This window comes from Rhodococcus sp. 06-418-5 (assembly GCF_002258285.1).
GTDB lineage: Bacteria > Actinomycetota > Actinomycetes > Mycobacteriales > Mycobacteriaceae > Rhodococcoides.
Genome location: NZ_NOYE01000012.1, coordinates 115343 through 230685 on the forward strand (window position 1 = coordinate 115343; position 115343 = coordinate 230685).

Annotated in this window: 109 protein-coding genes, 3 tRNA genes and 1 pseudogene (2 of these 113 running past the window's edge); 80 read left to right on the top strand and 33 right to left on the bottom strand. The window is 65.7% G+C overall.

Going from position 1 to position 115343, the window contains the following annotated elements; all coding sequences use genetic code 11:
- The 8 genes from CH274_RS06195 to CH274_RS06230 form a co-directional block, all read left to right on the top strand.
- Positions 1-623, top strand: the 3' portion of a protein-coding gene (locus CH274_RS06195) for a DUF1365 domain-containing protein (protein ID WP_094648130.1). 157 nt of this gene lie to the left of the window's left edge; only the last 623 of its 780 coding nucleotides appear in the window; its start codon lies off the left edge, out of view; its stop codon occupies positions 621-623.
- On the top strand, positions 620-1921 hold the full coding sequence (locus CH274_RS06200; protein WP_094656975.1) for an SAM-dependent methyltransferase: 1302 nt from the start codon (positions 620-622) through the stop codon (positions 1919-1921). Before CH274_RS06195 ends, CH274_RS06200 begins: the two co-directional genes overlap by 4 nt.
- On the top strand, positions 1918-3243 hold the full coding sequence (locus tag CH274_RS06205; RefSeq protein WP_094656976.1) for an SAM-dependent methyltransferase: 1326 nt from the start codon (positions 1918-1920) through the stop codon (positions 3241-3243). The genes CH274_RS06200 and CH274_RS06205 overlap by 4 nt, the downstream gene beginning before the upstream one ends.
- Entirely contained in the window at positions 3231-4031 is an 801-nt protein-coding gene (locus CH274_RS06210) for a DUF1295 domain-containing protein (RefSeq protein ID WP_094657233.1), read from the top strand. Before CH274_RS06205 ends, CH274_RS06210 begins: the two co-directional genes overlap by 13 nt.
- 71 nt (positions 4032-4102) lie before the next feature.
- On the top strand, positions 4103-5743 hold the full coding sequence (pgm, locus tag CH274_RS06215) for a phosphoglucomutase (alpha-D-glucose-1,6-bisphosphate-dependent) (RefSeq protein WP_032397709.1): 1641 nt from the start codon (positions 4103-4105) through the stop codon (positions 5741-5743).
- The gene (locus CH274_RS06220) at positions 5740-6993 is read left to right on the top strand and encodes an MFS transporter (protein ID WP_373453909.1); all 1254 of its coding nucleotides are present in this window, start codon (positions 5740-5742) and stop codon (positions 6991-6993) included. The genes pgm and CH274_RS06220 overlap by 4 nt, the downstream gene beginning before the upstream one ends.
- A gap of 67 nt (positions 6994-7060) precedes the next feature.
- On the top strand, positions 7061-7750 hold the full coding sequence (locus CH274_RS06225; RefSeq protein ID WP_094629878.1) for a DsbA family protein: 690 nt from the start codon (positions 7061-7063) through the stop codon (positions 7748-7750).
- 127 nt (positions 7751-7877) lie between these two features.
- Positions 7878-7950 (top strand) — tRNA-Ala (locus CH274_RS06230).
- Positions 7951-8085: 135 nt separating this feature from the next.
- Here the strand turns inward: CH274_RS06230 and CH274_RS06235 are convergent.
- A complete protein-coding gene (locus CH274_RS06235; RefSeq protein WP_032398327.1) occupies positions 8086-8430 on the bottom strand; it encodes a histone-like nucleoid-structuring protein Lsr2 in 345 nt (114 codons plus the stop codon).
- A 536-nt stretch (positions 8431-8966) separates the two neighbouring features.
- Between CH274_RS06235 and CH274_RS06240 the strand changes: the two genes are divergently transcribed.
- Both CH274_RS06240 and CH274_RS06245 read left to right on the top strand, forming a co-directional pair.
- Positions 8967-10070, top strand: a complete 1104-nt coding sequence (locus CH274_RS06240; RefSeq protein WP_094657235.1) for an N-acetylmuramoyl-L-alanine amidase — start codon at positions 8967-8969, stop codon at positions 10068-10070.
- An 11-nt stretch (positions 10071-10081) separates the two neighbouring features.
- Positions 10082-11122 carry a CobW family GTP-binding protein gene (locus tag CH274_RS06245; protein WP_094656977.1) on the top strand — a complete coding sequence of 347 codons (1041 nt, stop codon included), beginning with the start codon at positions 10082-10084 and terminating at the stop codon, positions 11120-11122.
- A gap of 4 nt (positions 11123-11126) precedes the next feature.
- On the opposite strand, the gene CH274_RS06250 is transcribed toward CH274_RS06245, so the two are convergent.
- Genes CH274_RS06250 through CH274_RS06260 form a run of 3 tightly spaced genes read right to left on the bottom strand, consistent with a single transcriptional unit; the run spans position 11127 to position 13721 of the window.
- Entirely contained in the window at positions 11127-11540 is a 414-nt protein-coding gene (locus CH274_RS06250) for a molybdenum cofactor biosynthesis protein MoaE (protein ID WP_094648126.1), read from the bottom strand.
- Positions 11533-12534, bottom strand: coding sequence for a bifunctional molybdenum cofactor biosynthesis protein MoaC/MoaB (moaCB, locus tag CH274_RS06255; RefSeq protein ID WP_094657236.1), 1002 nt, complete (start codon positions 12532-12534; stop codon positions 11533-11535). The genes CH274_RS06250 and moaCB overlap by 8 nt, the downstream gene beginning before the upstream one ends.
- The gene (locus CH274_RS06260) at positions 12531-13721 is read right to left on the bottom strand and encodes a molybdopterin molybdotransferase MoeA (protein WP_094656978.1); all 1191 of its coding nucleotides are present in this window, start codon (positions 13719-13721) and stop codon (positions 12531-12533) included. Before CH274_RS06260 ends, moaCB begins: the two co-directional genes overlap by 4 nt.
- Positions 13722-13898: 177 nt before the next feature.
- On the opposite strand from CH274_RS06260, the gene moaA reads away from it, so the two are divergent.
- Together moaA and CH274_RS06270 are read left to right on the top strand one after the other, a co-directional pair.
- On the top strand, positions 13899-14957 hold the full coding sequence (gene moaA / locus CH274_RS06265) for a GTP 3',8-cyclase MoaA (RefSeq protein WP_094657237.1): 1059 nt from the start codon (positions 13899-13901) through the stop codon (positions 14955-14957).
- Positions 14950-15204, top strand: a complete 255-nt coding sequence (locus CH274_RS06270; RefSeq protein WP_094656979.1) for a MoaD/ThiS family protein — start codon at positions 14950-14952, stop codon at positions 15202-15204. The genes moaA and CH274_RS06270 overlap by 8 nt, the downstream gene beginning before the upstream one ends.
- 47 nt (positions 15205-15251) lie before the next feature.
- On the opposite strand, the gene nadE is transcribed toward CH274_RS06270, so the two are convergent.
- Positions 15252-16097: an ammonia-dependent NAD(+) synthetase gene (gene nadE, locus CH274_RS06275; protein WP_032397717.1), complete on the bottom strand. Its 846-nt coding sequence runs from the start codon at positions 16095-16097 to the stop codon at positions 15252-15254.
- A 61-nt stretch (positions 16098-16158) separates the two neighbouring features.
- On the opposite strand from nadE, the gene CH274_RS06280 reads away from it, so the two are divergent.
- Positions 16159-16941 (top strand): fructosamine kinase family protein, encoded by a 783-nt coding sequence (locus CH274_RS06280; protein WP_032397718.1) that lies wholly within the window; start codon positions 16159-16161, stop codon positions 16939-16941.
- A gap of 9 nt (positions 16942-16950) precedes the next feature.
- On the opposite strand, the gene CH274_RS06285 is transcribed toward CH274_RS06280, so the two are convergent.
- Positions 16951-17550, bottom strand: coding sequence for a TetR/AcrR family transcriptional regulator (locus CH274_RS06285; RefSeq protein ID WP_032397719.1), 600 nt, complete (start codon positions 17548-17550; stop codon positions 16951-16953).
- 104 nt (positions 17551-17654) lie between these two features.
- Here CH274_RS06285 and CH274_RS06290 point away from each other — a divergent pair, with 104 nt between their 5' ends.
- From CH274_RS06290 to nrdF, 7 genes are all read left to right on the top strand, one after another.
- Positions 17655-18221 carry an NAD(P)H-dependent oxidoreductase gene (locus CH274_RS06290; RefSeq protein ID WP_045195685.1) on the top strand — a complete coding sequence of 189 codons (567 nt, stop codon included), beginning with the start codon at positions 17655-17657 and terminating at the stop codon, positions 18219-18221.
- Between the two features lie 43 nt (positions 18222-18264).
- Complete coding sequence (ykgO, locus tag CH274_RS06295) at positions 18265-18387, top strand: type B 50S ribosomal protein L36 (RefSeq protein ID WP_032397721.1); 123 nt, start codon at positions 18265-18267, stop codon at positions 18385-18387.
- 411 nt (positions 18388-18798) lie between these two features.
- Complete coding sequence (locus CH274_RS06300; RefSeq protein WP_032398330.1) at positions 18799-19032, top strand: redoxin NrdH; 234 nt, start codon at positions 18799-18801, stop codon at positions 19030-19032.
- A gap of 24 nt (positions 19033-19056) precedes the next feature.
- Positions 19057-19518, top strand: a complete 462-nt coding sequence (gene nrdI, locus CH274_RS06305) for a class Ib ribonucleoside-diphosphate reductase assembly flavoprotein NrdI (RefSeq protein ID WP_032397722.1) — start codon at positions 19057-19059, stop codon at positions 19516-19518.
- Positions 19519-19554: 36 nt separating this feature from the next.
- Complete coding sequence (gene nrdE / locus CH274_RS06310) at positions 19555-21720, top strand: class 1b ribonucleoside-diphosphate reductase subunit alpha (RefSeq protein ID WP_045195681.1); 2166 nt, start codon at positions 19555-19557, stop codon at positions 21718-21720.
- A 67-nt stretch (positions 21721-21787) separates the two neighbouring features.
- A complete protein-coding gene (locus CH274_RS06315) occupies positions 21788-23182 on the top strand; it encodes a DUF2252 domain-containing protein (protein WP_094656980.1) in 1395 nt (464 codons plus the stop codon).
- A 161-nt stretch (positions 23183-23343) separates the two neighbouring features.
- On the top strand, positions 23344-24309 hold the full coding sequence (gene nrdF / locus CH274_RS06320; RefSeq protein ID WP_094656981.1) for a class 1b ribonucleoside-diphosphate reductase subunit beta: 966 nt from the start codon (positions 23344-23346) through the stop codon (positions 24307-24309).
- 24 nt (positions 24310-24333) lie between these two features.
- Here the strand turns inward: nrdF and CH274_RS06325 are convergent, their stop codons facing one another.
- The 4 genes from CH274_RS06325 to CH274_RS06340 all read right to left on the bottom strand — a co-directional run bounded on the left by CH274_RS06325 (position 24334) and on the right by CH274_RS06340 (position 27070).
- The gene (locus tag CH274_RS06325; RefSeq protein ID WP_032397724.1) at positions 24334-24531 is read right to left on the bottom strand and encodes a hypothetical protein; all 198 of its coding nucleotides are present in this window, start codon (positions 24529-24531) and stop codon (positions 24334-24336) included.
- Positions 24532-24534: 3 nt separating this feature from the next.
- Positions 24535-25452: an SPFH domain-containing protein gene (locus CH274_RS06330; RefSeq protein ID WP_176459314.1), complete on the bottom strand. Its 918-nt coding sequence runs from the start codon at positions 25450-25452 to the stop codon at positions 24535-24537.
- A 99-nt stretch (positions 25453-25551) separates the two neighbouring features.
- The gene (locus CH274_RS06335) at positions 25552-26025 is read right to left on the bottom strand and encodes an NUDIX hydrolase (protein ID WP_032397726.1); all 474 of its coding nucleotides are present in this window, start codon (positions 26023-26025) and stop codon (positions 25552-25554) included.
- A gap of 4 nt (positions 26026-26029) precedes the next feature.
- Entirely contained in the window at positions 26030-27070 is a 1041-nt protein-coding gene (locus CH274_RS06340; RefSeq protein ID WP_094657238.1) for an iron-siderophore ABC transporter substrate-binding protein, read from the bottom strand.
- Between the two features lie 347 nt (positions 27071-27417).
- On the opposite strand from CH274_RS06340, the gene ctaD reads away from it, so the two are divergent.
- The 4 genes and pseudogenes from ctaD to yczE all read left to right on the top strand — a co-directional run.
- Positions 27418-29208, top strand: coding sequence for an aa3-type cytochrome oxidase subunit I (gene ctaD / locus CH274_RS06345; RefSeq protein ID WP_032397727.1), 1791 nt, complete (start codon positions 27418-27420; stop codon positions 29206-29208).
- Positions 29209-29352: 144 nt separating this feature from the next.
- Complete coding sequence (gene serB, locus CH274_RS06350) at positions 29353-30579, top strand: phosphoserine phosphatase SerB (protein WP_032398333.1); 1227 nt, start codon at positions 29353-29355, stop codon at positions 30577-30579.
- A gap of 41 nt (positions 30580-30620) precedes the next feature.
- Positions 30621-31400 carry a peptidyl-tRNA hydrolase gene (locus tag CH274_RS06355; RefSeq protein WP_373453916.1) on the top strand — a complete coding sequence of 260 codons (780 nt, stop codon included), beginning with the start codon at positions 30621-30623 and terminating at the stop codon, positions 31398-31400.
- 65 nt (positions 31401-31465) lie between these two features.
- Positions 31466-32047 (top strand): annotated as a pseudogene (yczE, locus tag CH274_RS30055) (membrane protein YczE); the annotation flags it as partial.
- An 11-nt stretch (positions 32048-32058) separates the two neighbouring features.
- On the opposite strand, the gene glgX reads toward yczE, so the two are convergent.
- Positions 32059-34224: a glycogen debranching protein GlgX gene (glgX, locus tag CH274_RS06365; RefSeq protein WP_094656982.1), complete on the bottom strand. Its 2166-nt coding sequence runs from the start codon at positions 34222-34224 to the stop codon at positions 32059-32061.
- 31 nt (positions 34225-34255) lie between these two features.
- On the opposite strand from glgX, the gene CH274_RS06370 reads away from it, so the two are divergent.
- The 5 genes from CH274_RS06370 to CH274_RS06390 all read left to right on the top strand — a co-directional run bounded on the left by CH274_RS06370 (position 34256) and on the right by CH274_RS06390 (position 39129).
- Positions 34256-35098: an ABC transporter ATP-binding protein gene (locus tag CH274_RS06370; protein WP_032398336.1), complete on the top strand. Its 843-nt coding sequence runs from the start codon at positions 34256-34258 to the stop codon at positions 35096-35098.
- A gap of 80 nt (positions 35099-35178) precedes the next feature.
- Positions 35179-36009: an NUDIX hydrolase gene (locus tag CH274_RS06375; RefSeq protein ID WP_094656983.1), complete on the top strand. Its 831-nt coding sequence runs from the start codon at positions 35179-35181 to the stop codon at positions 36007-36009.
- An 11-nt stretch (positions 36010-36020) separates the two neighbouring features.
- A complete protein-coding gene (locus CH274_RS06380) occupies positions 36021-36800 on the top strand; it encodes an enoyl-CoA hydratase/isomerase family protein (protein ID WP_045195673.1) in 780 nt (259 codons plus the stop codon).
- Between the two features lie 58 nt (positions 36801-36858).
- Complete coding sequence (locus CH274_RS06385) at positions 36859-37917, top strand: class I SAM-dependent methyltransferase (RefSeq protein WP_094656984.1); 1059 nt, start codon at positions 36859-36861, stop codon at positions 37915-37917.
- A gap of 39 nt (positions 37918-37956) precedes the next feature.
- Complete coding sequence (locus tag CH274_RS06390) at positions 37957-39129, top strand: THUMP-like domain-containing protein (protein ID WP_094656985.1); 1173 nt, start codon at positions 37957-37959, stop codon at positions 39127-39129.
- Here CH274_RS06390 and CH274_RS06395 read toward each other — a convergent pair.
- Positions 39117-40439, bottom strand: a complete 1323-nt coding sequence (locus CH274_RS06395; RefSeq protein WP_094656986.1) for an outer membrane protein assembly factor BamB family protein — start codon at positions 40437-40439, stop codon at positions 39117-39119. The genes CH274_RS06390 and CH274_RS06395 overlap by 13 nt on opposite strands.
- 149 nt (positions 40440-40588) lie before the next feature.
- Here CH274_RS06395 and CH274_RS06400 point away from each other — a divergent pair, with 149 nt between their 5' ends.
- Positions 40589-41350 carry an acyltransferase gene (locus CH274_RS06400; protein ID WP_032397734.1) on the top strand — a complete coding sequence of 254 codons (762 nt, stop codon included), beginning with the start codon at positions 40589-40591 and terminating at the stop codon, positions 41348-41350.
- 11 nt (positions 41351-41361) lie between these two features.
- Here the strand turns inward: CH274_RS06400 and CH274_RS06405 are convergent, their stop codons facing one another.
- From CH274_RS06405 to CH274_RS06415, 3 genes are read right to left on the bottom strand one after another with little or no spacing between them, the layout of a single operon-like run.
- Positions 41362-42609: a glycosyltransferase family 4 protein gene (locus tag CH274_RS06405; RefSeq protein WP_094656987.1), complete on the bottom strand. Its 1248-nt coding sequence runs from the start codon at positions 42607-42609 to the stop codon at positions 41362-41364.
- Positions 42606-44138, bottom strand: coding sequence for a 1,4-alpha-glucan branching protein domain-containing protein (locus tag CH274_RS06410; RefSeq protein WP_094657240.1), 1533 nt, complete (start codon positions 44136-44138; stop codon positions 42606-42608). Before CH274_RS06410 ends, CH274_RS06405 begins: the two co-directional genes overlap by 4 nt.
- A gap of 23 nt (positions 44139-44161) precedes the next feature.
- Positions 44162-45001 carry a class I SAM-dependent methyltransferase gene (locus CH274_RS06415; protein WP_094631810.1) on the bottom strand — a complete coding sequence of 280 codons (840 nt, stop codon included), beginning with the start codon at positions 44999-45001 and terminating at the stop codon, positions 44162-44164.
- 155 nt (positions 45002-45156) lie between these two features.
- Here CH274_RS06415 and CH274_RS06420 point away from each other — a divergent pair, with 155 nt between their 5' ends.
- The 10 genes from CH274_RS06420 to ligA all read left to right on the top strand — a co-directional run bounded on the left by CH274_RS06420 (position 45157) and on the right by ligA (position 56051).
- Positions 45157-45957, top strand: a complete 801-nt coding sequence (locus CH274_RS06420; protein ID WP_032397738.1) for an electron transfer flavoprotein subunit beta/FixA family protein — start codon at positions 45157-45159, stop codon at positions 45955-45957.
- Between the two features lie 42 nt (positions 45958-45999).
- Complete coding sequence (locus tag CH274_RS06425; RefSeq protein ID WP_094656988.1) at positions 46000-46956, top strand: electron transfer flavoprotein subunit alpha/FixB family protein; 957 nt, start codon at positions 46000-46002, stop codon at positions 46954-46956.
- 146 nt (positions 46957-47102) lie between these two features.
- Complete coding sequence (locus CH274_RS06430; RefSeq protein ID WP_094656989.1) at positions 47103-47921, top strand: GNAT family N-acetyltransferase; 819 nt, start codon at positions 47103-47105, stop codon at positions 47919-47921.
- Positions 47918-48844: a lysophospholipid acyltransferase family protein gene (locus CH274_RS06435; protein ID WP_230596999.1), complete on the top strand. Its 927-nt coding sequence runs from the start codon at positions 47918-47920 to the stop codon at positions 48842-48844. Before CH274_RS06430 ends, CH274_RS06435 begins: the two co-directional genes overlap by 4 nt.
- 82 nt (positions 48845-48926) lie before the next feature.
- Complete coding sequence (locus CH274_RS06440; RefSeq protein WP_045195660.1) at positions 48927-50165, top strand: cysteine desulfurase family protein; 1239 nt, start codon at positions 48927-48929, stop codon at positions 50163-50165.
- The gene (mnmA, locus tag CH274_RS06445; protein ID WP_032397742.1) at positions 50165-51253 is read left to right on the top strand and encodes a tRNA 2-thiouridine(34) synthase MnmA; all 1089 of its coding nucleotides are present in this window, start codon (positions 50165-50167) and stop codon (positions 51251-51253) included. The genes CH274_RS06440 and mnmA overlap by 1 nt, the downstream gene beginning before the upstream one ends.
- Complete coding sequence (locus CH274_RS06450; RefSeq protein WP_094631808.1) at positions 51250-52269, top strand: methionine synthase; 1020 nt, start codon at positions 51250-51252, stop codon at positions 52267-52269. Before mnmA ends, CH274_RS06450 begins: the two co-directional genes overlap by 4 nt.
- 132 nt (positions 52270-52401) lie before the next feature.
- Positions 52402-53589, top strand: a complete 1188-nt coding sequence (locus CH274_RS06455) for a GGDEF domain-containing protein (RefSeq protein ID WP_052050278.1) — start codon at positions 52402-52404, stop codon at positions 53587-53589.
- 73 nt (positions 53590-53662) lie between these two features.
- On the top strand, positions 53663-53845 hold the full coding sequence (locus CH274_RS06460) for a hypothetical protein (RefSeq protein ID WP_032398339.1): 183 nt from the start codon (positions 53663-53665) through the stop codon (positions 53843-53845).
- Between the two features lie 55 nt (positions 53846-53900).
- Positions 53901-56051: an NAD-dependent DNA ligase LigA gene (ligA, locus tag CH274_RS06465; RefSeq protein ID WP_179275650.1), complete on the top strand. Its 2151-nt coding sequence runs from the start codon at positions 53901-53903 to the stop codon at positions 56049-56051.
- Positions 56052-56081: 30 nt separating this feature from the next.
- Here the strand turns inward: ligA and CH274_RS06470 are convergent, their stop codons facing one another.
- Positions 56082-56732, bottom strand: a complete 651-nt coding sequence (locus CH274_RS06470; protein ID WP_032397744.1) for an amino acid-binding protein — start codon at positions 56730-56732, stop codon at positions 56082-56084.
- 340 nt (positions 56733-57072) lie between these two features.
- Here CH274_RS06470 and gatC point away from each other — a divergent pair, with 340 nt between their 5' ends.
- From gatC to CH274_RS06485, 3 genes are read left to right on the top strand one after another with little or no spacing between them, the layout of a single operon-like run.
- Complete coding sequence (gene gatC, locus CH274_RS06475; RefSeq protein ID WP_032397745.1) at positions 57073-57372, top strand: Asp-tRNA(Asn)/Glu-tRNA(Gln) amidotransferase subunit GatC; 300 nt, start codon at positions 57073-57075, stop codon at positions 57370-57372.
- Complete coding sequence (gatA, locus tag CH274_RS06480) at positions 57369-58841, top strand: Asp-tRNA(Asn)/Glu-tRNA(Gln) amidotransferase subunit GatA (protein WP_032397746.1); 1473 nt, start codon at positions 57369-57371, stop codon at positions 58839-58841. Before gatC ends, gatA begins: the two co-directional genes overlap by 4 nt.
- Before the next feature lie 6 nt (positions 58842-58847).
- The gene (locus CH274_RS06485; RefSeq protein WP_256980561.1) at positions 58848-59930 is read left to right on the top strand and encodes an alpha/beta hydrolase; all 1083 of its coding nucleotides are present in this window, start codon (positions 58848-58850) and stop codon (positions 59928-59930) included.
- A 17-nt stretch (positions 59931-59947) separates the two neighbouring features.
- On the opposite strand, the gene CH274_RS06490 is transcribed toward CH274_RS06485, so the two are convergent.
- Both CH274_RS06490 and CH274_RS06495 read right to left on the bottom strand, forming a co-directional pair.
- Complete coding sequence (locus CH274_RS06490) at positions 59948-61339, bottom strand: alpha/beta-hydrolase family protein (RefSeq protein WP_094656991.1); 1392 nt, start codon at positions 61337-61339, stop codon at positions 59948-59950.
- Positions 61336-61992: a hypothetical protein gene (locus tag CH274_RS06495; RefSeq protein WP_143546533.1), complete on the bottom strand. Its 657-nt coding sequence runs from the start codon at positions 61990-61992 to the stop codon at positions 61336-61338. Before CH274_RS06495 ends, CH274_RS06490 begins: the two co-directional genes overlap by 4 nt.
- 217 nt (positions 61993-62209) lie before the next feature.
- On the opposite strand from CH274_RS06495, the gene CH274_RS06500 reads away from it, so the two are divergent.
- From CH274_RS06500 to CH274_RS06510, 3 genes are all read left to right on the top strand, one after another.
- Positions 62210-63397, top strand: coding sequence for a sensor histidine kinase (locus CH274_RS06500; protein ID WP_094656993.1), 1188 nt, complete (start codon positions 62210-62212; stop codon positions 63395-63397).
- A gap of 10 nt (positions 63398-63407) precedes the next feature.
- Entirely contained in the window at positions 63408-64070 is a 663-nt protein-coding gene (locus CH274_RS06505) for a response regulator (RefSeq protein WP_032397749.1), read from the top strand.
- 101 nt (positions 64071-64171) lie between these two features.
- Positions 64172-65203: an ATP-dependent 6-phosphofructokinase gene (locus tag CH274_RS06510; RefSeq protein ID WP_032397750.1), complete on the top strand. Its 1032-nt coding sequence runs from the start codon at positions 64172-64174 to the stop codon at positions 65201-65203.
- A 19-nt stretch (positions 65204-65222) separates the two neighbouring features.
- On the opposite strand, the gene CH274_RS06515 is transcribed toward CH274_RS06510, so the two are convergent.
- On the bottom strand, positions 65223-65687 hold the full coding sequence (locus CH274_RS06515) for an acyl-CoA thioesterase (RefSeq protein ID WP_176459328.1): 465 nt from the start codon (positions 65685-65687) through the stop codon (positions 65223-65225).
- A gap of 163 nt (positions 65688-65850) precedes the next feature.
- Here CH274_RS06515 and gatB point away from each other — a divergent pair, with 163 nt between their 5' ends.
- Positions 65851-67362: an Asp-tRNA(Asn)/Glu-tRNA(Gln) amidotransferase subunit GatB gene (gene gatB / locus CH274_RS06520; RefSeq protein ID WP_094648110.1), complete on the top strand. Its 1512-nt coding sequence runs from the start codon at positions 65851-65853 to the stop codon at positions 67360-67362.
- Positions 67363-67422: 60 nt separating this feature from the next.
- On the opposite strand, the gene CH274_RS06525 is transcribed toward gatB, so the two are convergent.
- Positions 67423-68571, bottom strand: coding sequence for a PQQ-dependent sugar dehydrogenase (locus CH274_RS06525; protein ID WP_032397753.1), 1149 nt, complete (start codon positions 68569-68571; stop codon positions 67423-67425).
- A 93-nt stretch (positions 68572-68664) separates the two neighbouring features.
- Here CH274_RS06525 and CH274_RS06530 point away from each other — a divergent pair, with 93 nt between their 5' ends.
- On the top strand, positions 68665-69639 hold the full coding sequence (locus tag CH274_RS06530; protein ID WP_094656994.1) for a DoxX family protein: 975 nt from the start codon (positions 68665-68667) through the stop codon (positions 69637-69639).
- Positions 69640-69714: 75 nt separating this feature from the next.
- On the opposite strand, the gene ilvD is transcribed toward CH274_RS06530, so the two are convergent.
- Both ilvD and CH274_RS06540 read right to left on the bottom strand, forming a co-directional pair.
- Positions 69715-71556 carry a dihydroxy-acid dehydratase gene (gene ilvD, locus CH274_RS06535; RefSeq protein ID WP_094656995.1) on the bottom strand — a complete coding sequence of 614 codons (1842 nt, stop codon included), beginning with the start codon at positions 71554-71556 and terminating at the stop codon, positions 69715-69717.
- A gap of 60 nt (positions 71557-71616) precedes the next feature.
- Positions 71617-72165 (bottom strand): PH domain-containing protein, encoded by a 549-nt coding sequence (locus CH274_RS06540; protein ID WP_179275651.1) that lies wholly within the window; start codon positions 72163-72165, stop codon positions 71617-71619.
- A gap of 257 nt (positions 72166-72422) precedes the next feature.
- Between CH274_RS06540 and CH274_RS06545 the strand changes: the two genes are divergently transcribed.
- The 5 genes from CH274_RS06545 (at position 72423) to CH274_RS06565 (ending at position 78769) form a co-directional block, all read left to right on the top strand.
- On the top strand, positions 72423-74366 hold the full coding sequence (locus CH274_RS06545; RefSeq protein ID WP_032397757.1) for an acetolactate synthase large subunit: 1944 nt from the start codon (positions 72423-72425) through the stop codon (positions 74364-74366).
- The gene (ilvN, locus tag CH274_RS06550; RefSeq protein WP_032397758.1) at positions 74363-74866 is read left to right on the top strand and encodes an acetolactate synthase small subunit; all 504 of its coding nucleotides are present in this window, start codon (positions 74363-74365) and stop codon (positions 74864-74866) included. The genes CH274_RS06545 and ilvN overlap by 4 nt, the downstream gene beginning before the upstream one ends.
- Before the next feature lie 60 nt (positions 74867-74926).
- Entirely contained in the window at positions 74927-75928 is a 1002-nt protein-coding gene (ilvC, locus tag CH274_RS06555) for a ketol-acid reductoisomerase (protein ID WP_170944858.1), read from the top strand.
- 185 nt (positions 75929-76113) lie between these two features.
- Complete coding sequence (gene serA / locus CH274_RS06560) at positions 76114-77709, top strand: phosphoglycerate dehydrogenase (protein ID WP_032397759.1); 1596 nt, start codon at positions 76114-76116, stop codon at positions 77707-77709.
- A 49-nt stretch (positions 77710-77758) separates the two neighbouring features.
- A complete protein-coding gene (locus tag CH274_RS06565) occupies positions 77759-78769 on the top strand; it encodes a 3-isopropylmalate dehydrogenase (RefSeq protein ID WP_032397760.1) in 1011 nt (336 codons plus the stop codon).
- Between the two features lie 80 nt (positions 78770-78849).
- Here CH274_RS06565 and CH274_RS06570 read toward each other — a convergent pair whose 3' ends face one another.
- A complete protein-coding gene (locus tag CH274_RS06570) occupies positions 78850-80073 on the bottom strand; it encodes an MFS transporter (RefSeq protein WP_218829197.1) in 1224 nt (407 codons plus the stop codon).
- A gap of 130 nt (positions 80074-80203) precedes the next feature.
- Here CH274_RS06570 and CH274_RS06575 point away from each other — a divergent pair, with 130 nt between their 5' ends.
- From CH274_RS06575 to CH274_RS06585, 3 genes are read left to right on the top strand one after another with little or no spacing between them, the layout of a single operon-like run.
- Complete coding sequence (locus tag CH274_RS06575) at positions 80204-80977, top strand: fumarylacetoacetate hydrolase family protein (RefSeq protein WP_094631800.1); 774 nt, start codon at positions 80204-80206, stop codon at positions 80975-80977.
- A 7-nt stretch (positions 80978-80984) separates the two neighbouring features.
- A complete protein-coding gene (gltX, locus tag CH274_RS06580) occupies positions 80985-82460 on the top strand; it encodes a glutamate--tRNA ligase (RefSeq protein ID WP_094656996.1) in 1476 nt (491 codons plus the stop codon).
- A 46-nt stretch (positions 82461-82506) separates the two neighbouring features.
- Complete coding sequence (locus CH274_RS06585) at positions 82507-83511, top strand: YihY/virulence factor BrkB family protein (protein WP_179272763.1); 1005 nt, start codon at positions 82507-82509, stop codon at positions 83509-83511.
- Here CH274_RS06585 and CH274_RS06590 read toward each other — a convergent pair.
- The gene (locus CH274_RS06590; protein ID WP_094656997.1) at positions 83469-85121 is read right to left on the bottom strand and encodes a bifunctional 3'-5' exonuclease/DNA polymerase; all 1653 of its coding nucleotides are present in this window, start codon (positions 85119-85121) and stop codon (positions 83469-83471) included. The genes CH274_RS06585 and CH274_RS06590 overlap by 43 nt on opposite strands.
- Positions 85122-85366: 245 nt before the next feature.
- On the opposite strand from CH274_RS06590, the gene CH274_RS06595 reads away from it, so the two are divergent.
- Together CH274_RS06595 and CH274_RS06600 are read left to right on the top strand one after the other, a co-directional pair.
- A tRNA-Gln gene (locus CH274_RS06595) sits at positions 85367-85438 on the top strand.
- A gap of 91 nt (positions 85439-85529) precedes the next feature.
- A tRNA-Glu gene (locus tag CH274_RS06600) sits at positions 85530-85602 on the top strand.
- A gap of 62 nt (positions 85603-85664) precedes the next feature.
- Here CH274_RS06600 and CH274_RS29105 read toward each other — a convergent pair.
- Positions 85665-85832: a DUF5302 domain-containing protein gene (locus CH274_RS29105; protein WP_170946045.1), complete on the bottom strand. Its 168-nt coding sequence runs from the start codon at positions 85830-85832 to the stop codon at positions 85665-85667.
- Positions 85833-85945: 113 nt separating this feature from the next.
- The gene (locus CH274_RS06605) at positions 85946-86674 is read right to left on the bottom strand and encodes an IclR family transcriptional regulator (protein WP_032397766.1); all 729 of its coding nucleotides are present in this window, start codon (positions 86672-86674) and stop codon (positions 85946-85948) included.
- Positions 86675-86824: 150 nt separating this feature from the next.
- Here CH274_RS06605 and leuC point away from each other — a divergent pair, with 150 nt between their 5' ends.
- The 3 genes from leuC (at position 86825) to CH274_RS06620 (ending at position 89749) form a co-directional block, all read left to right on the top strand.
- Positions 86825-88249, top strand: coding sequence for a 3-isopropylmalate dehydratase large subunit (gene leuC / locus CH274_RS06610; protein WP_032398343.1), 1425 nt, complete (start codon positions 86825-86827; stop codon positions 88247-88249).
- A 44-nt stretch (positions 88250-88293) separates the two neighbouring features.
- Positions 88294-88911, top strand: a complete 618-nt coding sequence (gene leuD, locus CH274_RS06615) for a 3-isopropylmalate dehydratase small subunit (RefSeq protein ID WP_094656998.1) — start codon at positions 88294-88296, stop codon at positions 88909-88911.
- Between the two features lie 148 nt (positions 88912-89059).
- Positions 89060-89749: an HU family DNA-binding protein gene (locus tag CH274_RS06620; RefSeq protein ID WP_032397768.1), complete on the top strand. Its 690-nt coding sequence runs from the start codon at positions 89060-89062 to the stop codon at positions 89747-89749.
- A gap of 95 nt (positions 89750-89844) precedes the next feature.
- On the opposite strand, the gene CH274_RS06625 is transcribed toward CH274_RS06620, so the two are convergent.
- The 3 genes from CH274_RS06625 to cofC form a co-directional block, all read right to left on the bottom strand.
- The gene (locus tag CH274_RS06625) at positions 89845-90780 is read right to left on the bottom strand and encodes an NUDIX hydrolase (protein WP_094656999.1); all 936 of its coding nucleotides are present in this window, start codon (positions 90778-90780) and stop codon (positions 89845-89847) included.
- Entirely contained in the window at positions 90780-92900 is a 2121-nt protein-coding gene (locus CH274_RS06630; protein WP_230597037.1) for an RNA degradosome polyphosphate kinase, read from the bottom strand. The genes CH274_RS06625 and CH274_RS06630 overlap by 1 nt, the downstream gene beginning before the upstream one ends.
- Positions 92901-93093: 193 nt before the next feature.
- Positions 93094-93858: a 2-phospho-L-lactate guanylyltransferase gene (cofC, locus tag CH274_RS06635; protein WP_371828404.1), complete on the bottom strand. Its 765-nt coding sequence runs from the start codon at positions 93856-93858 to the stop codon at positions 93094-93096.
- Between the two features lie 102 nt (positions 93859-93960).
- Between cofC and CH274_RS06640 the strand changes: the two genes are divergently transcribed.
- Both CH274_RS06640 and CH274_RS06645 read left to right on the top strand, forming a co-directional pair.
- Positions 93961-94959, top strand: a complete 999-nt coding sequence (locus CH274_RS06640) for an NAD(P)H-dependent glycerol-3-phosphate dehydrogenase (RefSeq protein ID WP_032397770.1) — start codon at positions 93961-93963, stop codon at positions 94957-94959.
- A 73-nt stretch (positions 94960-95032) separates the two neighbouring features.
- Positions 95033-96139 carry a D-alanine--D-alanine ligase family protein gene (locus CH274_RS06645; protein ID WP_045199902.1) on the top strand — a complete coding sequence of 369 codons (1107 nt, stop codon included), beginning with the start codon at positions 95033-95035 and terminating at the stop codon, positions 96137-96139.
- An 18-nt stretch (positions 96140-96157) separates the two neighbouring features.
- On the opposite strand, the gene CH274_RS06650 is transcribed toward CH274_RS06645, so the two are convergent.
- Both CH274_RS06650 and CH274_RS06655 read right to left on the bottom strand, forming a co-directional pair.
- A complete protein-coding gene (locus CH274_RS06650) occupies positions 96158-96763 on the bottom strand; it encodes a DUF3515 domain-containing protein (protein WP_094657000.1) in 606 nt (201 codons plus the stop codon).
- Entirely contained in the window at positions 96760-97011 is a 252-nt protein-coding gene (locus tag CH274_RS06655; RefSeq protein ID WP_094657001.1) for an Lrp/AsnC ligand binding domain-containing protein, read from the bottom strand. The genes CH274_RS06650 and CH274_RS06655 overlap by 4 nt, the downstream gene beginning before the upstream one ends.
- Before the next feature lie 191 nt (positions 97012-97202).
- Between CH274_RS06655 and CH274_RS06660 the strand changes: the two genes are divergently transcribed.
- From CH274_RS06660 to CH274_RS06670, 3 genes are read left to right on the top strand one after another with little or no spacing between them, the layout of a single operon-like run.
- A complete protein-coding gene (locus tag CH274_RS06660) occupies positions 97203-98192 on the top strand; it encodes a thiamine-phosphate kinase (RefSeq protein ID WP_306436599.1) in 990 nt (329 codons plus the stop codon).
- Between the two features lie 38 nt (positions 98193-98230).
- Positions 98231-98755: a gamma carbonic anhydrase family protein gene (locus CH274_RS06665; RefSeq protein WP_094648101.1), complete on the top strand. Its 525-nt coding sequence runs from the start codon at positions 98231-98233 to the stop codon at positions 98753-98755.
- Positions 98752-99444, top strand: coding sequence for a uracil-DNA glycosylase (locus CH274_RS06670; protein WP_094657003.1), 693 nt, complete (start codon positions 98752-98754; stop codon positions 99442-99444). The genes CH274_RS06665 and CH274_RS06670 overlap by 4 nt, the downstream gene beginning before the upstream one ends.
- Before the next feature lie 5 nt (positions 99445-99449).
- On the opposite strand, the gene CH274_RS06675 is transcribed toward CH274_RS06670, so the two are convergent.
- Entirely contained in the window at positions 99450-100244 is a 795-nt protein-coding gene (locus CH274_RS06675) for an enoyl-CoA hydratase/isomerase family protein (protein WP_032397776.1), read from the bottom strand.
- 131 nt (positions 100245-100375) lie between these two features.
- Positions 100376-100567 (bottom strand): 50S ribosomal protein L28, encoded by a 192-nt coding sequence (gene rpmB / locus CH274_RS06680; protein WP_008717389.1) that lies wholly within the window; start codon positions 100565-100567, stop codon positions 100376-100378.
- 275 nt (positions 100568-100842) lie between these two features.
- On the opposite strand from rpmB, the gene CH274_RS06685 reads away from it, so the two are divergent.
- The 14 genes from CH274_RS06685 to smc form a co-directional block, all read left to right on the top strand.
- Positions 100843-102522: a DAK2 domain-containing protein gene (locus CH274_RS06685; protein WP_094657004.1), complete on the top strand. Its 1680-nt coding sequence runs from the start codon at positions 100843-100845 to the stop codon at positions 102520-102522.
- 13 nt (positions 102523-102535) lie between these two features.
- Entirely contained in the window at positions 102536-104812 is a 2277-nt protein-coding gene (gene recG / locus CH274_RS06690; protein ID WP_094657005.1) for an ATP-dependent DNA helicase RecG, read from the top strand.
- A 132-nt stretch (positions 104813-104944) separates the two neighbouring features.
- On the top strand, positions 104945-108361 hold the full coding sequence (locus tag CH274_RS06695; RefSeq protein WP_045195617.1) for a pyruvate carboxylase: 3417 nt from the start codon (positions 104945-104947) through the stop codon (positions 108359-108361).
- Positions 108358-108912, top strand: coding sequence for a 16S rRNA (guanine(966)-N(2))-methyltransferase RsmD (gene rsmD / locus CH274_RS06700; protein WP_032397780.1), 555 nt, complete (start codon positions 108358-108360; stop codon positions 108910-108912). Before CH274_RS06695 ends, rsmD begins: the two co-directional genes overlap by 4 nt.
- 36 nt (positions 108913-108948) lie before the next feature.
- The gene (coaD, locus tag CH274_RS06705) at positions 108949-109437 is read left to right on the top strand and encodes a pantetheine-phosphate adenylyltransferase (protein WP_032397781.1); all 489 of its coding nucleotides are present in this window, start codon (positions 108949-108951) and stop codon (positions 109435-109437) included.
- Between the two features lie 119 nt (positions 109438-109556).
- Positions 109557-110348 (top strand): DivIVA domain-containing protein, encoded by a 792-nt coding sequence (locus tag CH274_RS06710; RefSeq protein WP_032397782.1) that lies wholly within the window; start codon positions 109557-109559, stop codon positions 110346-110348.
- Between the two features lie 91 nt (positions 110349-110439).
- Positions 110440-111048 (top strand): YceD family protein, encoded by a 609-nt coding sequence (locus CH274_RS06715; RefSeq protein WP_032397783.1) that lies wholly within the window; start codon positions 110440-110442, stop codon positions 111046-111048.
- On the top strand, positions 111049-111231 hold the full coding sequence (rpmF, locus tag CH274_RS06720) for a 50S ribosomal protein L32 (RefSeq protein ID WP_032397784.1): 183 nt from the start codon (positions 111049-111051) through the stop codon (positions 111229-111231).
- 26 nt (positions 111232-111257) lie between these two features.
- Positions 111258-112040: a ribonuclease III gene (gene rnc, locus CH274_RS06725; RefSeq protein ID WP_032397785.1), complete on the top strand. Its 783-nt coding sequence runs from the start codon at positions 111258-111260 to the stop codon at positions 112038-112040.
- Positions 112040-112906, top strand: coding sequence for a bifunctional DNA-formamidopyrimidine glycosylase/DNA-(apurinic or apyrimidinic site) lyase (gene mutM / locus CH274_RS06730; protein WP_032397786.1), 867 nt, complete (start codon positions 112040-112042; stop codon positions 112904-112906). The genes rnc and mutM overlap by 1 nt, the downstream gene beginning before the upstream one ends.
- A gap of 58 nt (positions 112907-112964) precedes the next feature.
- Entirely contained in the window at positions 112965-113393 is a 429-nt protein-coding gene (locus CH274_RS06735; RefSeq protein WP_032397787.1) for an OsmC family protein, read from the top strand.
- Positions 113393-114301, top strand: coding sequence for an SMP-30/gluconolactonase/LRE family protein (locus CH274_RS06740; protein ID WP_256993490.1), 909 nt, complete (start codon positions 113393-113395; stop codon positions 114299-114301). The genes CH274_RS06735 and CH274_RS06740 overlap by 1 nt, the downstream gene beginning before the upstream one ends.
- Positions 114298-114573: an acylphosphatase gene (locus CH274_RS06745; protein WP_094657244.1), complete on the top strand. Its 276-nt coding sequence runs from the start codon at positions 114298-114300 to the stop codon at positions 114571-114573. Before CH274_RS06740 ends, CH274_RS06745 begins: the two co-directional genes overlap by 4 nt.
- 60 nt (positions 114574-114633) lie before the next feature.
- On the top strand, positions 114634-115343 hold the 5' portion of the coding sequence (smc, locus tag CH274_RS06750) for a chromosome segregation protein SMC (protein ID WP_256993491.1). Its footprint extends 3067 nt past the window's final position; only the first 710 of its 3777 coding nucleotides appear in the window; the start codon lies at positions 114634-114636; the stop codon falls past the right edge of the window.

The window sequence follows — 115343 nt, forward strand, 5'->3', positions numbered from 1 at the left end:
GGATACTGCGACCACTGGCCTCGTTCGACTCCCGTGACCACCTCGGTGACCCCGACGCCACTCTTCGCCAGAACGTCGATGCGTTCCTGGCGGAGAACGGTATCGATCTCGGCGGCGGACGGATCACGATGTTGGCGAGCGCACGGGTGTTCGGTCACACCTTCAACCCACTGAGTGTGTACTGGTGTCACGACAACGACGGAGAGCTCCGCTGCGTCGTCGCGGAGGTGCACAACACCTACGGCGAGCGATACCGGTACCTGGTGCACACCGATCATCGCGGCGCGGCCCGTACGACCAAGGAGTTCTACGTCTCTCCGTTCAACGACGTCGACGGCGAATACTCCATGCTGCTACCCGAGCCGGACGCCGCGCTTCGGCTCTCGATCGTCCTCGAACGCGCCGGTCAGCCCCCGTTCGTGGCGACCGTCGACGGCCGTCGACGAGAAGTGACGACGCAGTCGATTCTTCGCACTGCAGTCGAGATCCCGATTGCGCCGCTACGAGTGGTGGTACAGATCCGATGGCAAGGGATTCGGCTCTGGGCGCGGGGGCTGAAGATCGTGCAGAAACCTGCCCCTCCCGGGGCACGAAAATCCCAGAAGCAAGGGGCCAACAGATGACTACTGTGTCGAAATCCAATTCGGTGTCGAACCCGGTCGGTGGTCCGAGCCCGCTGGTCGATCCGCAGGTCTGGCCCCAGATCGCCCATGTTCCCGGTGGTGCAAAGGTTGCGGTGGCCGCACCCGTGGCCGACTTTCTCTTTCGCCGTGCGGTGGCACGCCTGCAGGTTCGGGTCGCGATGCCCGACGGCGAGGTGATCGGTGCCGGTTCGGCCGAGGCACCGTTGATGACCGTCCATCGGCCACACGACTTCGCCGCACGGGTCGGGGACAGCGGACTCATCGGATTCGGTGAGGCATACATGGCCGGTGACTGGGATGCCGAGGACCTCACTGCTGTGCTCGAGGTCTTCGCCCGGCGAATGGCGTCGCTGATTCCCAAGTCGCTGCAGCGACTCCGAGGGCTGTACATCCCGAAACCCCCACGGAGCGAGCGTAATACGACGAAGAACACGCGATCGAACATCTCGCGCCACTACGACTTGTCGAACGATCTCTTCGAGCTCTTCCTCGACGAGACGATGACCTACTCGAGTGCGCTGTTCTCCGAATCGGGGAGCGGAGACGACAGTGCGGAGCTCGCCGACGCTCAGCGCCGCAAGATCGATCGGCTACTCGACCGCGCAGGCGTCGGAGAGGGAACCAGAGTGCTCGAGATCGGCACCGGATGGGGCGAGCTGGCCATTCGTGCGGCCGCTCGCGGTGCGACGGTACGGTCGGTGACACTGTCGACCGAACAGCAGGAGCTGGCGCGTAAGCGCTGTGCCGCTGCCGGTTACGCGGACAGAATCCGGATCGATCTTCTCGACTACCGCTTGGTCGACGGCGAGTACGACGCGATCGTGTCGGTCGAGATGATCGAGGCCGTCGGGCATCAATACTGGGCAACGTATTTCGAGACGATCGACTCGTTGCTCGCGCCGGGTGGGCGAGTTGCCCTGCAGGCCATCACGATGCCGCACGACCGAATGCTGGCTACTCGAAACACGTACACCTGGGTACACAAGTACATCTTTCCCGGCGGGTTCCTGCCGTCGGTGCGAGCCATCGAAGAGGTCACCGAGCAGAGCACCTCGCTTCGGGTACGGGAGCGACTGTCCATGGGTGATCACTATGCGCGAACCCTCGCGCTGTGGGACAGGCGTTTCCGCGAATACCGCAGCGAGGCAGAGCAGCTCGGTTTCGACGAGGTGTTCGCGCGGATGTGGCACTTCTACCTGTGCTACTCGGAGGCCGGGTTTCGATCCGGGTACCTCGATGTTCAACAGATCGTGCTCGACCGAAGGGACAACCGATGACCACCTCGACACTCTCCGTGGACCGGACCGATCGACGAGTCGGTGTTGCGCATCGAATTGCCGAGTTGGTGGAACCCCTGGTGGGTGGTCCACTACCCGTTCGGCTGCAGGCGTGGGACGGATCCGTCGCAGGCGATGCCTCGGCACCGAGGGTGCTGTTGCGCAGTCCGAGCGCTCTTCGGCGATTGCTGTGGAGCCCCGGTGAACTCGGTGCTGCGCAGGCATACGTCACCGGCGAGTTGGACGTCGACGGCGACCTCGCCGCGGCTCTCGATCACGTCTGGGGTGTGGTGCGTGAGCGTCGACTCTCGGCGATCCGTCCGGGGCCGGCCTCGCTACTACGGTTGGCGAAACTGGCCAAGGATCTCGGGGTGTTCGGCCGTCCGCTGCCGCCGCCCGTGTCGCAGGCCTCGGTGAAGGGGCGGCTGCACTCGGTGCTCCGCGACCGCGCTGCGATCAGCCACCACTACGACCTGTCGAACGACTTTTACGAGTTGGTCCTCGATTCGCACATGGCGTACTCGTCGGCGTACTGGACCTCCGATTCGCCGGATTACACCCTCGACGACGCTCAGCGCGACAAACTCGACCTCGTATGTCGAAAGATCGGCCTCGACAAGCGCGTAGGGCAACGCTTTCTCGACGTCGGTTGCGGCTGGGGATCCCTGAGCCTGCACGCGGCACAGGAGTACGGAGCGAAGGTCGTCGGAGTGACGATCTCCCGCGAGCAGAAGGCCTTCATCGACAAGCGCATCGCCGACCGAGGACTGCAGGACCGCGTCGAGATCCGAATCCAGGATTATCGAGAGATTCCGGACGGGCCCTTCGACGCGGTGGCGTCGATCGAGATGGGTGAGCATGTGGGGGAGGCCAATTACCCGACCTACACCGCAGCCCTGCATACCAACGTCAAGCCCGGCGGCCGCGTGCTGATCCAACAGATGTCGCGCAGGGAAGGCGACAACCCCGGCGGCGGAGCATTCATCGAATCGTTCATCGCGCCGGACATGTTTATGCGCCCGGTCGGGCGGACCGTCGCGATGATCGAGGAGGCCGGACTGGAGGTGCGCGACGTCCACGCCCTCCGGGAGCATTACGTGCGGACCGTCGACGTCTGGACCGAGCGCTTCGAGGCACGCTTCGACGACGTGGTGGCGATGGTCGGGGAGGAGGTCGCTCGCGTGTGGCGGCTGTACCTGATCGGCGGTGGAATGGCGTTCCGGGACAACAGGATGGGCGTCGATCAGATTCTGGCGGTCCGGTCCGGGAGCGGACCGTCCGAGATGGAACCGGTTCGACCGGTGTGGGTGTGCCCGCGGTGAACTGGTCCGACTTCCTGACCGTATCGCTGGCGAGCCTCGGCGGTACCGCTGTCCTGATGATCGTCACCGCCCTCATCGGCGCGCGTATCGGACGCCACAACGTCGTGGACGTGACGTGGGGCGGCGGATTCGTTCTGATCGCCCTGATCTCGGCTGCGACCGGAACAGGTGAACTGTGGCGTCGCTTACTACTGCTCGTCCTGGTCGGTGTGTGGGGGCTTCGCCTTGCCGTGCACGTCTTTCGACGCTCGCGCGGGCACGGCGAAGATCCGCGCTACACCGAGATGCTCGCCAAGGCCCCCGGTAACGAAACCCTGTACGCCCTGCGGAAGATCTACCTGACGCAGGCGGTTGCATTGTGGTTCGTGTCCCTGCCGCTGCAGGTATCCGCTGTCGCGCACGGATCCGTTCTGCCGGTCGTCGTGCTCGGAGTACTGGTCTGGATTGTCGGATGGACGTTCGAGGCAGTGGGCGATGCGCAGTTGAAAGCCTTCAAGGCCGACTCCTCGAACAAGGGCCGGATCATGGACCGGGGTCTGTGGGCCTGGACGCGGCACCCCAACTACTTCGGCGACTCGGCGGTCTGGTGGGGACTGTTCCTCGTCTCGGCGTCGGCGTGGCCCGGGGTGTTCACGCTTCTCTCGCCCATCGCGATGACGTACTTCCTGGTGTTCGCCACCGGTGCACGGTTGCTCGAGCGCAGCATGGAGAAGCGACCGGGGTATCGCGAATACCAGCAGCGAACGAGCTATTTCCTCCCGCGGCCACCGAAGCAGCACAGCAAGTAGGTCACGGGTGCGGGGGCGGCGCTAGGGTTGGTCGAGAAGTTCGGTTTCGTCGATCAACGAGGAGGCGCATCGTGGCGCACGAGAGAGCTGGAACCACTGCACTGCCGGAGGATCTGGTGGATCTTTCGCAGCTCGTGACCGCGTACTACTCGCGGGTTCCCGATGTGTCGGAACCGAGTCAGCAGGTGGTGTTCGGCACCTCCGGACATCGAGGGTCCAGTCTGGACTCGGCGTTCAACGAGGCGCACATCGTGGCGACGACGCAGGCGATCGTGGAGTACCGGTCCGCACAGGGCATCACCGGCCCGCTGTTCATCGGTCGGGACACTCACGCTCTGTCCGAACCCGCCTGGACGACGGCGTTGGAAGTGTTGGCTGCCAACGGTGTCGACGTACTGGTCGATTCGGGCGATCGGTACACGCCCACCCCCGCCGTCAGCCACGCAATTCTTCGCCACAACGAGTCCGGACCGTCGGCGAAGGCCGACGGCATCGTGGTGACTCCCTCGCACAATCCGCCGCGGGACGGCGGATTCAAGTACAACCCTCCGCACGGTGGTCCGGCCGACAGCGATGCCACATCGGTCATTGCCGCTCGCGCCAACGAGCTTCTGCGCGATGGCATTTCGGGCATCAAGCGGGTGACCCTTGCCCAGGCGTTCGCGGGGAGCGTCTCTCGCTACGACTTCCTCGGCACCTACGTGGACGACCTACCGAACGTGCTCGATCTCGACGCGATCCGCGCGGCCGGAGTGCGTATAGGAGCAGATCCGTTGGGTGGAGCGAGTGTCGATTACTGGGATGCCATCGCCGAGCGGCACAATCTCGACCTGACCGTGGTGAACCCGTTGGTGGACGGCACATTCCGCTTCATGACTCTCGATACCGACGGCAAGATCAGGATGGACTGCTCGTCGCCGAACGCGATGGCCTCGCTCATCGCTGCCCGCGATCGGTTCGACATCTCGACGGGCAACGATGCCGACTCCGATCGACACGGCATCGTCACTCCCGACGGTGGCCTGCTCAACCCCAATCACTTTCTCGCCGTCGCCATCGACTACCTGTTCACCCACCGACCCGATTGGTCGCCCACGGCGGCAGTGGGCAAGACGTTGGTGAGCTCGTCGATGATCGACCGGGTCGTCTCGGGTCTCGGCCGTCGTCTGCTCGAGGTGCCGGTCGGTTTCAAATGGTTCGTCCCCGGTCTGCTCGCAGGCGAGCTCGGATTCGGCGGTGAGGAGAGCGCCGGAGCGTCGTTCCTCCGACACAACGGCCGCGTCTGGACCACCGACAAGGACGGAATCGTGCTGGCTTTGCTGGCATCCGAGATCACCGCTGTCACCGGATCCACGCCGTCGCAGCGCTACGCCGAGTTCACCGCGAAGTTCGGCGATCCGACGTATGCCCGCGTCGATGCACCTGCCACCCGCGAGCAGAAGGCCGTTCTCGCCGAGCTGTCGCCCGATCAGATCACCGCCACCGAGCTGGCGGGCGAACCGATCACGGCAACGCTGACCGAGGCTCCCGGCAACGGAGCGGCCCTCGGTGGCCTGAAAGTGACGACGGAGAGCGCCTGGTTCGCTGCGCGCCCGTCCGGAACCGAGGACGTGTACAAGATCTACGCGGAGTCGTTCCAGGGCGAGGACCATCTGGCCCGGGTTCAAGCCGCCGCACGTGAGCTGGTGTCCTCCGCACTCGAGAGCTCGTGACCGACTCACCTCCATCCGACCACGACAGTTCGGCTCCCGAGCCCGCATTCAGACCCGGAGGCAAGCTCCCACCGGAGATCTGGGTACTGGTATCGGCGGCGTTCGTCATCGCGCTCGGATTCGGTATCGTCGCGCCCGCTCTGCCGCAGTTCGCCCGGGAATTCGGCGTCGGATACACGGCGGCGTCGGCGGTCATCAGTGCGTTCGCTCTCATGCGGTTGCTGTTCGCGCCCGCCAGTGGTGCTCTGGTGCAGCGGCTCGGCGAGCGGCCCGTGTACCTGATCGGACTGCTCATCGTTGCGGTGTCCACCGGCGCTTGCGCGCTGGCTCAGACGTACTGGCAGCTGTTGGTGTTTCGAGGACTCGGAGGCGTCGGCTCGACGATGTTCTCGGTGTCGGCACTGGGATTGCTGATCAGGATCAGCCCTGCGACCAGTCGGGGCCGCATCTCCGGCCTCTATGCGACCGCTTTCCTGCTGGGAACCATCGGCGGTCCGCTCGTCGGCGGCGCTCTCGTCGGATTCGGGCTGCGGGTGCCGTTCGTGATCTATGCCGTAGCGCTCGTGATCGCGGCGGCCGTCGTGTACTTCACCCTGGGCAACTCCGACCTCGTCAAGCCGGAGAAGGGCTCGGCACCACCCACGATGTCGTTGCTCGCCGCGCTGCGGATCCCGTCGTATCGGGCTGCGTTGGCGTCGAATTTCGCCAACGGGTGGGCAGTGTTCGGTGTTCGAGTGGCCTTGGTGCCGTTGTTCGTCGTCGAGGCGATGCAGCGATCCGAGGTGTTCGTCGGTATCGCGCTGACCGTGTTCGCAGTGGGAAATGCCCTGGTGCTCACCAGTGCAGGCCGCCTGTCCGACGTGCGCGGACGCAAGCCGTTCATGGTGGGTGGGCTGGCGGTGTGCGGGCTGGGAACCGTCGTGATGGGGTACGTCCACGATCCCGTGCTGTTTCTCGTGGTGTCGCTGATCGCCGGAATCGGATCGGGTCTGATGAGTCCTGCCCAGCAGGCCTCGGTTGCGGACGTGATCGGCTCGAAGGCGCGCGGTGGGCCCGTGCTGGCCGCGTTCCAGATGGCATCCGATGTCGGCGCGGTCATCGGTCCGATCGTCGCCGGAATGATCGTCGAACAAGTCTCCTTCGGTCCGGCATTCGCCGTGACGGGGGCGCTGCTTCTCCTGGCAGGACTCTGGTGGTCGCGAGTTCCGGACACGCTCGGGCACGAGCGCACCCGACCGACGCAACCGTAGTATTCGCTGTGTGAGCCAGAAGAAGACATCCAGTACGAAACACACACCCGAGGCAACCTCGAACACGATGACCTACGTATTGGGCGGCATCGCATTCGTCGTAGTGGTGGTCGTCATCGGGGTGGCGATCATGTGGCAGAGCGGAAGCGACGCTCCACGCAACGACGGCTACGGAACGGTCAAGAATCCGGCGGTCGAATTGTCGTTGCCGGGTGACGGGGTGGTTCAGCTGTCGCGTCCCGAAGCGCAGCGAGTCATCGATGTCTTCGAGGATCCGATGTGCCCGTTCTGCGGCGACCTCGAAGTGAAACACGGCCAGGAGTTGGCTCAGAAAATCGACGACGGCGTCGTCTCGGTGAATTACCACCTGGTCAATTTCCTGGATCCACAATCGGCGTCCGGTGACTATTCGACGCGTGCCGTTGCGGCGTCGCACTGCGTGGCAGCGACGGAGAACGCGCGGGTCTACTCCGCATTTCATGCCGGGCTGTTCGACCCGGAATTTCGCCCCGAAGAAGGCAGCGACTCCGACCGGACCGATGCCGAACTCGCAGAACTCGCTCGATCCGCAGGAGCGAGCGATCTGGCGACGGACTGCATCTCCGCCGGTGCGCAGCGCGAGACGGCAGTGGCGGATGCGAACACAGGACGGGATGCGCTGGCGGCGTCGGGTGCCCGCGGAACACCAGGAGTCCTCGTCGACGGTCAGGTTGTCGATGCGCTCGGTGACTCGGAATGGCTGGCGTCGATCAACTGATCTCGGGGCGTTCGTGCGGCCGGTCGTCGAGGATTCGGTACCGGCTGCACCAGGTGATTTGTTGCTGCTGCGACCGATGGTGTAACTTCGTTCGAGCAACCGCATGAGCGGGAGCACGCAGTAACTCGGGGCTATGGCGCAGCTGGTAGCGCACCACACTGGCAGTGTGGGGGTCAGGGGTTCGAGTCCCCTTAGCTCCACCGAGAGACAAGCTCGACCGCGTAGGTCAACGAAAAAGCGTCGCCCTAGGGCGACGCTTTTCGTGTTTCGGTGACACCGACCGCCGAGTCGGCATCCGGGCGTCGTGCCGGGATGCCGACTCGGCTGTCGTCAGCTCAGTGCGCGGCGTCGAATGCTTGCTCGACCTCGGCGGGGATTCTGCCGCGGGCCGAGATGTTGTGGCCGTTCGCCTTGGCCCATTCTCTGATGGCCTTGGTCTGATTGGCGTCGCGCTTGGCACCGGTTGCGGGGGCGCTCGACTTCTTCGTTCGCTTTCCACCGACCTTGGTGGAGTGCTCGATGTAATAGTCGAGTTTGCGGTGAAATTCCTTCGCGTTCTTGTCGCTCAGGTCGATTTCGTAGCTGACTCCGTTGACCGAATAGGTTATGTGTTCGCCACCGGATTCGATCGGTTTTTCGTCGATGTCATCGACAAGTTGCACATAGACTTTTCTGGCCATGCTGAAGCTCTCCAATGATGCAGGGGATGATGCGGGGATGTCCAGATCGAACTGATGCGACTATACGGCTGAACATTGTGTTCATCCATGCGGGTCGTGGGATTGTTACGCGTTTCGCAGAATTCCCACAGATATCGGCTCGCCTCTTCTCCGAAACCGACGAGGTGATTGTCCGTGGCATTCTCTCCGCGATCGGTGTTCGTCGTTATCCGAGAGAAAGACGAACCGTCCGGTTCGAATTGGTAGTGCCATCCATTGGGTCGGTTCGAGTGCGATCGAGCGACGACGTGCCGGTACCACTCGGGATCGGTGGCCTCGGCTACGAATCGGTCACGAAACGCAATCGTTTTACTAACGAAAGATCACTCGATACTCGTCGATCGCGATATCTGCTTCACTTGATGCGCAAGTGTCTGTTGTGACGTGTGGAGTCCCGTGATGCGGTGACCCGTTCGGATCAGCGGTGTCCGAGGGGCCGAAAGGGGAGTTGCGCAGCGAGTACCACCGTTGCGCCAGACCATATGAAATCTGCACCGATGACCAGGTCGGCACTGACGGCGCTGATGTGCGCCGGAATTCTCGGTGCCGGGGTACTCGCGTCCGTACCGGCCAGTGCGACGCCGGCAGACACGGCACCTGCCGCGAGTACGGAACTGTCCGGAAAGACGGTGTTCCTCGACCCGGGCCACCAGGGCACCGCACATTCGGAGAATCTGCAGCGGCAGGTGAACGACGGGCGCGGCGGCACCAAGGATTGTCAGACCACCGGCATGACCACCCTGGACGGAGTGCCCGAGCACACCATCAACTGGAAAGTCAGCGAACTCGTTCGATCGAGCCTGGAGAGTCTGGGTGCGACGGTGAAGACGAGTCGAGCAGACGACACCGGATGGGGCGGATGCGTCGACGACAGGGCGCGGGCGGCCGGCGAGTCCGGGGCCGACGTGGCCGTGAGTATCCACGCGGACTCCACGAGTACGACGACCGATGCCGACAAGCACGGCTTCCATCTGATCGTGCCCACGCTGCCGATTCCGAACGCGGCTGCCGACGCTGCCCAGTCCGAGGGCGGCCGCTCGGCATCGACGCTGATGCGGGACTCCTATGTGCGGGCCGGATTCGAGCCTGCCAACTATGCGGGAGTCGAGAACGGGATACAGGAGCGATCCGATGTCGCCGGGCCTGCACTGACTACGGTGCCCCTCGTGTTCGTCGAGATGGGCAACGGATCGAACCCCGACGACGCAGCTCTTCTCGAGAGCTCGGACGGTCAGCTGAAGCATGCGATCGCCATCTCGACGGGAATCATCGACTACCTTCTCGGGGCCGAAACCCCGTCCCCGTCAGCAACTGCCGCCACCACGCCGGCGTCTGCCGCCACCACGCCGGCGGCTACCGCCGCCACGACGCCCGCGACCCCTGACCGGACTGCGACGACCGGCACCGCCGCAACGGCACCCGGCGGCGTTGGCCCCACGGCCGAGAGACGCAGCGCGTTGTCCCGGTTGCTCGAGAGCGTGTCCCCGTACGTCGACTCGTTCGGCGTCGACGGCCTGGAAGGACTGGCGACCCCGGGCAACGTGAGCAGTGTGTCCACGTTCGCGCAAGGCCTGCTGAAGCAGATTCTCGCCGACCGGTAGTCTCGGACGCCGTGGCGCGTCGACGAATTCCGGTGGTGATAGTGGCCGGCTTTCTCGGCGCGGGTAAGACCACCCTCCTGAACCACCTGCTGCGCAACGATTCCGGCATCCGAATAGGTGTTGTGGTCAACGACTTCGGGGCGATCAACATCGATTCGATGCTCGTGGCCGGCCAGGTCGATTCGATGGTCTCCCTCGGCGACGGCTGTATCTGTTGCGCCGTCGACATCAGCGATATGGACGCGATGTTCGATGTCCTCGCACACCGCCGGTCCGCCATCGACGTGATCGTGGTCGAGGCCAGCGGTCTGGCCGAACCCCGCAACCTCATCAGGATGGTCCGCGGTAGCGAGAACGAATTCATCGTCTACGGCGGGCTCGTCGGGGTCGTCGACGCGGTCGAGTTCCCGCAGACCCGTGCGCGGCATCCCGAGATCGACCAGCACCTGCAACTGGCCGATCTGGTGGTGCTGAACAAGTCCGATGCGGTGACCGAGTCCGAACGCTCCGCGGTGCGCTCGACGGTGCAGGCCGTCGTCGCAGATGTGCCCGTCGTACCCGTTGCCTTCGGTCGCGTCGACCCGCTGCTGCTGTTCGATCGGCGCGAGGATCGGTCGGTGGATTCGGCAATGGCGGTGCAGCTGTCGTTCGACGAACTACTTCGGGAGAACCACGATCACGACCACGATCGTCACCTGCACGCGCAGTACTCGCACACCGAGTTCGTCAGTACGGATCCCGTCGAACCCCGGCGACTGATCGAGTTCCTGGAGAATCCTTCCGGAAATCTCTACCGCATCAAGGGATTCGTACACTTCGGCATCGCCGGCCACACCCAGAAGTTCGTCGTGCACACGGTGGGTCGACACATTCGATTCGAGGTCGCGTCGTGGTCGAGGGGTGAGCCCGTGCAGACCTCACTGGTGCTGATCGGTAGCGATCTCGATGCCTCGGCCGTCGAGCAGCGGTTGCGCGCGTGTGTGCGAGGACCGGACGACCCCGACGACGCCTCTGCGATGCTTCCGGTCCATCGCTACCTCGAGACCGGTTAGCTCGCTAGAGCCCGACCCACTCGGTGCGTCCGCCCTCGAATCCCTGACGCTTCCAGATAGGGACCTCGGCCTTGATGCGCTCGACGAGTCGCGCGCAGGCTTCGAATGCCTCGGCGCGATGAGCCGAGCCGACGGCGGCGACGAGTGCGAGGTCGCCGACCCGGAGATCGCCGACGCGGTGCACTGCGGCGACCGCCAATCCGGTCTCTGCCGATACCTCCGAGCAGCATCGGTTCAGGAAGCGTTCCGCGTCGGGGTGGGCTCGATATTCGAGGGTTTCCACGGCATGTCCGCCGTCGTGGTCACGAACGATTCCGCTGAACAGCACGACCGCTCCGTGTCGCGAATCCTGCACCGCTGCTTCGACTTCGGCGGTACTCAACGGTTCACTGGAAATTCGTGCGACGAGTTCACTCATCGTGGGGGCCTCCTCCGGCGATCTGTGCCAGTACATGGTCGAGGAGCGGGTCGAGGACGGAGAGTCCATCCTTCACACCGCCCGGTGAGCCCGGCAGGTTGACGACGAGCGTGCGTCCGATCAGACCCGAGACACCGCGGCTGAGCACCGCATGAGGCGTCGCGGATGTTCCGCGGGTGCGGATCGCATCGGCGATCCCCGGCATGTCGATGTCCAGGAGTGCCGCCGTCGCCTCCGGGGTCGCGTCGGTGGGGGACACCCCGGTTCCGCCCGTGCTGACGATCAACGACGGTTCGCCGCGCAGGGCGTCGTGCAGTCCGGCCGCGATGTCGGCATCGGCGTAGACCAGTGGGCCTCGCACGGCGAAGCCTCGATCGGTCAACCAGGCGGCGATGGCGGGGCCGGTGGTGTCCGGTCGAGTTCCTCGCGCGCCGCCGGTGGAGGCCACCAGAACCACTGCGGACCGTGCGGACTCGAACACGGGATCACCCGCAGCCTCGTCGGCGCCCTCCGCACCGTCCCGTTGCCAATGCCCGTGTTTGCCGCCGTCTTTCGTGAGCAACCGGACGCCGTTCATGGTGGCACCGGGATCGACGGCCTTGACCATGTCGTGCAGGGTCAGGCCCGCGACGGCGACCGCGGTCAGTGCTTCCATCTCCACCCCGGTGCGTCCGGTGGTGCGGGCGGTGGCCTCGACCGTGATGGACGACTCGGTGAACCCGAACGAGATCTTCACCGAGGAGAGGGCGAGCTGATGACACAGCGGAATCAGGTCCGATGTCCGCTTCGCTGCCGAGATGCCGGCGATGCGGGCGGTGGCGAGGACGTCGGCTTTGGGCATGTCGTCCGCACGTACGAGGGCGATGACCTCGGCAGTGGTGACGAACTCACCGGCGGCGACGGCCGTGCGCGAGGTTTCCTTCTTGTGCGCCACATCGACCATGCGGGCGCGGCCCTGATCGTCGAGATGAGACAGCTGGGCATCGGTGGTCACAGCGGCCACACCTCCACGTCGGATCCTGCAGCGAGTTCGGTTGTCTCGGAATCGATGTCGATCAACACATCGGCCCATGCCAGTGCGGCGACCAGGTGCGAGCCGGGGCCGGCGACGAGCTCCACCCGACCGTCCTCGCGCATTCGGCCACGGAGCAACTGTCGTCTACCGGGCGGTGACACGATCGATTCGTGCAGGGCCGCAGTGGTCGAGAGCACCGGAGGCAGGCCGGCCGCTCGCCGAACGATGTTGCGCGCGAACATGATGTACGAGACGACGGTACTGACGGGATTGCCGGGAAAACTGAGCACGGGAACACCGTCGAACAGCGTCATGCCCTGCGGTCCGCCCGGCTGCATGCGAACCGATCCGAAATTGCCGCCGAGCGGTTGGAGCACGTCCTTGACCACTTCGAAGTCGCCCATCGACACTCCGCCGGACGTGATGATCAGCTCCGCCGATTCCGCTGCCGCGTCGAGGATCTCGCGGAAGCGGCTCGGCTCGTCCGAGCTGCGCGCGACGGAGACCACCTCGGCACCGCTGGCGCGTAGGTGTGCGGCGAGGGTGATCCCGTTCGAGTCGTAGATCTGACCGGGCGTCAGCGTCGAGCCGGCGTCGACCAGCTCGGCACCGGTGGTCACGACGGCCACACGAGGACGTGAGCGGACCTCGAGCTCACCGAAGCCGACGGCAGCGAGAACGGAGATGTGGCGGGGTTCGAGCACTCGACCCGACTCGACGAGGACTGTTCCGACCCGCACGTCGCTTCCCTGCTCGCGTACGAATTCACCTGCTGCGCGGCTCTTGTGGATCGTCACCGAACCTTCCGCCGCCACGGAGGTGTCTTCGACGGGGACGATGGCGTCCGCTCCGTCCGGAATGGGGGCACCGGTCATGATCTTGGCGGCACTGCCCGAGGCGAGCACTGCCGATTCCGTCGGGCCTGCGGCGATGATCGTCGAGACCGGAAGCGTCACCGGGGTGGTGGACACGGATCGCGAATCCACGGCGTAGCCGTCCATCTGCGAGTTGCGGAACAGGGGCAGATCGACCGGGGACCGTACGTCCTCGAACGAGACGCGTCCCAGCGCGTTGTCGAGAGCAATTCGCTGAGCTGTTCTCGTGGTCAGCGCCGCGAGCAGAGTGTCGACCGCGGCGGCGTGTTCCTCGACCGATACAGCGGTCACCGTGCGGATCCAGTGATCGCGTGCGTGTGCTCAACCGTCATGGGTGCCAATCCTAAGCACGCCGGTCCGTCGACTCGGTGTGGGCTGCGGCATAATGGGTAGACACATCTACGACAGACGTGATTTTCGACGGAGACGAGGTACGAGGTGACGGTGGACAGTGTCACCTCGCTGGGCATTCCCGGGTTCGGTACCACCACGGGTTCGGCTGCAGGCAGTGCGAACTCCGTGTCCGACCGGCCGGACGTGCCGCATCTGATCGATCGTTTCGGCCGAGTGGCCCGCGACCTGCGCGTCTCGATCACCGAGAAGTGCTCGTTGCGCTGCACCTACTGCATGCCAGAGGAAGGCCTTCCGGCGATCCCGGCTGCGGCGCTGCTGACACCCGCCGAGATTGCCCGAGTGGTCTCGGTGTCGGTACGCCTGCTCGGTATTCGGGACGTGCGCTTCACCGGAGGCGAGCCGTTGATGCGCCGCGATCTCGACGAGATTCTGCGGCTGTGCGCCGACGTCGCGGACGGTGTGCCGCTGTCGATGACCACCAACGCCGTCGGTCTCGAACATCGGGCACAGTCGTTGGCGGACGCCGGGTTGACCCGAGTGAACGTCTCGTTGGATTCGGTCGACCGCGAGGATTTCGCGCGCTTGACCCGACGAGATCGGCTGCCGTCGGTGCTCGCCGGAATCAGGGCAGCGCAGCGTGCCGGGATCGGGCCGGTCAAGGTCAACGCCGTTCTGATGCGCGACACCCTGTCGGGTGCCGTCGATCTGCTGCGCTGGTGCCTCGACGAAGGCGTTGCTCTGCGCTTCATCGAGCAGATGCCGCTCGACGCCGACCACGAGTGGGCCCGCGCGAACATGATCGATGCCCAGACCCTGCTCGACGAACTGTCCACCGAGTTCGACCTGCGTGAGGTGGGGCGCGTCGATCCCTCCGCCCCGGCCGAGGAATGGAGTGTCGACGGTACCGACGCCACCGTCGGCATCATCGCGTCGGTGACCCGCTCGTTCTGCGGTGATTGCGACCGCACCAGAGTGACTGCAGAGGGAACGATTCGGTCCTGTCTGTTCAGCGACGACGAAACCGATCTGAGGGCAGCTCTGCGCGGCGGTGCCACCGACGACGAACTGGCAGTCGTGTGGCGTGGGGCGATGTGGAACAAGTGGGCGGGTCACGGCATCGACGCCGACGGCTTCGTACCTCCCACCCGCAGCATGGGAGCCATCGGTGGGTGAGACCCAGGTGGAGGTGCGGTACTTCGCTGCAGCGGTCGACGCGTCGCACTGCGAGTCCGAGTACCTGACCGTGCCGATCGGAGCCACTCTCGCAGATCTGCGGGAGCTGATCCTGTCCCGGCACGGCGCGCCGATGGAGCCGATACTCAGGGTGTCGGCTTTCCTGGTCGGAGACGATCTCACCCGCGATCTCGGGCGCGTGATCGGCGGCAGGGTCGACGTACTGCCGCCCTTCGCAGGCGGCTGAGCGCACGCGGTTCGCCGCGCCGCCACCGACAGGTGGCGGCGCAGGATTCAGCTGCTCCTCTTCCACCAATCGTCGAACGGCGTCACGGGCACCGTGCGCTTGTGCCGAGTTGCGAGGAACATCGTCTCCAGCTTGTCGGCGATCTCCTCGGTGACGTCCTTGCCCTCGAGGTAGTCGTCGATCTGTTCGTACGTCACGCCCAGCGCTTCCTCGTCGGGTAGCGCGGGTCGATCGTCTTCGAGATCGGCGGTGGGAATCTTGCGCCAGGTGCTCTCCGGGGCTCCCAGTTCGCGCAGCAGCGCTGCACCCTGACGTTTGCTCAACCCGGTGAGCGGAGTCAGATCGACCCCGCCGTCACCGAATTTGGTGAAGAACCCGGTGATCGCCTCGGCGGCGTGGTCGGTGCCGACGACGACGTAACCGAGTTCGCCGGCAAGGGCGTACTGCGCGACCATGCGCTGGCGCGCCTTGATGTTGCCGCGGACGAAATCTCGAATTTCGGTACCACCGAGTGCCTCCGCCGTCGCGGCCGCTGCGGCGTCGGCAGCGGCTTTGATGTTCACCGTCACCGTGCGGTCGGGATCGATGAATTTCAGCGCGATCGATGCGTCGTCCTCGTCGGCCTGCACGCCGTAGGGGAGTCGAACGGCGACGAACTCGGCCTCGTGTCCGTCGGCTCGGAGCTCCGTCGCTGCCTGTTGGGCGAGCTTGCCGGTGAGCGTGCTGTCCTGACCGCCACTGATGCCGAGTACGAAGCCCGAGGCCGGGGTCGACGTCAGGTAGTCCTTCAGGAAATCCACGCGCCTGCGGACCTCCGTGATCGGGTCGATGGTCGACTGCACGGCCAGCTCGCGCATGATCCCCGAGCGCAATTCCGAGTTGATGTGTCCCATCACGTCATCCTAATGACGGGTGCCGGTGTGGTGCTTCGCGCCGTGCGTAGTGTCGACGGACGTGAGTGGATCCTCCGACACCTTCGTCAAGCGAAACCCGCACGCGCATCCCGATTTCTTCGCGGCCGAGGCCGCCGGGCTTCGGTGGCTCGGCGACGCGGCGGCCCCTGTCGTCGGGGTCCTCGGGCACGGCCGGACGTACATCGAACTCGAGCGGCTGATTGCGGCCCGCCCCACGCCGGGCGCAGCCGAACGATTCGGCCGCGCTCTGGCCGCGATGCATTCCGCCGGAGCCGCCGGGTTCGGTGCGCCACCGGTGGATGCCGACGGCGTCGCCTTCTCGGGTCAGCTGTTCATCGGTGCTCGGCCCATGACCAGCACAGTGCACACCTCATGGGGAGCGTTCTACGCCGCAGAACGAGTGTTGCCGTTTCTTTCGATCGCGCAGGACGCGGGCACTGTGACGCCCGGGGAGGCGGCGATCGTCGAGTCGGCGTGCCGACGTATCGCGGACGGCGACTTCGACGATGCAGAGCCGCCGAGCCGTATTCACGGTGATCTCTGGAACGGCAACGTGTTCTGGACCGACGCGGGAGTGGTGCTCATCGACCCGGCGGCGCACGGTGGGCACCGCGAGACCGATCTGGCGATGTTGGCGCTGTTCGGTTGCGCCCACCTCGACGCCGTCGTCGGCGGCTACGAGACGGTACGGCCGCTGCGATCCGGGTGGCGCGAGCGCACGGCTGTGCATCAGCTGCATCCACTCGCAGTTCATGCTGCCGGTCACGGCCGTTCCTACGGCACGGCGCTGCACGCGGCGGCTGCGGCCGTCGTCGGGCTGTGAGCGAAGGATCTACCGAGTGCGAGTTGCTCGGCGTACCAGATCTTCCCAGCCGTCGGCCAGGCGATCCATCGGCATCCCCAGATCTCGGTACTGGTGGAGTACCAGCGTGGCTTCGAGCGGTGTGAGCAGCCAGTACGCGAGCAATTCGAGATCCCCGTCCACCTCGGCTGCGCGGAGCAGCGACAGGACGTGGGTGAAGTTGACCATGTGCGCCGGGGCGGAGTACCGCGCGTCGTCGGCGCTCTCCGCGGCGCGCAGCACTTCCCCCTGGACGTTGACGAATTCGAGTCGAGCTCGGCCGAAGGCAACGAGACGATCGATGGGGTCGGCACCCGGACCCAGCGGGGGTTCGCCGAACATGAACGAGTGCTGCAGTTTCTTCTCGGTGTGGTCGAGCAGCGCGCGCATCAGCCCGGCCCGGTTCCCGAAGCGACGGAACACTGTGCCCTTGCCCACTCCGGCCTTGCTCGCCACGGCGTCCATGGTGATGGCATCGGCTCCGACGGTCGCCACCAGATCGGTTGCGGCGTCGAGGAGCAGGCGACGGTTGCGCGCTGCGTCGCACCGTTCGGATTCCTCGCCCGCTATGGGCAGCATCGGGCCGGTCACAGTGGAAGCCTACCTTGCCGGGAACATAAATGGACCACGGTCCGTTTGCATGGTAGGAATTGATCCGACGATCACGTCAACCGAACTTGCGAAGGAATAACCTCATGTCAGACGCTCATGTACTCGTTCTCGTCGGAAGCCTGCGCGCCGAGTCGGTGAACAAGCGAATCGCCGAGACCGCTGTCACAGTGGCTCCCGCCGGTGCCGAAGTAGTGGTGTACGACGGTCTCGGAGACGTCCCGTTCTACAACGAGGACATCGATGTCGAGGGATCGGCACCTGCAGCCGCGCTCGCTCTGCGGGCCGCTGCCGAGAAGGCTACGGCGTTGTTGTTGGTCACGCCCGAATACAACGGCACCATCCCGGCCGTGCTGAAGAACGCCATCGACTGGCTCTCGCGCCCGTACGGTGCGGGTGCCATGGTGGGCAAGCCGGTCGTCGTGATCAGCGCGTCGCCCAGCGGCAACGGAGCCAAGTGGGCGCACGAGGACACCAGCAAGGCCGTACGCATCGCAGGCGGAACCGTCCTCGAGGACGTCCAGCTCTCCATTGGTGGAACCATCGACAAGTTCGGCTCGGCCCACCCGCGCGAGAACGTCGAGGTCTCCGGCGAGATCGGGCACGTCGTCGCCGAACTGGTGAAGGCCGCCGACGATCTCGTGAGTGCGTGACCATCTCACGGTTTCGATAATCGTTTTCATGTAGGCTGGTTGCATGAAGGTGAGAAACTCGGTGAAATCGCTCAAGAACAAGCCCGGTGCACAGGTCGTTCGGCGCCGTGGCACGGTGTTCGTGATCAACAAGAAAGAACCGCGGTTCAAAGCGCGCCAGCGTTGACGATCGCGTGATCGACCGCGAAGGACCCTCGGAGACATCCGGGGGTCCTTCGTCGTGTCCGGGAGTGTCGGCGGTCGTCGGCACTGGTCACGGTTCAAGCCGAGTTTCGTTGTGATGGACAACACGTGGCCGGTGTGACGTGCGACACGCCGATGCGGGTCGATTTCCATGGCTCGACAGCGCCGTGACCAGCGAATACCACGGATGTTGTTCGCAACATCTCGTGTTCTAGGCAGATGTCGGACACTAGGTGTAGTGTTTGACCGACCGAGAGGCCACAACTCGAAGAACGTGCACAAACGGGTTCGAGCAGGTCGAAGTCGCCCTGAGCGGGAGATGTTCTCGGTGCCACACGCAGAGCACATCGGTCGCGTCGGTGCACCCGATGGCGACAACGGAAAGAGGGACACCATGAGCATCACCGTTTACACCAAGCCCGCCTGCGTTCAGTGCAATGCCACCTACCGCGCCCTCGACAAAGCCGGTATCGAGTACTCCGTGATCGACATCTCGCAGGATCCCGAAGCACGTGACTACGTCATGGCACTCGGTTACCTGCAGGCTCCGGTTGTCGTCGCGGGCGACGATCACTGGTCCGGCTTCCGTCCGGATCGCATCAAGACCCTCGCAGCGAACGCTGCTTGAACAGTACGAGAGAGTGAGTGAGCGGTGAGTTCGCAACCGCAGTCCTCCCACTCACTGGTCTACTTCTCCAGCGCGTCCGAGAACACCCATCGCTTCGTCTCGAAGCTGGACATTCCCGCGACACGAATCCCTCTGCGTGATCCGAACGGCACCTTTCGTGTCGACTCTCCCTACGTACTCATCGTGCCGACGTACGGGGGAGGGACCACGTACGCCGGCCGCGACACCAACTACGTCCCCAAGCGAGTGATCAAGTTTCTCAACGACGAGCACAACCGTTCGTTGATCCGAGCTGTCATCGCTGCCGGAAACACGAACTTCGGTGACTCGTTCTGCTTTGCGGGAGATGTCATTTCGCAGAAGTGCGCAGTTCCGTATCTGTACCGATTCGAATTGATGGGCACCCCCGAGGACGTAGTGCGGGTCCGCGAGGGGCTGGAGGACTTCTGGGAACGTGAAGTCCGACGCGCCGCCCACACGCACTAGAGCACCACACCCCACATACCCAGTAGGAGCATCGCCGTGGCACCGACCATCACCGACGCAGCACCCGTACCCACCACCGTCCGCGGCGACGGCGACATGGATTACCACGCGCTCAACGCGATGCTCAATCTGTACGGCCCCAACGGTGAGATCCAGTTCGAGAAGGATCGCGAGGCTGCCAATCAGTACTTCCTGCAGCACGTCAATCAGAACACCGTGTTCTTCCACGATCTGGACGAGAAGCTGGACTACCTCGTCGAGGAGAACTACTACGAGCCCGAGGTTCTGGATCAGTACTCTCGCGAGTTCGTCAAGTTCCTGATCAACCACGCGTACTCGAAGAAGTTTCGGTTCCCCACGTTCCTCGGGGCGTTCAAGTACTACACCTCGTACACGCTCAAGACGTTCGACGGCAAGCGTTACCTCGAGCGTTTCGAGGACCGGGTGTGCATGGTGGCGTTGACGCTGGCCGCCGGCGACGAGGCCCTGGCCACCGATCTGGTCGACGAAATCATCGCCGGCCGCTTCCAGCCCGCGACGCCGACCTTCCTCAACTCCGGCAAGAAGCAGCGCGGCGAGCCCGTGTCCTGCTTCCTGCTGCGCATCGAGGACAACATGGAGTCCATCGGCCGCTCCATCAATTCCGCCCTGCAGCTGTCCAAGCGCGGCGGCGGAGTTGCGTTGCTGCTGAGCAATATTCGCGAGGCCGGCGCGCCCATCAAGCGCATCGAGAACCAGTCCTCGGGTGTCATCCCGATCATGAAGCTGCTCGAGGACTCGTTCTCGTACGCCAACCAGCTCGGTGCACGTCAGGGCGCAGGCGCGGTGTACCTGCACGCACACCATCCCGACGTCTACAAGTTCCTGGACACCAAGCGTGAGAATGCGGACGAGAAGATCCGCATCAAGACGCTCTCGCTCGGAATCGTCATCCCGGACATCACGTTCGAGCTGGCGAAGAAGAACGAGGACATGTACCTGTTCTCGCCGTACGACGTCGAGCGCATCTACGGTGTGCCCTTCGCCGACATCAACGTGTCGGAGAAGTACTACGAGATGGTCGACGACAAGCGGATCCGCAAGACCAAGATCAAGTCTCGCGAGTTCTTCCAGACTCTGGCCGAGCTGCAGTTCGAGTCCGGCTACCCGTACATCATGTACGAGGACACCGTCAATCGTGCGAACCCGGTCAAGGGCAAGATCACTCACTCCAACCTGTGCTCGGAGATCCTGCAGGTCTCGACGCCGTCGACGTTCAACGACGATCTCTCGTACAGCCATGTGGGCAAGGACATCTCGTGCAACCTGGGTTCGCTGAACATCGCCAAGACGATGGACTCGCCCGACTTCGGTAAGACCATCGCCGTGGCCATTCGCGGCCTCACCGCGGTGTCCGATCAGACGCACATCTTCTCCGTGCCGTCGATCGAGCAGGGCAACAACGATTCCCACGCGATCGGCCTCGGGCAGATGAATCTGCACGGCTACCTGGCGCGCGAGCGGATTCACTACGGCTCGACCGAGGGAATCGATTTCACGAACATCTACTTCTACACCGTGCTGTTCCACGCGCTTCAGGCGTCGAATCAGCTGGCGAAGGATCGCGGTCAGTACTTCAAGGGTTTCCCCGAGTCCAAGTACGCGTCGGGTGAATTCTTCGACAAGTACACCGACCAGGTCTGGGAGCCGGCCACGCCCAAGGTCGCGAAGTTGTTCGCCGACTCGGGCGTATCGGTTCCCACCCAGGCGGATTGGACGACGTTGAAGGCGTCCGTGCAGGAGCACGGCATCTACAACCAGAACCTGCAGGCCGTCCCGCCGACCGGCTCGATCTCGTACATCAACAACTCCACCTCGTCGATTCACCCGGTGGCGTCGAAGATCGAGATTCGCAAGGAAGGCAAGATCGGTCGCGTCTACTACCCGGCTCCGTATCTCGACAACGACAACCTGGATTTCTATCAGGATGCCTACGAGATCGGATACGAGAAGATCATCGACACCTACGCTGCCGCAACGCAACACGTCGATCAGGGTCTGTCGTTGACGCTGTTCTTCAAGGACACCGCCACCACTCGCGACATCAACCGTGCGCAGATCTACGCATGGCGCAAGGGCATCAAGACGCTGTACTACATTCGTCTGCGCCAGTTGGCCCTCGAGGGCACCGAGGTGGAGGGTTGCGTGTCCTGCATGCTGTAGCCGACCCGGTCGGTCGAGCTGTGGCCGATACCGCGATCTCGCGGCGCGTTGCGGAGCATAATCAGGCATGGACACCGAGGCGGACGACGAGGTCGAATCCGATATCGATGTGAGAATTGCTCGGAAGGATGCACGTCCTTCCGAGCAATGTCTGCGTGGTCGACACGCCCGTCGGCGCGTACCCCGCAGCGGGTTGGCCGAATGGGATCCGGTCTCGCGTGGTCACGATGCGCTCGACACGGTGCTCGCGCAGAACATCATTCGGGTGCCGGAGCTGCTGCCGATCCGCTACGCGAGAATGTCCGCATCGCCGTGGACCTACTTCCGCGGTGCCGCGGCCGTGATGGCAGCCGACCTCGCGTCGACTCCGCACACCGGCGTCGAGGTCCAGCTGTGTGGCGACGCCCACGTGTTGAATTTCGGATTGTGGGCCACTCCCGAACGGAACCTGTACTTCGACCTCCGCGACTTCGACGAAACGCTGCCCGGCCCGTTCGAGTGGGACCTCAAACGGCTGGCGACCTCTCTCGTGGTTCTCGGGCGGGAGAACGGGGTCGATGCGCGACGCTCCGATCGGGCGGTGTCGGCGATGACGGCTGCGTACTGCCGAAAGATGAGGACATACGCGAGCACGCCGGAGATCGACATCTGGTACGACCGCATCGACGTCGCCGGTCTGCTCGGTCACTTCTCGTCGGGCATCGCTCGACACGCAGAGAAACTCATCGAAACGAAAGCCGAGCGTCGTACCAGCCGTGGGGCGTCCCGCAAGTTCACCGAGACGAGGGACGGTCGTCGAAGGATTCGCGAGGACGCACCTTTTCGCACTCACGTCGGTGATTCCCAGATCGAGCTGGTGCAGGCGGTGATCGCCGGCTACAGCGAGTCGGTCGACGACCACATCTGGAGTCTGCTGACCAGGTTCCGGGTTCTCGACGTCGTGCGGCAGGTGGTCGGCGTCGGGAGCGTCGGAATGCGGGTGTATCTGGCGCTGCTCGAAGAACGTCGAACGAAGGATCCGTTCTTCCTGCAGATCAAGCAGGCAGGGCCGTCGGTGTTCGAGCAGTTTCTCGAACCGAGCCGGTACGACAATCACGGTGCCCGCGTGGTCAACGGGCAGCGAATGCTGCAGAGCGCGACCGACATGTTCGTGGGATGGACGGCAGTGGGGACCATGAACTTCTACGTTCGGCAGTTCCGTGACATGAAGGTCATTCCCGACGGCGAGATCATCGGGCCGTACCTCACCGAATTCGCCACCGCATGCGGTGAAGTTCTCGCGCGAGCGCATGCCCGCAGTGGTGACGCGGAGGCGATCGCCGACTACCTCGGCCGCGGAGACAACGTCGGTCGGGCGATGGTGACGTTCGCCCATGCCTACGCCGATCAGAACGAGCGTGATCATGCGCAGTTGGTCGCTGCCGTCGAGGCCGGAACCGTCCCGTGCTCGGTGGGGTGGTGACCGACCGACGCAGCCGTAAAGGTCATCCCTGCGGGCAACACTCCCGGCACACTTTGTAGTGCCTACCGGACTTGTCGGACACAACGGGTAGTGTTCGTATCAGCGGCTTTTCACGTAGCTCCGTCCCCGTCTCTCGCTCATCGACCTGTAGGTAGGCACCCATGGTAAAGCTCATCGATCGCGTCTCCGCGATCAACTGGAATCGGGTCCAGGACGACAAGGACTCCGAAGTGTGGGAGCGCCTCACCAGTAATTTCTGGCTGCCCGAGAAGGTGCCGGTGTCCAACGACATCCCGTCGTGGGCAACGTTGACCGCCGTCGAGAAGCAGTTGACGATGCGTGTGTTCACCGGGTTGACACTGCTCGACACCATCCAGGGCACCGTCGGCGCTGTCAGCCTCATCCCGGACGCCATCACTCCCCACGAGGAAGCGGTGTACACCAACATCGCGTTCATGGAGTCGGTGCACGCCAAGAGCTACAGCTCCATCTTCTCCACCCTCAGCTCCACCCGCGACATCGACGATGCATTCCGCTGGTCCGAGGAGAACGTCAACCTCCAGCGCAAAGCCGAGATCGTCCTGAACTTCTACCACGGTGACGATCCGCTCAAGCGCAAGGTGGCGTCGACGCTGCTGGAGTCGTTCCTGTTCTACTCCGGCTTCTACCTGCCGATGTACTGGTCCTCGCGGGCCAAGCTCACCAACACCGCGGACCTGATCCGTCTGATCATCCGCGACGAGGCCGTACACGGGTACTACATCGGCTACAAGTACCAGAAGGGTCTAGAGAAGATCAGCGAGGCGCAGCGCGAGGAACTCAAGAACTACACGTTCGAGTTGCTGTTCGAGTTGTACGACAACGAGGTCGAGTACACCCAGGACCTCTACGACGAGATCGGCCTGACCGAGGACGTCAAGAAGTTCCTGCGGTACAACGCCAACAAGGCACTGAACAATCTCGGCTACGAGGGCCTGTTCCCCAAGGACGAGACGGACGTCAACCCGGCGATCCTGTCGGCGCTCTCACCCAACGCCGACGAGAACCACGACTTCTTCTCCGGCTCGGGTTCCTCGTACGTCATCGGCAAGGCCGTCAACACCGAAGACGAGGACTGGGACTTCTAGAGATTCGTTCGCGCGTCGGGCCGCTCACTCTTTCGGTGGGCGTCCCGGCGCGCGAATGTCCTGTGCATCCTTCGGCATTCGGCCCTGCTCGCTCAATGCTCGACGCAGTAGGAACTCGATCTGAGCGTTGGTGCTCCGGAGATCGTCGGAGGCCCAACGGGCGAGGGCGTCGTGCACCGTTGGGTCCAACCGCAGCAGAATCTTCTTACGTTCGACGGCCATGGCTCACTGATACAGCGATCCGGTGTTGACGACAGGTTGCGTGTCGCGGTCGCTGCACAGCACCACGAGCAGATTCGACACCATCGTGGCCTTGCGCTCCTCGTCGAGCTCGACGACGTGCTTCTCCTCCAGCTTCCCGAGCGCCATCTCCACCATTCCGACGGCACCTTCGACGATCTGCTGACGGGCCGCGATGACCGCCCCGGCCTGCTGACGTCGCAACATGGCCTGGGCGATCTCCGGGGCATAGGCCAGCCGGTTGATTCGTGTTTCGATCACCTCGACACCGGCCGAACGCACTCGTGCGTGCACCTCCTCCGACATGGCAGCGGTGATCTCGTCGGCGTTCTCCCGCAACGACATTCGTCCTTCGGCGTCGTACGGATAGCTGCCGGCGATGTGGCGGACGGCCGACTCGGTCTGGACGGCGACGAACTCCTCGTAATCGTCGACCTGGAACGATGCCAGTGCGGTGTCGGCAACCTGCCAGACGACGATGGCGGAGATCTCGATCGGATTGCCGTCGGCGTCGTTGACCTTCGATTGGCCGGTCTCGTGGTTGCGGATTCGCGTCGAGATGGCCCGGCGGTAGGTCAACGGATTGGTCCAACGCAGCCCCGGCGTTCGCAGGGTGCCGCTGTACGAACTCCCGAGAAGCTGAAGAACGCGAGCCTGGTTCGGCTGCACCAGCGTCAGGCCCACGAGTGCGGGCAAGGAGAGGACGAACAGGACGACTCCGGTCACGACCAGCGCGACGACGGTGAACACGAGTCCGAGCGCGAACGCGGCGATTCCGCCGAGGAACAGCGCGAGACCGATGCCGAGCATCGACCAGCCGGGCAGATCCCAGCCCGGGCGCTCGGCGATGGTGGTGGTCGGGGTACCCGTCGGCTTCTCGGCGACGGTTGCAGGTGCGGACATGAGAACCTCCCTCTCGATGATGATACTAAAGTGATATCACATTAAGCATCGACGAGCACGGAAATCTTGGGAACCGCTCACTGTCGTTCGGCGGGGGAGTCAGCGCCGGAACCACGCCGACGGCTCATCGGCGATGGCCTTCTCGATTCGCAATCGCGAAGTGGCCGTGAGATTTTCCGGGAGCGCGTCGAGTGCGAACCAGGCGACGTCGAGATTCTCGTCGTCGGCCACGTGAGGAATGCCGCCGGTGTACCGAGCAAGAAACGTGATGTCGAGATACTGCGCGACGTCGCCGTTGGGGTACGTGATCGGCTCCGTCACGTCGACACTCGTCAGTCGCACGATCGTGGCGTCGACGCCGGTCTCCTCCCCGATCTCACGCAGGGCGGCCGGAGCAGGTTCCTCGCCGGGCTCGAGGATTCCGGAGACCACGGCCCAGGTGTTGTTGTCCGCGCGCAGAGTCAGCAGCACACGCCGGTCGTCGTCGAGGACGACCGCGCTGACACCGGACAACCACAGCGGCGAAGTGCCGACGACGCTGCGCAGCGCCTGCACGAATTCGGGAATGGGCATCGCGTCAGGAGACGTAGGCGTTCAGCGACGCGGACAGATCGGCCAGAATCGCCCGAGCCGCGACGACCCCACTGCCGGACCACACCGTGTCGTTCACCGCGAACACACGACCGTCGGTGACCGAGCCCAGATCGTGCCACGCGTCGCTGTCCATCACCTCGCGGCCGTACGTCTCGCCGTCGGGGCCTGCGAATCGCACGTAGACGATGTCTCCCTCCACCGGCGAGAGGTCGTTCGCCTCGACCGAGAAATCGGCGTCGCGCTGGCTCTGCGGTCGCGCGACCCCCACTTCGGCGAGCACCTGGCCGGCAAAGGAGTTCGGACCGTCCACTTCGATGGAGTCCGCGTCGAATCGAACGACGGACGCCTGGGTCTGGGTGGCGTCGATCTCGCGACCGACCCGCTCGGCATCCGCGGTGAACGACGCGAGTGCCTCGAATCCTCCCTGGCCGCGACCGAGCGCAGCCGCGGACTGCAGGAACGTGTCCTTCCACCCCTGTCCGGTCGCCGTGAAGACTGTCGGGGCGATGGCCGTCAGGTCGTCGTAGGTGTTCGATCCGAGAGAATCTGCACCCAGGATCAGGTCGGGATCGAGGGCGGCGATGGCATCGATGTCGGGTGCACCCACCGGGCCGACGGACGGGACGGACGCCAATCCGGTGCCCAGATACAGCGGTTGATCGCCGTCACCGCGGAAATCGGGGTCGATCGTGGCCGCTCCGACGACCCGCTCCCAGATTCCGACCGCGCAGCTCGCATCGAGGCCGGCGGCGTCGAGCACGACGATGCGCTGCGGGTCGGCCGGAATGGCGCTGATCCCCTCGGCATGTCCCACGGGTCGGGTGTCACCCTCGATTCCGGTCGGGTCGAGAGGTGCGAGCGCGGGGCACAGTCCCACGGTGTCCCGATTGTTCCCGACCACTCCGGCACCGGCGATGTTCGTGGTGGTGCGGATGATGGTGGATGCGTCGTCCTGCGCTTCGGAATCGGAGCAGCCGACCAGCGCCATGGTGGCGGCAAGGCACACGGCGGCGACGGCGCCCATCCTGCGCGGTGCACACGAACGGGGGAGTCGTGGGTGGAGTGGCAACGCGGGACTTCCTTCGACGGGTCGGGTGGTCTCACACAGTATCGGAAGGCGGCCGTCGCAGAACACTCGAACGGACGCCGTCGAGCGTCCGGAATCGGCGACGATCGAAGCGTTGTCGAATGCGTCCGAAAGGCCGACAGCGCAGGCAGATCGCGCGATGTGGGCGTGCTCGATCGGGGCCAATACGACACACGGTAGGACCGGTTCGGCAAGTGTCGGTCCGACGGTCTACGATTCGAGGAGCGCACGACTAGATGACGTCGCCTCGTGGTTCGAGGTCCGACGCGCAATCAGGAGGATCTGTGACTGCCCTAGCGCCTAGGCCCGCTCCCGCGGTGGATGCTGCTCGGCCGTTCCCGCCGCGGACGGGACCGAAGGGGTCGTTCCTGCACAAAGCGGTGACGACCACCGATCCCAAGGTGTTGGGAATCATGTACATCGCGACATCGTTCGCGTTCTTCCTGATCGGTGGACTCATGGCGCTGCTGATGCGCGCCGAGTTGGCCATTCCGGGAATGCAGTTCCTGTCCAACGAGCAGTACAACCAGCTCTTCACAATGCACGGCACCATCATGCTGTTGCTGTACGCGACGCCGATCGTCTTCGGATTCGCCAACTACATCCTTCCGCTGCAGATCGGCGCTCCCGACGTCGCGTTCCCGCGGTTGAACGCGTTCTCGTACTGGCTCTACCTGTTCGGTGCGTTGATCGCCACGGCCGGTTTCATCACCCCCGGTGGTGCTGCCGACTTCGGGTGGACCGCGTACACCCCGCTCACCTCGGCTCTGCACTCGCCCGGCGTCGGTGCGGACCTGTGGATCATGGGCCTGGCCGTCGGCGGTCTCGGCACCATCCTCGGTGGCGTCAACATGATCACCACCGTGATCTGCCTGCGTGCTCCCGGCATGACGATGTTCCGCATGCCGATCTTCACCTGGAACATCCTGGTGACGTCCATCCTGATCCTGCTGGCATTCCCGCTGCTGACGGCTGCGTTGCTCGGGCTGGCGGCCGACCGACATCTGGGGGCGCATCTGTTCGACCCGGCGACCGGCGGAGTGCTGTTGTGGCAGCACCTGTTCTGGTTCTTCGGTCACCCCGAGGTGTACATCATCGCGCTGCCGTTCTTCGGAATCGTCTCCGAGGTGTTCCCCGTCTTCTCGCGTAAGCCGATCTTCGGCTACTCGGGTCTGATCTACGCGACGATCGCCATCGCCGCCCTCTCCATCGCGGTGTGGGCGCACCACATGTACGCCACGGGCGCGGTGTTGCTGCCGTTCTTCTCCTTCATGACGTTCCTGATCGCGGTGCCGACGGGTGTGAAGATCTTCAACTGGGTCGGCACGATGTGGCGAGGCCAGGTGACTCTGGAAACGCCGATGCTGTTCTCGATCGGGTTCCTGATCACCTTCGTCTTCGGCGGACTCACCGGTGTTCTGCTGGCGTCGCCGCCCATCGACTTCCAGGTCACCGACACGTACTTCGTGGTCGCCCACTTCCACTACGTGGTGTTCGGCACCGTGGTGTTCGCAACGTACGCCGGCATCTACTTCTGGTTCCCGAAGATGACGGGCCGGATGATGGACGAGGCGCTGGGCAAGTGGCACTTCTGGCTGACGTTCTTCGGATTCCACGCCACGTTCCTGGTGCAGCACTGGCTCGGAAACGAGGGCATGCCGCGTCGCTACGCCGATTACCTGCCCTCGGACGGGTTCACCGAGTTGAACGTCATCTCCACGATCGGAGCCTTCATCCTGGGTGCCTCGACACTGCCGTTCGTGTGGAACGTGTTCAAGTCCTACCGATACGGCGAGGTCGTCACGGTCGACGATCCGTGGGGCTACGGAAACTCGTTGGAGTGGGCCACCTCGTGCCCGCCGCCGCGACACAACTTCACCGAACTGCCTCGGATCCGTTCCGAGCGTCCGGCGTTCGAGTTGCACTACCCGCACATGGTCGAACGGATGCGCGCGGAAGCACACGTCGGGCCGGGAGCGCACGGTGGTAAGACCACCGCCGTCCTCGAACAGGCCCGCCGGGCTCCGATCGCCACCAGCGATCACGAAGGATCCGGAGACCCGGACCCCAAGTAGTCCACAGCACAGCGAGAGCCCCTCCCGGCTACCGGGTGGGGCTCTTCGCTTGCGACAATCTCGTGGCGTGTTCGGGCTTGCTCGTCCACCACGGGTGACACGAAGACCTATCCGGCCGCTGGCCGTGTGCGAAAGGGAGATCCGGTGACTTCGAGCGACACCGCAGTGCTGGTGACGGTGACGGGACCAGACAAGCCGGGCGTCACATCGGTGCTGTTCGCAGCACTGTCACGGCACAACGTCAGCCTGCTCGACGTCGAGCAGGTGGTCATTCGCGGCAGGCTGACTCTGGGCGTTCTCCTGTCCTGCCCCCGCGACCCCGAAGCGCTCCAGGAGGAGCTGGAGGACGCGATGGCGACGGTCGGCGTGCACGTCGATGTCGAGATCGACACCGCGCGGGGCGGCGGGCAGAGCCTGGCCACCCACGTCGTCGTCGTTCTGGGCCGACCCGTGACCGCTCGTGCCTTCAGCACCATCTCCCGTGAGCTCGCCCGCCAGGGCGCGAACATCGACGCCATTCGCGGAATCGCCGACTATCCCGTCACGGGCCTCGAACTTCAGGTGACCGCAACCGACACCTCGCCGGATGCCGATGTGCAACTGCGTGCCGGCCTCGCGGGAATCGCAGCCGGCATCGGCGTCGACATCGCCGTACAGCGCGGCGGGATCGCACGGCGATCCAAGCGACTGATCGTGTTCGACGTCGACTCGACGCTCGTCCAGGGTGAGGTCATCGAAATGTTGGCTGCCCGTGCCGGGCGAGAGGACGAAGTTCGTGCGGTCACCGAAGCTGCCATGCGCGGTGAGATCGACTTCGCGGAGTCGCTCGAACAGCGAGTTGCCGCGTTGGCAGGGCTGGACGAATCCGTCATCGACGAAGTGGGCGAGAGCCTGGAGCTGACGGCGGGGGCCAGGACCACCATCCGTACCCTCCGTCGTCTCGGATTCGCCTGCGGCGTCGTATCCGGAGGATTCCGCCAGGTCATCGAGGGACTCGCACACGAACTCGAACTCGACTACGTCAAGGCCAACACCCTCGAGATCGTCGACGGCAAGCTCACCGGCCGGGTGATCGGAGAAGTGGTCGATCGTGCTGCGAAGGCGACGGCACTGCGCGAGTTCGCGGCACAGTCGGGAGTGCCGATGGAGCAGACCGTCGCCGTCGGCGACGGAGCGAACGACATCGACATGCTGACGGCCGCGGGCCTCGGGGTCGCCTTCAACGCCAAGCCGGCGTTGCGAGAGATCGCCGACACGGCCATCTCGCATCCGTATCTGGACGCGGTTCTGTTCATACTCGGTGTCACCCGCAACGAGATCGAAGCTGCGGACGCGGTCGACGGGGGAGTCCGCCGCGTCCCGATCCCATGACCGGCGATCCCATGACCGGCGACGACATGACCGACGGTCCGATGACCGGTGCCGGACCGGACGACGTGGGCAACGCCGAGGCGGCGGCCGAGGAATTCTCACCGGACAACACGTTCGCCTCGCGCCACGCCGAACTCGCTCGTGGGTACGGCGGAGCCGAGGACCCGGCCGATCCGTCACAGGTGCTGGCCATGCCGTTGGTGCTGCACATCCCCAAATCCGATCCGCCCCGGCGTAGCGGGCTGCTCGAGGCGGCTGCCCGAGCAACCGTGTCGCTGTGCCTGGACCCACGGGTGGGCGTCGGCGCGTCGTGGAACGCGGCCTTCACCGAATGGACGTCGGCTCGGATCCGAAAAGTTGCTCGACGGGCACGCGGCGCACACTGGCTCGCAGCGCAGGACGTTCCGGGTGTGACGGTCGACGTCGGGGGAGCGTCGGCCCGTGCCTTCGTGCCGGGTCGGGTCGGAGATCTGGACCCGCGGATCAAGCGGCTGCAGATCGGTGGGACCGACGTGGCGGCCGAGGACGAGCCTGCGGTCTCGGCGGGCCCTGTGCTGTGGATCGACGCGTCCCTGTCCATGACGGTGGGCAAGGCGGCCGCTCAGGTGGGGCACGCGTCGATGTTGCTCGCGGGTGCGATGGGCATGGAGGAATGCCGCGAGTGGGCCGCGGCCGGCTACGCATGTTCGGTCCGATCCGCGAACCCGGACCAATGGACGCGTGCACTGGGCGAGGTTCGCGCCGGGCGCGCCGTCGCAGTGCGGGATGCCGGCTTCACCGAAGTGGCACCCGGTTCGACGACGGTGATTGCCGTTCTCTAGAGCTGGGGTCCACTGTCGTACAACTGGCTATGCCGAACATATCCAGTAGCTCCGAGACTGGAGGCATGTTCACCTCACCACGTCGTGTCGTCGCCGGTCGCCGGCTTCCCTCTCGGTTGGCTGCCCTCTACGTGGGGCTGTGGCTGTACGGGGCGTCGATGTCGTCGATGATCGCGGGTGGACTGGGCGTCAACCCGTGGGACGTCTTCCACCAGGGTCTCGAACGTCACCTGTCGCTGAGTTTCGGAACCATCACCGCGATCACCGGAGTGGCCGTACTGCTGATGTGGATCCCGCTGCGGCAACGTCCGGGCCTGGGTACCGTGAGCAACGTCGTGGTGATCGCCGTTGCCGTGGACGCGACGTCCGCGGTGTTGCCGCATCTCGACGGACTCCCGATCAGGACCGTTGCCATGGTGTCGGGCATCGTGCTCAACGCGTTCGCAACCGCGCTGTACATCGGTGCCGGGATGGGCCCGGGGCCACGAGACGGACTGATGACCGGTCTGGTGGCCAGGACCGGATGGTCGATTCGCCTGACCCGCACCGGAATCGAGCTGACGGTGGTACTCACCGGTTGGTTGCTCGGCGGGACGCTCGGCGTCGGGACGGTTCTCTATGCGCTCGGAGTCGGTCCGCTCGTGCAACTGTTCATGACTCACCTGCCTGCGCTGCGCAGTACCAGGACAGTCGATCCGGTCACCGATATCGTCGAACCCGGTTCCAGCGCAGTGGTATCCGCGGGCACCCCGTCCGCGCACGAGGAATCGAGGACCGGAACGAACCGCGACGACGACCAACTCGGGCACGCCAGAGTGATCTCGGCGGGGCCACCGGAATGGAGCACGAGGAGCGAGCTCGCGTCGTCGACCTGCCCACCGTCGGAGGCGTAGGAGCGGACGTCGGAACCGTCCACCCAGGCCTGAATGGTGCGCACCGAGTCGTCGTTCCATCGGTCCGTGTCGAATTCGATTCCGGCGGAATCGAACCAGACCAGATCGGGTCGGCCGGTCGGTGTCGCGCGGCCGGTGAAGAACTCCTGCTGACGAAGGGTCGGAGCGCTCGCTCGGACGCGGAGCAGTCGACCCACGAAGCGAATCATGTTCTGATCCGCGCCGTCCCAGTCGATGGCCCAGCTCTCTGCCGCCGGAGCGTTCTCGGCGACGCAGTACGCATTGTTGTTGCCTCCCTGGGTGTGTCCCAGTTCGTCGCCGGCGAGCAGCATCGGCGTACCGGTGGAGAGCGTCAGGGTTGCCAGTAGCGCCCGAACATGGCGTCCCCGGGCCTCGACGACCGACGGGTCCTCGCTCGGACCCTCGATGCCGTGGTTGACCGACGAGTTGTTGTCGGTGCCGTCCCTGTTCTCTTCGCCGTTGGCCTCGTTGTGCTTCCGCTCGTACGACACCAGGTCTCGGGCGGTGAACCCGTCGTGCGCGGTGACGAAGTTGATCGACGCCCACGGCAGGCGTCCGTTGCCTGCGAAGAGGTCTTCCGAACCGGCCAGGCGCGAGGCCAATTCGCGGACGCCGTGCTGGCCCGCCCAGAAGCGTCGCACCGTGTCGCGGTAGCGATCGTTCCATTCCGACCACGCCACTCCGAAGTTGCCGACCTGATAGCCGGCACCGGTGGCGTCCCACGGCTCGGCGATCAATTTGACCCGAGCCAGGACCGGGTCGGTGGCAACGGTCGTCAACAACGGTGCGCGAGAATCGAATCGCCAACCACCGGGTCGACCGAGGGTGCTGGCCAGGTCGAATCGGAACCCGTCCACACCCATGTCCTCGACCCAGTACCGAAGGCTGTCGCACACCATCCGCACCACCGCAGGCGAAGCGGAATCGAGAGTGTTGCCGCAGCCGGTCAGATCGACGTCCGATCCGCGTCCGTCCAGCAGGTAGTAGCCGGGCGCATCGAGCCCACGCCAACTGATCGTGGGGCCGTCGACCGCGGATTCGCACGTGTGGTTGTAGACGACGTCGAGGATCACCTCGATTCCGGCAGCGTGCAGCGCGTCGACCATGGTGCGAAACTCGTCCACCTCGGCACCGGGAACAGCGGCGAAGCGTGGATCCGGGGCGAAGTACGCACCCGTCGAATACCCCCAGTGGTTTCGCATACCCCGGGCGCGGACGCCCGGTTCGGTGAATGTGGTGTGTACGGGCAACAATTCGACCGACGTGATGCCGATGCGAGCGAGGTGTTCGAGTACCGCCGGCTCGGCGAGCCCGAGGTACGTACCGCGAAGATGTTCGGGCACAGCGGGATTGCGGGCCGTGAAGGAGCCCACGTGTAGCTCGTAGAGAACGGTTCGGTCCCAGGGCACATCGGGGCGCGCGGGTCGGCCGACGCGATCTGCGGCCGCGCGGACGACGCCGAGCGGGAGGTGTCCGAGCGAGTCTCGAGAACTGGGTGCCCCGAACGGATCGTCCTCGTAGGCGAGCAGTGCCGATGGGTCGCCGAAGGTTCCGGACACCTGGCGTGCTGCGGGATCGAGCAGAATCTTCGCGCCGTTGAACCGTCGTCCGGAGTGCGGATCCCACCTCCCGTGGGCGCGGAACCCGTATCGGTCACCGGGTCGAACTCCCGGCACGAAGGCGTGTCGAACTCCGAACGTGCGGGTGGTCAGTTCCACCCGTCGTTCACCGCCGTCCGGATCGACCAGACACACCTCGACTCCATCGGCCTCGGGCGCATGGACTGCAAATTGAGTGCCAGCCGACAGTGCAGTGGCACCCAGCGGGAACGGTGATCCGGGTGGGTTCGCGCCGGATTCCCGGTCCGAGGTCCGGCGGGAAGTGCGGGGTAGATCGTCATTGGGCGACACGCGTGCACATCCTGCCGTGAATGCGCGGTCGATGTGCGAGAAGATAGGCGTCGTGTCTGAACCGGATCCCGACCTGCTCGTAGATTTCACCGACGTAGTCGTCCGCCGGGGCGGTGCGACCCTGGTGGGACCCGTCACCTGGAAGGTGGAACTGGACGAACGGTGGGTCGTGCTCGGCCCCAACGGTGCCGGAAAGACGTCTCTGCTGCGTATCGCTGCCGCCGAGATCCATCCCACGTCCGGTGTCGCCCACGTTCTCGGAGAGGTCATGGGCAGGGTCGACGTCTCCGAACTCCGACCGCGGATCGGCTTGTCCTCCTCCTCGCTGGCGCAGCGCATTCCGGCCGACGAACTCGTGTCCGATCTGGTCGTGTCCGCCGGCTACTCGGTACTGGGGCGCTGGCGAGAGAAATACGACGCGGTCGACACCGAGCGCGCAGTCGAGATGCTCGAGAGCCTCGGTGCCGAACATCTCGCCACCCGCACCTACGGCACGTTGTCCGAAGGCGAACGAAAGCGTGTTCTCATCGCCCGTGCCCTGATGACCGATCCCGAACTGCTCTTGCTGGACGAGCCGGCGGCGGGCCTCGACCTCGGCGGACGCGAGGAACTGGTGGCACGCCTGACCGACCTCGCAGCCGATCCCGATGCCCCCGCCACCGTGCTGATCACCCACCACGTGGAAGAGATTCCGCCGGGATTCAGTCACGCGTTGTTGCTCAAGGAAGGCGGGGTGGTGGCACAGGGACTGGTCGACGACGTCATCACCGCAGAGAACCTGACCGAGGCGTTCAGCCAGTCGATCACGCTCGATCGCGTCGACGGTCGGTTCTTCGCGCGGCGAACCCGCGCTGCCGGCGCGCACCGCCGATAGCACGCACCGCCGATAGCACGCACCGCCGATAGCGCGGACCGAGCGACGGCGCTGCGCAGCGCAGCGGTACGTTGCCTTCCATGAGTTCGACTGGTGCTGCCGATCACGTGCAGGCGCGGGATGCTTCGACCGTCATCTTGATTCGTGACGGTCTGTCACGGCCGGGCATCGAGGTGTTCCTGCTCGAACGCGTCGGCGGCATGGCGTTCGCGGGAGGGATGACGGTGTTTCCCGGTGGCGGCGTCGACCCTGCGGACGCGGCAGCGGACGTCCGCTGGGCAGGTCCGCCGCCGTCGTGGTGGGCCGAGCGCTTCGCAACCGACGAGGGAAGGGCGCAGGCCCTGGTGTGTGCTGCAGCGCGTGAGACGTTCGAGGAGTGCGGGGTGCTGTTGGCCGGCTCGACGCCGGAGTCGATCGTCGCCGATACCGCTCCGTTCGCTGCGGAGCGCGGTCGGCTCGAGCGCCGCGAGATCTCGTTCGCCGAATTTCTCACCGCCCACGACCTCGTCCTGCGAGCGGATCTGCTCCGGCCCTGGTCGCACTGGATCACTCCGGTCGGTGAAGCGCGACGGTACGACACCCGATTCTTCGTCGCCGTGCTGCCCGAGGGCCAGAATGCGGACGGCGAAACCAGCGAGGCGGCGTCGGTCAGCTGGCGCTCGACCGGTGATGCACTGGCGGATTGGCGCTCCGGAAACACCATCCTGCTTCCGCCGACCTGGAGCCAGTTGGATGCGCTGTCCCGGTTCGACACGGTCGCGGACGTCGTTGCTCACGAACGCGAGGTAACCCCGGTCCTGCCGATACTGACCCGAGACGACGGCACCGTACGAGTGCTCTTCGACGGCGACGAGGACTACTACGCCGGAACGCGACATCCCTGGTCCGATCGCCGGGACGAGGCCCGGTAGCCTTTCGGCCCATGGCTGAGTTCGTGAATCTCGAGGTATCGGACGGTATCGGCACCATCCGCCTGGATCGCCCACCGATGAACGCATTGAACCGGCAGATGCAGGAGGAGATTCGCGCGGCGGCGCGTGAGGCCACCGTGAATTCCGAGGTCAAGGCCGTCGTCGTGTACGGCGGCGAGAAGGTGTTCGCGGCCGGTGCCGACATCAAGGAGATGGTGTCGTTGTCCGCGGCCGAGATGGCTGCCATCGCCGAGGATCTGCAGTCCGCTCTCGGCTCGCTGAGCACCGTTCCCAAGCCCGTCGTTGCCGCCGTGACCGGATACGCACTCGGTGGTGGGCTCGAGGTCGCGCTGGGAGCAGATCGTCGGATCGCGGGCGACAACGCGAAATTCGGTGTCCCCGAGGTGCTGCTCGGCGTCATCCCCGGCGGCGGCGGCACCCAACGGCTCGCCCGGTTGATCGGCCCCAGCCGTGCCAAGGACATGGTCTTCACCGGCCGCTTCGTCGGTGCCGAGGAAGCGCTGCGCATCGGCTTGGTGGACGAGGTGGTGGCACCGGACGAGGTGTACAACGCCGCCCGCACCTGGGCCATGCAGTTCACCACGGGTGCATCGCGAGCGCTCGCAGCGGCCAAAGCGTCGATCGACCAGGGGCTCGACGTCGATCTCACCACCGGTCTGCGAATCGAGGCCCAGCAGTTCGCGGCCCTGTTCGCCACCGAGGATCGCACCGTCGGCATGACGTCGTTCGTGGCCGACGGCCCTGGAAAAGCGACCTTCACCGGGCGGTGAAGCACCGGCCCGGCCGGAGAAGAGTTGTTCCACAGCTACCGGATAGTAGGCTCGCCTGATGACTGCAAGCCCCCACGACGGTGTCGATCGCTCGCTCTCGAACTCGACGTCCCTGGCCTCGGCCGAGTCCGATGACCGCCAGGTCGATCCCGCCCCGAATCCGCACGCCACTGCCGAGCAGGTCGAGGCTGCACGCTCGGACACCAAACTGGCGCAGGTGCTCTATCACGATTGGGAAGCCGAGACCTACGACGACAAGTGGTCGATTTCCTACGACGAGCGATGCATCGACTACGCACGCGGCAGGTTCGATCAGGCCGTTTCCGGTGACGCCTCCGCACAGTCCGACGTGCCGTACGGCCGCGCGCTCGAACTGGGTTGCGGTACCGGATTCTTCCTGCTCAACCTGATGCAGGCCGGGATAGCGGAGAAGGGCTCGGTCACCGACCTCTCGCCCGGCATGGTCAAGGTCGCACTTCGCAACGCCGAGCACCTCGGCCTGGACGTCGACGGCCGCGTCGCCGACGCGGAGACGATTCCGTACGACGACAACACGTTCGATCTCGTCGTCGGGCACGCCGTCCTCCACCACATCCCGGACGTCGAACAGTCCCTGCGTGAGGTGTTGCGGGTGCTCAAGCCGGGCGGTCGCTTCGTCTTCGCGGGCGAACCCACCACCGTCGGCAACTTCTACGCACGCTGGCTCGGACGCATCACATGGGAGGCGACCACCCGCGCAACCAAGCTCCCGTTCCTGGCGAGCTGGCGCAAGCCCCAGGAAGAGCTCGACGAGTCCTCGCGAGCAGCGGCACTCGAAGCCGTCGTCGACCTGCACACGTTCGATCCGACCGATCTAGAGCACATCGCGCTCTCGGCCGGTGCGGAGTCCGTGCAGGCCAACACCGAGGAGTTCGCTGCCGCTCTCCTCGGCTGGCCGGTGCGGACCTTCGAGGCCGCAGTGCCAGCGGGCAAGCTGGGGTGGAACTGGGCCAAGTTCGCCTTCGATGGTTGGAAGACACTGAGCTGGGTCGACGAGAACGTGCTGCAACACGTGGTGCCGCGCGGGCTGTTCTACAACGTGATGATCACCGGCACCAAGCCTGCACCTCGCGATTGACAGGCAGTCACGCCGCAGGGGTCGATGGCGGGGCCTGCCGTGGGATATGACTTCACCGATGCCGACCTCGATTTCATGCACAGCGAGGTCGGCATCGAGGCACTCGACGCTGCGGACTGCCTCGAATTCGGTACGAGAACAGCGGTGCGAGACATCTCCTCGATCCGGGAGCGATTCCCCGCCCACGCGGGTGCCCTGATCGAAACCGTGACCGTCCGCCGCAAGGCGCGGGTGAAACTACTCGACTCCGACCGATGGTGGGTCACCGACGAGGCGGTGCAGCAGGCAACGCCGACGCTCGTCGCACGCAGGCGGGCCGCTCGACTCGCCGGACGACGGGTGCACGATGTCACGTGTTCGATCGGCAGCGAACTGTCGGTCCTGATCGGCACCGCGGAGTTGGCGGTGGGCAGCGATCTGGACCCGATTCGGCTTCGGATGGCCGCACACAACGTCCCGGACGCCACCGTACTGCGCGCCGACGCACTGACCCCGACGACGCGTGACACCGTCGTCGTCGCCGATCCCGGCCGCCGAGCGGGTGGGCGGCGACGCCACGACCCGGCAGCGTTGCAACCACCGCTACCGGACCTGCTCGACGCCTATCGAGGCCGAGACCTGGTCGTCAAATGTGCGCCCGGCCTGGATTTCGACTCTGTCGACTGGGCGGGTGAGGTGGAGGTGGTCTCGCTGGACGGGGGAGTGCGAGAAGCGTGCCTCTGGTCGGAAGGGTTGAGCGAGAACGGTGTTCGGCGTCGTGCTGCGGTCCTTCGGTCCGACGGCAGTGTGTTCGAGATCACCGATTCGGAATCCGACGACATTCCGGTTCGGCCCCCAGGCAGCTACATCGTCGATCCCGACGGCGCGGTGGTCAGGGCCGGTTTGGTTCGGCACTACGGTGCCAGATTCGGTCTGTGGCAACTCGATCCGAGAATCGCGTATCTGACCGGCGACACGATCCCGGCCGGGGTGCGCGGGTTTCGGATTCTGGAGCAGGCCAAGTTCTCGGAGAAGGTGCTTCGGCAACAACTGAATCGGATGGACTGCGGCTCGGTGGAAATTCTGGTCCGCGGAGTCGACGTGGATCCGGCGCTGCTGCGGCCCAAGCTCAAACTTCGGGGATCCGTCGCTCTGTCGGTGGTGATCGCCCGAGTCGATCGGTCCGCGGTGGCGTTCGTCTGCGCGCCAGGGGCTGTCGGTCAGCCCGTGTAGGTGAAGATCTCGCCGAGGTAGCTCGCGGTGACGACCTGGCCGTCCGGGCCGATCGACGTTCCGACGGTGGTGCCGACGACGTCGGGAACGGGCTGCACATCCACCGTCTCACCGGTGGCCGCGTCGAACGTGAGCAGCGCCAGTCCGTCGTCCTCACGCACGACGGTGTGGCCGCGTCCGTCGGCGGATTGAGCTGCCGTGCCTGCCTGTTGAACGTCGTCGCGGACCCAGACTCGCTCGGCCGAATCTCCGTTGTCGCGCAAGCCGACGATCGTGCCGTCGCCGCCCGACGGCACGATCGTGCCGTCCGAGGCGATCGACGGAGCGGCACCGATACCGAGGCCGGTACCCTCGGTCCACTTCTGTCGCCCGTCGGCGGTGTCGAACGCGGTCAGCCTGCCGTCGACATCGGCCAGGTAGACCGTCGATCCGTCCTCAGACAGCACCGGACTGGACGCGACCCCGGCGGGCAGCAGGTCCGAGGACCAACGCTCGACGAGCCCTGGCGTGCCATCGTGTTCGTACTGCAGTGAAACGAGTTGCGGTGCAATCGAACCCGGACGCCACAGGGTCAGGTAGATCGACCCGGTCGCGGCGTCGACGGCGGGTGCGGCGGGTACCGGGCACTCGGATCCGCCCGAGCTGCACCGGTCGAGTCCGGTATCGACCGGCAGAAAATCCGAATTCGGGTCGGTCAGGAAGTTCGGTGTCGGAACGAGATCGAGAATCGGTACTCGAAGTTGCCCGTTCTGCGAATCCAGAACGCTGACCTGCCCCATCTGGGTGATCGAGAGCACGCTGCCGTCCCCGAGGAACTGCGCGGACTTGGGCACTCCGTACACCGGTGTGCGCCAACGTAGTTGGCCGTGGTCGTTGTACGAGTTCATGCCGCCGTCGTCGCCGATGTAGACGTTGATCGCCGAATCGACCGTCGGCGTTGCAGTGACGACGGACGGTCCGACGCGATTGCACCAGCGCTTACGGGCGGAGTCGATCTCGAACGAGAAGAGGTTGCAACCGGATTCGGTGGCGGCAGTGACGAACATCTGACCGGTCGATCCGATGGACACCGGGGAGGTCACCGTGCCGCCGGTGGGGCGCGTCCAGTCCAGGGACAGTGGGGTCGACACCGACACCCCGGTGGTGGCGCTGTTGTGGGAATTCGCGTGCGCTGCAGGCCACGAATCGGGAGAGAGCGGCTCTATCGCCGAGGTGTCGGTACCACAGCCGCTCACGGTCACCAGCGCCAGCGCTGCTGCGAAAGCGGTGACCTTTCTGCCGGTCCTACCGTTGGCCCTGACGCCGCGCATCGATCGCTCCCCATGACTCGAGTCCGTGCCCGACACGGTGCCGGGGCGTCTGTGTTCGTTCCGCCGACGAGCAACGGTCGACAGACAACCCTAGCCCGCGCGAGGGTGGCGGCAGAGAGCGGGCGAACGAGAAACTAGGGTGAACCACCATGACGAGTATGTGGAACGCGCCGCTGCGGACACGCTGGCGCGGGTCGAGACGACGCGACACCGACCAGGCGCGGTTCCTCACGCGTGCGTCCCTCGACTGGGTGCTCGCCAACAAGGCGTACACGCCGTGGTACCTGGTGCGCTACTACCGCCTCGCGAAGTTCAAGCTGGCCAATCCGCACGTGATCCTCAAGGGCATGGTGTTTCTCGGCAAGAACGTCGAGATCCACTCCACTCCCGAGCTCTCGCGCCTCGAGATCGGGCGCTGGGTACACATCGGCGACGGCAATGCCATTCGCTGCCACGAGGGTTCGCTGCGGATCGGCGACAAGGTGGTCTTCGGCAAGGACAACGTCGTCAACACCTACCTCGACATCGAGATCGGCGCGTCGACGCTGGTGGCCGACTGGTGCTACATCTGCGATTTCGATCATCGGATGGACGATGTGAACATGCCGATCAAGGATCAGGGAATCGTCAAGGGGCCGGTGAGAATCGGGCCGGACACGTGGATCGCGGCCAAGGTGACGATTCTGCGCGAGACCCGGATCGGTCGGGGCTGCGTGCTCGGAGCCCATGCCGTGGTCAAGGGTGAGATCCCGGATTACAGCATCGCGGTCGGTGCCCCGGCCAAGGTCGTCCGCAATCGCAAGGTCGCCTGGGAAGCCGGTGCCGCCGAACGCGCGAAATACATTGCCGCGCTGGAGGATATCGCTCGCAAGAAGGCGCTCGGACAGGCCGAGGCGGCACGAGAGAACTGACTCTGCTGGTCTCAGGTACGGCCGGGCAGAGCGCGCTCGACGATGTGCGGTCGGGCCAACGGATGCCGAACTTTGCGTTTGGCTTCCAGATAGACCTGGGCGGTCGTCTCGGCGACGTGCTTCCAGTCGAAGTCGACGGTGAGGCGTTCGCGGGCGGCCACGGCCCTCTCCTGTGCGGCGTCCGCATTGTCGAGAACGCGCCGCACTGCAGCGGCCAGCCCGCCGACGTCGCCGGGCTCGAAGGACAGGCCGGTCACGCCGTCGACGATCGCTTCACCCAGACCGCCTGCCGTGGACGCGACCAGCGGGGTGCCCGCGGCCGCGGCCTCGAGCGCGATGATGCCGAAAGGTTCGTACCGACTGGGAAGGACGATGGCGTCGGCTCCGTGCAGCCAGCCGAGGAGTTCGGTGTGGTCGAGATTGCCCAGAAACGACACAGCGCGGGCAACCCGGTGCGTGCGCGCCAGCCCGGCCAACCAGGCGAACTGTGTTCCTTCGCCGGCGATGTGCAGGGTGGTACCCGGGTGGCTCCGTCGGATGCGGGGCAGAGCTGCGATGGCATCCTGGATGCCCTTCTCGTACTCGAGGCGGCCGACGTAGAGCAACTTGGCCGGCTCGGATCGAGGCTCTCGTCGCCGAAAGTTCCAGGTGGAGCGGTCGATTCCGTTGCGAATCACCGTCACCGACGACTTAGATACTCCGAACAGGGTGGTGACCTCGTCCTTCATCGATGTCGAGCAGGCGATCACCGCATCGGAATCGTTGGCGAGCCACCACTCGACGGAGTGCACCTGGCGGTTGACGCGCCCGGATATCCACCCGCTGTGGCGTCCGGCCTCGGTGGCGTGGATGGTCGAGACGAGCGGTACGTCGTAGAACTCGGCGAGTGCGATCGCCGGGTGTGCGACGAGCCAGTCGTGGGCATGAACGACGTCGGGCTGCCAACCGTCACCCAGACCGGGCTTTCCCAGCGCGACGCCGGCACGCACCATCGCGTGCCCCATCGCGAGGGTCCATGCGAGCATGTCCTCCCCGAAGACGAAGTGGGCCGGGTCCTCGGCGACGGCGACGACGAGCACCCCGTCCTCGATGTGGTGAGACGTCGGGTGGGTGGCGGCGTCGGTTCCGGTGGGGCGACGCGACAGAACCACGACCTCGTGTCCGCATCGAACCAACTCGGTTGCCAGGTGGTGCACGTGCCGGCCGAGTCCGCCGACCACAACGGGTGGGTACTCCCACGACACCATCAGGATTTTCATCGACGCCCCCCTACACCTTCTCGCTCACGGCCACCGTGTGCACCGGGCAGCCGGCGCGCATCCAACGCAGGAAACAGTCCGTCCGCGCGGTTCCATTGCCGAGCCAACTCGTCTGCACGGACAGGTGATCCAGCTGCGGCCGCGGCAGCGATCTCGCGCAGCGCATGTGCATGGACGTGCGCCCGCTCCCGCGCGTAGCCTGCGGCGGAATCCTTGCTGACCATGAATGCCCAGTCGCTGGCCACGGCCATCAGTGTCTCACGCAGTATCTGATCGTTGACGCGATTGCGTAGTTCGGGTCCACCGGCGCGACGCCGAGCGTCTCGGGCGGTATCGACGGCGTCGAGAGCGGCCCGGGACACCTCGGAATTGAGCGCGACCAGATCGGCTACGTCGTCGCCCGCCCACACGCGCCAGTCCTTGCCCGATCCCCACGACGAATCCTGCAGTTCGAGCGGCGCCCCGACGTAACCCTGCTCGCGGGCGTCGTTCAGCGTGCCGACGGTGATGCCTGCGGCGGGAAGCGCGCGCATGAGCTTGCCGAGCCACTGTGGGCCCTCGTGCCACCAGTGCCCGAACAGCTCGGTGTCGAATGCTGCGACGACCAGGGCGTCGCGTCCGATGCGCTCGGATTCGGAGATCAACCGCCTGCGCACCACATCGACGAAGTCGGCGACGTGACGGTCCACCGTCGCCGCGGCCCGTTCGGGGTCGTAGGGAGCCTTGTCGTTCGACGCGACCGAGCGGCCGGTGACCCGGGCCGGTTTGAGACCGGTGGCGTGATCGTAGGTGTGGAAATCCCGATAGGAACCGTGGCCGGGATAGCCGGACTTCGGTGACCACACGCGGTAGCTGACCGGGAGATCGCGTCCGAACGCGACGACGTCGGAGTCCCACACCGGCCTGCCGAGGGAGGTGTCTCCGCGCATTGCCGGACCGTCGACCATGAAGTGCGAGACCCCGGCCGCGGCGTACTCGGTTTCCATGCCCGGGGTGAATCCGCATTCGGGTGCCCAGATCCCTCGGGGCGTTGTGCCCCACCGGGTGTGGGCGTCGAGCAGTCCTTCTCGGAGCGAGAAGGCGCGCAGTCGGGGATCGAGCAGCGGCTGGAACGGGTGCGCCAAGGGTCCACCCAGCAGTTCGACGGTTCCGGTGTCGATCAGCGGTCGAAGGACCGCGGACCCGCCGTGCCGCCACCGGGTCTCGAATCGATCGAGCGCGGCGGCAGAACCTCGGTGTTCCCGAACGGACAGGTCGCGGTCTGTCGCCTCGTGGGCTCTGAGCTGCCAGTTCCCGAGCCAGTGGTGCATTCCGGACAGGCAGTGTGGATCGTCGAGTTGAGCGGCCAGTACCGGGGTGACCCCCAGCGAGAGCACGTTGCCGTGGCCGTCCTCGGCCAGCCGTTCGAGCGTCTCGGTGATCGGTAGATAGCAGTCCGCCCAGGACTGGTACAGCCATTCCTCGCCGACGGGCCAGCGCCCGTGATTGGCCAGCCACGGCAGGTGGGAGTGCAGCACGAGGGAGAACATGCCCGGCACGGTGGCACCGGATGTCACCCGATCACCGCGCTCGAACTCTTGCGGGCGACTGCGACCAGATCGAGGCTGTCGTCGATGCGGTCGGCGGCGATGTCGAAGTCCTCGATCGAGATGGCCGCGACGTCCTCGGTGAGTTCGGCCGGCCAGGGCTCACCGGCCAGAGCCCGTTCGATCTGTGCGTCGATGAACGAACCGCCGTGCTTGGCGTCGAGTGCGGCCAGCGTGCGTCCGTGCCGGACTCCGGTGATTTCGTCGACCTCGAGCCGAGCGTCCACGAGAAGCTCGGTGAGTTCGGCCGCGTCGAGTTCGCGGGTGTGGAACGGGTTGAGCGGGGTGTCGCGTCCGGGCGAGAACGTGATGCGGTTGGGCGTGCTGATCAACAGAATGCCGCCGGGCGCGAGCACCCGGTGCACCTCGGCGAGGAACGCACCCTGATCCCAGAGGTGCTCGATCACCTGGAAATTGACGACGACGTCGATCGAGGAATCGGCGACCGGGAGGCGGTCGAGGTTGCCGCGCAGCATCGTCACCCTCGGGTAACGGGCGTGCACGTGCGCGGCGGCCGACCTGTCGTAGTCGAGACCGAGGACTGTCGTCGCGACATCGGCAATCATGTTGGCTCCGTAGCCTTCTCCCGATCCCGCTTCCAGCACCGTTCGGTCGCGGCAGTGCTCGACGAGTGCGCGGTAGACCACCTCGTGGCGGCGGAACCAGTAGTTCTCCTCGGCGATGCCGGGCACGGTGCGCTCCCCGGTGAGGGGCAGTGGTGCCGGTGCCGGTGCCTGAGCCGATGAATCGTTCACCGACGAAAGGTTAGTGGAGACGCGGGGGAGGTAAGCCAACGTGGTCTCCATAACAGTCGGGGTACAGATGTATGGTCGGACAGGCAGGGAGGTATGTTACCCACGGGTAACTACGGTGAGGTAACCTCGTCCCAGACCGTAGAACTGCACGAACCGTTAGAACACTCACGATCAGCAGAACATGACCAGGAGGTCGACGCAGACCCATGACGAACATCGTTGTTTTGATCAAGCAGGTTCCAGACACGTGGTCCGAGCGCAAGCTCACCGACGGTGACTACACCCTCGATCGCGAGGCTGCCGACGCCGTCCTCGACGAGATCAACGAGCGGGCCGTCGAAGAGGCACTGCTCATCAAGGAAGCCCAGGGCGGTGAGGTCAAGGTTCTGTCCGCAGGCCCCGATCGCGCCACCGATGCCATCCGCAAGGCCCTGTCGATGGGTGCAGACAGCGCAGTGCACCTCAACGACCCGACCCTGCACGGCTCCGACGCGATCCAGACCGGGTACGCGCTGGCCGCAGCGCTCGGCAACGTCGCATTCGAGAACGACGAGCCGGCCGATCTCATCATCGCAGGCAACGAGGCCACCGACGGCCGCACCGGTGCCGTTCCGGCGATCATCGCCGAATACCTGCAGATCCCGGCCCTGACGCAGCTGCGCAAGCTCACCGTCGCGGACGGCAAGGTCACCGGCGAGCGGGAGACCGACGAAGGCATCTTCGGCCTCGAAGCCGCGTTGCCCGCCATCGTGAGCGTCACCGAGAAGATCAACGAACCGCGCTTCCCGTCGTTCAAGGGCATCATGGCCGCCAAGAAGAAGACGGTGCAGACCATCACGCTGGCCGATATCGGTGTCGAGGACGGCATCGTCGGCGTCGACAACGCGGGTACGACCGTCACGTCGTCCACCCCCAAGCCTCCCAAGACTGCAGGCGAGCGGCTCACCGACGAGGGCGACGGCGGCGACAAGATCGCCACCTACCTCGTCGGCCAGAAGATCATCTGATCCCGCCCCACCGAGCAATCGAAGACAAACGAGGAGCAAGTCATGGCAGAAGTACTCGTGCTCGTGGAGCACGTCGAGGGAACACTGAAGAAGGTCAGCACCGAGCTGATCACCGCCGCTCGTGCGCTGGGTGAGCCGTCCGCGGTCGTCACCGGCCCGGTCGGCACCACCGACAAGGTCGCCGACGCGCTGACCGAAGCCGGTGCCGAGAAGATCTACGCCGCCGAATCCGACGCGGTCGACGGATTCCTGGTCACCCCGAAGGTCGACGTGCTGTCGGCTCTTGCGGAGTCGGTCTCGCCTACGGCGATCATCACCGCAGCCACGATCGAGGGCAAGGAAGTTGCGGGTCGACTCGCAGCACGCCTCGGCTCGGGCTACCACAACGACGTCGTCGCACTGAACGGCGACGGCAGTGCCGTCTACTCCATCTTCGGTGGCGCGTTCACCGTCGAGGCCAAGGCAAACGGCGACGTTCCGGTCATCTCGCTGCGCCCAGGTGCAGTCGAGGCCGAGCCGAAGGCCGGAGCGGGCACCCGCGAAACCGTCGAGGTCCCCGCGCAGGAAGAAGGGGCCGTCAAGGTCACCTCGCGTGACCCGATCGTCGGCGGCGACCGTCCGGAGCTGACCGAGGCGTCGGTCGTCGTGTCCGGTGGACGCGGTGTCGGCAGTGCCGACAAGTTCTCCGTCGTCGAGGAGCTGGCCGACTCGCTCGGTGCCGCAGTCGGTGCTTCGCGCGCCGCTGTCGACTCCGGCTACTACCCGGGCCAGTTCCAGGTGGGTCAGACGGGTAAGACCGTCTCCCCGCAGCTGTACGTCGCACTGGGTATCTCCGGAGCCATCCAGCACCGTGCAGGCATGCAGACCTCGAAGACGATCGTCGCTGTCAACAAGGACGAGGAAGCGCCCATCTTCGAGATCGCCGACTACGGCATCGTCGGTGACCTCTTCAACGTCGCACCGCAGCTGACCGAGGCAGTCAAGAAGCACAAGGGGTAGCTCCGAGCGCTGTTCCCCGACAGGCCCTCACCGCCCGCGCGGTGAGGGCCTGTCGTGTCGATCGGCGCAACCTTGTTCACGCAAACTCTTCCGACACGTTTCCCCGACGATGCCCGGTGGCCTTCCCCGCTCGTTAGACACACCTCATGACCACTTCTGTCATGAGCTCGACTGCATCGATCGTCCCGGCCACCGACCGCTACTCGCTCGTGTTGTCCACCGACCCGGAGCACCGACTCGCCGCGCAGCGTCTGCGCTACGAGGTGTTCGCTTCCGAGCCGGGATTTTCCGTTCCCACCGATACCGACGGCCTCGACGCCGATCGGTTCGACGAATTCTGTGATCACCTGCTCGTTCGTGACCAGTGGACCGACACGTTCGTCGGCTGCTACCGCATGTTGCCGCCGCAGGCCGCCGTCTCTGCCGGTGGGTATTACACGGCAACCGAATTCTATATATCCGCACTCGATCCCGTCGGCATGAATATCGTCGAAATGGGAAGGGCTGCGGTTCATCCCGATCATCGGTCCGGATCCGTCCTTGGGCTCATGTGGGCAGGAATCCTGCACTACCTCGATGTGACGGGATACGAGTGGGTGATGGGCTGCGTGTCGGTGCCCATGCAGTCGGCACCGGGGGACCCCATCGGGGCCAACGTTCGCAGTGTTCGAGACCGCCTGTTGAGCAAGCACGCCACGCCGCTCGACCGTCGGGTCAGGCCGTACTCTCCGGTCGTCGTCGACGGGGTGGACCTGATCGACATCGAACCCGCGGCGCGAACGTCGATGCCGCCGTTGATGAACGGCTACCTTCGGCTCGGTGCCTCCATCTGTGGTGAGCCCGCCCACGATCCCGAATTCGGTGTCGCGGACTTCGTCGCGGTGCTCGGCCTGCACGAGGCCAACACTCGCTATCTCGACCGCTTGCGCTCGGCAGCAACGACGTTCGAGTCGGGTGTCCGGTGACTCGACCGATCGAGCACGCGCACGCGTGGATGCCGTCGTCGCCGTGCAGTGACGGCTGTCTGCCGAAGAACCCACCGACGGTGGGACGAATCGTCCTCGTGCTGCGAGTCGTACTGGCGCTGGCCGCGTTCGGGTTACTGCCGGTGCTGGTCGTCCTCGGGGTCCCGTTCCCGCGGGTTCGCCGTTCGCTGACGCGGATCGGCGCTCGGACCCTGCTGTTCGCCATCGGAATCGACCTGACCGTGCTCGACGCCCGCTCGGAACGGGAGCGCTCCCGAACCGCTGCAGGCGCACTGCACGTCGCCGGTCACATCTCCTGGACCGACGTCGTGGTACTCACTGCAGTACAGCCATCGACCTTCGTCGCGCGTGCCGACCTCATCGACTGGCCGGTGCTCGGCCGCCTCGCGCGGGCCATGAAGGTACTTCCGATCGATCGAGCTCGACTGCATCAGCTCCCAGGCGTCGTCGATCAGGTGGCCGATCGCGTCCGCGCAGGCGGATCGGTCGTCGTCTTCCCCGAAGCCACCACCTGGTGTGGTCGCGCGTACGGCTCGCTTCGGCCTGCGCTGCTTCAGGCCGCGATCGATTCGGAGACCTGGGTACAGCCGATTCGACTGCGCTACCTCGACCGGACCGGCGAACAGACCACCGCAACGTGCTTCGTGGGGGACGAGACGATCGGCGCATCCATCGGCCGGATCTTCCGATTGCGAGGCCTGCGTGCCGAGGTGGAGTTCACCGCCCCGGAGGCACCCGGTGGCGATCGACGCGACCTCGCTCGACGATGCGAGGTGGCGATTCGACGCGACGGAGTGGAGCTTGCGGAACGATACGGGAAGGACGTCTTCGACCCCACCGTGCACGAGGTGATGGCCGAGTCCGAACGCAGGCCGATGCCGCCGACGGTTGCGGCGGCCTGAACGAGCATCGATCACCGTGACCGCGGACCCACCTCGCGCAGGTAGGTCCGCGGTCACGGCAGCGGGTATCGTCTAGCCTGTTATGCCTTCAGTGCGCAGTACGACTGCTTCCGTCCCGCCGCGGCCACCGGTGTACCTCGATCACGCAGCGACGACCCCGATGCTGCCGAGCGCGATCGAGGCGATGACCGCTGTGTTCGCCACGGTGGGCAACGCGTCCTCGCTGCACACCTCCGGGCGGTCCGCTCGGCGCCGAGTGGAGGAATCGCGCGAGTCGATCGCTGCGGACCTCGGCGCGCGCCCGTCCGAGGTGATCTTCACCTCCGGTGGTACCGAGAGCGACAACCTCGCCGTCAAGGGCATCTTCGCGGCCCGGCGCGATTCGGACCCCGCACTGACCAGGATCATCGCCAGTTCGGTGGAGCATCACGCGGTGCTCGACGCGGTGGAGTGGCTCGTCGCACACGAAGGTGCGAGCGTCACCTGGCTCCCGGTCGATACAGAGGGGCGGGTCACTCCGGACGCGCTGCGTGCCGAGCTGGCCCTGCATGCCGACGAGACTGCGCTCGTGACCGTGATGTGGGCCAACAACGAGATCGGAACCGTCATGCCGGTCGCCGAGCTCGCGGCCGTGGCCGCCGAATACGGAGTTCCGATGCACAGTGACGCGGTCCAGGCGGTGCCGCATCTGCCCGTCGGCTTCGCCGAGAGCGGTCTGTCCGCGCTCAGCATCGCGGCACACAAGTTCGGTGGACCGCAGGGGGTCGGTGCACTTCTGCTCGGCCGCCAGGTCCCGTGCGTTCCGCTCTTCCACGGCGGGGGGCACGAGCGAGACGTTCGATCGGGCACTCCGGACACTGCGGGCGTCGTGGCCATGGCGGCTGCGCTGCGTACGACCGTCGAGAACTCGGCGCGGCACCGCGCCGAACTGAGAGCACTGCGCGACCGGTTGATCGTCGGGATCAGAGACGCCGTTCCCGACGCCGTCCTCAACGGGCCGGAAGGCGACGATCGGCTGGTCGGGAACGTGCACTTCACCTTTCCCGGGTGCGAGGGTGATTCGCTGTTGATGTTGCTCGATGCGGCAGGCATAGAATGCTCGACGGGCTCGGCGTGCACTGCCGGCGTGGCCAGCGCCAGTCACGTTCTGATCGCGCTCGGGTGCGATCCGGCCGTCGCCCGCGGATCACTGCGGTTCTCGTTGGGAACCGGCTCGTCCGAATCGGACGTCACCACTGTGCTTGCGGCTCTGCCGCAGGTCGTCGAACGCGCTCGTGCCGCCGGATTGGCCGGCGTCGGAGCTCGAGGAGGAAATCGCTGATGCGTGTTCTGGCTGCTATGAGCGGGGGAGTCGACTCGGCCGTTGCCGCGGCCCGTGCCGTGGACGAGGGCCACGACGTCGTCGGTGTGCACCTGGCTCTGTCGACCGCTCCCGGCGCTCTGCGCACCGGTTCGCGTGGTTGCTGCTCCAAGGAAGACGCCGGTGACGCTCGTCGAGCTGCCGACGTACTCGGAATCCCTTTCTACGTATGGGATTTCGCGGATCGCTTCAAAGAGGACGTCATCGACGATTTCGTCGCGTCCTATGCCGCAGGTGAGACCCCGAATCCGTGCCTGCGCTGCAACGAGAAGATCAAGTTCTCCGCTCTGGCCGACCGCGCTCTCGCTCTCGGCTTCGATGCCGTCGCGACCGGGCACTACGCGCAACTGCACGACGGAGTGCTGCGACGTGCCGTGGACGCGGACAAGGATCAGTCGTACGTGTTGGCCGTGCTGAACCGGGCCCAGCTCTCGCGTGCGATGTTCCCCATCGGGGACACCCCGAAGTCCGAGATTCGCGAGGAGGCTGCCGAGCGTGGGTTGGCCGTCGCCGACAAGCCGGACAGTCACGACATCTGCTTCATCCCGTCGGGCGACACTCGCGCATTCCTCGGCGCGCGGATCGGCGTACGCCCGGGCAAGGTCGTCGACTCCGAGACCGGAGCCGAACTTGCCGATCACGAAGGCGTGCACGGGTTCACCATCGGGCAACGCAAGGGCCTCGGCGTGGAAGGCCCGGCCGCGGACGGCCGTCCCCGCTACGTGACGTCGATCGAACCCGACAGTGGCACCGTCATGGTCGGCTCGGCACAGAAGCTCGACGTCTGGGCGATCAGTGGAGATCGCGCGGTATGGACCGAAGGTACCGCCCCGACCGGCCCCATCGAGTGCGTCGTCCAGGTCCGTGCGCACGGCGGACTGACCGAGGCGGTCGCCGAGGCAGCGGGTGACGGCATGGAGATCCAACTGCGGGCTCCACTGACCGGTGTGGCCAAGGGCCAGGCTGCGGTGCTGTACCGCAAGGACATTCACGGCGACATCGTCATCGGCAGCTCGACCATCTCGGGTACTCGATCCGAGCGCGAGTGACCCCGGGCGTCTTCGCTGGACTGGCGACCGGCATCGGTTCGTGGCCGGGCACCGACATCCGTGAGGCCGCCGCGGTCGTCGTCGGGGAGTTCACCGAGCTCCCACACGTCGTCGAACTTCCGGCTCGCGGCCTCGGTGCGGACATGATCGGACGCACCGGAGCCATCATGGTCGACGTCGAGCTCGACGTGCGCACCTCCGGTTATCGCGTCGTGCCACGCCCGATGCTCGCCGGCCGGCGGGCGACCGATTTCCTGGCCGAGGACCTCGACGTGCTCGAGGAACTGTGGGAGGTGTCGGGGCTTCGCGGCAGCGGCCGCACCATCAAGGTCCAGGCGGCCGGTCCGTTCACGATGGCGGCGCAGGTCGAACTTCGGCACGGGCATCGGGCCCTGACCGATCGCGGTGCGCTGCGGCATTTCGCCGAATCCCTCGGCGAGGGACTGCGCCTGCACTGCGCGGAAGTGACGCGTCGGCTCGGAGTCGACGTCCTCGTTCAGCTCGACGAACCCAGTCTCGCAGCCGTTCTGGCCGGCAGCCTGACGGGCATCACCGGGCTCGATTCTGTGCGGGCAGTCCCGGAACCGGATGTTCTCGACCTGCTCGATTCGTTGATCGAGACGATCGATCGTCCCGTTGCCGTCCACTGTTGTGCCGGCGACGTTCCGTTCGATCTGCTTCGCCGTTCGCGCGCGGTCGCAGTCGCCGTCGACGCGACTGCGCTGCGCCGCAGCGATTTCGACGGAGTCGGCGAGCTGCTGCAATCCGGCAAGACACTGATGCTCGGGTTGATTCCGTCCGAAACGCCGGAGCGGCCACCGCATTGGCGCGAACTGGCCGAGCCGGGCGTCACGTTGATCGACCGACTCGGATTCGACAGATCGATTCTCGCCTCCCATATCTCCGTGACGCCTGCATGTGGATTGTCCGGAAGTACACCGGAGTGGGCCCGTCGCGCAACAGGACTCGCCCGCGACGTGGCTGCCGCGTTCGCGGATTCCCCCGATTCGTTGTGAGATCACACAGCCGCTCGCAGTGAAACGCTGTCGACTTCGGGCCGATCGAACCCACTGCTGTTAGGACGCCGAACAGGTGTGACACTATTCACATGGCCGTCGGGGGTCTGTTGAACACGCGGGAGTTCGGAAATGGCATCAGGTGGTCGCGACTTCGACGAGGTCGCCTCCCTCCGGCGTTCCGGCAGGCACCGTCGAGGACTCGTGGCGAAACTGGCCGCGGCCACCTCCGACTGGTACCGAGCGCCGCACGATTTCGAGTGGATCATCAATCACAGATCGACCCGTCCGCTGACCGGGATCATCCGCGTGGTGTTCGGCACCGCCACGCTGATGTACGCCGTCACCTCGATCTTGATGCTGTTCAGCGATCTCGGGCCGCAGGGACCGACGGCCATCGGCTGGGTCCTCTTCGTTCTGGTCACTCAGGTGTTCGTCGCCGCCCGGTGCGTGCTCGGCCCGATCCCGGGAAAGAAGTTCTTCGTCGCGTTCCTGGCCTTCGGGGACATTCTCACGACCTCGGTGTTGATTCTGTACGCGCCTGTCGCGTCCCTGATCGGAACGGTGTTGTTCGCCGTCACAGGAGCGTTCTGCACCTACTTCCTCAGTCCGCGACTGCTGGTGGCGCATCTGGTGTGGACCGCAACGTTCATCGTCGGTTTCGGTATCCGCACCTTCCTGTCGGTGACGAGCGACGAGGTGGACTACATCGACGGGCCCGCGGTGGTGACGGCGACGGTGGTTCTGCTCCTGGCGACGGTGGGAGTACCGGTGTTCGCTCAGGTGGCCTGGACGACGCTGTCCAACGACGCCAAGCGGTCGGTTCTCGATCCCCTGACCGGGGTGTACAACCGGCGCGGCATCGACAGTGAACTGCTGGACTTGTGGCACGAAGCCGGTAAGCGCGGCATGTCCATGGCTTTCCTGGTTGTCGACATCGACAAGTTCAAGGCCGTCAACGACCGATTCGGGCACAGCCGCGGCGACGAAGTGATCGTGCGGGTCGCAGATCGGCTGCGCCGCGTGGTCCGGCATCAGGGGGGAGTGCTCGCTCGAACCGGTGGCGAAGAGTTCCTCGTCGCCATGGTCGGTGATGCGCGGGGGATGGTCGATCTCGGCTTCGACATCGTTCGGGTCCTCTGGGACCGCCGCGACGACATCCCCGTCACCGTCAGCGTGGGAATGGCGTTGCTGCGCGAGGACTCGGCTCTGTGGGACGTCGGTACGTCCGTCGTCGGCAGAGCAGCCCGTACGGCGGATGCGGCGATGTACCGGTCCAAACAGTCCGGTGGAAACAGTTTGGTCGTCGAAGAGATCTGAGGCCTCGAACCGACGTGCGTCGATGCGTCGATGCGCCGGTGTGCTCGGGTGCGACCTCTGCGATGATCGTGCGATGTATCGGCTATCGGATGCCCAGCGACGTGGACTACCCGCCGGAGTGCTGTTGTCGGTGATGGCGTCCGTGCTCGGCGGTATCTACGCGGACTCTTTCGTGACCGGCTTCGCTCTGACCGCCGGAATCTGCGCGGTGGCGATCGTCGCCGCGACATTGCTGCTGGGACTCATGGGTCGCTAGCCGCACGGTGTCGGCCGATGGGGCACTGTCGGTGGGGTCGGATAATCTTCGATACGTGCCCGAGCCGACCGAATCACCCGCAGGAACCGACGACAGCGCAGGGACGGTCGGTGTTGAACTCGATGCTGCGTCCTCTGCCGATCGCGAGCGATGGCAGACGCTGGCCGAGGAAGTTCGCGGGCACCAGTTTCGCTACTACGTCCGAGATTCGCCGATCGTGTCCGACGGCGAGTTCGATGCCCTGCTGCGCGAGCTGAACGAGCTGGAAGAGGCGCATCCGGATCTGCGTACGGCGGATTCACCGACCCAACTCGTCGGGGGCGGCTTCGCCACGGAATTCACCGCCGTGGACCACCTGGAACGAATGTTGAGCTTGGACAACGTGTTCGATCACGACGAGCTACGAGCCTGGGCCAAACGGGTCGAGACCGAAGCAGGGCCGGATCTGGAGTATCTGTGCGAGGTCAAGATCGACGGCGTCGCATTGAATCTGGTGTACGAGAACGGCACGCTCGTGCGCGGCGCCACCCGAGGTGACGGACGTACCGGAGAGGACGTGACGCTCAACGCGCGCACGATCGACGACATCCCGGACACCCTGACCGGGAGCGAGCAGTACCCCGTCCCGGAACTGTTGGAAGTACGCGGCGAGGTCTTCTTCCGGCTGGAGGACTTCCAGGCGCTCAACGCCGCACTGGTGGCGGAGGGCAAGCCCCCGTTCGCGAATCCACGAAATTCGGCGGCAGGGTCGCTGCGACAGAAGAATCCGGCGGTCACCTCCAAGCGGCGTCTGGGAATGATCTGCCACGGCTTCGGTCGCATGGTGGGTTTCACGCCCGAGTCGCAATGGCACGCCTACGAGGCTCTCCGCGCCTGGGGTCTGCCCATTTCCACCCACACGACCCGAGTGCAGGGCGTCGATGCCGTCATCGAGAAGGTCGTCTACTGGGACCAGCATCGACACGACGTCGAACACGAGATCGACGGCCTGGTCGTCAAGATCGACGACATGTCGCTTCATCGTCGACTGGGGACGACGTCTCGCGCGCCGCGGTGGGCGATCGCGTACAAGTACCCACCCGAGGAGGTCACCACGACGCTGCTCGACATCCGGGTCAGCGTCGGCCGCACGGGCAGAGTGACGCCGTTCGCCTACATGACGCCGGTGCTCGTGGCCGGCTCGACGGTGTCGCTGGCGACGCTGCACAACGGGTCGGAGGTCAAGCGCAAGGGCGTTCTGATCGGCGACACGGTGACCATTCGCAAAGCGGGAGAGGTCATTCCGGAGGTTCTCGGCCCCGTCGTCGACGCCAGGACCGGTGCCGAGACCGAGTTCGTCATGCCCACCGAGTGCCCGGAGTGCTCGACGCCTCTGGCCCCGGCGAAGGAGGGTGACGCCGACCTGCGCTGCCCCAACTCGCAGTTCTGCCCGGCGCAACGTCGCGAGCGGGTGTTCTTCGTGGCCGAGCGGCAGCGATTCGACATCGAGGGACTCGGTTACGAGGCCGCATCCGACCTGTTGGCCACCGGGGCCATCGAGGACGAAGGTGACCTGTTCTCGCTCACCGAGGACGATCTGATGAAGACGGCGATCTTCCGCACCAAGTCCGGGGCGTTGTCCGCCACCGGTCGAAAGTTGCTCGACAACCTGGCCACCGCACGGAACCAGCCGCTGTGGCGGGTGCTGGTCAGTCTGTCCATCCGGCACGTCGGTCCCTCGGCAGCGCGCGCATTGGCAGGGGAGTTCGGCAGCCTCGACCGAATCCGGGCAGCGTCGGTCGAGGAACTCTCGGCGGTCGACGGGGTGGGCGGCACCATCGCAGCCGCAGTCTCCGAGTGGTTCGAGGTCGACTGGCACCGCGCCATCGTCGACAAGTGGCAGGCCGCGGGCGTGCGCATGGAAGACGAGCGGGACGCGTCCATCGAGCGCAATCTCGAGGGACTGTCGATCGTGGTCACCGGGTCGCTCACGTCGTACTCGCGTGACGAGGCAAAGGAAGCGATTCTGCTGCGCGGTGGCAAGGCTGCAGGTTCGGTATCGAAGAAGACGGCGTTCGTGGTGGTCGGTGACGCTCCGGGGTCCAAGCACGACAAGGCGATCGAGCTCGGCGTGCCGGTGCTCGACGAAGCGGGATTCACCCTGCTTCTGACCGAGGGCCCCGATGCCGTGGCTCCGACCGACGCAGAACCCGGACCCTCGGACTGATCGGGCCGGGAACGCGTCGGTTCGGACGCGTCAGTTCAGAACCGTCGCGACGATGCCGGCGAGATACCCGAGTCGGGCGATCTCCGAGGGCCTGAACTCCGGGCCCCCGGGCCTGCCCAACATCAGCACGGTGCCGGTGGTACCGAGGGGAGCCGCGGCGATCTTGGTGTCCATGTCCCGCCATACCTGGGGCACCCAGTCGGCGTCCGAGTCCAGAGCGGCAGGGGCGTTCAGTGGGAACCAGGGCAGCTCGGCGGCGTGCGTCTCGGGAGCCCCCGAGCTGCCCACCAGACGGAACGGACCGTGTGCGTTGGTGGCAACGACTGTGCTCCACCCCACCCGCAGAACGCGGGGGGCTCCGTCGACGAGCACCTGAAGTCGGTCGTCGGACGCCGCCGCGACCCGATCGATCAATTCCAGTTCTCGGTGCGTATCGAGGACGCCGGTGTACGGGCGGATGGAATCGACCCGAACGTCGGTCAGGTTCTCGGCAGCAGTGATGAGCGTGTCGGGAAGCGAACCCGGAGCGACGTCGACCACAAGATCGTCGACTGCGTAACCGTCACCGCGTTCGATGACGTCGAGGGAGAGGATGTCCGCCCCGACCGAACCGAGCGCGACGGCCAACGATCCGAGGCTGCCCGGCCGATCCGGCAGTTGGACGCGGAGCAGGTAGGACATGTCACGCTCCCTTTCGACTTCTGGCGTATTTCGGCCACCCCAGCGTCATCGGTCGTTGCTGGCGAGTAGCGTGCCGCTCTTGGGTCGTTCGGCAGGCTCCGCTCCTGGGAACACTGTGCACCCCGGCGCGAGCAATCCTTGCATCTTCGACCCGTCGGGTACGTCGCGCAACGCGGGCCGTGACAATTCCGACACTCCACGCGGCCGCGAGGCGTGAGTGAAGTCCGCGTAATGCTGCGCACTAGGCTGGACCGCGTTCGCGAACCCACGAGGTTCGCTCTGCACGAATACGGGGCCGCTTCTGCAGGCTCCGCTTCTATGTCCGAAAGGGGTCTACGCGGTGCCAGACATCTCCCGCGACGAGGTCGCTCACCTCGCCCGGCTGTCGCGCTTGGCTCTCAGCGACGCCGAACTCGACGAGTTCGCCGGCCAGTTGGATTCGATTCTTCATCACGTCAAGACGGTGGCGGAGGTGGCAACCGACGACGTCCCACCGACCGCCAACCCCAGCGACATCGTGAACGTGACGCGTCCCGACGTGATCGTTCCAGGCCTGACGCCGGAACAGGCACTGTCCGGCGCACCGAACGCCGAGGAGGGCCGTTTCGCGGTGCCGCAGATTCTGGGAGAGAGCGAATGACCGACCTGACGAAGCTCGACGCGTCCGAGCTCGCCACCCGAATCCATGCGCGTGAGGTCAGCGCCGTCGAGGTGACTCAGGCGCATCTCGACCGGATCTCCGAGGTCGATGGTGACCTGCACGCTTTTCTGCACGTCGCAGGATCCGAGGCACTCGCAGCGGCGACCGACGTCGATGCGGGATTGTCCGCCGGACACGCACCTGCTTCGGCTCTGGCAGGCGTGCCGCTGGCCCTCAAGGACGTGTTCACCACGACCGACATGCCGACGACGGCCGGATCGAAGATTCTCGACGGGTGGATGTCGCCGTACGACGCGACGCTCACCACGAAGCTGCGGGCCGCGGGCATTCCGGTGCTGGGCAAGACCAACATGGACGAGTTCGCGATGGGTTCGTCCACCGAGAACTCGGCCTACGGACCGACCAAGAACCCCTGGGACACCACCCGCATCCCCGGTGGCTCGGGTGGCGGCAGTGCTGCGGCGCTCGCGTCGTACCAGGCCCCGCTGGCCATCGGCACCGACACCGGAGGATCGATCCGCCAGCCGGCGGCGCTGACCGGCACCGTGGGAACCAAGCCGACCTACGGCAGCGTCTCGCGCTACGGACTGATCGCCTGTGCCTCCTCTCTCGATCAGGGTGGCCCGTGCGGTCGAACCGTGCTCGATACCGCGTTGCTGCACGAGGTCATCGCCGGCTACGACTCGCGCGACTCCACGTCGGTGGAGACTGCAGTTCGACCGGTGGTCGAGGCGGCGCGAGAGGGTGCTCGCGGTGACCTGACCGGAGTGCGTGTCGGTGTCGTCAAGGAATTGCACTCGGACAAGTACCAGCCCGGTGTGATCTCGTCCTTCGACGCCGCGGTGGCGACACTGACCGAACTCGGTGCCGAGGTGGTCGAGGTGTCGTGCCCCAACTTCGTGCACGCACTGGCCGCCTACTACCTGATTCTTCCGTCGGAGGTGTCGTCCAACCTGGCTCGGTTCGACGGCATGCGGTACGGGTTGCGGGCGGGTGACGACGGCAAGCACAGCGCCGAGCAGGTCATGGCCACCACGCGCGCACAGGGGTTCGGACCGGAAGTCAAGCGTCGCATCATGATCGGGACCTATGCCCTCTCCGCGGGATACTACGACGCCTACTACGGCTCTGCCCTGAAGGTGCGCACCCTGATCGCCCGTGACTTCGACGCCGCGTACGAGAAGGTCGACGTGCTGGTGTCGCCGACTACCCCGACCACGGCATTTCCGTTGGGGGACAAGGTCGACGATCCGATGGCGATGTATCTCAACGACCTGTGCACCCTGCCCACGAACCTCGCGGGTCACTGCGCGATGTCGGTGCCGTCGGGTCTTGCTTCCGAGGACGGACTGCCCGTCGGTCTGCAGATCATGGCTCCGGCGTTCGCGGACGAGCGGCTCTACCGTGTCGGTGCCGCATACGAGGCCGCCCGCGGCGATCTGAGGTAGTTCGAGGTGCTGCATCGGTGGGCTGCCGATCTGGCTCATCAGCCACTGCTGTCCGGTGCAGTGCCCGCGGTCGCACTGACTGCGACGGCGGTCCTGACGACCGTCCTCGTGGTCGCGGTCGTCCGAAGGACACGGCGAGGCCGAACGCTGGGAACGGTGTTCGGCCCGCTGAGTGCTCTGGGTCTCGTGGGATCGCTTGTGGTGGCGGCGACGGTGCTCACCAATCTGACCGTCACTCGGTACCCGACGGTGGCCGTGGCGCTCGGCCACCGACCGGCCGTCCCGATCGAGGGCACCGGCAGGTTGATCGACATGGACGTGCCCGGCACGGTGTCGCACTTCGACGCGCGACCCGCGACCGTCTACGTTCCGGCGTCGTACGACGCAGGAGCGAGCGACCTACCGGTGCTGGTGCTGCTCACCGGCCAACCCGGCCATGTCGTCGACTGGATCGAGGGTGGTCGGCTGGCCCAGACGATGGACGCATTCGCGGCACGTCACGACGGCGCGGCCCCGATCGTCGTGGTGGCCGACGGCCTCGGCGACACCGAGGCGAATCCGATGTGCATGGATTCGGACCTCGGGAATGCCGCGACGTACCTGTCCGTCGATGTGCCGCAGTGGGTTCGGTCGAACTTCCGGGTGTCCTCGGATCCGAGGGCGTGGGCGGTGGGCGGCTATTCCTACGGCGGAACGTGCGCGCTGCAGCTGGCGGTGACTGCACCGTCGGTGTACCCCACCTTTCTCGACATCTCCGGCGAGGACGAGCAACGGCGCGGGACGAGAAGCGAATCCGTTGCGGCGGCATACGGCACGGACACCCCGGCGAACGAGGCGCGTTTCGAGCGATCGACGCCGCTGAACATACTCTCGCGCAACAGATTTCCCGATTCGGCCGGCGCGTTCGTGGTAGGTGCCGACGACGAGGAATTTCGGCCACAGACCGAGCGAACCTTCAAGGCTGCAGAGGCTGCGGGTCTCGAGGTGCACTACAGCGAGCTGCCCGGCGGGCACTCGATGCAGGTGTGGGCTCCCGCGCTGGAGCAGGAAATGGACTGGCTCGGTGGGCGATTGGGGCTTGTCGACTGAATCGCCCGGCGTGGTCGTCACCGACACCGTTGCATGCTCGTACCCTGGTCGGTTCCGTACCGATGGCCGTGACCGGCTCCGACGTCGAGTGCGGCCGCAAGATCGACGGACGTCTGGAGGAAGCTCACGCCGGGCAGCCACATCGGTGTGGGCGCGTCGGGTCGGGTGCTCGACGTGTTCGGCGGTGACCACAGCAGGTCGGTCGACCACCGGACGACGGGGTCCGAGGAATTGGCCACCACCGTTGCGCCGTCGGTGTTCACGGCCCCGGCGGGCGGACCCGCCCACACGGCACCGCAGATTCCCGGATCGCTCCGTCCGATCGAGAGGAACACGTCGCTTCCCGCCACCGCGCCCAGACTCTGGCCGTACACGATGATGTCGGGCGGTGTCGGTTCCGATGCCGCGCGCGTCGCCACAGCGCGAACCACCGCGTCCGCGGAACTACGCGCGTCGTCCTCGGCGAACAGGAATGTCGCCCAACTGGGCGCGCTCGAGTACTGCACCGCCACTGTGGCGACGTCACCACCGAATCTGCTCTCGGCACCGGTGACGGCGTTCTCGTCCACCCACCCCGATCCGGTCGGTATCGCGACGACCACGACGCTGCGCTGGAAACCCCCGGCTCGATCCAGGTCCGCGACGGCCAACGCCACCCTGCGATCGAGCGTCGGGGCCGAATCCAGACCCGCGTAGGCGCGCACGGTGCCGGGAGCGAGACCGCCGGAGACGAACTTCCGGCCCTCTGCGCCGAGCGTGCGCCACGGGACGAGCGAGGCCGGAGCTCCTGATCTCGTGTTCGAGCTCGGAGCGGGCTCTGCGTCGTCCACAACGGAGTTCGAGGCCGAGAACGAGTCCGATACGGCCGACCCGACCGAAGGCGCGGCGACGAACGACGCAAGACCGACGATGGCAACCGCAATCACCGATCGACCACGGCCGAGTGCGCCGCCGATTCCGACAGCCGCACGGCCGAGTCCGCAGAGAACCACCGCAACACAGATCGCCCCTGCGGCCACCTCCACTGCGTACCGCCAGTCCACCGTCCCGACGTCCATAGCGATCCGTAATCGGTTCTGCCAGAGAATATTCGCTGCAAAAGAGCAGGTGGATATCCCTGTCCCGACACCCGCCGACCAGGCCTGCAGGCGCCGCCGAGCGGGCATGCGCGAGCCGAACACGCGCCGGGCCGACCATGCGGCCGCGAGTGCCGTCGCCATCACTGTGCCGGTGAACAGGGCCTGGGTGACGGCCGGCCGTGGGAGCAACGAGGGAGCCGAGGACACCATCACTGCAACGGTGAGGGCCACCGAGGTGCCGATTCGGGGGATTCGGACACCCGTCTCGGCCGGGGCAGTCGGGTGAGCCGAACCGGCAACTCCGGTGCCTGCGACGATGGGCGCGATCATGCGGGCTCGATCGTCCGGGACACCGGCTCGGTGGTCAGCAGGCGTCGGCGCGCATGTCGGCCGGTCGCGATGCCCCACAGTGCAATCGGAACGATCCCCGCGCCGCCGAACACGAAGGGTAATGCCTGCTCGGCCACCGGTGCGCCGAAGGACTGTCGCCAGGAGTTGAGGTCGACGGCCGTGGCAGCCACCGATGCGGTGGCGTCGCAGACCTGACGGGGCCCGTCGTCGGCCCGGTCCGTGCAGGCGGCGTGCATACGCCCCTCCAACTGGGCATCGAACGATCTGCGCCACTGCGGATCCACTGTCGTTCCTGTGGCAGCGGCGTACCGAATCAGGTCGTAGCCCAGGTCGTGGGCCCTGCATGCGGAATCGAACTCGGACGGAAGCGGAACGGGCGTCGAGCAATCGCCGTGTGGGTTCTCTGCCATGTCGTCCTGCACCCGAGGCCGGTATCCCATCACCGATCCGAAGTCGTCGGGGATGGTCAGGGCGGCGACGTCCGCCGACTCGGTGACCAGTGCGTGTACCGAGACCGCGACAGGCGAAGTCGATTCGGCAGCAGGCGGTGTCGATGCCGCGCCGGTCGTTGCCGTCACCGCTGCGATCGCCGCCGCCGCGCACATGACGACGCGAGAAGTGTTCCTGTTCATGACTTTCGACGCTAGGGAGCGGCGTATTTTTCGGACATCGCACCGAAGTCTCGTTCTGCCGTACGTGCATCGGTGGTTCCCCAGGGGGATCCGATACCTGGATACTGCACAGAACTGATACCCAGGTATGACGACCTCGTCGGCTCACAGTCCCTAGGCTCGGTGCGTGCGAAGGAACAGATCAGGCGACGCCGAACTCGGAGCGATTCGGCGTCGAGTGCCGACCCGACTCGGTGGATTCCGCGCGATCGACGTGCTGATCGTTGCGATCACTGCAACGCTGTATTCGATTGCATGGCCGACTCTGCCGGTCACCCATCAGGTCTCGGGTCCGCTACTGCCCATCGTCGGCGCACTCGCCGCGTTTCCTTTCGCGTTGATCCGCGTCAATCCCGCACTGGGATGGGCCGTCTCGGCTCTGTTCGCTCTGGTGATACCGGTAGCGTTCGACCGTGTACCCGGCTACGACTACCCGTGGCAGGTGGTGCACGTACTCGTTCTTCTGGCGTTGTTGTTCGCCGTCGCGGTTCGCTCGCCGATATCGGTTTTGCTCGTCGCCTGGCCGGCCAGCATGCTGGTGTTCTTCGCCTACATGCCGGGCGCGGACGGCGTCGGCTGGTCGGTGGGTCTGACCGCGATCGTGGTGTTCGGACTGTTGATCCGCTGGCTCGTTCTCTCCCGTAGGCAGCTCGCGCAGCAAGAGGAAGTCAGTGAGCTCGAGCGCACCCGACGCACCGTTCTCGAGGAGAAAGCCAAGATCGCCCGCGATCTGCACGATGTCGTTGCGCACCATATGTCGATGGTCGTCGTGCAGGCGCAGAGCGCGCAGTATCGACTCGATGATGTATCCGATTCCGCAGCACAGGAATTCGAGTCGATCGCCGTCACCGCCCGGGAAGCGCTCAACGAGATTCGGGGAATGCTGGGCGTGCTGCGCAGCGACGGAGCGCAGTGGCAGGACGCACCGGCACCGAATGCACTCGACCTCGAACGCACCCTGCACGCGAGCCGCAAGGCCGGTATGGACGTGCGGTGGACTGTCACCGGCCGGATCGAATCGATCACCGACACAACAGGGTTGGCGCTGTACCGAGTTCTGCAGGAGTCGCTGTCCAACGCTGCCCGGCACGCCCCAGGGGCCGCGGTGACCGTCGACATCACGGTCGGGCCGAGTACGGTCGTCATGACCGTGATCAACACTGCGTCGCCGAGCACGAGTGTCCGACGCACTGCTGGAGCCGATACCGGTGGGCACGGGATAACAGGTATGCGCGATCGTGCGCGCGCGGCGCACGGCACGCTGCACGCCACCTATCTGCCCGACGGAGGATTCGAGGTCGCGGTGCACGTTCCGAACGGCATGCCGATCTCGACGGCACCGGTTGTTCGGCACGATCTCGCCTAGGCTGTTGCGCGTGGCTACAACGGTGTTCATCGCCGACGACCAGGCAATGGTGCGGCAGGGGTTCGGTGCCCTTCTCGGTGCGCAGGCCGACATCTCGGTCGTCGGAGACGCCGACAACGGCAGGACCGCGGTCGGCGAGGTCGCCCGGTTGTTGCCCGACGTGGTGTTGATGGACGTTCGGATGCCCGAGATGAACGGTCTCGATGCCGCTCGCGCCATTCTCTCTGCGTCACTTCCGTCGCCGGTGCGCATTCTGATGCTGACGACGTTCGACATCGACGACTACGTCTACGAGGCCCTCGCGCTCGGCGCGAGTGGCTTTCTGCTCAAGGATGCTCCGGCCGAGGAGTTGATCAGGGGTGTTCGGGTCGTCGCCGCAGGCGAGGCGTTGTTGGCACCATCGGTGACGAGACGGCTCATCGCCGACGTCACCTCCCGGCGGGGAGCTCGGCGGCACACGTCCGCGCGTCTGAGCGATCTGACTCCGCGGGAACGCGAGGTTCTCGAACTGATCGCCACCGGTATGTCCAACTCCGAGATAGCGGGTTCGCTGTTCCTGGCCGAGCAGACCGTGAAAACGCACGTCGGCAAGGTCCTCGCGAAGCTCGGACTGCGTGATCGCGCTCAGGCGGTCGTCCTGGCCTACGAGACCGGCGTCGTCACGCCGAAGTGAGAACCGGACGGTACCGACGCGCGCAGCATCCAACGCCCGATTAGGCTGACGTCCGTCACCGGGTCCGCTTCACGGACCCGCGAGCAGAGAGGCGAAAATCGATGCGCATCGGAGTTCTGACCGGAGGCGGCGATTGCCCGGGGCTCAATGCGGTGATTCGCGCAGTCGTGCGCACCGCGGACGCGCGGTACGGCTCCACTGTCGTCGGTTTCCAGGACGGATGGCGCGGGCTTCTCGAAGACCGCCGGGTGCAACTGCGCAACGACGACCGTAACGACCGGTTGCTCACCAAGGGCGGCACGATGCTCGGCACCGCGCGCACCAATCCGGATGTGTTGCGCGCCGGACTCGATCGGGTCAAGCAGACTCTCGAGGACAACGGCATCGACGTGTTGATCCCGATCGGTGGCGAAGGGACCCTGACCGCTGCCGCGTGGTTGTCGGAGGAGGGTGTGCCCGTGGTCGGCGTGCCCAAGACGATCGACAACGACATCGACTGCACCGACGTCACATTCGGCTTCGACACGGCGCTGACGATCGCCACCGATGCGATCGACCGTCTGCACAGCACCGCCGAATCCCACCAGCGCGTGATGCTGGTCGAGGTGATGGGTCGGCACGCGGGGTGGATCGCTCTGCACGCCGGTCTGGCGTCCGGTTCGCACATGACGCTGATCCCCGAGCAGCCGTTCGACGTCGAAGAGGTATGCACGTTGGTGCGCAAGCGTTTTCAGCGCGGAGACTCGCATTTCATCTGTGTCGTCGCCGAGGGTGCCAAGCCGATGGAGGGCTCGATGAAGCTTCTCGACGGCGGTATCGACGAGTTCGGCCACGTTCGATTCACCGGAGTCGCTCACCAACTCGGTGTCGAGATCGAACGCCGCATCAACAAGGAAGTACGGACCACGGTGCTCGGCCACGTCCAACGCGGTGGAACACCGACGCCGTACGATCGCGTTCTCGCAACACGATTCGGCGTGAATGCGACCGATGCGGCCCATTCGGGCGACTTCGGCAAGATGGTCTCGTTGCGCGGAACCGAGATCGGCCTGGTGTCTCTGGCCGAGGCCACCAAGCAACTCAAGCGGGTACCCCAGACCCGATACGACGACGCCGCCGCGTTCTTCGGCTGATCGGGCGGGGCGTCGGCCGTCAGATACGTCCTGAGGCTTCCTGGATCTCGGCCTCACGTTCCTCGGTCTCGCGGCGTAGTTCGCGCCGTCGTCGCGCCGCCTCGAAACGCTGCGCACCGACCTCGGTGGTCGGCGTCAACTGGGGCAGTGTCTTCGGCTTGCCGTCGTCGCCGATCGCCACCATGGTGAAGTAGCAGCTGTTGGTGTGGCGTAATTCACCGCACTGGATGTTCTCGGTCTCCACTCGGATGCCGACCTCCATGGAGGTGCGGCCGGTGTAGTTGACCGACGCAGAGAACGTGACCAGTTCTCCGACGTGGATGGGTTCGCGAAACACGACGCGATCGACCGACAGGGTGACGACGTAGGCCCCCGCATAGCGACTGGCGCAGGCGTACGCAACTTGGTCCAGGAACTTCAGAATCGTGCCGCCGTGGACATTGCCGGAGAAGTTGGCCATGTCGGGTGTCATCAGCACGGTCATGGACAGTGTCTGTCGCTCTGGGGGAGTCACCCGTGCACGGTAACGAGGACTCGTTGTTACTCGCGCGTTGTAGGCGGGAGTGGAGCCTGCGGGAACGACCCATGGAGGCGGGAGTGGAGCCTGCGGGAACGGCTGGCGGTGGGGAGGACATAAACTTGCGTGCATGACTGCTGCAACCGTCGATTTGATCGATTACGACGATGTGCTCGCCAAGTTCGACCCCGTGTTGGGCATGGAGGTCCATGTGGAGTTGGGCACGGCGACCAAGATGTTCTGCGGCTGCCCCACCGAGTTCGGTGCGGAGCCGAACACCCAGGTGTGCCCGGTGTGCCTGAGCCTTCCCGGCGCGCTTCCGGTGGTGAACGCTGCTGCCGTGGAGTCGGCGATTCGGATCGGGCTGGCTCTCAATTGCTCGATCACCCCGTGGGGGCGGTTCGCTCGCAAGAACTACTTCTACCCGGATCAGCCGAAGAACTATCAGATCTCGCAGTATGACGAGCCCATCGCGACCGAGGGTTACCTCGATGTGCTGCTCGACGACGGCAGCACGTTTCGTGTGGAGATCGAGCGCGCGCACATGGAGGAGGACACCGGTAAGTCGACGCACGTGGGCGGGGCTACCGGGCGCATCGAGGGGGCGTCGCACTCGCTGCTCGATTACAACCGTGCCGGTGTGCCGTTGGTGGAGATCGTGACCAAGACCATCACGGGGACCGGTGCGCGTGCGCCCGAGGTCGCACGTGCGTACGTCACCGCGCTCCGTGACCTGTTGAAATCGCTGAACGTGTCCGATGTGCGGATGGATCAGGGCTCGTTGCGTTGCGACGCCAATGTGTCTCTGATGGAGAAGACGGCTACCGAATTCGGCACCCGCACCGAGACGAAGAACGTCAACTCGCTCAAGAGCGTCGAGGTTGCCGTTCGGTACGAGATGCGGCGTCAGGCGGCAGTTCTCGAATCGGGTGGAGAGGTGACGCAGGAGACTCGGCACTTCCAGGAGTCGGACGGCACCACCACCGCAGGCCGTAAGAAGGAGACCGCCGAGGACTACCGCTACTTTCCCGAGCCCGATCTTGCGCCCGTCGCTCCCGACGCGGCCTGGATCGAGGAGCTTCGGACGACGCTGCCCGAGCTGCCGTGGTTGCGCCGTGGTCGGATTCAGAAGGAGTGGGGTGTCTCCGACGAGGAGATGCGCGATCTGGTGAATTCCGGTGCACTCGAGCTCGTTTCGGCGACGGTCGAGGCGGGTGCGTCGGCGCAGGCGGCACGCTCGTGGTGGGTGTCGTACCTGGCGCAGCAGGCCAACATCGCCGGCGTCGGACTGACCGATCTGTCCATCACCCCTGCTCAGGTTGCCGAGGTGGCTGCACTGGTCGCCGACGGCAAGCTCAACAACAACGGTGCCCGTCAGGTGGTGGACGGGGTGCTGGCGGGCGAGGGTGAGCCTGCGCAGGTCATGGCGGCGCGCAATCTCGTACTGGAGAAGGACGACACCAAGTTGCAGGCCGCCGTGGACGAGGCGCTCGCAGCGAATCCCGGTGTGGTCGAGAAGATCCGCAGCGGCAAGGTTCAGGCCGCCGGGGCGATCGTCGGTGCGGTGATGAAGGCGACGCGCGGCCAGGCCGATGCCGCCCGCGTCAAGGAGCTGGTACTCGAGGCCTGCGGTCAGCCCTGATCACGACCGAGAACGACTGCGGCCGAGCGCGTATCGCGCTCGGCCGCAGTCGTTCGTCGTTCAGTCGAAGCCGCCTCCGCCGCCGCCGGGGAACGGCACCTTGACGACGCGGTCGTCGGTGGGTCCGACGGTCGGCCCGTTCTTATTGACGGTGCCCACCAGGATCTGTCCATCGGCCGAGCTCGTCGCGCCGTTCAACTGGCCGTATTCGTCCTGGATCAGCAGTGTCGGTTCGGCCGAGACAGCTCCGGTGTTCGGGTCCGTGGTCAGTGCTGCAACAGCTTTGGCCGTCGTGAGGGCCACGGCCACCCCACCTGCGCCCGCTGCGCATCCGGCAACACCGGGACGGTCCGGCCACGTCCACACCGGGTTGAACACTGCACCGAGAGTGTCGATGCGCTGCAGGCGATCCTCCAGCGCGGTGCGGTCGGTGACGTAGATGTTTCCGGTGCCGTCGGTGCAGACGTCGCCCGCCGTGCCGATGCCGCTGAGTGCGATCTGCGGGCGTGGGGGGTTTGTCGTCGGGGACAGCGACGTCACCCGTAACAGCTTGCCGGACAGGGAGTTCGGGCTCGCGGCCGCGGCCGGATCGCCGTTGTCGCCGGTGAGGACCAGTAGTTCGTTCGGTGTGTAGAAGTCGATGGCTCCGCGATTGCCCGTCGCGCCGCGGGGGATGCCGGTCAGGATGTCCTTGGGTACATCGCCCTGAGCGAGTCTGACCACTCTGGTGTCCGCGGATGTGGTGATGAGGGCGTAGAGCAACCCGTCCTCGATGTAGGTCGGAGACAGCGCGATGTCGAGCAGGCCGCCGTCGCCGGTGCCGTCGACATCGATTCGAGCCACCTCGACCGGCGTGCGGCCGGCAGCGACCTCCATGATGCGACCGGTGCGACGCTCTGCGACCAGTGCCGACTGTCCGTCGGGGAGCGCGACGAGACCGCCCGTGGTGTCCAGACATGTCGCGATCACCGCCGAATCCGGGTCGACACACGGACCGGACGGCGGCGGCGGAGCGTTCGGATCGGACGGCGGCGGCGTGTCGCTGGGAGTCGTCGGCTCCAGCTCGGCCGCGCCCACCTCCGGCGCAGGAGTGAACGGAGAGGCGTTCGAGTCGTCGAAACGGGCGCACCCGGCGAGCAGGGCTGCGGTCATCGACAGGGCGACGACGGCAGCGGTTGCAGTTCGTGGCGACGCTCCGACCGGCTTCATGCTTCGAACGTTACGGAACGTGGAGGGAGACACGCCACGCGGCCGTGAGCGTCGACGTCGGTGAGGAGCGCACTTCGGCTCTACTGTGGGGAGGTGACCGATACACCGCGCGACCCCAACCGGCCGGATCAGTCGTACGAACCGGCCGAGAGCCCGTACGACAATCCCACGGAGAAGATTCCACCCTCGCGCTCCACCTCGGAGACGTCGGCGTCCGACCGCACCGACGCCGCGGGTCCGCCGACCACGGCGTTCGGTGCCCAGCGCTCGGATCGACTGCCGCGAACCGACGACGAACTCGACTTTCCGTACTCGTCGTCGTCCGACGCACGCTCGGCAGACGCACAGCCCACGGAGAAGATGCAGACATATCGACCGTCGGCCTTCGCCGATTCGACGTCCGATCGCCCGTCGACCTCCGAGAACACGACGTCGAGTGCGTACTCCGATCGCTCCACCGAGTACCTCGGGACCACCGCAGCGGCAGCGCCCGCGGCGGCCGTTGCCCCGGAGCCCGAAGTTCGTACCGAGACCGTCGAGGTTCCCGCACGCCGCGGCAGCACCGACCTCGGTCTGTTCGTCCTCCGTGTCACCATCGGAGCGGTGTTTCTCGGTCACGGACTGCAGAAGCTCGTCGGACTGTGGAACGGCCCCGGCCTGGACGGATTTCAGAACCTGCTGGAGAGCTCGGGATTCCGCTACCCGGAAATTCTCGCGATCGCGGCCGCGGCTGGCGAAACCCTCGGTGGAGCGCTGCTGATCCTGGGTCTGGCGACACCACTGGCGGGCGCGGCCGTGCTGGCTACGATCATCAACGCCTGGTGCTTCAAGCAGGCCGTCGAGCCCGGATTGCAGTTCTCGGGCAGCGGCGGTGTCGAGTACGAGACGGTCCTCGGCTTCGCTGCAGCGGCGATCATTCTCACCGGCCCGGGACGCATCGCATTCGACGGCCGACGTGGATGGGCCACCCGGCCGCGGATCGGTTCGTTCCTGGCGCTCGTCGTCGGCATCGCCGCAGGCGTGTGCATCTGGATCTTCCTCAACGGGGCCAACCCCGTCGTTCGCTGACCTCTGACAGCCACCCGACCACGTGAGCGGAACTTCGTAGCCTGCTACGAAGTTCCGCTCACGTGGTTTTCACCCTCAGGGGACGTAGCGAACGGCACCCTTGTCCGCCGATGTCGCCAGGGCGGCGTAGGCGCGTAGCGCGGTGGTGACCGTGCGCTGGCGATCGACCGGCTGCCACGGCCGCTCGGACGCGTTCATCTTCGCGCGTCGCGTCTCGAGGGTCTCGTCGTCGACGAGGATCTCGAGGGTGCGGGTGGCCACGTCGATTCGGACCTGGTCGCCGTTCTCGACGAGCCCGATCACACCGCCGGCGGCGGCCTCGGGGGAGATGTGTCCGATGGACAGTCCCGAAGTTCCGCCGGAGAAGCGGCCGTCGGTGATCAGTGCGCACACCTTGCCCAGTCCGGCCCCCTTGAGGAAGGCCGTCGGGTGCAGCATTTCCTGCATGCCCGGGCCGCCCTTGGGGCCCTCGTAGCGGACGACCAGCACGTCACCGGGCCGAATCTTCTTCTGGAGGATGGCCGAGACTGCTTCTTCCTGCGACTCGACGACCAGTGCCGGACCCTGGAAGGAGAACAGGTCCTCGTCGATCCCTGCGGTCTTGAGGATCGCACCGTCGACGGCGATGTTGCCGCGCAGTACCACCAGGCCACCCTCGACCGTGTAGGCATGCTCGAGATCGCGGATGCAGCCGCCTGCGGCGTCCGTGTCGAGCGAGGACCAGCGGTTGCCGGTGGAGAACGGTTCGACGGTGCGGACACCGCCCGGGGCGGCGTGGAACAGCTCGACGGCCTCGGCGGAGGCCTTGCCGGATCGAATGTCCCAGGTGTCGAGCCATTCGTCGAAGCTCTTCGTGTGCACGGTCGAGACATCGGTTTCGAGCAGGTTCGCGCGTCGCAATTCGCCGAGCAGGGCCGGGATTCCGCCGGCGCGGTGCACGTCTTCCATGTGGTAGTCGGAATTGGGGGAGACCTTCGACAGGCACGGGACCCTGCGGCTGATGGCGTCGATGGAGTCCAGATCGAAGTCGACCTCGCCTTCCTGCGCGGCAGCGAGGGTGTGCAGCACCGTATTGGTGGATCCGCCCATCGCGACGTCGAGAGCCATGGCGTTGCGGAACGCGGCCGGAGTGGCGATGTTGCGGGGGAGGACCGATTCGTCCTCGTCACGGTAGTACTTCAGCGCTGCCTCGACGATGGTGGTGCCTGCACGCGTGAACAGCGCGCGGCGGGCCGCGTGAGTGGCCAGCGTGGAGCCGTTGCCGGGCAAGGCGAGACCGAGCGCCTCGGTGAGGCAGTTCATCGAGTTGGCCGTGAACATGCCCGAGCACGACCCGCACGTGGGGCACGCGCTGCGCTCGACCTCGTCGAGGCCCGCCTCGGACACGGCGTCGTTGGCGCTGGCGGAGATCGCGGTGATCAGGTCGGTCGGTGCCTGCGCGACGCCGTCGACGACCACCGCCTTGCCTGCCTCCATCGGTCCACCGGAGACGAAGACGGCAGGGATGTTCAGGCGCATCGCGGCATTGAGCATGCCGGGAGTGATCTTGTCGCAGTTCGAGATGCACACCAGCGCGTCGGCGGTGTGGGCGTTGGCCATGTACTCGACGGAGTCGGCGATGATCTCGCGGCTGGGCAGCGAGTACAACATGCCGCCGTGACCCATGGCGATTCCGTCGTCGACGGCGATGGTGTGGAACTCCCGGGGTACCCCGCCTGCAGCTCGTACGGCGTCGGCGACGATCTCGCCCACGTTCTTCAGATGCACGTGGCCGGGGACGAACTGGGTGTACGAGTTCGCGATGGCGACGATGGGTTTTCCGAAGTCCGAATCGGTCATTCCGGTGGCGCGCCACAGCGAGCGTGCGCCCGCGGCGTTGCGTCCGACAGTGGTGACCCGTGAGCGTAGCGGCGGCATAGTGCGTTGTCCTCGTTCGTTGCAGCGGTTTCTCGCACCGAGGAGATTACTCGCCGCCGACTACCGGTCCTTCGGTGCCTGTTCGCCGTCGCCCTCGGTGTCGTCGGCTTCCTCACGGTCCGGATCCTCCGCGGCGGCAGCAGCGGCGGCCGCGGCGTAGGGGTCGGTGATACGACCGCCGCTGGCCGCGGCGAGCTGGGGGAGTAGGTCGAATCGCACGAGCGGTAGGGACTTCTCGCTCTTGTCGGTCAGGACCACACGCGCCCATCGACGGTCCGGGAAGTGCAGACCCGCAACCGAGTCCCACGCGATCACATCCGAACCCACGAACCGTCGAGCCGTGATCGCCTCGGGAGAGACAACCGTGCGCACCCGAAACACCCAGATGCCGGCGACGATGGGCAGGATGAGCAGCCAGCCCATGGCCAGGGGCCAGCTGGCGGCGGTCAGTCCGGTGCCGAAGAGCAACAGGCCGACGCCGAGGAGCGCTAGGCGCGGGACTCGAATGACCTGCGCTGTCGGTGGTTGCGGTCCCTCGGCACCGTTCGGTGACTCGGGTGCGGTGTGGGATGATGGCCGAGGTGGTTCGGACTGCTGCGAAGACGACACCCATTCATCTTCGCATTGCATCTACGCGATCTCACATAATGGGATTGCGTCGTGACGAGTTTGACTCTTCCCTGTGCGCGCGCCTACCGTCGAGCGCGTGAAGCGGAATTGGATACTCGTAATCGGCCGGCGCGTCAACGCCTGAGCCGATTGTTCAAACTCGCATCGACGCGCCACCCTCGTACAGCTCACGCTGACGGGGGTTTTTTCTTGCCCAGAGATCGCCCAGCAATTTCACATTCCTGAGGAAGCAATCAGTGAGCGCACCAACCGCACGCCCAGGGCCCACGACCCGTAAGTCGGGGACAGCCGCCAGCCCGTCCGCAGACGCAGTGACCAACGGATCGCGACGCCACGTCGCACCGGAGAAGGTCACCGGCGCACAGTCGGTCGTTCGGGCCCTCGAAGAACTCGACGTCGACACCGTATTCGGCATTCCCGGTGGCGCGGTTCTCCCGGTCTACGACCCGCTCTTCGACTCGGTGAAGGTGCGCCACATTCTGGTGCGCCACGAGCAGGGTGCAGGCCACGCCGCGACCGGCTACGCCCAGGCGACCGGCAAGGTCGGCGTCTGCATGGCAACGTCCGGTCCCGGCGCGACCAACCTCGTCACCCCACTCGCCGACGCTCAGATGGATTCGGTTCCCGTCGTCGCGATCACCGGCCAGGTCGCCCGTAGTCTCATCGGGACCGACGGCTTCCAGGAAGCCGACATCTCGGGTATCACGATGCCGATCACCAAGCACAACTTCCTCATCACCGACGGTGCCGACATCCCGCGCATCATGGCCGAGGCGTTCTACATCGCCGCCTCGGGCCGTCCAGGTGCGGTGCTCGTCGACATCCCCAAGGACGTCCTGCAGGCGCAGACCACGTTCTCGTGGCCGCCGGAGATGCGTCTGCCCGGCTACCGTCCGGTCACCAAGCCGCACGGCAAGCAGGTCCGCGAAGCGGCCCGCTACATCGCCGACGCCAAGCAGCCGGTGCTCTACGTCGGTGGCGGCGTCATCAAGGCCGACGCCTCGGCGGAGCTGCTCGAGCTGGCCGAACTGACCGGAATTCCTGTCGTGACCACTCTGATGGCCCGCGGCGCGTTCCCCGACTCGCACAATCTGAACCTCGGCATGCCGGGTATGCACGGCACCGTCGCCGCGGTGGCCGCATTGCAGCGGAGCGATCTGCTGATCACGCTCGGTGCCCGGTTCGACGACCGAGTCACCGGCCAGCTCTCGTCCTTCGCACCGGATGCCAAGGTCATCCACGCCGACATCGATCCGGCCGAGATCGGCAAGAACCGCTACGCCGACGTGCCGATCGTCGGCGACTGCCGTGAGGTCATCACCGAGCTCATCGAGGCCCTGCGGGCGGACCGCGCGACCGGAACCACGCTCGATCTCGAGCAGTGGTGGGTCTACCTGAACGGCATCCGCAAGACCTACCCGCTGAGTTACGACCGCCCGTCCGACGGATCGATGTCACCGGAGTTCGTCATCAGCTCGGTCGGCAAGTTCGCCGGCCCCGACGCGATCTACTGCGCCGGCGTCGGTCAGCACCAGATGTGGGCTGCACAGTTCATCAACTACGAGAAGCCGCGTACGTGGCTCAACTCGGGCGGCCTCGGCACGATGGGGTACGCGGTTCCGGCCGCGATGGGTGCCAAGAGGGGCCTCCCCGACGCCGAGGTGTGGGCCATCGACGGCGACGGATGCTTCCAGATGACCAACCAGGAACTCGCGACCTGCGCGGTCGAGGGCATCCCGATCAAGGTCGCACTCATCAACAACGGCAACCTCGGCATGGTTCGCCAGTGGCAGACCCTGTTCTACGAGGAGCGCTACTCCAACACCAATCTCGGTACCCACGGTGCCGTTCGCATCCCCGATTTCGTGAAGCTCGCCGAGGCGCTCGGTTGCGTCGGGCTGCGGTGCGAGCGGGAAGAGGACGTCGACGCGGTGATCGCTCAGGCACGAGCGATCAACGATCGTCCGGTCGTCATCGACTTCATCGTGGGAGCCGACGCGCAGGTGTGGCCGATGGTCGCTGCCGGTACCGGCAACGACGAGATCATGGCCGCGCGCGGAATCCGTCCGCTGTTCGACGAGGACGAGACCGTGGGAAGCGAGCCCGGCCTCGACGAGGCCATGGAGCGCGAGCAGGCCCCGCACCCGCAGATCGACGACGTGAAAGGCACCGACAAGTGAGCACGAGCCATACCCTCAGCGTCCTCGTCGAGGACAAGCCAGGTGTGCTGGCCCGCGTCGCCGCGCTGTTCTCGCGCCGTGGATTCAACATCTCCTCGCTTGCCGTCGGCGGCACCGAGATTCCCGAGATCTCGCGGATGACGATCGTGGTCACCGTCGACGAGTTCCCGCTCGAGCAGGTGACCAAGCAGCTCAACAAGCTCATCAACGTCATCAAGATCGTCGAGCAGGACGACGACTCCTCGGTGGCTCGCGAGTTGGTGCTGATCAAGGTCCGCGCCGACGCCAGTGTGCGCAGTGAGGTCATCGAAACGGTGAACCTGTTCCGCGCCAAGGTGATCGATGTGTCTCCCGAGGCCGTGACGGTCGAGGCGACGGGCACCCGCTCGAAGCTCGATGCGTTGCTGAAGATGTTGGACCCCTATGGAATTCGAGAAATAGTTCAGTCGGGAGTCGTTGCCGTCGGACGTGGACCGAAATCGATCACAGCGTCGCGCTGAGCGACGGACGTGATTTTCAGCGAAATCGAAGAGGAAAGGTTACAAACAGTGGCAGTCGAGATGTTCTACGACGACGATGCTGATCTGTCGATCATCCAGGGCCGCAAGGTCGCTGTGATCGGTTACGGAAGCCAGGGCCACGCGCACTCGCTGAGCCTGCGCGACTCCGGTGTCGATGTGCGCATCGGCCTGGCTGCGGGCTCGAAGTCCCGCGCCAAGGCGGAGGAGCAGGGCCTGAAGGTCGGCACTCCCGCCGAGGTGTCCGAATGGGCCGACGTGATCATGGTGCTCGCACCCGACACCGCGCAGGCCAAGATCTTCTCCGAGGAGATCGAGCCCAATCTGAAGGACGGCGACGCGCTGTTCTTCGGGCACGGACTCAACATCCACTTCGACCTGATCAAGGCACCGGAGTTCGTCACCGTCGGCATGGTCGCACCCAAGGGCCCCGGCCACCTCGTGCGTCGCCAGTTCGTCGACGGCAAGGGCGTTCCCGCGCTCATCGCCATCGACCAGGACCCCAAGGGCGAAGGTCAGGCACTGGCTCTGTCCTGGGCCAAGGGCATCGGCGGAACGCGCGCAGGCGTCATCAAGACCACGTTCAAGGAAGAGACCGAGACCGACCTCTTCGGCGAGCAGGCCGTGCTGTGCGGCGGCACCGAAGAGCTCGTCAAGACGGGCTTCGAGGTCATGGTCGAGGCCGGATACGCGCCCGAGATGGCGTACTTCGAGGTGTTGCACGAGCTCAAGCTCATCGTCGACCTCATGTACGAGGGCGGCATCGCTCGGATGAACTACTCGGTGTCCGACACCGCGGAGTTCGGTGGCTACCTCTCGGGACCGCGCGTGATCGACGCAGGCACCAAGGAGCGCATGAAGGCGATCCTGGCCGACATCCAGTCGGGTGAGTTCACCCGTCGCCTCGTCGCCAACGTCGAGAACGGCAACACCGAGCTCGAAGGCCTGCGCAAGGCCAACGCCGAGCACCCCATCGAGGTCACCGGCAAGAAGCTGCGCGACCTGATGAGCTGGGTCGATCGCCCGATCACCGAAACGGCCTGATTCTCATCGAATCACGTTCTCACGCATGCTGATCGAAGGGCACCCCTGCATCCGTAGGGGTGCCCTTCGATGCGTGAGGCAGGTGGCGTCACAGTTCGACGTCTCCGGCCTCTAAGCTGTTTCTGCTGCACCAGCTCCGACTTTTCACCGACAACAGTCTCGAACCGACATAGGGAGTTCTTCACGTGAGCCAGCCAGGCCGTCCTGTCGTTCTGATCGCCGACAAACTTGCGCCGTCCACCGTCGAGGCATTGGGCGACGGCGTCGAGGTCCGTTGGGTCGACGGCCCGGATCGCCCCGCGCTGCTGGCCGCGGTCCCCGAGGCCGACGCGATCCTGGTGCGTTCCGCGACCACGGTCGACGCAGAGGTTCTCGCCGCCGGAACCAATCTCAAGATCGTCGCCCGCGCCGGTGTCGGCCTGGACAACGTCGACGTACCCGCAGCCACCGAGCGCGGTGTCCTCGTCGTCAACGCCCCGACGTCGAACATTCACACCGCCGCCGAGCATGCGGTGACACTGCTGCTGTCGGCCGCGCGCCAGATCCCCGCTGCCGACGCCACTCTGCGTCAGCACGAGTGGAAGCGCAGCAAGTTCAACGGTGTCGAGATCTTCGGCAAGACCGTCGGTGTCGTCGGACTCGGCCGCATCGGTCAGCTGTTCGCGCAGCGTCTCGCTGCGTTCGAGACCCACATCATCGCCTACGACCCCTACGTCTCGGCTGCGCGTGCCGCCCAGCTCGGCATCGAACTGGTGAGCCTGGACGAGCTGCTCGAGCGCGCCGACATGTTCTCGGTTCACCTCCCGAAGACCCCGGAGACCAAGGGCATCATCGGCAAGGAAGCCCTGGCCAAGACCAAGCCCGGTGTCATCGTCGTCAATGCCGCTCGCGGGGGACTGGTCGACGAGCAGGCCCTGGCCGACGCCATCACCAGTGGCCACGTGTTCGCCGCCGGAATCGACGTCTACGCCTCCGAGCCGTGCACCGACAGCCCCCTGTTCGAGCTGCCGCAGGTCGTGGTCACCCCCCACCTCGGCGCGTCGACGACCGAGGCCCAGGACCGGGCGGGCACCGATGTCGCCAAGTCGGTTCTGCTCGCTCTCGCAGGCGAATTCGTGCCCGACGCCGTCAACGTCAAGGGTGGCGCCGTGGGCGAGGAGGTGTCGCCGTGGCTCGAGATCGTGCGTAAGCAGGGTGTACTGCTCGGCGCTCTGTCCACCGAACTTCCCACGTCGCTGTCGGTCGACGTCCGCGGCGAACTCGCCGCCGAGGACGTCGAGATCCTCAAGCTCTCGGCGCTGCGCGGTCTGTTCTCCGCTGTCATCGAGGACTCGGTGACGTTCGTCAACGCCCCGTCGCTCGCCGAGGAGCGTGGCGTCACCGCCGAGGTCACCACCGCGTCCGAGAGCGAGAACCACCGCAGCGTGGTCGACATCCGCGCCGTCTACGGCGACGGCTCGGTGCTCAACGTCGCGGGCACTCTGACCGGCACCACGCAGGTCGAGAAGATCGTGAACATCAACGGCCGCAACTTCGACCTCCGTGCCGAGGGCAAGAACCTCATCGTCAACTACGCGGATCAGCCCGGCAGCCTCGGCCGGATCGGCACCCTGCTCGGCGATGCCGGCATCGACATCCAGGCCGCCGCACTGAGCCAGGACTCCGAAGGCGACGGCGCAACGATTCTGCTGCGCGTCGACAAGGACGTGTCGGAGGAGTTAAGCGCGAGCATCGCCACCGCGGTCGGCGCGTCCACCATCGAACTGGTCGACCTGTCCTGAGCATCGCTCGCAGTCGATCGAACGAAGTCGAAGAATCACGAGGAGTGAGATGAAGCTGGCCGTCATCGCCGGAGACGGTATCGGACCGGAGGTCGTCACCGAGGCGCTCGCCGTGCTCGACGTCGTTGCACCCGGCGCCGAGAAGACCGAGTACGACCTCGGCGCGCGTCGCTACAACGCCACCGGGGAACTGCTGCCGGACTCGGTGTTGGCCGAACTGCGCGAGCACGACGCAATTCTGTTGGGAGCCATCGGTGATCCGTCGGTTCCGAGCGGAGTGCTCGAGCGCGGACTGCTGTTGCGCGCTCGGTTCGAGCTCGATCACCACATCAACCTGCGTCCGGCCAAGCTGTACCCGGGTGTCGTCGGCCCACTCGCCGGTGACAAGGACATCGACGTCGTGGTCGTGCGGGAGGGCACCGAGGGGCCGTACACCGGCAACGGTGGCGCGCTTCGTGTCGGCACCCCGCACGAGGTGGCCACCGAGGTCAGTGTCAACACCCGTTACGGGGTCGAGCGGGTGGTGCGCAACGGTTTCGAGCGGGCTCTGACTCGGCGCAAGCATCTGACACTGCTGCACAAGACCAATGTGCTCACGTTCGCAGGCAGCCTGTGGGCTCGCACGGTGGACGAGGTCGCGGCCGAGTTCCCGGACGTCGAGGTCGCGTACCAGCACATCGACGCCGCGATGATTCACCTCGTGACCGACCCGGGCCGGTTCGACGTCATCGTCACCGACAATCTGTTCGGAGACATCGTGACGGACCTGTCGGCGGCGGTGACCGGCGGAATCGGTTTGGCCGCAAGCGGAAACATCGATGCGACCGGAACCAATCCGAGTATGTTCGAGCCCGTGCACGGCAGTGCTCCCGACATCGCAGGGCAGCAGAAGGCGGACCCGACGGCCGCGATCCTGTCGGTGTCGTTGTTGCTCGATCATCTGGGCGATGCGGCAGGTGCGGCGCGGGTGGAAGCCGCTGTCGCAGCGGACCTCGCCGAGCGAGGAACCACAACCGCGTCGACGAAGGACATCGGCGCGAGAATCGCAGCGCGTCTGTAGCAGGGCCGTCACGACATGCCACGGTGGGCCGACTGCCCATCGTGGCATGTCGTGTTTCTCGGGCATCCCGCAGGTCTGGATCAGCCGGCGCTGTCGGAATTCTCGTCGGGAGTCTCGGGACGTGGATCGTCGGGGACGATCGGTACGGAGAGTGCAGGGAAGATCGCCGACACCAGGAATGCGACGGGAAAGCTGACCGTCGCAAGCGCCCCGAAGAGCGGCGGTACGGCCGACGCGAACACGTACTGACTCGTGTTCTGCACGCCGAGGGCGCGTCCGCTCCAATACGGTCCCGATATCTCTGCAACAGCAGTGAAGGCAAGGCCGTTCGGTGCAACGGTGGCGACGGACGCGACGACGAGCAGGACGATCGCGGCGGGGGAGTCGAACCAGTCGGCGATGCCGAGCCCCAGCATGCTGACGGTGGCGGTGGCCGCAACCCACCGTAGGGGCCGCATGCGGCTACCGACCCGATCGGAGAGTGCTCCGACGCTCATCCGGCCCAGTGCACCGAGGATCTGGGTGACGGTGACGAGGACGCCTGCGGCCGCAGCAGTCCACCCTCGGTCGGTCATCAGCCACACGAGTGCAAATGTCCAGACCACGTACTGCGGAACCACCAACAGGATGGACGTGGCATGAATGCGCCACAGTTGGCTGCTGCCTCGGTACGGATTGTCGAGCAGACCCTGCGCCGCCGCGTCGATACGATTCGGACGGGGAGGGTCGATGACCGCCAGGCACAGCAGGGCGCTCGCAGCGCACACGGCAGCGGGTACGAGCAGTGCCACTCCGACGCCGTGGTCACGGGCGATGGGTGGGATGGTGAGGGCGGCAAGGGCAACGCCCAGGGGCACCGACATCTGCCTGATGCCCATTGCCAGTCCACGGCGATGCGGCGGGAACCATCCCACCACCACGCGTCCGCTCGCGCTGTTCGCACTGGCCGCTGCCATACCGCCGACCAGCAGCAGGACGGCGAGCACCGGGATGGACGTGCTGACCACCGCGCCGAGACTCGCTGCGGCCGTGAGCCCGAGCCCGATCACCAGAACGAGACGTTCGCCGATGCGGTCGACGAGCACGCCCCATGCGATGAGGGTCAGCATGATGCCGACGGTGGGCATCGCAACCACGAATCCTGCAGTCGCAAGGCCAAGTCCTCGGTCGTCGTGCAGGGCAGGAATGAGAAATGCAGCACCGTTGATGAAGACGGCGCCCGCAGTCTGCGCGAGCATCCCGAGCACGAGCATGAACCACCGTCGCGTCTCGCCGATGCTGGACAACTGCTTCGTGTCACTCATTCCGGCCTTTCGTCTCAAAATATGGACATGTGATCTTGCTATGTGGATCAACGCGAACTTTACACCGGCGAAAGATCGGTGGATCGGACGGCGTCGACGTGCGGAGAACGACGGTCGATAGACTTCCGGCATGCGTCTCGGTCGAATTGCAAGTCCTGATGGTGTGGCATTCGTGAGTATCGAAGGTGAGGGTGACTCGCAGACTGCGAAGGAAATCGCCGAACATCCTTTCGGCACACCCACGTTCACGGGTCGGTCGTGGCCTCTGGCCGACGTGCGACTGCTCGCCCCCATCCTCGCCAGCAAGGTCATCGCCATCGGTAAGAACTACGCCGCGCACGTGGCCGAGATGGGCGGTGAGGCTCCGAAGGACCCCGTGATCTTCATCAAGCCGAACACCTCCATCGTCGGGCCCGGAGCGCCCATCGTGCTGCCACCGTCCTCGAACGAGGTGCACTTCGAGGGTGAACTGGCGATCGTCATCGGCCGCCCGTGCAAGGACGTCCCGGCCTCCAAGGCGTACGAGGTGGTGCTCGGATACACCGTCGCCAACGACGTCTCGGCCCGTGACCACCAGAAGCACGACGGACAGTGGACTCGCGCCAAGGGACACGACACCTTCTGCCCACTCGGGCCCTGGATCGAGACCTCGCTCGACCCGACCGATCTCGAGATCAAGACCGAGGTCGACGGCGTGGTCAAGCAGCAGAGTCGCACTTCGCTTCTGCTGCACGATATTCCGAAGATCATCGAATGGGTGTCCGCGGTGATGACACTGCTCCCCGGAGACGTCATTCTCACCGGAACCCCCGAGGGAGTCGGACCGATCACCGACGGAGACAGCGTGTCGATCACCGTCGAGGGAATCGGTACCCTGACCAACCCCGTCGCAGCGAAGAAGTAGGGCGAGCATGACCACAGCAACAGATGTCCGCGTTCGGTTCTGCCCGTCGCCCACCGGGACCCCGCACGTCGGTCTGGTCCGAACCGCACTGTTCAACTGGGCGTTCGCCCGGCATCACGGCGGCACCTTCGTCTTTCGCATCGAGGACACCGACGCAGCACGCGACTCCGAAGAGTCCTACGCCGCCCTGCTCGACGCGTTGCGCTGGCTCGGCCTCGAGTGGGACGAAGGCCCCGAGGTGGGTGGCCCGTACGAGCCCTACCGGCAGTCGCTGCGTCGCGAGCAACACGTTGCCGTCGTGCAGCAGTTGCTCGACGCCGGCGAGGCCTACGAGTCGTTCTCCACGCCGGAGGAAGTGGAATCCCGTCACAAGGCAGCCGGACGCGACCCCAAACTCGGTTACGACAACTTCGACCGCGACCTGACTCAGGAGCAGCGCGAGGCCTATCGAAGCGAGGGACGCGGGGCCGTCGTGCGACTGCGGATGCCCGATCACGATCTGACGTGGAACGACCTCGTGCGCGGGGAGACCACGTTCAAGGCCGGGACCGTACCGGATTTCGCTCTGACCCGAGGCAACGGAGTTCCGCTGTACACGTTGGTCAATCCGGTGGACGACGCACTGATGAAGATCACCCACGTCCTGCGCGGCGAGGACCTGCTGTCGTCGACGCCTCGTCAGCTCGCTCTCTACGAGGCACTGATCCGGATCGGCGTCGCAGAACGCACCCCCGAGTTCGGGCACCTGCCGTTCGTCATGGGCCAGGGCAACAAGAAGCTGTCCAAGCGTGACCCCGAATCGAATCTGTTCATCCACCGCGATCGTGGGTTCGTTCCGGAAGGTCTGCTGAACTACCTCGCTCTTCTCGGCTGGGGCATCTCGGACGATCACGACGTCTTCTCTCTCGACGAGATGGTGGCGGCATTCGAGATCTCGTCGGTCAATTCCAACCCGGCACGCTTCGATCAGAAGAAGGCCGACGCGATCAACGCCGAGCACATCAGGATGCTGGCAGCTGACGATTTCGCGGCGCGGTTGCGCGGATACCTCGTCGCGCAGGGCCATCTCACCGAGCCGGTCGACGAGAAGGTGTTCGCCGTCGCGGCCGATCTGGTGCAGACCCGCATCGTCGTCCTCTCGGATGCCTGGGGACTGCTGAAGTTCCTGTTCGTCGACGAGGCGGACTTCGAGATCGACCCTGCAGCCGCGGCGAAGAACCTCGGTGCCGATGCCGCACCCGTTCTCGACGCCACGGTCGAGGCGCTGACGGCGTTGCAGACCTGGACCACGGCCGATCTGGAGGCGACTCTCAAGGACGCGCTGATCGAGAAGCTCGAGCTCAAGCCGCGCAAGGCTTTCGCCCCGATTCGGGTGGGAGTGACCGGGTCGCACATCAGTCCGCCGCTGTACGAGTCCATGGAATTGCTCGGGCGCGAGAAGACCCTGGCACGCCTGGCTGCAGCACGCGCCCGGGTGGCGTGACGGCGCACGGCCGCAGGCGCACCGCGGGCCGCGGGGGCAGCCTCGAATGAGTGTCTCCGATCGACTGGATCGACTCCAGCGCAGGCGGCCGGTCCTCGGCTATCCCATTGCGGTGGTGTACAAGTTCGTCGACGATCAGGGCGGCTACCTCGCCGCCCTGATCACGTACTACGCCTTCGTCTCGCTCTTTCCTGCGCTGCTGCTCTTCTCCGTGATTCTGGGCATCGTGTTGATGGGCAACCCGGAGCTGCAACAACAGATCCTGAACTCGGCACTCGGTCAGATCCCGGCGGTCGGTGAAGAATTGGGGCGTCCCGAACGGATAGGTGGCGGCACGGTCGGTCTGACGGTGGGTATCCTCGGGTCGCTGTACGGCGGGCTCGGTGTGTCCGTTGCGCTGCAGAACGCGATGAACACCGCATGGGCCGTACCGAAGAATCTCCGGCCCGATCCGATTCGAGCCCGAGTGCGGGGACTGGGTTTGCTGAGCACCGTGGGCCTGGCGGTACTAGCTATCACCGCACTCAATGTGCTCAGTGCCGCAGGATATTTCGGCCCGGAATCAGGTCTCGTCGTCTTCGTGATCGGAACGCTGCTGTATGTCGGGGTGTTCGTCGTTGCGTTTCGGCTCGCCACAGTGCGAGCGGTGTCGATCGGACAGGTACTCCCGGGAGCCGTAGTGGCCGGTCTGACGTGGCAGCTACTGCAGACGTTCGGCGGTGTGTACGTGAAATACGTCGCCGCGAGTTCGACGGTGACGAACGGTGTCTTTGCAGTGGTGCTCGGGCTGTTGGCCTTTCTGTACGTGACCTCGGTATCGATCGTGATCTGCATCGAGATCAACGTGGTTCGTGTCGACAGGCTGTTCCCGCGGTCCCTTCTGGCCCCGTTCACCGACGATGTCGAACTGACCGAAGGTGACAAACTCACCTACACCGGACAGGCAGAAGCACAACGCAGCAAGCCGTTCGAGGACATCGACGTGACGTTCGCCGACCCACCGGGAGCTCAGTCCGAATCCGGCTCCGAGCGGGCAGCCGAAGCGCCGTAGAAGCGGTCGATTCTCGTCTCCATCGGAAACCGGACGGCCGTGTCGCCGAACATCAGCCGAGTTGCCGACAACGCCGATGCTGCAATCGCTTCGGCGGCACGCTCCGAATCGGCGACGGGACAATGCACCACCACCTCGTCGTGTTGAAAGAACACCAACTCGCTGCTGGTCCCGGAATCCCCGTCACTCCTGCGGGCTCCGCTCCCGGCATTCTGGTCACTCCTGCGGGCTCCGCTCCCGGCATTCGGGTCACTTCTGCGGGCTCCGCTCCCGGCCAACCGGCCACGCAGATCGGCCAACAAGCACAGCGCCCACTCGGCGGCGGTGGCCTGCACGACGAAATTGCGCGTGAACCGGCCCCGCGCGTGCGCGTCACCTTCCGACCACCACTGCGGCGAGGGCGGTGGGCAGGCCCGTCCGAGCCACGAACGAACGACCTCGCCCCGTTCTCCCGCGCGGGCGGCCTCCTCCACCAGTGCGACGGCACCGGGGAACGAGGCCCGTAGTCGCGTCAGCAGCGAACGCGCCTCGCCGGAGGTCGCCCCGTACAGGACCCCGAGAACGGCAACCTTGGCGTGGCTGCGATCGCCACCGAACGATGCTGCCGCCACCGGTGCATACAGATCTGCGGTGCCTGCCGCGGCGACCATACCGGGATCGCCGGACATCGCAGCGAGAATGCGCGGTTCGAGCTGACCGGCGTCGGCGGCCACGAACGTGTACCCGGGATCGGCGATCACACTGGCGCGCAGGGGTTTCGGAATCTGCAGGCCGCCTCCGCCGCGACTGGCCCACCGGCCCGAGACCACAGCACCGGGAACATAGACCGGACGGAAACGATCGTCGCGAACCCACGCGTCGAGCCATGCCCACCCGTTCGCAGCGTGCAGCTTCGACAGATCGCGGTGGCGCAGCAGCAGCGGAACTGCCGGGTGATCGATGTCGCGGATGACGTGCGCGCGAGTCGATGTCAGTTCGATACCGACGCGCGCGAACGCGGCCACCAGCTCCACGGGCGAGGCAGGGTTGACGCGCCGCCCGAACGCCGACGAGATCTGGTTCTCGAGCTCGACGAGAGCCGGGGGTGGAGAACCGTCCAGCGGCCGCGCACCGAGCATCGTGTCCAGATGACGGCGATGTGCCGACGCGGAGAACGGCAACCCGTCGAAGGTCATCTCCGCGGCGGCCAGGCCCCCGGCCGACTCGGCCGCCGCCAGCAGGTGCAGTGCGCGATCGTCACCGATGTCGCGAAGCTGACGCCGGTACTCGGTGAGCACGGCCGCGGGATCGGAGTTGGGGTTCGCGTCGAACAGCCCCGGCCGCAGGTCGGCGGGAGCCGAAGGGGCAGTCGCCGAGCCGGCGCGCATCGCCAGAATCGCACCGACCAGGGCCAGATCGTGACAGCGGCGGACGCGTACTCCTCGTTCGAGCAACCGAGGGTAGATCCGGCTGGTGTCCTCCCACACCCACCTCGGCCGTTCGTCTCGCTCCAGCCCGGCAACGGCCGCGACCGGATCCTCGGCCACCGTGGGTTCACGCTGCATCGAGCCGTCCTCGGCGAGGTACGTCAGTACGGCCTGCTCGCCCTGAGGAACGAGCAGAACCCTCATCGGACTCGGCTGGGTCTGCGATCGGTCACGGAGAACAAGTCTGCTCCACTGGTCGGACGAGGCGTCGAGGGGGCTCCTGGGGTCCGAGGAAGCTGCGACTCGGGCCGCTCCCGACGTCTGCGCGGCGCGGTTTCGGTGGCTCTGAGCAGCCGATTTGCAGAATGGGTAGTCACCTTTGATAGTCTCTATCCCGGCTCGAAACGCAGTGCACATCGATCGTGATGCGCAGTTCGATTCAAGTCCATTGGGGTATGGTGTAATTGGCAACACAGCGGTTTCTGGTACCGCCATTCTAGGTTCGAGTCCTGGTACCCCAGCGAGCAGGTGAAGGCGATTTTGTCGCCGAGGCCGAGGCAGTTAAGCTGGCTCAGCGTTACAAGCTCGAACAACAATGCAGGTGAAGTTCCTGGCCCCGTCGTCTAGCGGCCTAGGACGCCGCCCTCTCAAGGCGGTAGCGCGGGTTCGAATCCCGTCGGGGCTACAACAGACAACACCCTCTCGATCCGCGGATCGGGAGGGTGTTGTCGTTTCGGTGTGGGCGTCTCAGACGCTCTTGCGGCGGAACATCTTCTGATGGTCGGCCGGACCGTGGGCGTTGTTGACCTTCGGCCCACCGTCCTTGTGTTCGACGGAATTGTGGGACTTGCTGTTCTTCTGTTCCAGGACTTCGCGGAATTTCTTCTTCAGTTCTTCACTGCCGGATTCGGGCATGGGTGACTCCTCGCAGTCGACGACCGGCCGGGTAGGCCGCTCGAGACGAAGGTACCCCACTCTCGCAGCTTGATCAGCTGGTTTTCCTCGGGCCGTGAGGTCTGCGCCCTGCCTCAGAGTCGCTTGTGCAGTGCGTCCGCGGCCGCCAGGAGATCGGCGGCCCAGCGCGCTCCGGGCTTGCGCCCGATTCGATCTATCGGTCCCGACACCGAGATCGCCGCCACCACAGCGTCGTTACTGTCGCGCACCGGCGCGGCGACGCTCGCGACGCCCGGTTCGCGCTCGCCCGCACTCTGCGCCCAGCCGCGCCGTCGAACCTCGAGGAGGGTGCGTTCACCGAATTCCGCATCGGGCAGAACTGTTCGTTGAGTCTGTGAATCCGCCCATGCGAGAAGCACTTTGGCACCCGACCCGGCCGTCATCGGCAGGCGTGCTCCGACGAGCACGGTGTCTCGAAGTCCGGTCGGCGGCTCCATGGACGCCACGCACACCCGCACCGTTCCTTCGCGCCGATAGATCTGCACACTCTCGCCGGTGATCTCGCGTAGGCGGGGGAGTACCGAGGCAGCAGCATCGAGGAGGGCATCCGATGCGCTCGCCGCGAGCTCGCCCAGTCCCGGCCCGGTCCGCCACAGGCCGTCGGCATCTCGTACCAGAAGCCGGTGGGTCTCGAGGCCGACCGCGAGCCGGTGGGCCGTGGCCCTGGGCAGGCTCGTTCGAGCGCACAGATCGCCCAGATTGCAGGGCTTCTCGGCCACCGCGTGCAGCACCGTCATCGCCTTGTCGAGGACACCGATACCGCTCGATTTGTCGACGAGGCCATTGGGGCTATGCTGTCTCATAGAACGATATTAGCCTCCCGCATGCTGAGATTGCACAACTACGACATCTTCGGTGCGCGCCGGGGGCATGATGTCGAGACGATCACGCGAGGTGAACCAGCCCGTTCACCGGCGCGACGACGACAGGGAAAGACGAGGTCCGCGACAGCGATGTCCGAAACACCGAAGACTTTGGCGGAGAAGGTATGGGACCAGCATGTGGTGGTCCGAGGCGGCGGCGAAGGCGGGGCGCGTGAGCCGGATCTGATCTACATCGACCTCCATCTGGTGCACGAGGTGACGAGCCCGCAGGCGTTCGACGGACTTCGGTTGGCCGGCCGCGGGCTCCGTCGTCCCGATCTGACGATCGCGACCGAGGACCACAACGTCCCGACGGCCGACATCTTCGCGCCCATCGCCGATCTGGTCTCGCGCACGCAGGTCGACACCCTTCGACGCAACTGCGAGGAATTCGGTGTTCGGCTCTACCCGATGGGCGATCTCGATCAGGGCATCGTGCACATCATCGGCCCACAGCTGGGTCTCACCCAGCCCGGCATGACCGTGGTGTGCGGAGACAGTCACACCTCGACCCACGGTGCCTTCGGCTCGATCGCAATGGGCATCGGCACCAGTGAGGTCGAGCACGTCATGGCCACGCAGACCTTGTCGCTGCGTCCTTTCAAGACGATGGCCATCACCGTCGACGGAGAACTCGCCCCCGGTGTGACGAGCAAGGATCTCATCCTCGCCGTCATCGCACAGATCGGCACCGGCGGCGGTCAGGGCTACGTCCTCGAATACCGCGGTGAGGCCATTCGCAAGCTGTCGATGGAAGCGCGAATGACCATCTGCAACATGTCGATCGAAGCCGGAGCGCGGGCAGGCATGATCGCACCCGACGAGGTCACCTACGAGTACCTGAAGGGACGCCCGCACGCTCCTCGGGGAGCCGACTGGGATGCGGCGGTGGCCGCGTGGAACGAATTGGCGACCGATCCGGATGCGGTGTTCGACAACGAGGTCCACATCGACGCCGACACGTTGACTCCGTTCGTCACGTGGGGAACGAATCCGGGTCAGGGTGCGCCACTTGGCGATACGGTGCCCGACCCGGAGGCGATGGTCGACGAGAGCGAGCGGGTGGCAGCCCAGAAGGCCTTGCAGTACATGGGTCTGGAAGCGGGAACGCCCATCCGCGATATCGCCGTCGACACCGTGTTCGTCGGCTCGTGCACCAACGGCCGAATCGAGGATCTGCGGGCCGTCGCGTCCGTTCTCGAAGGACACCGGGTTGCCGACGGAGTGCGAATGCTGGTGGTACCGGGTTCCATGCGGGTGCGAGCGCAGGCCGAGGAGGAAGGTCTGGGTGAGATATTCACGGCCGCAGGAGCGGAGTGGCGTCAGGCCGGTTGCTCGATGTGCCTGGGAATGAACCCGGACCAATTGGCGTCGGGCGAGAGATCGGCGTCGACGTCCAACCGCAATTTCGAGGGTAGGCAGGGCAAGGGTGGGCGCACCCATCTCGTGTCACCGTTGGTAGCAGCGGCAACGGCAATCCGCGGAACCCTGTCGTCTCCGGCGGATCTCGCGTAAACGCGTCTTCGCTCGGATCGATCGAACTCAGAGGAGCACATTCGATGGAAGCTTTCACTCGACACACCGGTATCGGAGTTCCGCTCCGGCGGTCCAACGTCGACACCGACCAGATAATCCCCGCGGTCTACCTCAAGCGCGTCACGCGCACCGGATTCGAGGACGGGTTGTTCGCCGCCTGGCGCTCGGACCCGAACTTCGTGTTGAACCTCGAGCCCTACGACCGAGGCTCGGTGCTCGTTGCCGGGCCCGACTTCGGTACGGGATCGTCACGCGAGCATGCCGTCTGGGCACTCTCGGACTTCGGATTTCGGGTCGTGATCGCCTCCCGTTTCGCCGATATCTTCCGCGGAAACTCGGGTAAGGCCGGGCTGCTGGCTGCCGAAGTGGATCAGTCCGACGTCGAATTGCTGTGGAAAGCCTTAGAAGAACAGCCCGGTCTGGAAATAATTGTCGACCTCGTCGACAAGACCGTAACGGCTGGAACGTTGGTGGTGCCCTTCGCGATTGACGACTACACGCGGTGGCGTCTGCTGGAGGGCCTGGACGACATCGGATTGACATTACGCCAGGTAGAGGCCATTGCGGAGTACGAAAAGTCAAGGCCTTCATACAAACCCCTGACCCTTCCCGCGCGGATCGAGACACCCGCCGAAAGCTGATCGGCGGCGGTCCGACACGCTTTGCGGCCGTGAATCATTCCGCGACACCAGAATGAAAATTGGCGTGGCGCATAGACTCTTGACGACTTGGGGTTTACCGTTGTAGTAGTCGGTCCGACGATGGGCCACCATATAGCGGAGGAAATCCATGAACAAGGCAGAGCTGATTGACGCCCTGACCGAGAAGTTGGGGTCTGATAGGCGGAGCGCCACAGAGGCTGTCGAGAACATCGTCGACACCATCGTGCGCGCAGTGCACCGCGGCGAGAGTGTCACGATCACGGGCTTCGGCGTGTTCGAGCAGCGTCGTCGCGCAGCCCGCGTCGCCCGTAACCCCCGCACCGGCGAGACCGTTCGCGTGAAGCCGACCAACGTTCCGGCATTCCGTCCGGGTGCGCAGTTCAAGGCCGTCATCGCCGGTGGCCAGAAGCTGCCCGCCACCGGTCCTGCCGTCAAGCGCGGTGCCGCTGCGGCTCCGGCCAAGAAGACTGCGGCTGCGAAGAAGACGGCTGCGAAGAAGGCTGCCGTGAAGACGACCGCCCGCAAGGCAACCACCGCTGCCGCCAAGAAGGCAGCACCGGCCAAGACCACAGCTCGTAAGGCAGCGGCTCCCGCGAAGACCGCCGCCAAGAAGGCAGCTCCCGCGAAGACCACCGCGCGCAAGACCGTTGCGAAGAAGGCTCCGGCCAAGACGACTGCGCGCAAGGCCGCAACGACTGCTGCTCCCGCCAAGAAGGCTCCGGCCAAGACAGCGGCCAAGAAGACCGTTGCCAAGAAGGCTCCGGCCAAGAAGGCTCCGGCCAAGAAGGCACCCGCGAAGCGCGCAGCGAAGAAGTAGAGCCTGCCTGCTTCACGTATGACAGTGTGAACACCGCGGAAGGCCCCCGACTCGAACATCGAGTCGGGGGCCTTCCGTCGTTGGTGTTGCGCCGCTCAGCCGTCGGCGGTGAGGGTGGGCAACGGACTGGCGATGTGGTCGGCGGCGATGAGCCGACCGTCACGGCGCGAGAGCACCCAAACACTGCCCTTGCGATTTCGGTTGGCAGGCAACGTGATTCCGTCTTTCTCCGCCCACCACCGCATCAAGTCGGGAATCACCTTTCCCTGGCTGCAGACAACAGGGGTGCCGGGCAGTTCGGCTATGTCGCGAGCGCGATGTCGCCCCTTGCGAGGGTCGTCGGCGTAGCCTTCCTCGGACAGCAGATGCTCGGGAGTGATGTCCACCCCCAACGATTCGGCGAACGGAGCTACTGTCTGGACGCATCGAGCACGGTCGGCCGCGTACACGGAATCACCGCCGAAGGCACGAAGCAGCGAGACCAAGGATTGGGCCTGCCGCCGTCCGGTCCTGTCGAGCGGACGGTCGACATCGTTGCCCTTGAACCGCGAGCGCGACCCGGCACTGCCGTGACGAACCAGCAGAACCGTCGAGGTGTCGGCAGGCTTGGACACGAACCGGCGAAGGATCTTGTGGTCCATGGGGTACGAGAGTTCGCGGCCGACGTCCTCGGGTGCCACCCAGCGCAGTTCGTCCACCTCGACATTGGGGACGAACTCGCCCCCGGTGACCTCGGCCGCCCAGTACAGCACCTTCTTGACCCGACGGTGCCCCGGAATCGGGTAGGTGACGTAGGACAGCGACCGGCCCAATCGCGAGTCGAATCCGGTCTCCTCCTTCACCTCTCGGACCGCTGCGTCGACAGCTGTCTCGCCGGGATCGAGCTTGCCCTTGGGGAACGACCAGTCGTCGTACTTGGGCCTGTGAACCAAGGCGACCTCGACGCCGGAGTCGCCGCTCGGTGAACGACGCCACAGGATCGAGCCGGCCGCAAAGATGTTGGCGCGGGGAGAACCGTCGGAAGTGCCCATCAGGACGCCTGATTCCTCCGACTGCGCATCAGGTCGACCTGATGTTCACGAACCTTCTCGCCCCGAGCAGGTGACGCGACCCAGCCGCCGTCCGGTCCCAACTCCCAGCATCGAGTGGTGGGGTCGAGGGCGGAATCGAAGATGTCGCTGAGCTGGTTCGCCAGGCGGGGATCCTTGACCTGAGCCATCACCTCCACTCGGCGATCGAGGTTGCGGTGCATCATGTCTGCGCTGCCGATCCAGAACTCGTCCGCACCCTGGAAATGCAGAACCCGTGAGTGTTCGAGGAATCGACCGAGGATGGAACGAACTTCGATGTTCTCCGACAGCCCGGGAACTCCTGGCTTGAGCGCACATATTCCGCGCACCACCACCTTCACCGGCACTCCGGCAATCGATGCTCGGTAGAGCGCGTCGATGACCTGCTCGTCGACCAAGGCGTTGGCCTTGAGGCGAATTCCGGCCGCACGGCCACTCTTGAGGTGTTCGACCTCCGCTTCGATGCGCTCGACGATGCCGCGCCGCACCCCGTACGGAGCGACCAGAAGGTTGCGATACTTGGACTTTCGCGAGTATCCGGTCAGCGAGTTGAACAGATCGGTGAGGTCGGCCCCGATTTCGGGCGACGACGTCAGCAGGCCCACGTCCTCGTAGATACGCGCTGTCTTGGGGTTGTAGTTGCCGGTACCGATGTGGCAGTACCGGCGAATGACCGACCCCTCTCGGCGCACCACCAGGCAGGTCTTGCAGTGCGTCTTGAGGCCGACGAGGCCGTAGACCACGTGCACGCCCGCCTTTTCGAGCTTGCGTGCCCACTCGATGTTGGCTTGTTCGTCGAAACGCGCCTTGATCTCGACCAGTGCAACGACCTGCTTGCCCGCTCCCGCCGCGTCGACGAGTGCGTTGACGATCGGCGAATCTCCCGAGGTGCGATAGAGAGTCTGCTTGATGGCGAGCACCTGAGGATCGGCCGCTGCTTGCTCGATGAAGCGTTGGACGCTGGTGGAGAAGGAATCGTACGGATGGTGCACCAGGACATCGCCGTCGCGCAGAGTCGAGAACACGCTCTTGGGGGTCTCGCGTTCACCGAACGCGGGGTGGGTGGCAGGAACGAAGGGTGCGTCCTTGAGGTTGGGGCGGTCGACGCTGTAGACCTGCCACAGGCAGGACAGATCCAGCAGTCCGGGAACCTGGATGACATCGCCGGGATCGACGTCGAGCTCACGCAGCAGCAGTTCGAGCATGTGCTCGGTCATGTCGTCGGCGATCTCGAGACGGACCGGCGAGCCGAAGCGCCGCCGAGCGAGTTCTCGCTCCAGAGCCTGCAGCAGGTCCTCGTCGCGGTCTTCCTCGACCTCGAAATCGGCGTTGCGCGTGATCCGGAACGCGTGGGACTCGACGACTTCCATGCCGGGGAAGAGCACATGGAGGTGAGCGGAGATCAACTCCTCCATCGACAGGAAGGCGTCGATGCGGTGAGTGCCCTCGCCGCGCTTGACGCGCACGAAGCGATCGACGTTGTCGGGGACCTTGACGCGGGCGAAGTGCTCCCCGGTCGTGGAGTAGTCCTTCACTGTCACAGCGAGATTGAGGCTCAGGCCGCTGATGTAGGGGAACGGGTGCGCCGGGTCGACGGCCAGCGGTGTGAGAACCGGGAACACCTGTTCGGTGAAGTAGTCCGACAGTCGCGCACGCTCGTCGCTGTCCAGATCGGACCACCGGATGATCGCGATGCCCTCGGCGGTGAGCTCGGGCAGAATCGAATCCAGCAGCACTCGCGCGTGTTTGAGCGCAAGTTCCTGGGTGCGCTGCCCGATCACCGCCAGCTGTTCGCGAGGAGTCATTCCGTCGGCCGATCGAACCGACAGACCGGTTTCGTCGCGACGTTTGAGACCGGCGACCCGGACCATGTAGAACTCGTCGAGATTGGACGCGTAGATGGCGAGAAACTTCGCCCGCTCCAGCAAGGGCAGCGAGGAGTCCTCGGCGAGAGCGAGGACACGCGAGTTGAAATCGAGCCAGCTCAATTCTCGGTTGAGATAGCGATTTTCGGGAAGAACGGTCGCAGCGTCCACCGATTCCGGTGTGGCGGCCGGTAGAGCGGACGGGATGCTCGGCATCGTCGACGCGATCGGCGCGCTCCACGCCGGCTCCGAGCCTGCGGCCTTTCCTGTCTCGATCGGCGGATCCTGGTTCGCTGGCTGCACGTCGTCTTTGCTCACCGCACGATCATCCCCCATACCCGGCGTCGGTGAAACTCCGATGGCCGAACTCGGGCCAGTGTTCACCCGGCTGCCGTGGCGGTCCCTACCGTCACGCAGTCGTCGCGGATGCCTCGTCGTTCCACCCGAGCGAGTGGAGAACGGCCGCCGTCGCCGGTCCGACTCCCAGACGATGCGCTCTGCGGACGTCGTCGGCGGTGTCCACGTCCAGTCGAAGGCCGGGCCACTCGCCGTCGAGTTCCCGTGCGCCCGAGGCGGTATGGCGGCGTGCGGAGTCCGGTCCGAACAGCGGTGTCAACTCGTCGGGGGAATCCTTGAGGATCAGAGCAGCGGTTCCCGTGCCGTGATGATCGACCACGAGTGATCTGCCTCCCCGCCGGGCGCGCTCGTAGGCCTGGGCGAGTTCTGTCGAACGCATCGCCGGAAGGTCTGCCTGCAACGCGATGATGTCGACGTGGCCCGCGCTGACGGTCTCGTCCCCATCGACGTCCGCGCCGACGTGACCGTGACGCAGTACGTGCGCCGCGGCCGCGAACGCGTGATTGAGGCGTTCGTCCGGTTGCAGTGCCGGATCGCGGACCGGTTCGTCGAACACCCGTGCACCGATTCTGCGGGCGGTGTCCGCGACGAGAGGATCCGGGGTGACCACCGTGACCGAATCGACCGCCGACACCGAGTCTGCGGCGGCCACGGTGTCGCTGAGCATCGCGAGCACCAATCGTGTCCGGTCGGGTGCCGAGAACTCCGCCGCCAGGCGCGACTTCGCCGTGGCCAGATCCTTCACCGCGATGAGAACCCTGACGACGCGGTCGCCGTCGTCGTCTCGTGATGCACCCATGGTGCTCGATCCTGCCAGCGTCATGGATCTGTGCCGACTCCGACCGCCCGAGCAGGTCTGCGAGTTAGGGTGATGCGCGCGTGGACAGGGCATCGGCGAAGTAGGCGAGGGGTTGGCGGAATGAGCAGAGCAGCGGTATTGGGGTCGGGTTCGTGGGGCACCGCATTCGCCAAGGTGTTGGCCGATGCCGGAACGGACGTCACCATGTGGGCCCGCCGTGAGGAACTCGCCGCATCCATCACCGACGACCACGAGAACAAGGACTACCTTGCGGGAATCGAGCTGCCGTCCTCGATTCGCGCGACGAGTGATCCCGTCCGTGCACTAGACGGAGCCGACATCGTGGTGCTGGCCGTGCCCTCACAGAGTCTGCGGGCCAATCTGGGGGCGTGGACCGACTCGATTCCGCCGCACGCGACGCTGCTCTCCCTGGCGAAGGGGATCGAGACCGGAACGCTCATGCGGATGAGCCAGGTGATCTCTCAGGTCACCGGTGCGGATCCCAGCCGGGTCGCGTGCCTGTCCGGGCCCAACCTCGCGCGCCCGATCGCCGAGGGACAGCCCGCCGCGACGGTCATCGCGTGCTCCGACTCCCAGCGTGCCCTCGAGATTCAGAAATCCTGTGCCACAGGATATTTCAGGCCCTACACCAACAGCGATGTCATCGGTGCCGAGATCGGGGGTGCCTGCAAGAACGTCATCGCCCTCGCGTGCGGTATGGCCGCAGGCGTCGGATACGGCGAGAACACCCTCGCGTCGATCATGACCAGGGGACTGGCCGAGATCATCCGCCTCGGAGTAGCACTCGGTGCCAAGCCGTCGACGCTGTCGGGCCTGGCCGGCGTGGGCGACCTGGTCGCCACCTGCTCGTCCCCCCTCTCGCGTAATCGCACGTTCGGAGAACGACTGGGTTCGGGTGGCTCCCTCGAGAGTGCGCAGGAAGCAGCGCACGGGCAGGTTGCCGAAGGCGTCAAGTCGTGCACCTCGGTCCGGGCGCTCGCCGAGAGTTACGACGTCGAGATGCCGCTGACCGACGCCGTGCATCGCGTCTGTCACGGCGGCATGTCCGTACCGGATGCGGTCGGGCACCTGCTGGGACGTCGCATCAAGCCCGAGTGAGGCAGTGATCGCGGTCTCGCGACGAACAGGGCGAATCCGCGTTCGACGAGCCGCGGCGGTACGGTTTCTCATCGTGAGTACTCCCCGCATCAAAGTTGCCGTCGTCTTCGGGGGCCGCAGCAGCGAGCACGCTGTGTCCTGTGTATCGGCAGGTAGCGTGCTGCAGAACCTCGATCCGGCCAGGTACGAGGTGGTTCCCGTGGGAATCACCCCGGACGGTGCGTGGGTACTCGGCTCCTCCGACATCGACGCGCTGACGATTCACGACCGCGTCCTGCCCACCGTGGACAAGACCGGGGCAGCGCTGGCTCTCAGTACGGACCCGGGTCACGCCGGCGCTCTGCTCGCCCTCGGCGAGGGGGAAGGCGGGACGGTGCTCGCATCCGTCGACGTCGTGTTCCCGGTTCTGCACGGACCGTACGGCGAGGACGGCACCCTGCAGGGTCTGCTCGAGTTGGCAGGCGTTCCGTATGTCGGGCCGGGCGTGCTGGCCAGCGCTGCGGGGATGGACAAGGAATTCACCAAGAAGCTGCTCGGTGCCGAAGGATTGCCGATCGGTCGCCAGGTGGTACTCCGACGCGGGGTCGACGACCTGACGGCAGGCGAGCGTGACCGAATCGGCCTGCCCGCATTCGTCAAGCCGGCCCGAGGCGGATCGTCCATCGGAATCTCGCGCATCACCGCGTGGGACCAACTCCCCACCGCGATCGCCGTCGCACGCGAACACGACCCCAAGGTCATCGTCGAGGGCATGATCCACGGCCGCGAGGTCGAGTGCGGAGTGCTCGAATTTCCCGACGGCACCGTGCGCGCGAGCGCCATCGCCGAGATCCGAATTCCCGACGCGGACATCGACGATCATGCCTTCTACGATTTCGACACCAAATATCTCGACGATGTCAGTGAGTTCGACATCCCGGCTGCCCTCGACGACGCCACGAGCGACCGCATTCGTGAACTCGCCGTCGCCGCCTTCCGCGCGTTGGACTGCCAGGGTCTGGCGCGGGTGGATTTCTTCGTCACCGAGAACGGCCCGGTCATCAACGAGATCAACACCATGCCCGGATTCACCTCGATCTCGATGTACCCCAAGATGTGGGCCGAATCGGGCGTCGACTACCCGACGCTGATCGCCACCCTGATCGACACCGCTCTCGCCCGCGGTACCGGTTTGCGTTAGAGCTGTTGCGGCCCGGCGCTACTGCAACGGCGCCGGGTCGAGAGGTTGCTGGGGCAGCGCGCCCGACACGGCGGAGGACGCGTCCTGCAACGGGGTGGGGCCCGAGTCGCCCGGAATCGTCAGGGCAACGTACACACCGCGATCGACGACGAACCACGTGCTGGCGTCGATCCCGTCGTCTGCGCCGGACACCTCGAACCACTGAACGCCGTTGATCACCTGAAGCGGCGCGGCCACATCGAACCCGATCGGCCGGGGCAGACCGCAGCGCAACACGACCGGCTCGGCGTTCTCCTCGGCCGAGACCCACGCGCGGACGCCGACCGGGGCCGGGTCGGCCAGTTCGGCTCTCGTGTAGTCGCCGAGGTCTTCGGGCAGGGCGTCGAGCAGCGACGTGCACTGCGCACTCGCGGCATCGGGGGAGTCGACCGGGCCGAGCGCGACCGGATCGAGGACGGGTGAGCGATTCACCGCGATGGCGGCAACCAGAACTCCGACGACGAGCGCGACCGGTAGCGCGATCGCGGTGGCGATGACTGCGGGATGGCGCTGCTCGCGAGTGCCCTCGGTCTCGGTGGGGCCGTCTTCGGTGCCGGCGTCGTTGCCGGTGTCGGGTGAATTCACGATCCGACGGACGTCGTCGACCGAGGGGCCACGGGGCAGGTGAGGGTGCGAGTGATGGCATCGACCTTCTGAATGCGGGAGACGATCTCGGCGATCTGGGCGTCGGAGGCACCGTCGGCGCGCGCGATCACGTCGTAGGGCCCGACCACTGCCTCGGCCGACACGACACCGTCGACGGCCTCGATCTGTTGTGCGACGGCCGTCGCGCGACCGACCTCGGTCTGAACGAGAACGAATGCTTGCACCATCGGTGGTCCCTTTCCCCTGCCGGACTTCTCGACTGTAGGTTGGTTCGACTACGTTCTCTTCGCACGTAACCTGCTGCATCGGTACTGTCCCGACCGCCGCTAAAAGGTACCGCAGGCGCGGCACTCGCTCCGCGCGAGACCGTCGCGCACGCACCGCGTTCTCAGGGAGGAACATCATCGACGACACCGTCATCGACTCGGCCACCGGCAGCGAGCGCACCGTCGCGCAGGTCGGCGAATTCGACGTGATCGCTCGGGCCATCACAGGCCGCGAGCAGCCGTCGTCGACCATCGTCGGGCCCGGCGACGACGCAGCCGTGGTCGCCGCGTCCGACGGTCGGATCGCGGCATCGACCGATATGTTGGTGCACGGCAGGCACTTTCGGCTCGACTGGTCGAGTCCGATACAGATCGGCCGCAAGGCGATCGCGCAGAACGGCGCGGACATCGCCGCGATGGGCGCGCAGTGCTCGGGTTTTCTCGTCTCCCTCGGATGCCCGGCCGACACTCCGGTGAGCGTGACCGACGGTCTCAACGAGGGCATGTGGCTCGAGGCCGTTGCTGCGGGATCGGCCGTCGTCGGTGGCGATGTGGTGCAATCGCCGGAGCTGGTGATCTCGATCACCGCGCTCGGCGATCTCCAGGGCCGGGCCCCGGTTCTTCGATCGGGGGCGCGTGCCGGTGATGTGATCGCCTATGCGGGGCGGCTCGGCTGGTCCGCGGCCGGCCTGGCCCTGCTGCTCGGCGACCGGGACGGAACGGGCCACGACGCCGTGTTGGACGCACACCGAGTGCCCGTCCCGCCGTACCGCGCCGGGATCGACGCCGCAGAGGCGGGTGCGACCTCGCTCACCGACGTCTCCGACGGGCTGCTGGCCGATCTCGGCCACATCGCCGACGCATCGGGCGTTCTCGTCGACCTCGATCCCGACCTGCTGGAGATCCCCGTCGAACTGCGTTCGGCAGCAACGCTGATGGGGCACGATCCGCTGGAGTGGGTACTGACCGGAGGCGAGGATCACGCGCTCGTCGGCACCTTCCCCGATGCCGCCGCCGTTCCCGGGGGATGGACGGTGATCGGCCGCGTCGAGCACGGAGACGGTGCGCCTTCGGGTCGAGTGACGGTCGGCGGACGCGTCCACGCGGGTAGCTCGGGATGGTCGAGTTTCGAGGGCGAGTGAACGCGGGTCGGGTCGGTCGAGTCGGCTAAGTTGCAGAGATGGCTATCTATGCGCTCGGTGATCGCGAACCCGACATCCACCCCGACGCCTACGTTCATCCCGACGCCGTCGTCATCGGAGCGGTGACCTTGGCTGCCGGATCGTCGGTGTGGCCCACTGCGGTTCTGCGGGCCGACTACGGCACCATCTCGATCGGCGAGGGCACCAACGTGCAGGACGGGACCGTGGTTCACTGCACCCCGATCGACGCAACGGTCATCGGTTCCGGGTGCGTACTGGGCCACAATGCGCACGTCGAGGGTGCGACCATCGGAGACAACTGCCTCATCGCGTCGGGCTCGGTGGTACTGAACGGATCGAAGATCGGGGCGGGCTCGATCGTCGGTGCAGGCGCGGTGGTGCCGTTCGAGTTCGTCGTTCCCGAACGTTCCATGGCGCTCGGCGTGCCCGCCAAGATCCGCGAGGGCTACCAGGTTCCCGACGGGCATGTCGACATCAACGTGCAGATGTACTCCGCCAATGCCGCGTACTACCGCGACGCGCTTCGCCGGATCGACCGGTGACGCCCCGGCCGCTGTCCGAGAGCGTCGAGCCGGGCTGGGCTGCTGCCCTCGCTCCGGTCGAGACGAATGTCGCTGCGATGGGCGACTTCCTGCGAGCCGAACTCGCCGCCGGACGGCACTACCTGCCCGCGGGTGAGAACGTACTGCGCGCTTTTCGCTACCCCTTCGATCGGGTTCGCGTGCTCATCGTCGGTCAGGATCCGTATCCCACTCCGGGACATGCAGTGGGCCTGAGCTTTTCTGTCGCGCCCGACGTGCGACCCGTACCGCGGAGTCTGAGCAACATCTTCAAGGAGTACTCCGACGATCTCGGCCTGCCCACGCCGAGCACCGGCGATCTCACACCCTGGTCGGAGCAAGGAGTGATGTTGCTCAACAGGGTGCTCACCGTCGAACCGTCACAGGCGGCGTCACACCGCAAGAAGGGCTGGGAAGCGGTGACCGAGCAAGCGATTCGGGCATTGGTCGCCCGAGCGGAGAACCCCGACGCGCCCGGACTGGTGGCAGTTCTCTGGGGACGTGACGCGGCAACCCTGAAGCCGATGCTCGGATCGGTGCCCTTCATCGAATCCGCTCATCCGTCACCGCTGTCCGCCTCACGCGGTTTCTTCGGATCCAAGCCCTTCAGCCGCGTCAACGAACTGTTGGCCGAAGGCGGAGACGAACCGATCGACTGGACGTTGCCGTGACCGGTTCAGGAGAAGTCGGGACGACGCTTCTCGACGAACGCGTCGACGCCTTCACGTCCGGCCGGTGACGCCGCAGCGACCGATATCGAGGCGGCTTCGGCGTCCAATTGTTCTGTCAGAGTTGCTGATTCGGAGCTTCCGAGCAGTCTCTTGATGCCCTGGTACGCCGATGTCGGGCCGTTGGCGAGGGTTCGAGCGAGGCGCTCGGCCTCACTGTCGACGATGTCGTCGCCCACCAGCCGGCTGAGGATTCCGAGCCGAACGGCGTCCTCTCCGTTGATGATCGAGTCGCCCAGAAGTATGTCCATCGCGCGGCCCGAACCGACGATTCGGGGGAGTGTCCAGGACATTCCTCCGTCCGGGGTGAATCCGATGGAAGGGTACGCAGGGCGCAGTTTGGTCGACGGTCCGCCGATGGCGATATCGGTGAGACAGACCAGACTCATGCCTGCCCCGGCCGCCCAGCCGTGGACCCCGGCGACGACCGGGACGGTGACGGCGGCCAGTTCGCGGACGAATGCATGGAACGTGTCGGCGACCGAACCGACGAATGCGCCGCGGTCGTCGGCTCCGGCGAAATCGCGTACGTTTCCGCCTGCGCAGAAGTTGGGCCCGCGGCCGATGAGGAGCACACTTCCGATCGCGGTGGTACCGGCGTTGACGGATCGCAGTGCCGCCGTGCCGGCGTCGATGCCTTCGAGGTCGAGAGAGGCACCGCCCGCCTCGGTGGCGACGACGATGCGCAGCACGCCGTCCTCGATGCTGACCTTGCTGGGACCGTAGTCATCCGAATCACTCACGATCGGAATTCTAATGGACGTCCAAGTGTTCGAGTGCACCGACGACTGTGCCCCGCCTCCGAATACGGGGGCGGGGCACAGTTCTCGCACGCGAGGAACGCCGTGGAGGAAAACGAAGAGCGAGGCCGAAATCAGCCCCGGACCACCTTGCCTGCCTTCAAGCAGGAGGTGCACACGTTCATGCGCTTGGAGTTACCAGGCGCAACCTGAGCGTGAACGGTCTGGATATTCGGGTTCCAACGACGGTTGGTCCGTCGGTGCGAGTGCGAGACCGACTTACCGAAGCCGGGCCCCTTGGCGCATACGTCGCAGACGGCAGCCATAGTCGCGAACTCCTTGATAGATGTTGATCGATACATGTGGTCGAAGACATCGAAACGAACTACGAGCAGATGCAAGGATTGCAATGCGTGAAGATCGCCTCGAGGCAACCCTGCAAGAATAGCGGCGTCGCACGCAATCACCAAACCGCCACGGCAGACGCTCCGCGGGGCTCACGTACGGCGCGCCACCGATCATGCCCGACTAAGCTTCGGGCACTGTCCGCGAGGGAGTTCGGACGAGGTGAGGGACGTGACGCGGGGGGAGGCTGGCCGAGGTGGTCGACGTTCTCGAATCGATCGATGCCGCGGCCCTGCGCCGGTGGGCCTACCACTGCGTCGATTCCCTCACCGCACGGTGCGACGAGATCAATGCACTCAACGTGTTCCCCATCCCCGACTCGGACACCGGCACCAATCTCATGTTCACCTTCCGCGCCGCGGTGGAATCGATGCGCGCAGCCGGGCCCGCCGCGGACGCCCGCTCCATCGGGCGAGCGCTGGCAGTGGGGGCGGTCGCGGGGGCGCGGGGCAACTCGGGAGTGATTGTGTCCCAGCTGTTGCGCGCCGTCGCGGAGGCCGCAGCGGACGGCCCGCTGGACACGGTGTCGATGCAGGCGATGCTGCGTCGCGCCAGAGTCCTGGTCGCGGGCGCGGTCAGCGTTCCCGTCGAGGGCACGATGCTCACCGTTCTGGCCGCAGCCGATCGCGAAGCCTCGGCGCACGATGCCGATGTCAGCCTCTCCACGCTGGTGGTCGACATCGCCGAGGCCACTGCTCGAGCCGTCGACAGCACGACGGACCAACTCGCCGAACTCCGCGAGGCCGGTGTCGTGGACGCAGGAGCTCTCGGTCTCTCGGTGATCGTCGACGCGTTCGTGGAGGTGGTGATCGGCCGCACGCCGCCGCGCAGGCGATACCGTCGCCCACACGAGCACGAACGCCGGACGGGCGACGATGCGCCGAACCTCTCGTCGGACTGCGGCCGTGCACCCGTCGCGGTGTCGGAGTACGGATCGTCTCGCTCCCTCGGGTACGAGGTGGTCTACGTCGTGCACGGGCCGGACGACGCCGGGGCGGCGGAACTTCGCCGAGCACTGGCCGACATCGGAGACTCGGTCGTCGTCGCCGGTGACGGTTCCGGGGCCTGGTCCGCGCACGTACACACCACCGACCCCGGTGGTGCCGTCGACCGCGGCATCGCCGCCGGAGATGTTCGCGGAGTGCGTATCTCGTGTTTCGGTCCGGCCGAGTTCGCCGCAGTCGCGATCCCCGAAAGCCGCGACGCAGCGGTGCTGTCGGTCGGTCGCGATATTTTGGCGCTGGTGGCCGGTGACGGTGCCGCAGACCTCTACGTTCAGGAAGGTGCGACGGTGGTGCGGTGCGACGAGGCGATCGACTCCTCGGTGCTGCATCGCGCGATCGTCGGGATGAAGCATCGTGAGGTGTTGGTGTTGCCGAACGGCGCGTTGTCCGCGCAGGAACTCGTAGCGGTCGGCGCCGCTGCCCGAGCGGACGGCAAGGACGTGGTGATGTTGCCGTGTTCGGCGATGGTGCAGGGACTGGCCGCGCTCGCGGTGCACGATGCCGCCCGCGCCGCAGTCGACGACGCGTTCACGATGTCCGAGGCGGCGGCGGGCACGAGGTGGGGTTCTCTGCGTATCGCACAGGAGCGATCTCTGACGTGGGTCGGCACCTGCGAGCCGGGCGACTGCATCGGGCTGGCGGGGCAGGAGGTGGTGATCGTCGCCGCTCGTCCGCTCGATGCGGGGTGTCGGTTGCTCGATCAGCTCCTGGCCACGGGAGGGGAGCTGGTGACGGTGCTCGTCGGGGCCCAGGCGTCGGATGACTTCGGTGATCGGTTGGCCGAGTACGTGGCGGGCGCACATCCCGGAGTCGACGTGGTGGTCTATACAGGTGGACAGCCGGGGGATCTCGTGCAATTCGGAGTGGAATAGGGAATCTCGGACAATGGCAACGCTGGTGGATCGGCTCGATCACATCCTGGGAGCCGCGGCGGCGACGCCGCTGGCCGACGTCTTCGGAATTCACACTGTCGAGGACCTGCTGCGGCACTATCCGCACCGCTACATGACGCACGGTTCGGAGCTGGGGGAGAAGGAGCCGCCCGAGGGCGAGCACATCACCATCGTCGCAACGGTCGAGTCCGCGACGCTGCGTTCGATGAAGAACCGCAACGGTCAGTTCCTCGCCGTGACACTCGCCGCCGACGGGCAGCGGATCGACGCCACCTTCTTCAGTCCGCACAAGCTCAAGCACGTTCTGCTGCCCGGTCGTCGAGGAATGTTCTCGGGCAAGGTCAAGTACTTCGGCAAGCGGTGGAATCTCACGCACCCCAGCTACGTGATTCTCGGCGGAGACGGTAACGACGGTGCCGTCGTGCCTGCAGGTCGAATCGTCGGCGGTGGCACCCTGGCCGGACTCGCTCGCGGCTCGGTCGATTCCTCCGGTGCCGTGGACATGTCGGTGTTCGATCGCGCGTTCGTGCCCATCTACCCGGCCGCGAAGGACGTCGAGAGCTGGACCTTCATGCGCTGTGTCCGACAGGTGCTCGACCAACTCGACGACGTGGTCGATCCGTTGCCCGAGTCGGTTCGTGCGCAGCGCGGTCTCGTCGACATCGACACCGCACTGCGGTCGGTCCATTTCCCGGATACCGCACAGGACAAGGACTCTGCGCGCGAGCGGCTGAAGTTCGACGAGGCGCTCGCCGTTCAGCTCGTCCTCGCCGACCGCCGACGCGACGCATCCACCCGCGTGGCTCCGCGATGCCCACCGATCACCGACGGTCTCGCCGCGGAGTTCGATCGGCGTCTGCCGTTCGAGTTGACGGCCGGCCAGCACCAGGTGGCAGCCGAGATCGCCCACGATCTGTCGGCACCGCATCCGATGTCGCGACTGTTGCAGGGTGAGGTCGGCTCGGGCAAGACGATCGTTGCACTGCGGGCGATGCTGCAGGTGATCGATGCCGGGCATCAGTGTGCGTTGCTGGCACCGACGGAGGTTCTCGCCTCCCAACACGCGCGCTCGATTCGGTCGATGCTCGGGAGCCTCGCGGCCGGCGGCGAACTCGGATCGCACGAGCTGGCGACCAAGGTCGCCTTCTTGACCGGTTCGATGTCCACTGCGGCCAAGCGATCCGCGCTGCTCGACGCCGTCACCGGTGATGCAGGCATCGTGATCGGCACCCACGCCCTGATCGAGGACCGCGTCGAATTCCTCGATCTCGCGATGGTCGTCGTCGACGAACAGCACAGGTTCGGCGTCGAGCAACGAGATGCGTTGCGCGCGAAAGCTCGCGACAACACCAGTCCGCACCTGCTCGTGATGACCGCAACCCCCATCCCGCGGACCATCGCGATGTCGACGCTGGGCGACCTCGAGACGTCGGTGCTCACCGAACTGCCCCGCGGCCGATCGCCCATCGTCAGCAACGTGGTGCCTGCCAGGAGCAAGCCGGGCTGGGTGGATCGAGCGTGGCAGCGTATTCACGAAGAAGTGGCAGCCGGTCGCCAGGCCTACGTGGTGTGCTCCCGCATCGGCGACGACGAGGACGCGGAGACGGGGAAGAAGAGCGCTGCGAAGAAGAAGAGTGCGAGCGCGGAGGACGGCCCCGAGACCACGGCTGCGGTGGATCTGTACGAGACCCTCTCCACCGGACCGATGCACGATCTGCGCGTGGGTCTGCTGCACGGACGACTGTCGGGAGACGACAAGGACATCACCATGTCCGAGTTCAACTCCGGCGAGATCGACGTCCTGGTCTGCACCACGGTGGTCGAAGTGGGAGTGGACGTTCCCAACGCGACGGTCATGGTCATCATGGATGCGGACCGATTCGGCGTGAGCCAACTGCACCAGTTGCGAGGCCGAATCGGCCGAGGTGGGCATCAGGGCCTGTGCATCATGATCAGCTATCTCAGCCCCGCGGGCGGCTCGTTCGCCCGGCTCGAGGCGGTGGCAGCGACCAACGACGGTTTCGAGCTGGCCAAGCTGGATCTGGCCACTCGTCGCGAGGGCGACGTTCTCGGAGCTGCACAGTCGGGCACGGTCAGCGGGTTGCGGCTGCTCTCGTTCATCGACGACGAGGACATCATCGCGGACGCGCAGGACTGCGCCCGGTCCCTTTTCGCGCAGGACCCCTCGCTGGCGAACGATCCCGGCATCGCGTCGATGATGCGATCGGCTTGGCGATCGGATCGAGTCGATTACCTTCAGAAGTCCTGACGGGTGGGCAGGAGCGGTCGAGGGGGCGATCGTTATCTACTGCACCGTTTCAGTGGAGAAAATCGAGCACATCGTCCCGCATGATGAGATCAGTACGCCTCGGTGGCCGACGCTGCCGGGTAAGTTGAGCCAATGTTCTCCAAAGTTTTGGTTGCCAACCGCGGTGAAATTGCCATCCGTGCCTTTCGCGCCTCCTACGAACTCGGGGCCTCGACCGTTGCGGTGTTCCCGTTCGAGGACAGGAACTCGGTACATCGGACGAAGGCCGACGAGGCGTACCAGATCGGGGAGAAGGGCCATCCCGTTCGCGCGTATCTCTCGGTCGACGAGATCGTCGCCGCTGCCAAGCGCAGCGGCGCGGACGCGGTGTACCCCGGATACGGATTCCTTTCCGAGAACCCGGATCTGGCCGCGGCGTGCGCCGAAGCAGGCATCACCTTCGTCGGCCCGTCCGCCGATGTTCTCGAACTGACCGGCAACAAGGCCCGCGCGATCGCGGCAGCCAAGGCGGCTGGACTTCCGGTACTGGCGTCGTCGGAACCGTCGTCCGATGTGGACGCGCTCGTCGCCGAGTCCGAGTCGATGACGTTCCCGCTGTTCGTCAAGGCCGTCGCGGGCGGTGGCGGCCGCGGTATGCGCCGAGTGGCCGAGCCCGAGCAGCTGCGCGAATCCATCGAAGCTGCTGCGCGCGAGGCGGAATCGGCCTTCGGTGATCCGACCGTGTTCCTCGAGCAAGCCGTGATCGATCCCCGGCACATCGAGGTTCAGATCCTGGCCGACGGCCAGGGCAACGTGGTGCACCTGTTCGAGCGCGACTGCAGCGTGCAGCGTCGGCATCAGAAGGTCATCGAGCTCGCTCCGGCTCCGAATCTGCCCGAGGGATTGCGGGAGAAGATCTGCGCCGACGCCGTCGCGTTCGCGAAGCAGATCGGCTATTCGTGTGCCGGTACCGTCGAGTTCCTGCTCGACACCCGCGGCAATCACGTCTTCATCGAGATGAACCCTCGAATTCAGGTGGAGCACACCGTCACCGAAGAGGTGACCGATGTGGATCTGGTGCAGTCCCAGCTGCGGATCGCCTCGGGAGAGACACTTGCCGATCTCGGTCTGCAGCAGGAGAACATCGTGCTGCGTGGTGCGGCTCTGCAGTGCCGCATCACCACCGAGGATCCGGCGAACGGATTCCGCCCGGATGTCGGACGCATCACCGCGTACCGGACGCCGGGCGGTGCCGGAGTGCGCCTCGACGGTGGTACCACTCTGGGTGCCGAGGTCGGTGCCTACTTCGACTCCATGCTCGTCAAGCTCACCTGCCGAGGCCGTGACTTCGACACCGCCGTGGCGCGTGCCCGACGAGCCCTGGCGGAGTTCAGGATTCGCGGTGTCGCCACGAATATCCCGTTCCTGCAAGCGGTTCTGGTCGATCCCGACTTCACGGCGGGCCGGGTCACCACCTCGTTCATCGAGGAGCGCCCCGAACTGCTCACCTCGCGATCCTCGGGCGACCGCGGCACCAAGATTCTCGCGTACCTGGCCGACGTGACGGTGAACAAGCCGCACGGCGAGCGTCCGTCGTCGGTGTACCCGCACGACAAGCTGCCGCCGGTGGACTTCGCAGCCCCGATCCCGGACGGTTCGAGGCAACGGCTGCTTGCGCTCGGACCCGAGGGGTTCGCTCGCGATCTGCGCAATCGAAAAGCCCTCGGCGTCACCGACACCACGTTCCGCGACGCGCATCAGTCGTTGCTGGCCACGCGCGTGAGGACGAGCGGACTGCTCGGAGTCGCTCCGTACGTCGCGCGCACCACGCCGCAGCTGCTCTCCATCGAGGCGTGGGGCGGTGCCACCTACGACGTGGCACTGCGATTCCTGCACGAGGATCCGTGGGAGAGATTGGCCAGCCTGCGAGAGGCCGTGCCGAACATCGCAATTCAGATGTTGCTGCGCGGCAGGAACACCGTCGGCTACACCCCGTACCCGGAGAAGGTGACCCGCAGCTTCGTCGCCGAGGCCACCGACACCGGCATCGACATCTTCCGCATCTTCGACGCGCTCAACAATGTCGATCAGATGCGTCCGGCCATCGATGCCGTGCGCGAGACCGGCACGGCGCTCGCCGAGGTGGCACTGAGCTACACGGGTGATCTGTCGAACCCGAACGAGAACCTCTACACCCTCGACTACTACCTGAAGTTGGCCGAGCAGATCGTCGACGCAGGCGCGCACGTGCTCGCCATCAAGGACATGGCAGGACTGCTTCGCGCACCCGCAGCCAAGACTCTGGTGACGGCACTGCGCTCGAACTTCGATCTGCCCGTTCACGTACACACCCACGACACACCCGGTGGTCAGCTCGCGACCTACCTCGCTGCATGGGAGGCCGGGGCCGACGCCGTCGACGGTGCCAGCGCCGCGATGGCAGGCACCACCAGCCAGCCTGCGTTGTCGGCGATCGTGGCGGCTGCCGCGCACACCGAGCGCGACACCGGCCTGAATCTGCAGGCTGTCTGTGACCTCGAGCCGTACTGGGAAGCCGTGCGAAAGGTGTACGCGCCGTTCGAGTCCGGTCTGCCGGCACCGACGGGTCGCGTGTACACCCACGAGATCCCCGGCGGACAGCTCTCGAACCTACGCCAGCAGGCCATTTCGCTCGGGCTCGGTGATCGGTTCGAGACCGTCGAGGCCAATTACGCTGCAGCCGACCGCATGTTGGGCCGTCTGACCAAGGTGACACCGAGCTCGAAGGTCGTCGGCGATCTGGCACTTGCTCTGGTCGGTGCAGGCGCGTCCGCCGAGGAATTCGCCGAGAATCCCGGTCGCTACGACATCCCCGATTCGGTGATCGGATTCCTGCGCGGCGATCTGGGTACGCCTGCGGGCGGATGGCCGGAACCGTTGCGGACGAAGGCGCTGGAGGGTCGTGGCGAGGGCAAGCCGGTGACACCGCTCACCGATGAGGACGAGAAGAACCTCGACGGCACCTCGGCTCAGCGCCGCGAGACTCTCAACCGTCTGTTGTTCCCCGGTCCCACAGCCGAACTCGCTGCTCACCGCGAGAAGTACGGCGATACGACGCGGCTGTCGGCCAATCAGTTCTTCTACGGCCTGCGGCAGGGCGAGGAGCATCGGGTGGCCCTGGAGAAGGGCGTCGAACTGCTGATCGGGCTCGAGGCGATCTCCGACCCCGACGAGCGCGGAATGCGCACCGTCATGTGCATTCTGAACGGACAGTTGCGTCCGGTCTCGGTGCGCGACCGGTCCATCTCGAGCGAGGCCCCCACGGTCGAGAAGGCGGATCGATCCAACTCCGGTCATATTCCGGCACCGTTCGCCGGTGTGGTGACGCTGTCGGTCGAGGAGGGACAGAAGATCTCGGCCGGAGACACCGTCGCCACGATCGAGGCGATGAAGATGGAGGCCGCGATCACCGCTCCCCGCGGCGGCACCGTGACCCGGTTGGCGATCTCCGGTGTGCAGCAGGTGGAAGGCGGCGATCTGCTCGTCGTCATCGGTGGGGGGTCGACGGGCGAAGAGGCCGGCAGCGAATGACGCGGATCGTGGCGGGTGTCGCGGGTGGTCGACGATTGTCGGTTCCCGGCCAGGGCACCCGCCCCACCTCCGAGCGAGTTCGCGAAGCGCTGTTCAGCTCGCTGGAGAGTCGGATGGAACTCGACGGTGCCGCGGTGCTGGATCTGTTCGCGGGATCGGGAGCACTGGGGCTGGAGGCACTCTCGCGTGGAGCGTCGTCGGCGGTGTTGGTCGAGTCCGATGCCCGAGCGGCAGCGGTGGTGCGAAAGAACATCGAGTCGGTGGGATTGCCCGGCGCTTCGGTCCGCTGCGCCCCGGTGGCCTCCGTGCTGGCCGGGGCAGCGGATGCAGAGTACGACCTGGTGTTGGCCGACCCGCCGTATGCCGTCACCGACACTGCCGTCGCCGGGCTGTTGGACAGGCTCGTCGTCGGGGGATGGCTCACACCCGATGCGGTCGTCGTCCTGGAGCGGTCGTCGCGTTCGCCGGAGACCCGATGGCCGACCGGACTGGTCCCGGAGAAGTCGAAGAAGTACGGCGAGAGTCGAATCGAGATCGCTGCACGTGCGTAGCGAGCGTGCACGGGATCGGCTGATAGGTTCGCGGGCATGACTGGCGCACTCTGCCCTGGATCCTTCGACCCGGTGACCAACGGTCACCTCGACATCTTCGAGCGGGCGGCCGCAGCCTTCGACGAGGTGGTGGTCACGGTGATGGTGAACAAGAGCAAGAAGGGAATGTTCAGCATCGACGAGCGGATCGAGATGCTCGAGGTCGCCACGGAGCATCTGCCGAACGTCAGGATCGGCTCGTGGTACGGACTGTTGGTCGATTACGCTCGGCAAGAAGGCTTTTCGGCGATCGTCAAAGGTCTGCGCAGTTCGGTCGATTTCGACTACGAGTTGCAGATGGCGCAGATGAATCGAACCCTCACCGGAGTGGACACGCTGTTCCTCCCGGCGAATCCAGCGCACAGCTTTCTGTCCAGTTCGCTGATCAAGGAAGTCGCGACCTTCGGGGGAGACGTCACCGGGATGCTGCCGCCCTTCGTTCAGGACCGCCTGACCGCCCGTATCGCCGAGCGGGCCGCAGAGTAGTTCGGAGAGCGACACACCGAGCCGGTATAGCGCAGACGTCCGCCTCGGCGGGCAGACTGAACAGCGCAGCACTGCGAGTGAAGACCGCGCAGTGGCAGATTCGACGATTGGGGTAACCGGTGTACCGCGTATTCGAGGCGCTCGACGAGCTCGTCGCCATTGTCGAGGAGGCGCGCGGCGTTCCGATGACTGCCGGGTGCGTCGTCCCTCGCGGCGATGTCCTGGAACTGCTCGACGACGTTCGGGACGCGATCCCCGGCGAGCTGGACGACGCCCAGGACGTACTGGACCATCGCGACAAGCTCGTCGGCGATGCCAGGGCCACCGCGGAGAAGACGGTCGGCACCGCCAACGCCGAGGCCCAGAACACGGTCGAGAACGCTCGGGATTCGGCCGATCGCATTCTCGCCGACGCCAAGGCGCAGGCAGATCGCATGGTGTCCGAGGCGTCGGCGCATGCCGACCAGCTCGTGGCCGATGCCGAGGCGGAGGCCGAGCGAACGGTGCTCGAAGGCCAGCGCGAGTACGAGGCTCTGACCGTTCGCGCCCGCACCGAGGCCGATCGGATGATCGAGTCCGGGACGGCGTCGTACGAGCGGTCCGTCGCAGACGGTACTGCCGAACAGAACCGCCTCGTGTCGGAGACCGAGGTCGTTCAGGCGGCCCACGCCGAGTCGGCTCGGGTGATCGACAGCGCTCACGCCGAATCGGACCGGATGCGCAGCGAGTGCGACGTCTACGTCGACACCAAGCTTGCAGAGTTCGAGGAGTTCCTCAGCGGCACCATTCGTTCGGTCGGACGTGGGCGTCAGCAGCTGCGAACCGGCTCGGGCGTGCCCGAGTACGGCAGTGAGCCGTACGGAGAATCCGCGTACGGGAGCCAGGAGCAGGGGCGTCGCAGCCGCCACTGATCGGCAGCGATTTGCCCTCGTATGCACGTATGCGTATCGTTGTGGGGTTGCTTACCGACAGTAGGCATACCGACAGTAAGGAAGAACAGACGTGCCCCCGCCCAAGAGAACGACCCGTCCGGAATTGGACGACGGATTCGTTCTGGACATTCTCAACCTCGGTCGTCGACCCGGGTCGACGAAGGCCATCGAGCGGACGGTTCCGGCTCCTTCCCGAATCGGCCTCGATGCCATAGCCATCGAAGCCGGTGTTCCGGTCTCGCTCGATCTGCAGTTGCAGGCGGTCTCGGAGGGCGTTCTCGTCACCGGCTCCGTACGAGCGGCCACGGCCGGGGAGTGCACTCGTTGCCTCGACCCGGTCGGTGGCAACGTCGACGTCTACTTGACGGAGTTGTTCGCGTACCCGAACAGCATCACCGAGGAGACAACCGATGCGGACGAGATTCACCGCATCGTCGACGACCTGATAGATCTCGAACCCGTCATTGTCGACGCGGTCGGTCTGGAGCTTCCACTCCACCCCGTGTGCAGCGACGAGTGCGAGGGATTGTGCCCAGAATGCGGCGTTCGCCTGGCGATTGCTGAATCCGGCCACAGTCACGATACAATTGATCCTCGCTGGGCTGGTCTTGCAGCCAAATTTGGCGTGGATCCAGAACCGAGCACAGAACTTGTGAACAACGAAGCCGAGGAGAAGTAAGTGGCTGTCCCGAAGCGCAAAATGTCGCGTTCCAACACGAGGTCGCGTCGTGCACAGTGGAAAACCACTGCGCCCACCCTCGTGACGTGCCCCAACCGCGGTTGCGGCGAGAAGACTCTGCCCCACATCGCGTGCCCCTCGTGCGGCACCTACAAGGGCCGCCAGGTCGTCGCAGCGGTCTGATTTCCGCTTACGTGACAAACGAAGTAGTGGACCGGCACAACAGCGGTTCACAGAAGAATAGCTCCACTGCCGCCGGCGGCGGGGACGACCGAGAGTCGCTCCTCGCCGCTATCGGTGTTTCCCTGTCGGAACCTCTGCTGACGTTGGCGCTGACGCACCGATCGTTCGCGTACGAACACGGTGGTCTGCCCACCAACGAGCGGCTCGAGTTCCTGGGAGATTCCGTCCTCGGTCTTGCGGTGACCGAGCACCTCTACGCGGTGCATCCCACCAAATCCGAAGGTCAGCTGGCCAAGATCAGGGCGAGCGTGGTCAACATGCACGCCTTGGCGGAAGTCGCGCGCGGTCTCGGTGACGGCGGACTGGGTCGCCATCTGCTGCTGGGTAAGGGCGAGGAACAGACCGGTGGGCGCGACAAGCCGAGCATTCTTGCCGACGGCATGGAGTCGTTGCTGGGTGCAATCCACCTCCAGCACGGCATCGACGTCGCTCGCACCGTTGTCCTGACGCTGTTCGCAGGCCTCCTCGATCGAGCTCCCAAGCTCGGTGCCGGGCTGGACTGGAAGACGAGCCTGCAGGAACTGACCGCCGAACGTGCACTCGGCGTCCCGGCGTACGAGATCTCGTCGACCGGACCCGACCACGACAAGGAATTCACCGCGACCGTGTTGGTCGGCGGATTCCCGCGCGGCGTCGGTATCGGTCGGTCGAAGAAGGAAGCCGAACAGAAGGCCGCCAGTCTGGCGTGGAACACGTTGTCGAACAACGACACCGCGATTCCCGGCGAGCCGGCAACCGACGAATCCTGATGCCGGAACTCCCCGAGGTCGAGGTCGTCCGGCTCGGTCTGGAATCTCACGTCGTCGGCAGGACGATGCAATCGGTGGAAGTGCTGCACCCTCGTGCCGTGCGGCGTCACGATCTCGGTGGCCTCGATCTGATCGGCCAGCTGCGCGGTCAGCGCGTCTCCTCGGCTCGGCGGCGCGGTAAATACCTGTGGCTGGTGATGGAACCCGGCGACTTCGCCACCGTCGTGCACCTGGGCATGAGCGGACAGATGCTGGTGCAGCCGCCATCCGCCCCGGACGAGAAGCACCTCCGGATCCGGGCACGACTCGACGACGGCGCCGATCTGCGCTTCGTCGATCAACGCACCTTCGGCGGCTGGGCGCTCGCCCCGATCGTCACCGTGGACGGCACGGAGTTACCCGAACCGGTCGCACACATCGCCCGTGATCCGATCGATCCACTGTTCGACGCCGAATCGGTGGTCGACGTGTTGCGCGGCAAGCACACCGAGATCAAGCGGGCACTGCTCGATCAGACGGTGCTCTCGGGCGTGGGCAACATCTATGCCGACGAGGCGCTGTGGCGCGCGAAGATCCACGGCAATCGAATCGCGGAGGCGCTGACGCGGCCGGCGCTGCGGCGCCTTCTGACCGCAGTGCACGCCGTCATGGGCGAGGCCCTCGCGCAGGGTGGAACCTCGTTCGACGCGTTGTACGTCAACGTCAACGGGCAGTCCGGCTACTTCGATCGTTCCCTCGACGCCTACGGTCAGGAGGGTCTGCCGTGCTCGCGGTGCGGAACCCCGATCAGACGCGAGAAGTTCATGAACCGCAGCTCGTTCAGCTGCCCCACCTGCCAGCCGCGACCCCGACACCTGCGCAGCTGACAGCGCCCAGGTCATTCCGCGGGTTCGACTCCTGAACAGCCCGCCTAGTATTTCCGTCATGGCAGAACAGAGCACGCCGACCAACCTCTGGGTCGAGCGCACAGGCACCCGTCGATACACCGGCCGCAGCTCCCGAGGAGCCGAAGTGCTCATCGGGTCGGAATCGGTGGAGGGCGTCTTCACCCCCGGCGAGCTGCTCAAGATCGCACTCGCCGCATGCACCGGCATGAGCTCGGACCTACCGCTCTCGCGGCGACTGGGCGACGACTACGCCGCCACCGTCGAGGTCTCCGGGGCCGCCGATCGCGAAAACGAGCTGTACCCGGAACTGAACGAGATTCTCCGAGTCGACCTCGGCGCGATGGACCCCGAGGCGCAGGAGCGTCTGCTCACCGTCGTCGAGCGCGCCATCGACAAGGTGTGCACCGTCGGGCGCACCCTGAAGGCGGGTACGAAGATCACCTTGGACATCGACGTGGACGCCTGATGAGAGCCGGGGCGGCCGTAGTAGTCGCGGGTCTGATCCTCGGCACGGCGACCGCCCTGGCTCCCACCGCCGAGGCGTCGAGCAGTTGCACTCCGTGGTCGGTGAGCACGGTGGCGTCGGGATTCGGGGTGCTCGAGAACCTCGAGTTCGACGGCCGCGGCTCGATGATCGTGTCCGAGACCTCTCTCATCGGACCCGGCGCGCTGCGTACCGTGGCCCCCAACGGCGCACGGGGCACACTCGTCGCCGACGTCCAGTCGCCTGGCGGACTGGTCCGCGACGCCGACACGCTGTACTTCACGACCGGAAACAGCGCTGCCGCAGGTCTTCTCGATAGCCGAACCGGCACCGTCGACACGATCGATCTCGGCACGGGGGTTCGGTCGACGTACGCGTCGGGCCTGACGATGCCCAACGGGCTGGCGCGATCGGCGACCGGTGATCTGTTCACCACCCGCAACCTGGGTGGCCACTCCGGCCTGACGCGCGTTGCGGTCGACGGTTCGGTGTCGACGGTGCGTACCGATCTGGGATCGGCCAACGGCATCGGAATCGGTAACGGAAAGATGTACGTGGCCAACACGTTCGATCTCGAGACCACGCTCACCGTGCTCGACGAGAAGAATCCGTCCGGACCGTCCGCGCGCATTCGCATCGACGGTGTCGGACCACTGGCGATGTCGGACGACCTGACCGTCGGCGACGACGGAACGGTCTATCTCGCACAGAATCTCGCCGGCAGGGTGGTCCGTATCGATCCGGAATCCGGCGCCTCCTGTGTGATAGCGACCGGCGTTCCGCTGACCTCGTCGGTCGCCTTCGGCGGCGTCGGATTCGACGAGAAAGCGTTGTACGCCACCAGTTTCGATGGAACTGTCAGGAAGCTCGAGCCCGGGTGGCAGGCATGAACGACGAACGGTTGACGGCGTGGGTGCACGGGCTCGTTCAGGGCGTCGGGTTTCGGTGGTGGACTCGCTCGCGCGCACTCGAACTCGGACTCGTCGGTCACGCGACCAATCACGCGGACGGACGAGTCCTGGTGATAGCGGAGGGCCCACGTGAGCATCTCGAGGCGCTCCTGGCCCTGCTCCGAGGCGATCGGACTCCGGGCAGGGTCACGCTCGTCGTGGAGAGTTGGGACGCCGCCCGCGGAGATCTGGCGGGATTCGTCGAACGCTGATCGTCCGTTGCGGGAGGCTCGGCGCACTTTCGGGCAGCGTGCCGGTAAAGTACGGACGCTATGTATCTCAAGAGTCTGACGCTGAAGGGCTTCAAGTCCTTTGCTTCGGCGACGACTCTTCGTTTCGAGCCCGGAATCACCTGTGTCGTCGGCCCCAACGGCTCCGGCAAATCCAATGTCGTCGATGCCCTGACCTGGGTGATGGGTGAACAGGGCGCCAAGGCGTTGCGCGGCGGGAAGATGGAAGACGTCATCTTCGCGGGCACGTCGGGTCGAGCCCCGCTCGGCCGCGCAGAGGTCACTCTGACGATAGACAATTCCGACGGCGCACTCCCGATCGACTACTCCGAGGTCTCGATCACCCGCCGTATGTTCCGTGACGGCGCGGGTGAGTACGAGATCAACGGCAGTTCGTGCCGATTGATGGACGTTCAGGAACTGCTGAGCGACTCCGGTATCGGTCGCGAGATGCACGTGATCGTGGGGCAGGGCCGGCTCGCCGCGATCCTGGAATCGCGGCCCGAGGACCGTCGAGCCTTCATCGAGGAAGCAGCCGGGGTGCTCAAGCACCGCAAGCGCAAGGAAAAGGCCGTTCGCAAGCTCGACGCGATGCAGGCCAACCTGGCGCGGTTGACCGACCTCACGACGGAATTGCGCCGCCAACTCAAGCCTCTCGGGAGGCAGGCCGAGGTCGCGCGTCGCGCGCAGACCGTCCAGGCCGACCTGCGCGACGCCCGGTTGCGACTGGTGGCCGACGACCTGGTGGCCAG

Excerpts from the sequence above, each read along its gene's own strand:
- CH274_RS06200 (WP_094656975.1), top strand. The coding sequence starts at position 620 with ATGACTACTGTGTCGAAATCCAATTCGGTGTCGAACCCGGTCGGTGGT.
- CH274_RS06205 (WP_094656976.1), top strand. The coding sequence starts at position 1,918 with ATGACCACCTCGACACTCTCCGTGGACCGGACCGATCGACGAGTCGGT.
- CH274_RS06225 (WP_094629878.1), top strand. The coding sequence starts at position 7,061 with ATGACCTACGTATTGGGCGGCATCGCATTCGTCGTAGTGGTGGTCGTC.
- CH274_RS06235 (WP_032398327.1), bottom strand. The coding sequence starts at position 8,430 with ATGGCCAGAAAAGTCTATGTGCAACTTGTCGATGACATCGACGAAAAA.
- CH274_RS06240 (WP_094657235.1), top strand. The coding sequence starts at position 8,967 with ATGACCAGGTCGGCACTGACGGCGCTGATGTGCGCCGGAATTCTCGGT.
- CH274_RS06250 (WP_094648126.1), bottom strand. The coding sequence starts at position 11,540 with ATGAGTGAACTCGTCGCACGAATTTCCAGTGAACCGTTGAGTACCGCC.
- nadE (WP_032397717.1), bottom strand. The coding sequence starts at position 16,097 with ATGGGACACATCAACTCGGAATTGCGCTCGGGGATCATGCGCGAGCTG.
- CH274_RS06290 (WP_045195685.1), top strand. The coding sequence starts at position 17,655 with ATGTCAGACGCTCATGTACTCGTTCTCGTCGGAAGCCTGCGCGCCGAG.
- ykgO (WP_032397721.1), top strand. The coding sequence starts at position 18,265 with ATGAAGGTGAGAAACTCGGTGAAATCGCTCAAGAACAAGCCCGGTGCA.
- CH274_RS06300 (WP_032398330.1), top strand. The coding sequence starts at position 18,799 with ATGAGCATCACCGTTTACACCAAGCCCGCCTGCGTTCAGTGCAATGCC.
- CH274_RS06315 (WP_094656980.1), top strand. The coding sequence starts at position 21,788 with ATGGACACCGAGGCGGACGACGAGGTCGAATCCGATATCGATGTGAGA.
- nrdF (WP_094656981.1), top strand. The coding sequence starts at position 23,344 with ATGGTAAAGCTCATCGATCGCGTCTCCGCGATCAACTGGAATCGGGTC.
- CH274_RS06325 (WP_032397724.1), bottom strand. The coding sequence starts at position 24,531 with ATGGCCGTCGAACGTAAGAAGATTCTGCTGCGGTTGGACCCAACGGTG.
- CH274_RS06330 (WP_176459314.1), bottom strand. The coding sequence starts at position 25,452 with ATGTCCGCACCTGCAACCGTCGCCGAGAAGCCGACGGGTACCCCGACC.
- CH274_RS06335 (WP_032397726.1), bottom strand. The coding sequence starts at position 26,025 with ATGCCCATTCCCGAATTCGTGCAGGCGCTGCGCAGCGTCGTCGGCACT.
- CH274_RS06340 (WP_094657238.1), bottom strand. The coding sequence starts at position 27,070 with ATGGGCGCCGTCGCCGCCGTGTGCCTTGCCGCCACCATGGCGCTGGTC.
- CH274_RS06355 (WP_373453916.1), top strand. The coding sequence starts at position 30,621 with ATGACCGGTGCCGGACCGGACGACGTGGGCAACGCCGAGGCGGCGGCC.
- CH274_RS06370 (WP_032398336.1), top strand. The coding sequence starts at position 34,256 with ATGTGCGAGAAGATAGGCGTCGTGTCTGAACCGGATCCCGACCTGCTC.
- CH274_RS06375 (WP_094656983.1), top strand. The coding sequence starts at position 35,179 with ATGAGTTCGACTGGTGCTGCCGATCACGTGCAGGCGCGGGATGCTTCG.
- CH274_RS06380 (WP_045195673.1), top strand. The coding sequence starts at position 36,021 with ATGGCTGAGTTCGTGAATCTCGAGGTATCGGACGGTATCGGCACCATC.
- CH274_RS06385 (WP_094656984.1), top strand. The coding sequence starts at position 36,859 with ATGACTGCAAGCCCCCACGACGGTGTCGATCGCTCGCTCTCGAACTCG.
- CH274_RS06395 (WP_094656986.1), bottom strand. The coding sequence starts at position 40,439 with ATGCGCGGCGTCAGGGCCAACGGTAGGACCGGCAGAAAGGTCACCGCT.
- CH274_RS06400 (WP_032397734.1), top strand. The coding sequence starts at position 40,589 with ATGACGAGTATGTGGAACGCGCCGCTGCGGACACGCTGGCGCGGGTCG.
- CH274_RS06405 (WP_094656987.1), bottom strand. The coding sequence starts at position 42,609 with ATGAAAATCCTGATGGTGTCGTGGGAGTACCCACCCGTTGTGGTCGGC.
- CH274_RS06410 (WP_094657240.1), bottom strand. The coding sequence starts at position 44,138 with ATGTTCTCCCTCGTGCTGCACTCCCACCTGCCGTGGCTGGCCAATCAC.
- CH274_RS06415 (WP_094631810.1), bottom strand. The coding sequence starts at position 45,001 with ATGGAGACCACGTTGGCTTACCTCCCCCGCGTCTCCACTAACCTTTCG.
- CH274_RS06420 (WP_032397738.1), top strand. The coding sequence starts at position 45,157 with ATGACGAACATCGTTGTTTTGATCAAGCAGGTTCCAGACACGTGGTCC.
- CH274_RS06425 (WP_094656988.1), top strand. The coding sequence starts at position 46,000 with ATGGCAGAAGTACTCGTGCTCGTGGAGCACGTCGAGGGAACACTGAAG.
- CH274_RS06430 (WP_094656989.1), top strand. The coding sequence starts at position 47,103 with ATGACCACTTCTGTCATGAGCTCGACTGCATCGATCGTCCCGGCCACC.
- CH274_RS06440 (WP_045195660.1), top strand. The coding sequence starts at position 48,927 with ATGCCTTCAGTGCGCAGTACGACTGCTTCCGTCCCGCCGCGGCCACCG.
- mnmA (WP_032397742.1), top strand. The coding sequence starts at position 50,165 with ATGCGTGTTCTGGCTGCTATGAGCGGGGGAGTCGACTCGGCCGTTGCC.
- CH274_RS06455 (WP_052050278.1), top strand. The coding sequence starts at position 52,402 with ATGGCATCAGGTGGTCGCGACTTCGACGAGGTCGCCTCCCTCCGGCGT.
- CH274_RS06460 (WP_032398339.1), top strand. The coding sequence starts at position 53,663 with ATGTATCGGCTATCGGATGCCCAGCGACGTGGACTACCCGCCGGAGTG.
- CH274_RS06470 (WP_032397744.1), bottom strand. The coding sequence starts at position 56,732 with ATGTCCTACCTGCTCCGCGTCCAACTGCCGGATCGGCCGGGCAGCCTC.
- gatA (WP_032397746.1), top strand. The coding sequence starts at position 57,369 with ATGACCGACCTGACGAAGCTCGACGCGTCCGAGCTCGCCACCCGAATC.
- CH274_RS06490 (WP_094656991.1), bottom strand. The coding sequence starts at position 61,339 with ATGATCGCGCCCATCGTCGCAGGCACCGGAGTTGCCGGTTCGGCTCAC.
- CH274_RS06495 (WP_143546533.1), bottom strand. The coding sequence starts at position 61,992 with ATGAACAGGAACACTTCTCGCGTCGTCATGTGCGCGGCGGCGGCGATC.
- CH274_RS06510 (WP_032397750.1), top strand. The coding sequence starts at position 64,172 with ATGCGCATCGGAGTTCTGACCGGAGGCGGCGATTGCCCGGGGCTCAAT.
- CH274_RS06515 (WP_176459328.1), bottom strand. The coding sequence starts at position 65,687 with ATGACCGTGCTGATGACACCCGACATGGCCAACTTCTCCGGCAATGTC.
- gatB (WP_094648110.1), top strand. The coding sequence starts at position 65,851 with ATGACTGCTGCAACCGTCGATTTGATCGATTACGACGATGTGCTCGCC.
- CH274_RS06525 (WP_032397753.1), bottom strand. The coding sequence starts at position 68,571 with ATGAAGCCGGTCGGAGCGTCGCCACGAACTGCAACCGCTGCCGTCGTC.
- ilvD (WP_094656995.1), bottom strand. The coding sequence starts at position 71,556 with ATGCCGCCGCTACGCTCACGGGTCACCACTGTCGGACGCAACGCCGCG.
- ilvC (WP_170944858.1), top strand. The coding sequence starts at position 74,927 with ATGTTCTACGACGACGATGCTGATCTGTCGATCATCCAGGGCCGCAAG.
- CH274_RS06565 (WP_032397760.1), top strand. The coding sequence starts at position 77,759 with ATGAAGCTGGCCGTCATCGCCGGAGACGGTATCGGACCGGAGGTCGTC.
- CH274_RS06570 (WP_218829197.1), bottom strand. The coding sequence starts at position 80,073 with ATGAGTGACACGAAGCAGTTGTCCAGCATCGGCGAGACGCGACGGTGG.
- CH274_RS06575 (WP_094631800.1), top strand. The coding sequence starts at position 80,204 with ATGCGTCTCGGTCGAATTGCAAGTCCTGATGGTGTGGCATTCGTGAGT.
- gltX (WP_094656996.1), top strand. The coding sequence starts at position 80,985 with ATGACCACAGCAACAGATGTCCGCGTTCGGTTCTGCCCGTCGCCCACC.
- CH274_RS06585 (WP_179272763.1), top strand. The coding sequence starts at position 82,507 with ATGAGTGTCTCCGATCGACTGGATCGACTCCAGCGCAGGCGGCCGGTC.
- CH274_RS06590 (WP_094656997.1), bottom strand. The coding sequence starts at position 85,121 with ATGAGGGTTCTGCTCGTTCCTCAGGGCGAGCAGGCCGTACTGACGTAC.
- CH274_RS29105 (WP_170946045.1), bottom strand. The coding sequence starts at position 85,832 with ATGCCCGAATCCGGCAGTGAAGAACTGAAGAAGAAATTCCGCGAAGTC.
- CH274_RS06605 (WP_032397766.1), bottom strand. The coding sequence starts at position 86,674 with ATGAGACAGCATAGCCCCAATGGCCTCGTCGACAAATCGAGCGGTATC.
- leuC (WP_032398343.1), top strand. The coding sequence starts at position 86,825 with ATGTCCGAAACACCGAAGACTTTGGCGGAGAAGGTATGGGACCAGCAT.
- leuD (WP_094656998.1), top strand. The coding sequence starts at position 88,294 with ATGGAAGCTTTCACTCGACACACCGGTATCGGAGTTCCGCTCCGGCGG.
- CH274_RS06620 (WP_032397768.1), top strand. The coding sequence starts at position 89,060 with ATGAACAAGGCAGAGCTGATTGACGCCCTGACCGAGAAGTTGGGGTCT.
- CH274_RS06625 (WP_094656999.1), bottom strand. The coding sequence starts at position 90,780 with ATGGGCACTTCCGACGGTTCTCCCCGCGCCAACATCTTTGCGGCCGGC.
- CH274_RS06630 (WP_230597037.1), bottom strand. The coding sequence starts at position 92,900 with ATGCCGAGCATCCCGTCCGCTCTACCGGCCGCCACACCGGAATCGGTG.
- CH274_RS06640 (WP_032397770.1), top strand. The coding sequence starts at position 93,961 with ATGAGCAGAGCAGCGGTATTGGGGTCGGGTTCGTGGGGCACCGCATTC.
- CH274_RS06655 (WP_094657001.1), bottom strand. The coding sequence starts at position 97,011 with ATGGTGCAAGCATTCGTTCTCGTTCAGACCGAGGTCGGTCGCGCGACG.
- CH274_RS06665 (WP_094648101.1), top strand. The coding sequence starts at position 98,231 with ATGGCTATCTATGCGCTCGGTGATCGCGAACCCGACATCCACCCCGAC.
- rpmB (WP_008717389.1), bottom strand. The coding sequence starts at position 100,567 with ATGGCTGCCGTCTGCGACGTATGCGCCAAGGGGCCCGGCTTCGGTAAG.
- recG (WP_094657005.1), top strand. The coding sequence starts at position 102,536 with ATGGCAACGCTGGTGGATCGGCTCGATCACATCCTGGGAGCCGCGGCG.
- CH274_RS06695 (WP_045195617.1), top strand. The coding sequence starts at position 104,945 with ATGTTCTCCAAAGTTTTGGTTGCCAACCGCGGTGAAATTGCCATCCGT.
- rsmD (WP_032397780.1), top strand. The coding sequence starts at position 108,358 with ATGACGCGGATCGTGGCGGGTGTCGCGGGTGGTCGACGATTGTCGGTT.
- coaD (WP_032397781.1), top strand. The coding sequence starts at position 108,949 with ATGACTGGCGCACTCTGCCCTGGATCCTTCGACCCGGTGACCAACGGT.
- mutM (WP_032397786.1), top strand. The coding sequence starts at position 112,040 with ATGCCGGAACTCCCCGAGGTCGAGGTCGTCCGGCTCGGTCTGGAATCT.
- CH274_RS06735 (WP_032397787.1), top strand. The coding sequence starts at position 112,965 with ATGGCAGAACAGAGCACGCCGACCAACCTCTGGGTCGAGCGCACAGGC.
- CH274_RS06740 (WP_256993490.1), top strand. The coding sequence starts at position 113,393 with ATGAGAGCCGGGGCGGCCGTAGTAGTCGCGGGTCTGATCCTCGGCACG.
- CH274_RS06745 (WP_094657244.1), top strand. The coding sequence starts at position 114,298 with ATGAACGACGAACGGTTGACGGCGTGGGTGCACGGGCTCGTTCAGGGC.